The 115343-nt window shown below is 62.0% G+C and carries 85 protein-coding genes, 1 tRNA gene and 1 pseudogene (2 of these 87 only partly in view); 32 read left to right on the top strand and 55 right to left on the bottom strand.

Annotated elements, in window-relative coordinates; genetic code table 11:
• Together HED64_RS12585 and HED64_RS12580 are read right to left on the bottom strand one after the other, a co-directional pair.
• Positions 1–1474, bottom strand: the 5' portion of a protein-coding gene (locus HED64_RS12585) for an FAD/NAD(P)-binding protein (protein WP_168152329.1). 140 nt of this gene lie to the left of the window's left edge; 1474 of the gene's 1614 nt are visible here — the first part of the coding sequence; its start codon is at positions 1472–1474; its stop codon lies beyond the left edge, outside the window.
• Complete coding sequence (locus HED64_RS12580) at positions 1471–2460, bottom strand: pyridoxal-phosphate dependent enzyme (protein WP_168152328.1); 990 nt, start codon at positions 2458–2460, stop codon at positions 1471–1473. The genes HED64_RS12585 and HED64_RS12580 overlap by 4 nt, the downstream gene beginning before the upstream one ends.
• A gap of 342 nt (positions 2461–2802) precedes the next feature.
• On the opposite strand from HED64_RS12580, the gene HED64_RS12575 reads away from it, so the two are divergent.
• Positions 2803–3438, top strand: coding sequence for a peroxiredoxin (locus HED64_RS12575; RefSeq protein ID WP_168152327.1), 636 nt, complete (start codon positions 2803–2805; stop codon positions 3436–3438).
• Here HED64_RS12575 and HED64_RS12570 read toward each other — a convergent pair.
• Both HED64_RS12570 and HED64_RS12565 read right to left on the bottom strand, forming a co-directional pair.
• Positions 3322–3660: a DUF202 domain-containing protein gene (locus tag HED64_RS12570; protein WP_168152326.1), complete on the bottom strand. Its 339-nt coding sequence runs from the start codon at positions 3658–3660 to the stop codon at positions 3322–3324. The genes HED64_RS12575 and HED64_RS12570 overlap by 117 nt on opposite strands.
• Positions 3657–4046 carry a YidH family protein gene (locus HED64_RS12565; RefSeq protein ID WP_168152325.1) on the bottom strand — a complete coding sequence of 130 codons (390 nt, stop codon included), beginning with the start codon at positions 4044–4046 and terminating at the stop codon, positions 3657–3659. Before HED64_RS12565 ends, HED64_RS12570 begins: the two co-directional genes overlap by 4 nt.
• Positions 4047–4392: 346 nt before the next feature.
• Between HED64_RS12565 and HED64_RS12560 the strand changes: the two genes are divergently transcribed.
• Entirely contained in the window at positions 4393–5763 is a 1371-nt protein-coding gene (locus tag HED64_RS12560; protein WP_168152324.1) for an NAD(P)-binding protein, read from the top strand.
• Positions 5764–6531: 768 nt separating this feature from the next.
• Here HED64_RS12560 and HED64_RS12555 read toward each other — a convergent pair.
• The gene (locus HED64_RS12555; protein ID WP_168152323.1) at positions 6532–7731 is read right to left on the bottom strand and encodes a glycine C-acetyltransferase; all 1200 of its coding nucleotides are present in this window, start codon (positions 7729–7731) and stop codon (positions 6532–6534) included.
• Between the two features lie 70 nt (positions 7732–7801).
• Complete coding sequence (gene tdh, locus HED64_RS12550) at positions 7802–8848, bottom strand: L-threonine 3-dehydrogenase (RefSeq protein ID WP_168152322.1); 1047 nt, start codon at positions 8846–8848, stop codon at positions 7802–7804.
• Positions 8849–8981: 133 nt separating this feature from the next.
• On the opposite strand from tdh, the gene HED64_RS12545 reads away from it, so the two are divergent.
• Positions 8982–9890, top strand: a complete 909-nt coding sequence (locus HED64_RS12545; protein ID WP_168152321.1) for a LysR family transcriptional regulator — start codon at positions 8982–8984, stop codon at positions 9888–9890.
• 61 nt (positions 9891–9951) lie between these two features.
• On the opposite strand, the gene HED64_RS12540 is transcribed toward HED64_RS12545, so the two are convergent.
• The 5 genes from HED64_RS12540 to HED64_RS12520 all read right to left on the bottom strand — a co-directional run bounded on the left by HED64_RS12540 (position 9952) and on the right by HED64_RS12520 (position 13939).
• Entirely contained in the window at positions 9952–11130 is a 1179-nt protein-coding gene (locus HED64_RS12540; protein WP_425351800.1) for a Gfo/Idh/MocA family protein, read from the bottom strand.
• Between the two features lie 132 nt (positions 11131–11262).
• On the bottom strand, positions 11263–12204 hold the full coding sequence (locus HED64_RS12535; protein ID WP_425351799.1) for an ABC transporter ATP-binding protein: 942 nt from the start codon (positions 12202–12204) through the stop codon (positions 11263–11265).
• A gap of 36 nt (positions 12205–12240) precedes the next feature.
• On the bottom strand, positions 12241–13140 hold the full coding sequence (locus tag HED64_RS12530; RefSeq protein ID WP_168152318.1) for an aminoglycoside phosphotransferase family protein: 900 nt from the start codon (positions 13138–13140) through the stop codon (positions 12241–12243).
• On the bottom strand, positions 13137–13538 hold the full coding sequence (locus tag HED64_RS12525; RefSeq protein WP_168152317.1) for a VOC family protein: 402 nt from the start codon (positions 13536–13538) through the stop codon (positions 13137–13139). The genes HED64_RS12530 and HED64_RS12525 overlap by 4 nt, the downstream gene beginning before the upstream one ends.
• Complete coding sequence (locus HED64_RS12520; RefSeq protein WP_245325955.1) at positions 13535–13939, bottom strand: ArsR/SmtB family transcription factor; 405 nt, start codon at positions 13937–13939, stop codon at positions 13535–13537. The genes HED64_RS12525 and HED64_RS12520 overlap by 4 nt, the downstream gene beginning before the upstream one ends.
• An 83-nt stretch (positions 13940–14022) precedes the next feature.
• Between HED64_RS12520 and HED64_RS12515 the strand changes: the two genes are divergently transcribed.
• Entirely contained in the window at positions 14023–15780 is a 1758-nt protein-coding gene (locus tag HED64_RS12515) for an HNH endonuclease signature motif containing protein (protein ID WP_168152316.1), read from the top strand.
• 85 nt (positions 15781–15865) lie between these two features.
• Here HED64_RS12515 and HED64_RS12510 read toward each other — a convergent pair whose 3' ends face one another.
• From HED64_RS12510 to HED64_RS12485, 6 genes are all read right to left on the bottom strand, one after another.
• Positions 15866–17821 (bottom strand): PKD domain-containing protein, encoded by a 1956-nt coding sequence (locus HED64_RS12510; RefSeq protein WP_168152315.1) that lies wholly within the window; start codon positions 17819–17821, stop codon positions 15866–15868.
• Positions 17822–18131: 310 nt separating this feature from the next.
• Positions 18132–19646, bottom strand: coding sequence for an Asp-tRNA(Asn)/Glu-tRNA(Gln) amidotransferase subunit GatB (gene gatB / locus HED64_RS12505; protein ID WP_168152314.1), 1515 nt, complete (start codon positions 19644–19646; stop codon positions 18132–18134).
• A gap of 1 nt (position 19647) precedes the next feature.
• Entirely contained in the window at positions 19648–21195 is a 1548-nt protein-coding gene (gene gatA / locus HED64_RS12500; RefSeq protein WP_168152313.1) for an Asp-tRNA(Asn)/Glu-tRNA(Gln) amidotransferase subunit GatA, read from the bottom strand.
• Positions 21196–21198: 3 nt separating this feature from the next.
• Positions 21199–21495 (bottom strand): Asp-tRNA(Asn)/Glu-tRNA(Gln) amidotransferase subunit GatC, encoded by a 297-nt coding sequence (gene gatC, locus HED64_RS12495; RefSeq protein WP_132361832.1) that lies wholly within the window; start codon positions 21493–21495, stop codon positions 21199–21201.
• A gap of 106 nt (positions 21496–21601) precedes the next feature.
• Positions 21602–22183: a maltokinase N-terminal cap-like domain-containing protein gene (locus HED64_RS12490; protein WP_168152312.1), complete on the bottom strand. Its 582-nt coding sequence runs from the start codon at positions 22181–22183 to the stop codon at positions 21602–21604.
• 173 nt (positions 22184–22356) lie between these two features.
• Complete coding sequence (locus HED64_RS12485) at positions 22357–22923, bottom strand: GNAT family N-acetyltransferase (RefSeq protein ID WP_168152311.1); 567 nt, start codon at positions 22921–22923, stop codon at positions 22357–22359.
• Between the two features lie 316 nt (positions 22924–23239).
• Here HED64_RS12485 and HED64_RS12480 point away from each other — a divergent pair, with 316 nt between their 5' ends.
• On the top strand, positions 23240–24028 hold the full coding sequence (locus HED64_RS12480) for a glucosamine-6-phosphate deaminase (RefSeq protein ID WP_168152310.1): 789 nt from the start codon (positions 23240–23242) through the stop codon (positions 24026–24028).
• A gap of 194 nt (positions 24029–24222) precedes the next feature.
• Here HED64_RS12480 and HED64_RS12475 read toward each other — a convergent pair whose 3' ends face one another.
• From HED64_RS12475 to HED64_RS12445, 7 genes are all read right to left on the bottom strand, one after another.
• Positions 24223–25212, bottom strand: coding sequence for an inositol monophosphatase family protein (locus tag HED64_RS12475; protein ID WP_168152309.1), 990 nt, complete (start codon positions 25210–25212; stop codon positions 24223–24225).
• 131 nt (positions 25213–25343) lie between these two features.
• A complete protein-coding gene (gene ligA / locus HED64_RS12470) occupies positions 25344–27689 on the bottom strand; it encodes an NAD-dependent DNA ligase LigA (RefSeq protein WP_168152308.1) in 2346 nt (781 codons plus the stop codon).
• An 88-nt stretch (positions 27690–27777) separates the two neighbouring features.
• A complete protein-coding gene (locus HED64_RS12465) occupies positions 27778–28887 on the bottom strand; it encodes a PP2C family protein-serine/threonine phosphatase (protein ID WP_168152307.1) in 1110 nt (369 codons plus the stop codon).
• The gene (locus HED64_RS12460) at positions 28888–30201 is read right to left on the bottom strand and encodes an adenylate/guanylate cyclase domain-containing protein (protein WP_245325954.1); all 1314 of its coding nucleotides are present in this window, start codon (positions 30199–30201) and stop codon (positions 28888–28890) included.
• A 31-nt stretch (positions 30202–30232) separates the two neighbouring features.
• Entirely contained in the window at positions 30233–30814 is a 582-nt protein-coding gene (locus HED64_RS12455; protein WP_168152306.1) for a hypothetical protein, read from the bottom strand.
• Positions 30815–31054: 240 nt separating this feature from the next.
• The gene (locus HED64_RS12450) at positions 31055–32026 is read right to left on the bottom strand and encodes a biotin--[acetyl-CoA-carboxylase] ligase (RefSeq protein ID WP_168152305.1); all 972 of its coding nucleotides are present in this window, start codon (positions 32024–32026) and stop codon (positions 31055–31057) included.
• Positions 32027–32065: 39 nt separating this feature from the next.
• Complete coding sequence (locus HED64_RS12445; RefSeq protein WP_168152304.1) at positions 32066–32926, bottom strand: SDR family oxidoreductase; 861 nt, start codon at positions 32924–32926, stop codon at positions 32066–32068.
• A gap of 195 nt (positions 32927–33121) precedes the next feature.
• Between HED64_RS12445 and HED64_RS12440 the strand changes: the two genes are divergently transcribed.
• Together HED64_RS12440 and HED64_RS19895 are read left to right on the top strand one after the other, a co-directional pair.
• Positions 33122–34735 carry an acyl-CoA carboxylase subunit beta gene (locus HED64_RS12440; RefSeq protein WP_168152303.1) on the top strand — a complete coding sequence of 538 codons (1614 nt, stop codon included), beginning with the start codon at positions 33122–33124 and terminating at the stop codon, positions 34733–34735.
• Positions 34732–34965, top strand: coding sequence for an acyl-CoA carboxylase epsilon subunit (locus HED64_RS19895; RefSeq protein ID WP_168152302.1), 234 nt, complete (start codon positions 34732–34734; stop codon positions 34963–34965). The genes HED64_RS12440 and HED64_RS19895 overlap by 4 nt, the downstream gene beginning before the upstream one ends.
• A 58-nt stretch (positions 34966–35023) precedes the next feature.
• Here the strand turns inward: HED64_RS19895 and HED64_RS12430 are convergent, their stop codons facing one another.
• The 9 genes and pseudogenes from HED64_RS12430 to HED64_RS12390 all read right to left on the bottom strand — a co-directional run bounded on the left by HED64_RS12430 (position 35024) and on the right by HED64_RS12390 (position 52624).
• Complete coding sequence (locus tag HED64_RS12430) at positions 35024–35728, bottom strand: hypothetical protein (RefSeq protein ID WP_168152301.1); 705 nt, start codon at positions 35726–35728, stop codon at positions 35024–35026.
• Between the two features lies 1 nt (position 35729).
• Positions 35730–37331 (bottom strand): serine/threonine-protein kinase, encoded by a 1602-nt coding sequence (locus HED64_RS12425; protein ID WP_168152300.1) that lies wholly within the window; start codon positions 37329–37331, stop codon positions 35730–35732.
• Positions 37328–39268 (bottom strand): FHA domain-containing protein, encoded by a 1941-nt coding sequence (locus HED64_RS12420; protein WP_168152299.1) that lies wholly within the window; start codon positions 39266–39268, stop codon positions 37328–37330. The genes HED64_RS12425 and HED64_RS12420 overlap by 4 nt, the downstream gene beginning before the upstream one ends.
• Entirely contained in the window at positions 39265–40119 is an 855-nt protein-coding gene (locus tag HED64_RS12415) for a PP2C family protein-serine/threonine phosphatase (RefSeq protein ID WP_168152298.1), read from the bottom strand. The genes HED64_RS12420 and HED64_RS12415 overlap by 4 nt, the downstream gene beginning before the upstream one ends.
• Positions 40116–41252, bottom strand: a complete 1137-nt coding sequence (locus HED64_RS12410; protein ID WP_168152297.1) for an RDD family protein — start codon at positions 41250–41252, stop codon at positions 40116–40118. The genes HED64_RS12415 and HED64_RS12410 overlap by 4 nt, the downstream gene beginning before the upstream one ends.
• A 3-nt stretch (positions 41253–41255) precedes the next feature.
• Positions 41256–43736: a transglutaminaseTgpA domain-containing protein gene (locus HED64_RS12405; protein ID WP_168152296.1), complete on the bottom strand. Its 2481-nt coding sequence runs from the start codon at positions 43734–43736 to the stop codon at positions 41256–41258.
• Positions 43733–45088: a DUF58 domain-containing protein gene (locus HED64_RS12400; protein WP_168152295.1), complete on the bottom strand. Its 1356-nt coding sequence runs from the start codon at positions 45086–45088 to the stop codon at positions 43733–43735. Before HED64_RS12400 ends, HED64_RS12405 begins: the two co-directional genes overlap by 4 nt.
• Positions 45089–45435: 347 nt before the next feature.
• Positions 45436–46386, bottom strand: a pseudogene (locus tag HED64_RS12395) (AAA family ATPase); the annotation flags it as partial.
• 49 nt (positions 46387–46435) lie between these two features.
• Entirely contained in the window at positions 46436–52624 is a 6189-nt protein-coding gene (locus tag HED64_RS12390) for an Ig-like domain-containing protein (protein WP_168152294.1), read from the bottom strand.
• A 235-nt stretch (positions 52625–52859) separates the two neighbouring features.
• Here HED64_RS12390 and HED64_RS12385 point away from each other — a divergent pair, with 235 nt between their 5' ends.
• Positions 52860–54527: a DUF885 domain-containing protein gene (locus HED64_RS12385; protein WP_168152293.1), complete on the top strand. Its 1668-nt coding sequence runs from the start codon at positions 52860–52862 to the stop codon at positions 54525–54527.
• Positions 54528–55005: 478 nt separating this feature from the next.
• Here HED64_RS12385 and HED64_RS12380 read toward each other — a convergent pair whose 3' ends face one another.
• On the bottom strand, positions 55006–57576 hold the full coding sequence (locus HED64_RS12380; RefSeq protein WP_168152292.1) for a helix-turn-helix transcriptional regulator: 2571 nt from the start codon (positions 57574–57576) through the stop codon (positions 55006–55008).
• A 232-nt stretch (positions 57577–57808) separates the two neighbouring features.
• On the opposite strand from HED64_RS12380, the gene HED64_RS12375 reads away from it, so the two are divergent.
• The 9 genes from HED64_RS12375 to HED64_RS12335 all read left to right on the top strand — a co-directional run bounded on the left by HED64_RS12375 (position 57809) and on the right by HED64_RS12335 (position 68369).
• On the top strand, positions 57809–59221 hold the full coding sequence (locus tag HED64_RS12375) for a dicarboxylate/amino acid:cation symporter (protein WP_342590719.1): 1413 nt from the start codon (positions 57809–57811) through the stop codon (positions 59219–59221).
• Positions 59222–59573: 352 nt separating this feature from the next.
• On the top strand, positions 59574–60233 hold the full coding sequence (locus HED64_RS12370; protein ID WP_168152291.1) for a TetR family transcriptional regulator: 660 nt from the start codon (positions 59574–59576) through the stop codon (positions 60231–60233).
• A gap of 7 nt (positions 60234–60240) precedes the next feature.
• Complete coding sequence (locus HED64_RS12365; RefSeq protein ID WP_168152290.1) at positions 60241–63744, top strand: MMPL family transporter; 3504 nt, start codon at positions 60241–60243, stop codon at positions 63742–63744.
• Entirely contained in the window at positions 63741–64475 is a 735-nt protein-coding gene (locus HED64_RS12360; protein WP_210149622.1) for a Maf family protein, read from the top strand. Before HED64_RS12365 ends, HED64_RS12360 begins: the two co-directional genes overlap by 4 nt.
• A 240-nt stretch (positions 64476–64715) precedes the next feature.
• The gene (locus HED64_RS12355; protein WP_168152289.1) at positions 64716–64919 is read left to right on the top strand and encodes a hypothetical protein; all 204 of its coding nucleotides are present in this window, start codon (positions 64716–64718) and stop codon (positions 64917–64919) included.
• Positions 64916–65359 (top strand): hypothetical protein, encoded by a 444-nt coding sequence (locus HED64_RS12350; RefSeq protein WP_168152288.1) that lies wholly within the window; start codon positions 64916–64918, stop codon positions 65357–65359. Before HED64_RS12355 ends, HED64_RS12350 begins: the two co-directional genes overlap by 4 nt.
• Positions 65356–65670 (top strand): winged helix-turn-helix domain-containing protein, encoded by a 315-nt coding sequence (locus HED64_RS12345; protein ID WP_168152287.1) that lies wholly within the window; start codon positions 65356–65358, stop codon positions 65668–65670. Before HED64_RS12350 ends, HED64_RS12345 begins: the two co-directional genes overlap by 4 nt.
• Positions 65671–65831: 161 nt before the next feature.
• Positions 65832–67601 (top strand): acetyl/propionyl/methylcrotonyl-CoA carboxylase subunit alpha, encoded by a 1770-nt coding sequence (locus HED64_RS12340; protein WP_168152286.1) that lies wholly within the window; start codon positions 65832–65834, stop codon positions 67599–67601.
• A 228-nt stretch (positions 67602–67829) separates the two neighbouring features.
• The gene (locus tag HED64_RS12335) at positions 67830–68369 is read left to right on the top strand and encodes a DinB family protein (protein ID WP_168152285.1); all 540 of its coding nucleotides are present in this window, start codon (positions 67830–67832) and stop codon (positions 68367–68369) included.
• Between the two features lie 139 nt (positions 68370–68508).
• Here HED64_RS12335 and HED64_RS12330 read toward each other — a convergent pair whose 3' ends face one another.
• Together HED64_RS12330 and HED64_RS12325 are read right to left on the bottom strand one after the other, a co-directional pair.
• Positions 68509–69906, bottom strand: coding sequence for an MFS transporter (locus HED64_RS12330; protein WP_168152284.1), 1398 nt, complete (start codon positions 69904–69906; stop codon positions 68509–68511).
• A 284-nt stretch (positions 69907–70190) separates the two neighbouring features.
• Positions 70191–71597, bottom strand: coding sequence for an NAD(P)H-quinone dehydrogenase (locus HED64_RS12325; protein WP_168152283.1), 1407 nt, complete (start codon positions 71595–71597; stop codon positions 70191–70193).
• Between the two features lie 232 nt (positions 71598–71829).
• Between HED64_RS12325 and HED64_RS12320 the strand changes: the two genes are divergently transcribed.
• The 5 genes from HED64_RS12320 to HED64_RS12300 all read left to right on the top strand — a co-directional run bounded on the left by HED64_RS12320 (position 71830) and on the right by HED64_RS12300 (position 76263).
• Positions 71830–72639, top strand: coding sequence for a purine-nucleoside phosphorylase (locus tag HED64_RS12320; protein ID WP_168152282.1), 810 nt, complete (start codon positions 71830–71832; stop codon positions 72637–72639).
• Positions 72640–72753: 114 nt separating this feature from the next.
• Positions 72754–74508: a phospho-sugar mutase gene (locus HED64_RS12315; RefSeq protein ID WP_168152281.1), complete on the top strand. Its 1755-nt coding sequence runs from the start codon at positions 72754–72756 to the stop codon at positions 74506–74508.
• A gap of 90 nt (positions 74509–74598) precedes the next feature.
• Complete coding sequence (gene deoC / locus HED64_RS12310) at positions 74599–75276, top strand: deoxyribose-phosphate aldolase (RefSeq protein WP_168152280.1); 678 nt, start codon at positions 74599–74601, stop codon at positions 75274–75276.
• A 51-nt stretch (positions 75277–75327) separates the two neighbouring features.
• On the top strand, positions 75328–75573 hold the full coding sequence (locus HED64_RS12305; protein WP_168152279.1) for a hypothetical protein: 246 nt from the start codon (positions 75328–75330) through the stop codon (positions 75571–75573).
• A 252-nt stretch (positions 75574–75825) separates the two neighbouring features.
• Positions 75826–76263: a universal stress protein gene (locus tag HED64_RS12300; RefSeq protein ID WP_132361886.1), complete on the top strand. Its 438-nt coding sequence runs from the start codon at positions 75826–75828 to the stop codon at positions 76261–76263.
• A 121-nt stretch (positions 76264–76384) separates the two neighbouring features.
• Here the strand turns inward: HED64_RS12300 and mfd are convergent, their stop codons facing one another.
• Positions 76385–79999 carry a transcription-repair coupling factor gene (gene mfd, locus HED64_RS12295; protein WP_168152278.1) on the bottom strand — a complete coding sequence of 1205 codons (3615 nt, stop codon included), beginning with the start codon at positions 79997–79999 and terminating at the stop codon, positions 76385–76387.
• Positions 80000–80171: 172 nt separating this feature from the next.
• On the opposite strand from mfd, the gene HED64_RS12290 reads away from it, so the two are divergent.
• The 3 genes from HED64_RS12290 (at position 80172) to nhaA (ending at position 82878) form a co-directional block, all read left to right on the top strand.
• A complete protein-coding gene (locus tag HED64_RS12290; RefSeq protein WP_168152277.1) occupies positions 80172–80669 on the top strand; it encodes a DUF2505 domain-containing protein in 498 nt (165 codons plus the stop codon).
• A gap of 408 nt (positions 80670–81077) precedes the next feature.
• Positions 81078–81338, top strand: a complete 261-nt coding sequence (locus HED64_RS12285) for a DUF1737 domain-containing protein (protein WP_168152276.1) — start codon at positions 81078–81080, stop codon at positions 81336–81338.
• 187 nt (positions 81339–81525) lie between these two features.
• On the top strand, positions 81526–82878 hold the full coding sequence (gene nhaA / locus HED64_RS12280) for a Na+/H+ antiporter NhaA (RefSeq protein WP_168152275.1): 1353 nt from the start codon (positions 81526–81528) through the stop codon (positions 82876–82878).
• Positions 82879–82970: 92 nt separating this feature from the next.
• Here the strand turns inward: nhaA and sufU are convergent, their stop codons facing one another.
• The 7 genes from sufU to HED64_RS12245 form a co-directional block, all read right to left on the bottom strand.
• Complete coding sequence (gene sufU, locus HED64_RS12275; RefSeq protein ID WP_168152274.1) at positions 82971–83420, bottom strand: Fe-S cluster assembly sulfur transfer protein SufU; 450 nt, start codon at positions 83418–83420, stop codon at positions 82971–82973.
• On the bottom strand, positions 83417–84712 hold the full coding sequence (locus HED64_RS12270) for a SufS family cysteine desulfurase (protein WP_168152351.1): 1296 nt from the start codon (positions 84710–84712) through the stop codon (positions 83417–83419). Before HED64_RS12270 ends, sufU begins: the two co-directional genes overlap by 4 nt.
• Before the next feature lie 409 nt (positions 84713–85121).
• Positions 85122–85703 (bottom strand): aminoacyl-tRNA hydrolase, encoded by a 582-nt coding sequence (gene pth, locus HED64_RS12265; protein ID WP_168152273.1) that lies wholly within the window; start codon positions 85701–85703, stop codon positions 85122–85124.
• 21 nt (positions 85704–85724) lie between these two features.
• Positions 85725–86300, bottom strand: a complete 576-nt coding sequence (locus tag HED64_RS12260; RefSeq protein WP_168152272.1) for a 50S ribosomal protein L25/general stress protein Ctc — start codon at positions 86298–86300, stop codon at positions 85725–85727.
• A 301-nt stretch (positions 86301–86601) separates the two neighbouring features.
• On the bottom strand, positions 86602–87582 hold the full coding sequence (locus tag HED64_RS12255; protein ID WP_132361902.1) for a ribose-phosphate diphosphokinase: 981 nt from the start codon (positions 87580–87582) through the stop codon (positions 86602–86604).
• Positions 87583–87629: 47 nt separating this feature from the next.
• Entirely contained in the window at positions 87630–89102 is a 1473-nt protein-coding gene (gene glmU / locus HED64_RS12250) for a bifunctional UDP-N-acetylglucosamine diphosphorylase/glucosamine-1-phosphate N-acetyltransferase GlmU (protein ID WP_168152271.1), read from the bottom strand.
• A 97-nt stretch (positions 89103–89199) separates the two neighbouring features.
• Positions 89200–89271: transfer RNA gene (locus HED64_RS12245), tRNA-Gln, on the bottom strand.
• Positions 89272–89424: 153 nt separating this feature from the next.
• Between HED64_RS12245 and HED64_RS12240 the strand changes: the two genes are divergently transcribed.
• Complete coding sequence (locus HED64_RS12240) at positions 89425–90051, top strand: TetR/AcrR family transcriptional regulator (protein WP_245325953.1); 627 nt, start codon at positions 89425–89427, stop codon at positions 90049–90051.
• A 66-nt stretch (positions 90052–90117) separates the two neighbouring features.
• On the opposite strand, the gene HED64_RS12235 is transcribed toward HED64_RS12240, so the two are convergent.
• Positions 90118–91479 (bottom strand): exopolysaccharide biosynthesis polyprenyl glycosylphosphotransferase, encoded by a 1362-nt coding sequence (locus HED64_RS12235; RefSeq protein WP_168152270.1) that lies wholly within the window; start codon positions 91477–91479, stop codon positions 90118–90120.
• Between the two features lie 795 nt (positions 91480–92274).
• Here HED64_RS12235 and HED64_RS12230 point away from each other — a divergent pair.
• The 6 genes from HED64_RS12230 (at position 92275) to HED64_RS12205 (ending at position 103471) form a co-directional block, all read left to right on the top strand.
• Positions 92275–93906, top strand: a complete 1632-nt coding sequence (locus HED64_RS12230; RefSeq protein ID WP_168152269.1) for a glycoside hydrolase family 16 protein — start codon at positions 92275–92277, stop codon at positions 93904–93906.
• 1878 nt (positions 93907–95784) lie between these two features.
• Entirely contained in the window at positions 95785–98970 is a 3186-nt protein-coding gene (locus tag HED64_RS12225) for a fibrinogen-like YCDxxxxGGGW domain-containing protein (RefSeq protein WP_168152268.1), read from the top strand.
• Positions 98967–99740: a CDP-alcohol phosphatidyltransferase family protein gene (locus HED64_RS12220; RefSeq protein WP_168152267.1), complete on the top strand. Its 774-nt coding sequence runs from the start codon at positions 98967–98969 to the stop codon at positions 99738–99740. Before HED64_RS12225 ends, HED64_RS12220 begins: the two co-directional genes overlap by 4 nt.
• Complete coding sequence (locus tag HED64_RS12215; protein ID WP_168152266.1) at positions 99646–100677, top strand: glycosyltransferase family 2 protein; 1032 nt, start codon at positions 99646–99648, stop codon at positions 100675–100677. Before HED64_RS12220 ends, HED64_RS12215 begins: the two co-directional genes overlap by 95 nt.
• Before the next feature lie 62 nt (positions 100678–100739).
• Positions 100740–101981: an O-antigen ligase family protein gene (locus HED64_RS12210; protein ID WP_168152265.1), complete on the top strand. Its 1242-nt coding sequence runs from the start codon at positions 100740–100742 to the stop codon at positions 101979–101981.
• Positions 101981–103471, top strand: a complete 1491-nt coding sequence (locus tag HED64_RS12205; protein ID WP_245325967.1) for an oligosaccharide flippase family protein — start codon at positions 101981–101983, stop codon at positions 103469–103471. The genes HED64_RS12210 and HED64_RS12205 overlap by 1 nt, the downstream gene beginning before the upstream one ends.
• A gap of 117 nt (positions 103472–103588) precedes the next feature.
• On the opposite strand, the gene HED64_RS12200 is transcribed toward HED64_RS12205, so the two are convergent.
• The 10 genes from HED64_RS12200 to rsmA all read right to left on the bottom strand — a co-directional run.
• Entirely contained in the window at positions 103589–103939 is a 351-nt protein-coding gene (locus tag HED64_RS12200) for a hypothetical protein (protein WP_168152263.1), read from the bottom strand.
• A 3-nt stretch (positions 103940–103942) separates the two neighbouring features.
• Entirely contained in the window at positions 103943–104515 is a 573-nt protein-coding gene (locus tag HED64_RS20275) for a glycosyltransferase (RefSeq protein WP_168152262.1), read from the bottom strand.
• Positions 104512–104961, bottom strand: a complete 450-nt coding sequence (gene pssD, locus HED64_RS12190; protein ID WP_168152261.1) for a PssD/Cps14F family polysaccharide biosynthesis glycosyltransferase — start codon at positions 104959–104961, stop codon at positions 104512–104514. The genes HED64_RS20275 and pssD overlap by 4 nt, the downstream gene beginning before the upstream one ends.
• A complete protein-coding gene (locus HED64_RS12185; protein ID WP_342590718.1) occupies positions 104958–106391 on the bottom strand; it encodes a Wzz/FepE/Etk N-terminal domain-containing protein in 1434 nt (477 codons plus the stop codon). The genes pssD and HED64_RS12185 overlap by 4 nt, the downstream gene beginning before the upstream one ends.
• 181 nt (positions 106392–106572) lie before the next feature.
• Positions 106573–107013, bottom strand: a complete 441-nt coding sequence (locus HED64_RS12180; protein WP_168152259.1) for an FAD synthase family protein — start codon at positions 107011–107013, stop codon at positions 106573–106575.
• A complete protein-coding gene (locus HED64_RS12175) occupies positions 107010–109412 on the bottom strand; it encodes a LuxR C-terminal-related transcriptional regulator (protein WP_168152258.1) in 2403 nt (800 codons plus the stop codon). Before HED64_RS12175 ends, HED64_RS12180 begins: the two co-directional genes overlap by 4 nt.
• Entirely contained in the window at positions 109409–111703 is a 2295-nt protein-coding gene (locus HED64_RS20195; RefSeq protein WP_210149618.1) for a helix-turn-helix transcriptional regulator, read from the bottom strand. The genes HED64_RS12175 and HED64_RS20195 overlap by 4 nt, the downstream gene beginning before the upstream one ends.
• Positions 111704–111961: 258 nt before the next feature.
• Complete coding sequence (locus HED64_RS12165; protein ID WP_168152256.1) at positions 111962–113770, bottom strand: ABC-F family ATP-binding cassette domain-containing protein; 1809 nt, start codon at positions 113768–113770, stop codon at positions 111962–111964.
• A 16-nt stretch (positions 113771–113786) separates the two neighbouring features.
• Positions 113787–114728: a 4-(cytidine 5'-diphospho)-2-C-methyl-D-erythritol kinase gene (locus tag HED64_RS12160; RefSeq protein WP_168152255.1), complete on the bottom strand. Its 942-nt coding sequence runs from the start codon at positions 114726–114728 to the stop codon at positions 113787–113789.
• A protein-coding gene (gene rsmA / locus HED64_RS12155) for a 16S rRNA (adenine(1518)-N(6)/adenine(1519)-N(6))-dimethyltransferase RsmA (RefSeq protein WP_168152254.1) crosses the window boundary here: on the bottom strand, positions 114725–115343 show its 3' portion. 263 nt of this gene lie beyond the right edge of the window; the window shows 619 of its 882 coding nt (coding positions 264–882); its start codon lies off the right edge, out of view; its stop codon occupies positions 114725–114727. The genes HED64_RS12160 and rsmA overlap by 4 nt, the downstream gene beginning before the upstream one ends.

Here is a 115343-nt window from a genome sequence, read left to right as displayed (position 1 = left end):
AGGATTCGTAACGCTGCCCCCGAGCGTTTATACAGGTCCCGTCGAGGTCGGTCAGCAGTCCGCGTTCTCCGCTGCGTACCGAAATTTCTCCCGCCTCGAGCAGGCCCGCGAACAACGATGATTTCGCTGCACCCTCGGGCTTGAGTAGAATCCCTGGCGACGGAGTCAGAGCATCAACTACAATTTCTGCGTGACGATCTGCGTCCCCCGCGGATCTATCCTGTACCAGCAGGCCAGCCTCAAAGAGTGCCACCAGCCGCCGCACCGTGCGCTCCGGGGGCCCAAAGGCCATCCGCTCGAAATTCCGTGCGATCCGGTCAAAGAGTTTGCGCTGCCGCGGCTCCCACCGAACCCTGTCGATGGCCACAACGAGTTGAGCGTAAAGTCCCGACCACACTCGAGCCCACACCCAACGTGTGGTGGGCTCCGCTGCTCCCCTATTGACCGCGAGACTACGCCGCCACAACCCCTCCACGCTGTCACCGGTCCCCATATCCGCCGATCGACCGGTCAGCGCGGTGCGCCACAACTGAAGTTTTGAGGTCCTCAGCCCCGCCATCGCGGCGCAGTCCGCGGCTGCGTCAAGCAGGATCCGCCATAACTCGTCCATCTTGTGGGGATTGGTCTCGGCGGCAGTAGCCAGATCACTCCCCCATCGGCGAAGTTGTTGAGCGCGCGACCGGATGAGTTCAACGATTTCCGGAGGAATCGACTCGGGTTTAGGATCCATGGGCAACCCCGTGCGCGAGGTCATGATGATTCTGGACGGCTCTCGCCCACTGGCTAGGTAGCGCAGGGAGCCGGTTCCATCCGTGGTGTCCGTTTCCCAGCGACCACCACGGCCTTCGGTAAGTAGCAGGGCAACGTCATAAGCGGTCAGGGCTGCACCCCGGAGGCGAACGCGACCGCCTGGCGGAATCCGCGCCTCGGTGAGCGATCCGTATTCGCCGATGAGCGGCGTTGCATTTTGAGCCGTGGGAATCTCCTCCGCGCTCGGATCGTCGGACAAACCGTGACCCGTGGCCAGTACCACTTCATCGTAGAACTCCGCGCCTTCCGCAGTGTGCACCTGCCAGCCCGCTACATCCCGGACCACGGCAAGCACCACGAGGGGGACGTGATTTAACTCCATGTTCCCCTGTTCCGAGAGAGTGCGGAATTGTTCGCTCAGGTATCGGCCCACCACTGCACGCGGCGGATATGTGTCGTTCATGTACTGCGGGGCGTTGCATGCTGCCCATGTACCGAAATTCTGATCGTCCAGCCTTGAGCTGGCGTCGACGATCCGTGAGGCGACATTGAGCCGCAGGACCTCGGGCTGTCCACTTTGCCAAACTCGTCCGGCACCGGGCGGATGCGGATCGTACACGTCAACGTGCAGTGTTCCGGCCCGTTCCGGGGACAGCACATCATGGAGTTCGAGCAGGGCGAACAGCGTCTTGGGTCCGCCGCCGATCATGGCAATCCGAGTCACAACACCCCTGCGCTTGTGGTTCCGAAGCCCGCCTTAACCGTGGTTTTTCCGGCGAGGTTTTCCTGCACCCACGTGTCGTTGTATACCGTATGCAGGTAGGGAACCCCGGAGTCGTGGACGAGGAATGCGATTCTAGATCCGGCGGGTATGGACGGCAGTTGGCGGCTCATGGCCGCGACGATTGCCCCGGTGGAGGCCCCTGCAAGGATCCCCTCTCGTTGCGCAAGTAGTTTGCACCCCGCAACCATCTCAAGCTCCTCGATGCGCCAGACGATGTCGGGCTCTGCCGCCAGCGCCAGCTCCGGGACGATTCCCGCACCGAGTCCCGGCAAAGACCTGGTTCCTGACTCGCCGCCGAATAACACCGAGCCGAGTGAATCTACCGCAACGATCTTCGTTTTCAGCTGATGGTGCCTGATGTAGTTTTGGCATCCCAGCAGTGTCCCGGTGGTACTGGTGGCGACAAAAAGCATGTCCAGCCGTCCGTCCATCGCCTCAATGATCTCCGGCATCGTCGAGGAGAAATGTGCCGCGGGGTTATCCAAGGAACCGTATTGGTTCGTCGTGACAGCGCAGGGGTGTTCGGCCAGTAGTTGCTCAACCCGCTTCCTCCTGGCCGACAACTTGTTTCCGTCCGGCGGGGTGGGGACCACATCGATGGCGGCGCCAAAGGCACGCATGATTTCAAGTGCCGAGGCGTTGGCATTCTGGTCAACCACGGCAACAAATTTGATGCCCCGAACGACGCACTGTCGTGCCAAAGCCATTCCAAGATTTCCCGACGTGGACTCCACGATCATTCCGCCTTCGGCCAGACGTCCCGAGTCCAGGAGTCCGTCAATGAGGCTGGCGGCCGTTCGTTCTTTGGTGCTGCCCGAGAGTTGGAGGGAATCTAACTTGGCGAACACCTCAATATCGGGTGCATCAAACAGTTGGGTCAGCTGGACTGTGGGCGACACAAACGGGCTCAACGTACCAAAACTCATGGACATTCCTCAATCTTGTGGACTGGAAATTCTGTGGTCGCACGGCACATCTACTGGTGCAGAAAATACTCGGCTGGCTCTGGCGTCAGTCTATGTGAAGTCGAACCGTCGCTGAGCACAAATGCCCCGGCGCGTCGGCAACACCGCTGACGCAAGAGTCCGTGTCACAGTTACTTTTACTGGTCAACCTTTGATTTACCTGACAAAAGCCGCAAAAGTCCCTAGCGCCTTCCGCCACCGAGCAACGTGTACTTGCGTCTTCTGGATGAGCCCGCCAACCAGGCCGACAGACACGGATAGCCTCGACGGAATCAGAAGACCGGAGAATGGGATACTGATCCCATGAACTCCGATCTAGACCTAGCAACACGCCAAATGATCGGTACGGCGTTTCCCGACGGTGCATTCCGCTCCACCGACGGCACGAGGTTCACGGCCAGAGAGTTCCCCGCCAGTTCTTTCATTTTGTTCATTTACCCCAAAACGGGACGGCCAGATGTCGCCGAAGCACCCCAATGGTCGATGGTTCCCGGCGCCAAAGGATGCACCGCAGAGTCTTGCGAGTTCCGCGACTTGGCGAGTGACTTCGCCGCCATCGGATACTCACTTCTGGGCCTATCTAGCCAGCACAGCGAGTACCAACAGGAGGCCGCGGAGCGTCTTCATCTGGGTTATCCCCTCCTTTCGGATCCCGAATTCACCTTGGTATCGGCCTTGGGACTTCCCACCTTCGAATTCGATTCCGAGAGACTCTACGTACGCAGTACGCTCGTGGTTTCGGCAGGAATTATCACCCACGTGCAGCTGGGCATCACGGATGCAGCGGGGCACCCACGGCATCTCCTGGAGCAGCTGAGGAATTTACTGGTTTCCGAGCACCACAATGATTCCGACGACGCCCAAAGTAAACACCACGGCGGTCATGGAAGTCACCGCCACCGCGTCGGCGTGAATACGTTCATCGCGCACGCCCGCTGATGCACGGGCATAGCGTTTACGTTGTGTGAAATAGATGCCGCCCGCCAAGGACAGGCAGAGGGCCACCATCAACAGGACGGACAGTCCGTAGTGCGGTAACCAGCGTAAGAAGATCAGCCCGGCCACGCAGAGAGACATCGTGGTCCTGCCCCACGCCATAATCGTCCGCTCGGGTTGCAACCCCGAGTCGTTGTGCGCAGAGACGGCCCCGGAACGATTCATGAACTGGTCGCTATCAGCACCGCCACAATAGTTGCGGCAATGGCTCCACCAAGACCCAACAACGGGATCAGGAGCGGCAGTGGGAGAGGTTTGTTGTGGCGCATCGACGATTCAATGAGTCGCCATCGCAACGCGGCCCCGGCACTTATCAGGATCCCCATAATGATCAGGAGCAGTGAGATTCCGGTGCGCAAAGATCCTGGAAATGCTGGAGAGGCAAAGACTTCCAACGCAATGCCACCGGCTAGGAAGGCGAGCGACGTGCGAATCCAGGCCAAGAACGTGCGCTCATTGGCTAAGGTGAAGCGCGGGTCGGGTTCTTTGCCGCCCGGCAACACCAGCTTGGCTAGATAACCCCGATCAGCTTCTTCTTCACCGGGTGTCATGCGCTCTCCAATGTTCGTCATTTTGCGCGCGACGATTCATTTTTTGGGCCACCGGCGCGAGTTCTCTGCACAGCCTATAGCCAGTGCGCGCGAGTTGAGGCAGCCGCGCTCTTTGGTGTCCCGTATTACGGCAGTTCATTGAATAGCAAAATCGTGAGGTGCGCTCAAACGCGTTGATCTAGGAACGATTAGGGCCGGCAAGGAGCTCAATGGTGAGCGGCTTGTCCCGTCATTTTGGCTATTCATCCTCAGGTGCAAGACGAGCTTGCCGGAACGCGAAAATAGGACATCTGGGTTTACTTTCGGACCCATGGATACTTCGGTGTTGCGGTGTTTCAATTAGTTCATGACGCACTTTGTGCAGGCCGACTACCTCGTGGTTGGGGCTGGTGCCATGGGTATGGCGTTCGCCGACGCGCTGATTGATCACGCCGATGTGCGCGTCGCATTGGTCGACCGGCGCCATGCCCCTGGTGGGCACTGGCTGGATGCCTATCCATTTGCCCGTCTGCATCAGGCATCAGCTTTTTACGGGGTGGCATCAACACAGCTCGGTGATGGTCGGGTGCAGCAGTTCGGGCCCGAGGCTGGTCTGCATGATCGGGCCGATGTGTCGGAGATTTGTGCCTACTATGCCCACATCTTCAACGATCGGATGGCGAGCTCGGGCCGCGTCGAGTTCTACAACAACTGCGAATACGTTGCCGATCGAAGCGTTGTTTCGCATATCTCCGGCCGAATAACGGAGGTGCCATCCAAGTGCAAAATTGTTGATGCACGCTACCTCGCTCCCGATATTCCTGCGGTGACACCACCACGATTCGGACTCGCGGCCGACGTCCGGATGATTCCGGTCAATAACCTCGCCCGCACCATGGATGCGCCGAGCCAATATGTCATCGTCGGATCGGGCAAAACAGCAACCGATGCCTGCATCTGGTTACTGGCTCATGGCGTAGATGAATCCGCGATTTGCTGGGTTCGCCCGCGCGATCCATGGATGCTCAACCGCGCAGTGGTCCAACCGGATCCGGAGGTGTTCCTCGGCATGGCTGCCGACACCATGGAGGCTGCGGCAGGGGCAACATCGTTGGAGCATCTTTTCCTCAGGCTTGAGGATGCTGGCGTCATGATTCGAATCGACACCTCGGTAACGCCCACGATGGCGAAGACACCGACCCTCGCCCGCTGGGAGCTCGAAAAGCTGCGTTCAATAGAGCATGTGGTACGGCTGGGGCATGTCAGGTTGATCGAGCGCGGTCGCATCATCTTGGACGAAGGGTCTCTCCAGATATCCCAGGACGCGCTGGTCGTGCACTGCGCTGCTTCGGGGCTGCGCTACCCTCCGACGATCCCCATCTGGGCACCGTCGGTGATCACGTTGCAGCCAATCAGGGCCGGGTTCCCGTGCTTTGCTGCGGCGCTGGCCGGGTATGTGGAAGCGACGCGCGATCACGACGCCGAAAAGAACCGACTCTGCCCGTCAACGCCGTACCCCAACTCGTTGGGGACGTGGGCAAAGATGCAAGTTCTGGGCACGCGCGCAGCAATCTCCTTCGGGTCAGAGCCGGACATCAAGGCGTGGGCAGACACTGTTGCGCTGAACCCTGCTCGGGTGCCGCCACCGGAGGGCAGATCGGCGGCGTTAGAGGACTCGCTCTCTCGACTCAAAGCCCGTACTCCGGCGGGAATTTCCAGACTGGTAAAACTGCTCTGAATTGTGGTCCTGGTACCGCAGGTACCGCTATAGTGAAGGCCTTCTCCTGCAACCGTAGTGAGAAGTAACAACGAAGAGAACGGAAATAAGTCGATGCGCGGAAGCAATCTTGTATGGACAATCGTGGGCGTTCTGGTGGCCATTGCCTTGGTGATATGGATCGTTTCGGCGGTTTAGCGTTACCCCTCTGAGTAGTTATGAAGAAGCCCGGTCATCGTTTAAGAGGCGTCTTCTCAAAGGACTTGGAATGCAGGCACCGCTTGCATTCCAAGTCCTTCTGACCGTGTTGTGATTGGTTTCCAATTCCCATTCACGATGTTCTCCACGCACCGTTCCAAAAACGCACATTGCAGCCACCAGATGAAGGGGCTCGTGTCCCAGTTCTCGGAATGAGAACACCCCGATCGGACCATCAAAACGATACCGAGGCGCCACCGAATGTCCATGAACAGCCAACGGTCTCATTGCTCAACTTCAAGGCGTCTGCGCTACCCCGTGGGGTGTGCCATATCTGCACCAATGGCAGGAAACCCCGCAGAGGCGGTAAAACATGGGTAAATCGACTAAGCCGTCAAAAGCCGAGCTTTCCAAGGCCGGATCCAAACTAGCCTCGTATTCTTCGAGCAAGCCTGCCAAGTCCCAGGCAGGATCGACGCTCGGTAAGGGCTAGGCAATCACTTAAGGTTCGCGGTTCGAATGCGCCTGCTTAACCCAAGGATCGCCGGCACTCCCTCAAGCAGGGAGTGCCGGCGATCCTTGGCTTTGTTCTTAGCGGCTGGCGATAAACGCCTGCACACAGGCTTCAATATCTTCGGCCGAGTGGGCGGCCGAGAGCTGCACACGAATACGCGCCGCTCCCTTGGGTACCACCGGGAAGCTGAACGCGGTGACAAAGACACCGTGCTCCAGCATCTTGGACGCCACCTCGGCGGCCTTCACCGCATCCCCAAACATCACCGGGATGATGGCGTGCTCGCCCTCGAGCAGGTCAAAGCCTTCCTCGGTCATGCGCGTGCGGAAGAGCGCAGCATTGGCAAAAAGCTTTTCGCGCAGCTCTCCGGAGCCCTCCACCAGTTCCAGTGCCTTGAGTGTCGCTGCAACGATGGCCGGAGGCATCGAGTTGGAGAAGAGGTAGGGGCGCGCCTTCTGCCGCAGCATGGCCACGATCTCTCCGCGGCCCGAGACGTATCCGCCCGATGCCCCGCCCAGCGCCTTGCCGAACGTTCCGGTGTAGATGTCTACCCGATCCGAGACGCCAGCGTGTTCGGGGGTACCTGCACCGGTGGCCCCCATGAAGCCCACGGCGTGGGAGTCATCGACCATGACCAGCGCGTTGTACTTGTCCGCCAGATCGCAGATGGCCGCCAACGGTGCCAGGTAGCCGTCCATCGAGAAGATGCCATCGGTGACGATGATGGTGCGCCGGGCACCCGCCCCGTCGTTCAGCGCGGCGGCGGCCTGCAGCTGGATCTCCAGGTCGGCCATGTCCTGGTTCTTGTAGCGGAAGCGTGCGGCCTTGGACAAGCGGATGCCGTCGATGATCGAGGCGTGGTTCAGGGCATCGGAAATGATGGCGTCCTGTGCACCGAAGAGCGATTCGAAGACACCGCCATTGGCATCGAAGCAGCTGGAGAACAGAATCGTGTCTTCGGTGCCCAAGAACGCGGAGACGGCAGATTCCAGTTCCAGGTGCAGATCTTGGGTGCCGCAGATGAAGCGGACCGAGGCCATGCCAAAGCCGCGCGTTTCCAGCGCGCCCTTGGCGGCGTTGATGATGCGCTCGTCATCGGCCAGCCCCAGGTAGTTGTTGGCGCAGAAATTCAGGACCTGTTTGGCCTCGGAGCCGAGCTCACCCGCGGAGATATGGGCCGACTGGGCCGAATCGATGTGGCGTTCGGACTTGAACAATCCGTCGGTGCGCAATTGCACCAATTCTGCGGCCAGTTCGTCTTTCATCAAGGTATACATCTGTGTAGGTTCCCCTCGGGAGTATTTCGAATCTTCGTGTGTGCCGGTGGTGGCCGGATGCGTCGGTGGTTTAGAAGACGGTCCAGTCCAGGACGACCTTGCCGCCGTGGCCGGAGCGGGCGGCGTCGAAGCCCTTTTCCCATTGCGTGGCGGGCAGGTAGTCGGTGACCACGGAGGAGATGCGTTCGCGCAGCACCGGGTTGGAGGTGAGCATGGCACTCATGGCGTACCAGGTCTCGAACATCTCGCGGCCGTAGATGCCCTTGAGGGTGAGCATGTGGGTGACGACCTTGCCCCAGTCGATGTTGATGGCGCTGGAGGGCAGTCCCAGCATCGAGATGTGCCCGCCGTGGTTCATGTTCTCGATCATCTCCGGCAGGGCCGTGGGGTGTCCGGACATTTCCATGCCGAAGTCAAAGCCCTCACGCATGCCCAATTCGCGCTGGGCATCCTTGATGCGGGTCTTGGCCACGTCGATGGCGATGTCCGCGCCCATGCCGCGAGCCAGTTCTAGGCGCTGCTGGGAGACATCGGTGATGGCGATCTTGCGCGCACCGGCATGGCGGGCGACGGCCACAGCCATCAGCCCGATGGGGCCAGCACCGGTGATCAGCACGTCCTCGCCGACCAGCGGGAAGGACAGCGCGGTGTGTACCGCATTGCCGAAGGGATCAAAGATCGCGCCAAGTTCCGGGGTGATGGATCCATCGTGGTGGACCCAGACGTTGGCCTCGGGGATCACCACGTATTCGGCAAACGCGCCATCACGCTGAACACCCACCGAGACGGTGTTGATGCACATCTGGCGGCGTCCGGCACGGCAGTTTCGGCACATGCCACAAACCACATGGCCCTCGCCGGACACGCGATCACCGACCTTCACGGTGGAGACGTTTTCGCCGATCTCGACGACCTCGCCGTAGAACTCGTGCCCCGGAATCATCGGTGCCTTGATCATGGCCTTGGCCGCGTCGTCATAGGCCTGGATGTGCAGGTCGGTGCCGCAAATCCCGGCGGTCATCACGCGGATTTTCACGTCGTGGAAGCCGGCGATGGGTTCGGGACGGTCAACAAGTTCGAATCCGGCGTGTGGTCCGGATTTGTACAGTGCCTTCATCGGTGGGGGTTCCTCACTTGCGGCGCGTGCTGCGCGTTCATGGTCAATGCGAATCCAGTCTGACATCAAGTGCACGCCCGCGATACCTTAGAAGATACGCAGGTTTCTCAATCAACGATTTAGTATTTACTACATGGAAGTCCATCAGTTACAGATCCTGCGCGAACTGGGCGATCTTGGCTCGGTCAAGGCCGTCGCCAGCGCCCTCTACGTCACACCATCGGCGGTATCCCAGCAATTGGCCTTGCTCCAACGCAACATTGCGGTGCCACTGACGCGCAAGGAAGGCCGGAATCTGGTCCTCACCGAGGCAGGTGAGGTGCTGGCAGCTGCCGGCGCCTCGGTCATCTCGTCGCTGGCCGCAGCACGCGCGGCGATCGGCGAGTTTCAGGAAAGCCCGGCCGCCCCGGTATCCGTCGCCGGATTCCACTCCGTGGGCCAGGCCCTCTTCGGTCCCCTACTGGCCAAATTGGACGCCCACGGTGCACCGGTGCCGCAGTTCTTCGACGAGGACGTCGCCCAACAGGATTTCCCCGCGTTAACGGCCCGCTACGACCTGGTGCTGGCCCACCGCATGGATCACTCCCCTCCGTGGCCCGAGAACAAGGTGGTGGTTTCCGCGCTCGCCCACGAACCGTTGGACATCGCGCTGCCGGCCGGACACCGGCTTGCTGCCAAAAACACCCTGCTCCCCGCGGATCTGGCCGGCGAGCGCTGGGTGATCAGCCGCGAGGGTTACTCCCCCGCCGATGTGCTCACCGCCATCAGCGCCGTAACGGGTGCGGCACCACTGATCATCCACCGCATCAACGACTACGCAACGGTTGCGGCACTCGTCGCCGCCGGGGACGTGCTGGGCATCATTCCGCGCTACACCGCGGGATCCACTCTCGGGAGCTCCGTCGTCCTTCGGCCGCTGGAAGGCATCGCCAACCGGCGGCGCATCGATTTGTTGGCGCGACCCGAGTCCATGCACCGCCGCAGCGTGCAGCTAGTTCTCACCGCCATCACCCAGGCCATGGCCGAGCTCAGCGAAAAATGATGCTCCGCCCTGAGGTCTTAGGCGCCCCTTGTCCCCCGGCACGGCGCGAACTGTGGCCCAACTAGGCGTTCACCCGCTCCTGGTTAGCCGCGAAGTAGGCCAACAATTCCGCCCTGAGCGGCGGGACGGACCTGGCCGAACCGTCGGTGCGCAGGGATTCGGTGGCCAACACGCCAGCCGCAACGGCCGCCCGGGCCGCCACCGGTGAGGTATCCGTCGGCCCGCCTTCCTTGACGAAGCGCAAGAATTCGGCGATCAGGCGCGGATCGGCACCACCGTGCCCACCGTCAACCGCCTCGATCTCCACCTCGATGTCGGCATCAACATAACCGTCCTGGCTGCGGGTGTTCCACACCTTGATGATGTTGCCCGCGTCGTCACCGAAGTTCTCCAGTCGTCCGGCGGTGCCGATGACGGTGTAGTTTCTCCAGTAGTCGGGGGTGAAGTGGCACTGCTGGTAGGAGGCCAACACACCGTTGTCCAGTTTCATCTGCATCATGGAAATGTCTTCCACGTCGATGATCGGGTTCAGATCCTGCTGCGCCGCCGGGGGCCAGTTCTCCAGCGAGAACCAGTCCCCCATGCGCCGATCGGTGTTGTCCCGGCGCGATTCGACAGCGCCGTAGACCGCCAGGTCTCCGAGCGCTGCGACCGACTCGGTGTAGCCACCTGCCAGCCAGTGAATCACGTCGATGTCGTGGGCACCTTTTTGCAGCAGCAGGCTGGTGGTGTTCTTGCGCTCCGCGTGCCAGTCCTTAAAGTAGTAGTCCCCTCCGTTGCCCACAAAGTGTCGGCACCACACCGCCTTGACGGTCCCGATGGCGCCGGATTCGATGATCTCGCGCATCTGGCGGATCACTGGCATGTGGCGCATATTCTGTCCGACGTAGAGCCTGGTTCCGGAGCTGAAGGCCGTCTCCAGCAACTCGTCCACGGCATCCAGGGTGACATCCAACGGTTTTTCGCAGAACGTGGCGATGCCGGCCTCAAGGGTGCGCTTGGCCACCAGCGCGTGCTGGTTATCGGGGGTCAGTACCAGCACCGCGTCCAGTCCCGCGTTTAGCAGCTCGTCGAGGTCGGCGGTGATCACGGCCTCGGGCAACTTGGCGGCGGCGTCCGCACGGCCGCGTTCGGAGGTGTCACACACCATGGCCACCACCGAGCCCTGAGCTGGACGGTGGGCGTGCTTGTACAAACCGGAGCGCAGGCCGAAGCCGACGACACCTACTTTGAGATCCACGAAATTACTCCTTAATGACGCATTCATTGGGGCATCCGCGGCGCCACGTCCGGGTGGACGTACGATCGCAGATAGATGGGGGTGCGGGTTCTTCGGCGTTGGGAGGCGCGGGAGATCCGGTGGGCAGGTGTGTTAACCGGCGGAGATCTCCAGTGCGAAGTGGCACCGCGACACATGGGTGTCGCTGATCCGGATCAGCTCCGGTTCCTTCTTCGCGCAGATCTGTTGGGCCATGGGGCAACGGTTGTGGAACCTGCAGCCCGTCGGCGGGTCGATGGGCGAGGGAGGGTCTCCCTGCAGCACGATCCGTTCGCGGTCGGTGCCGTCGTTGCGGCGCAGCTCGGGCGCGGCCGACAGCAGGGCTTGGGTGTAGGGCTGCGCCGTGCGATCGTAGATATCGCCATAACCGCCCAGCTCGACCACCCGGCCCAGGTACATGGTGGCCACCCGGTCGGCGATATGCCGAACGATCTGCAGATCGTGGGCGATGAACAGGTAGCTCAGCCCCAGTTCCTTTTGCAGGTCATCAAGCAGATTCACCACCTGGGCTCGCACCGAGACATCCAGAGCCGAGACGGGCTCGTCGCAGATGAGCATCTTCGGATTCAGGGCAATGCCGCGGGCGATGCCGATGCGTTGCTGCTGCCCACCGGAGAAGTTGTGCGGGTAGCGATCGGCATGGTTCGGATTCAGCCCGACCAGTTCCAGCAGCTCCCGAATCTTGGCCCGACGTCCGGCCTTCGGGGCCACCTCCGGGTGGATCTCGTAGGGTTCGCCGACCAGTTGTTCCACGGTCATCCGCGGGTTCAGCGAGGAGTAGGGGTCCTGGAAAATCAACTGGATGTTTCGGCGCATTTCGCGCCGTTCATCGCCCTTGAGTCCGTTGATGTCCTGCCCACGGAAAAACACCTGCCCCTCGGTCGGCTTCTCCAAGCCCGCCAGCACTCGGGCGAGCGTGGACTTGCCGCAGCCGGATTCCCCGATCACGCCCAGGGTCTCCCCGGCATACGATCTTCGCCGCCTGTTCGAGACCAATACGACGATCCGCTCCGAGGTAGAAGAACTCTCACGCACGGTCGACCCGGCGGGCACCACCTCGTTCGGTCCGCTCTAGTCCTCGGCGAGTAGTTGCTCGATGCCGTGCACCCCGACGGTGTGCAGGGCATCATCGGGCGGCAACCCCGACATCAGCACCGCATAGTTCACCGCCCATGCCCGGGCCCGCACCCAGATTCCGGGCGAATACAGCGCGTCTCCGGCCAGCCGCTCCATAAATTCCGCCCGTCCCCGGGAGGTGAAGTGCAGCCAGGCCACGGCCAGATCACTGGCCGGGTCCCCGGCGGTCATATCGCCAAAATCAATCACCGCGCTCAGCGCTCCGCCGCTGGCCAGGACGTTGTGCGGGTGCGGATCCCCATGGAGCCACAACCGCGGCCCGGTGTGTTCCACCGCGGCCAGTCCGCGATCCCAGATGCTCAGCAACCTGCTGCGTTCGGGTTCTTGCATTCCCTGAATCCGGCCGCGAACTGCATCGTCCCGGTTTTTCAGCGGCACCCCGCGCACCGGGTTCCGTGGTGCATCCGCCGGGGCTGGAACATGCAGTGCCCCGAAGAATGCGGCAAGCGATGCGCAATAGCCGTCCCGGACTTCCGCCGACACCGTGGCAGCGCTGTTCCCCGGCAGCCAGGGCACCACCGCCCAGTGGTACGGATAGCCCTCCCCCGGTTTCCCCCGGTGCCGCGCCGCAGGGATCGGCAGAGGCAACCTGGGTGCGAGGAAAGGCAGCCAGCGCACCTCGTTAAGCAGCAACGCATGTGCGGACTCCCGGCGCGGCAGGCGAACCGCAAGATCGCTGCCCAACCGGTAGCTCACGTTGTCCCAGCCATTGTCGGCGAACTCCAGCGCCAAACCGGCCAACTGCGGGAATTGGGCGCGTAGCAAGTCCCGCACCAGCGCCTCGTTGATCAAGACGTCTGCCGGTGGCCGGAGTGTGCGCTCCGGGAGGGTCATTCCCCCGGTGCCTCGTTCATGGCCTGGATCTGGATCAGGTTTCCGCAGGTATCGTCGAACACCGCGGTGGTCACCGGACCCATGGCGGTCGGCGGCTGGGTGAAGACTACGCCGAGCCCGGTGAGCCGCTCAAATTCTCCCTGCACGTCGGCCACGGCAAAAGCGGTGAACGGGATTCCGTCGGCCACCAGCGCGTCGCGGAATGGGCCGACGGCCGGGTGGCCCGCAGGCTCGAGCACCAATTCGACCCCGTCGCGGGCCTCAGGTGAAACGACCGTTAGCCAGGAGACCTCACCCATCGGAACCTCGGTCTTCTTCTCGAATCCCAGCTTCGTGGTGTAGAACTCCAGCGCCTTGGCCTGGTCAGTGACGAAGATGCTGGCAAGGTGGATTCTCATGGTTTTTTGCCTTTCGATGACAGTTCAACGCCGGTACGTGGTTCGCCCGGGTCCGTGGTGTTGTTGATGGTTTCCTGCTCCGACGCGGCTGGCAGCCCGGTGTCCGGCCAGCGCTCCGCGATCCGGAGCAACGGCGAGGTGTCCACGTAATGAAACTTGTAGCGACCCACGCGCTCACTGCGCACCAACCCGGCAGCTTCGAGCACCTGCAGGTGCTGGGAGATCGCTTGCCGACTCGGGTTGATGCCGTGCCGCGAGGCCAACCTGTTGCAGATCTCGAACAGCGTCTGGCCGGTGTGTTCCACCAACTCGTCCAGGATTACCGCCCGAGTCGGGTCCGCCAGTGCCTTCAACAGCTCTTCCACACCCACCATTAAGGCAAGTAGCAGCTTGCCTGTCAAGAGCCACGGCCTCTTCATTCGGCGTTGTCCACAACCCCGCGCACCCCACACCACTGCCCAGCGCAGGGGCGCATGCTTGAACCATGACCACAGCAGCAGCCATCGCCCTGCTTGCGGGAGACCGCAAGGATCCGAGGTACCCAGCGACCCCGGACGATGAGCTGCGCGCCTACACGGCCCTGGCGCTGGCCCTTGAGGAACTCGGGCCGCGCATCACCAAGCACACCACCTCGCCCACCGATGCCGCATATTTCGTTCAGATCGTCGAACGTGCCCACCGCAGCATCGGCTTCGCACAGCTCTCGGCCACCGGACTTGCCCAGCGCACTCTGGTCCACGAGTTGCCGGGCGACACATTGGTGGGAATCAACCGGTGCCTCGAGGACCCTCCGGCCTACATCGCCGGAACCATCGATGTGCCCGAAGCGCCAGCCTCCCCGCCGAAGGGGCGGACCACCTTCAGAAACACCGTCGAATTCCTGCAAAACACCTTCCATATCAGTTTCTTCGAGGCCAGAGACCGGGTGCAGGCGGCCACTCGCTTATTCCCGGGTACCGATGTCCACGGCATCGAGCATCCCCCGCAGTTTCCACTATTGGCCGAGGCCCTCGCGAGCGGCAAGGCCTCACCCCAGCAGCTTGCCGATGCCGCCAAAAAGCTTGTGCGCCTGCAACCGGAGATCAAGCAATATCCGAACTCCGATGAACTGTCAGCCCAGCTGGAATCCCAAGTGGCCGAATCCGTGCGAGAACAAGATCCCCGCACCACCAACAAGCTGTTCAACGCCATCGAGGTGGCACTCGCAGGGGGCGTCGAGGAACCTTCCGAGGAGGTCCTGCGCGCCAGACTCGGCATATTCTGCCGCGGCACCAAAGACGGATTGGCCGAGTTCATATTGCGCACTCGGGCGGCCGATGCAGAGGCCCTGCTGGCGCTCTTTGCCCAGATGGACAACCCGCGGACGAAGGCCGGAGACCGCGACGCATTGCTCCGGCAAGCGGGCAATATTTGGAACGGTTCCAACGGTTCCAACGAATCACCCGCAACGGACACCGGCGACGCCGGGAATCGCTTGCCATCGGGCTCCGCACCTTCACTCCCGGACTACCCCGATTTCTTGGTTGATCCGGCAACTGGCCTCCCGATGACAGATCCCGCCGAAGCCAACACGCTCACCCTAGACCCGATGCCCACCGACGCCAACGTCCTCGAGGCCATGAACAACACCGACTACGGCTCCGACGGCCTCACGCCGCCCCAACGACATCTGCAGGGTCTGATGAACCTGATCAAGACCAACGGAAGAGCACCCAACGGAACTAAGACCGCGGGACTCCCCTCACCGGAAATCTTCATCATTACGACGCTCGCCGAGCTCGAGGGCAAAGCGGCGCAAACCGGTCTCACACTGCACGGGCAAAAATACACACCGGCGGAGCTCAGACATGCCTTGTGCATCAGCGGGGCCATACCAATCACGATGAACGGGGAGGGCCGGATTCTGGATCTGGGCACCGCACAGCGCTTCTTCCCCGAATACATGCGCAAAGCAATCCTCGCCGTCTATGGCGGCTGCATCTTTCCAGGGTGCACCGTGCCACCGGAGCACTGCGAGATTGACCATGACGAAGAAGCAGCCAAGGGTGGGCGCACCGAGATTAATGGTGGCAGACCCTTCTGCTCCGGACATCACCATGCCAAGCACACCGGACAGATCCGCGTCGTGCGCGATACCGACGGACTCTTCTCCGTCATCCTGCCCGAGTTCATGGACCCCGAACAGAAGCCACGGCGCAACACCTATTGGCGCCAGCCACCCATGACACCACCACTGTTCTAAACAGGTTTTTCTACACCGCGCCTTTGACGACGTCGGGCCCCGGTCTGCCACCCAAGGTGGGTGGCAGACCGGGGCCAGACGTCCGTTAGCCCGCCTTCACCACTTCCAGGTCATCAAGGGTGATGACCAGCGGAGTATTGGTAGCGCTCCCGGACACGTAGGCAAACAGGCCAACGCCACCCGCGACCTGCAGGCCGGCAGTCGTATCGGTGGCCGAAGCCTGCCAAGTGGCCGGTTCACTCGTTCCACGCTCCCAAAGCTTCGCGCGGATGGTCGTGGGGCTGGTTCCGGTAGCCTGCACACGCATCTGAAGGCCGTCCCCGACAGCGTAGGTCACCCCGGGAACCGTCACCGGCGTTTGAAGTACCGTCTCCACGCCCGTCGCCGAGGCTCGTACGGTTTGGAGTTTGACCTGGCCGTTGGACGCCACGATGGCCTTCACTCGGTATTGCCCGGCTCCGGCAACGCTGCGCACAATCGTGGAGAGGTACAGCCCGCTGCCGCTGGCCGGTTTATCCGTGCCCAGCACCAACTGCAGGTCGGTGCTGTTGGAGGTGACGGCGTTAAGCATGGCGGTATTGGAGGTCCCCGGGGTGGGCAGCCGCAGCCGGCCCACCCCGCCGGAGACCGACGCGTCTACCGCACGGGCCACGCTCCAGTTCCCGCCGATCTCCGCCGCACCAAATCCGCTGGTCACGGTCCGCCCGAAGGTATCGCGGGCCAACGCCGTGGCCGCCGCCGTCACCGTGATGGACCGGAGCAATGTGCCGGTGGCGCCATCGTTATCCGTGACGGTCAGACGCACCGAGTAGGTCCCGGCCGCGGCGAAGCTGTGCTGCACGGTGGTCCCGCTGCCGGTGGATCCGTCGCCGAAGTCCCAGGCAGATTGTGCCACCGTGCCATCAGCATCGGCCGATGCGCTGGCGTCGAAGGAACAGCTCGTCCCGGTGCACGAGTTGGTGAAGGAGGCCGTGGGCGGCGTATTGGTGGGCGGTGCTCCGGCAGTGATGGAGAAATCATCGGCAAAGGTGCCCCCGGAGGCACGCCGGAAGGTGGCCGTGAGGCTGTCCTGTTTCAGCGTGAGGTTCAGGGCTCCGAATGTCGGATTGCTGTTCAGCCCGGAGGTCGCGGCGAAGTATCCGGCTTCGGAATCATTCATGTTCACGTTCCGCAGCGCGACGCCTCCGGTCCCGGCCGTGGTGAAGACGGTGCCCGCACCCTTGACCATGGTGCTGTCCGGGTCAGCCACACACGCGGCCGTATACGTGCCGGGAACCAGCGTGGCGCATCCTGCCACGCCCGATGCCAATTGGCGGGTGCGCTGGTAGAGGTGCTCGTGCCCGCCGAGGACTAGGTCCACCTTGCGATTCAGGAGCAGGTTGGTGATGTCGGCGCCCGGCGAGCACGCGTAATCGCCAACCGACAGGCAGGGGTAGTGCATGCCGGCCACGACCCACGGGATGTGCTCGCTGCGTGCCCCGTCGATGGCCGCTGCCGTCCAGTTGTAGCGCGGCGTCCCGACGTTGTAGCTCCAGGAGCCGCCCGGGAAGGACAGGTTCGGCGAAATCATCACGAAGCGCACCAACGGATTTTCCGCCGGTACATCGACGTACCACTGGCGTCCGTAGGTCCCGACGAGGCCGGGCAGCTGATTGGGCAGGCAGGCGGAGAAGTCGTTGATGTTGCCGTTCTGCCCATCACTTTCATGGTTTCCCGAGACCAGCTGGAAGGGGAAACCGGCACCCACCGCATCGGTGACGGTGTCGCACCATAATTGTTCCTGACCGGTGGTGCCGTACCCGAGGTCACCAAGGGCCAGATGCAGGTCCGGTGAGATCGTGTTGATCTGGTCAAACACACTCAGTGCCGCGGCGCTGGAAGAATAGTCCCCGGCCGCGGTGAAATGCACGACGCCGGCCTCCTGCAGCGCTGCTGGCATCGCGCCCGGCACGGAGATGGGGGCCGCGGCGGGGATCACTGCTTGGGCCAAGACAACACTCAGCGTAGCCAAGGCGGTCAGCGCGGATTTTAGGACCTTCACGATGCGCTCCTCAAGGTGGGTGAATGCGTCCCGCCCTCCCGTGCACCGTGGCTGCCCGGGCTCCCCCGTCGGGCCGCTTAGGGCAGAGAATACTCCGCCATCCCCGGCATGACATCGTGGGGCCGCACCCGTATTTCCGCGCGGCAGCAAGTAGCCGCCTGAGGACCGCGTCCATGGGCCATCGACCGCCACGCTGCGCCTCCCACAAAGCTGCTCACGGCGGTTGGCCCGGAAACGCAAAAACGGCGAGAGGCGACTTAGATTGTCCAAGTCTCCTCCCGCCGTTTAGCGGTGCGCGATGCGCCGAGTACTAGCCCTCGATGCCCAACTTCTGCAGCACCAATTCACGCACGCGGCCGGCATCGGCCTGTCCGCGAGTGGCCTTCATGACCGGACCCATCAGCGCGCCAATGGCCTGAAGCTTGCCGCCCTTGACCTTGGCGACGACGTCGGGCATGGCCTCCATGGCGGCGTCGATGGCGGCACCCAGTGCCGAATCGTCGTTGACCACTGCCAACGAACGCGCGGCAACGATCTCGGTGGGAGTTCCCTCGCCGGCAACCACAAATTCGAGCACCTGGCGGGCGATCTTGTCGTTGATCTTCTTGGAGGAAATCAGCGAGTTCAGTTCAACGATGGTGGCCGGCTCGACGCCCAGATCCAGGATCTCCACGTCGGCATTCTTCGCCAGACGGGCGATCTCGCCCATCCACCACTTACGGGCCACCGCTGCGGTAGTACCCGCGGCGATAGTCTCCTCGATGGCCTCGGTGACACCGGCGTTAACAACGTCGCGGAACTCGGCGTCGGAGTAGCCCCAGTCGGCCTTCAGACGCTTGCGGCGATCGGCCGGCGGCTCGGGCAGACGTGAACGCAACTCTTCGACCCACTCGGCGGTGGTGACAACCGGAACCAGGTCCGGTTCCGGGAAGTAGCGGTAGTCATCGGCATCGGACTTCGGGCGGCCCGAGGTCGTGGTGCGGGTGTCTTCGTGCCAGTGACGGGTTTCCTGCACAATGGGAGCACCGGAGTTCAGGACCGCCGCGTGACGCTCAATCTCGAAGCGCACTGCGTGCTCAACGGCACGCAGCGAGTTCACGTTCTTGGTCTCGGTGCGGGTGCCGAACTTGTCGGCGCCCTTGAGCATCAGCGAAACGTTGGCGTCGCAACGGACGTTGCCGCGCTCCATCTTCGCGTCGGAAACACCCAGGTTTTTCACGATCTCGCGGATCGCCGCCACGTAGGCCTTGGCCAATTCGGGGGCGCGCTTGCCGGCACCCTCGATGGTCCGGGTGACAATTTCCACCAGGGGTACACCGGAACGGTTATAGTCAACCAGCGAGTAGTCGGCACCCTGGATGCGGCCGGTGGCCCCACCCATGTGGGTCAGCTTGCCGGCGTCCTCTTCCATGTGAGCGCGTTCGATCTCCACGCGGAAGACCTCACCGTCTTCCAGCTCGATGTCCAGCCAGCCGTCGTAGGCGATCGGGTCATCGTACTGCGAGGTCTGGAAGTTCTTCGGGGTGTCCGGGTAGAAGTAGTTCTTCCGGGCAAATCCGCAGCGTTCGGCGATCTTGCAGTTCAGCGCCAGGCCGATCAGGATGGCGTATTCCACAGCGGTCTTGTTCACCACCGGAAGTACACCGGGCAGGCCCAAGCAGACGGGGGTCACGTTGGTGTTGGGCGTATCGCCAAACACGTTCGGGGCGGAGGAGAACATCTTGGTCTTGGTGCTCAGCTCAACGTGAACCTCGAAGCCCAGTACCGGATCGTACTTTTCGAGGGCGACGTCGAAGTCCACCAGGTCATCGATGTGTGCAGCCATGTTAGCGGACCTCTTCCGTGGTAGCGGCAGACAGCTCGGGGGCCTGATCGATCAACCGACCACCCCAGGTGTCTTCCAGCAGCTTTTCAAGTGCCGCACCGGCGCGGTACAGCCGGGCATCCTCGCGGACCGGAGCCAGGAACTGGATGCCCACCGGCAGACCCTCGGAGAGCCCGCCGGGAACCGTGATGCCCGGGATCCCGGCCATGTTGGCGGGAATCGTGGCGACGTCGTTGAGGTACATGGCCAACGGATCATCGGTCTTGGAGCCCAGCTCGAAGGCGACGGTCGGGGAAGTCGGGGAGATCAGCACGTCGGCGAGCTCAAACGCTGCGTCGAAGTCGCGCTGGATCAGCGTACGGACTTTCTGGGCCGAACCATAGTAGGCGTCGTAGTAACCGGCGCTCAGCGCGTAGGTGCCCAGGATGATGCGGCGCTTGACCTCATCACCGAAGCCTGCGGCACGGGTGGAACCCATGACACGTTCGATGGTCAGCGGACCCTCCGTCGGAAGCACCCGGGTGCCAAAGCGCACGCCGTCGAACTTCGCCAGGTTGGAGGAGACCTCCGAGGGCATGATCAGGTAGTAGGCACCGAGTGCGTACTTGAAGTTGGGGCAGGAAACCTCGACGATTTCAGCTCCGGCGGCACGCAGTGCCTCCAAGGACTCGTCAAAGCGTGCCTGCACGCCGGCCTCGTAGCCTTCGCCCTGCAGTTCCTTGATAACACCAACGCGCACGCCGGTCATATCACCTGAAGCGCCCTGTTCGGCGGCGGCCACCAGTGCCGGCACCGGTTCGTTCAGCGAGGTCGAATCGGCCGGATCGTGCCCGCCGATCAGCTCGTGCAGGTATGCGGAGTCCAGCACGGTCCGGGTGACCGGGCCGATCTGGTCAAGCGAGGAGGCCATGGCGATGGCGCCGTAGCGTGAGACGCCACCGTAGGTCGGCTTCACACCGACGGTGCCGGTGACGGCTCCGGGCTGACGGATCGAGCCACCGGTGTCGGTGCCCAGCGCCAGCGGTGCCTCAAAGGCTGCCACGGCTGCGGCGGAACCGCCGCCGGAGCCGCCCGGGATCCGGTCCAGGTCCCACGGGTTGCGGGTCGGGCCGTAGGCGGAGTGCTCGGTGGAGGAACCCATCGCGAATTCATCAAGGTTGGTCTTGCCCAGCATCGGCAGCTTCGCGGCACGGATCTTGGTGATCACCGTGGCGTCGTAGGGGCTCATCCAGCCCTCAAGCATCTTCGAGGCCGCCGTGGTCGGCTGGCCCTTGGTGACGATGAGGTCCTTGATGGCGATCGGCACACCGGCAAACGGGTGCAGTGCTTCGGCTGCTTCGCCGCCGGCGGCGCGGATGGCGTCTACCTCGGCGGCAACGGCCAGCGCTTCTTCGGTGTTCACGTGCAGGAAGGCGTGGACACCGCGCTCCCCGCCGTCAACGGCGGCGATGCGGTCCAGGTGCGCCTGAACGGCGGCCACGGAGGTCAGCTCGCCGGCGCGCAGCTTGGCTGCCAGCTCGGTGGCCGAAAGGTGGATGATATCGGTCATGGATTACTCCCCATCCAAAATTGCTGGCACCCGGAAGCGGGTGTCGACGGAATCCGGCGCGTTCATCAGTGCTTCTTCGGCGGTGAGCGTCTCACCGACGACGTCTTCGCGGAACACGTTCGACAGGGCAATGGGATGCGTGGTGGCCGGAACATCGGCCGAGGCGGCCTCAGAGACCGACGCGATTGATTCGACGATGACACCGAGTTCGCCGGTCATTTTGTCCAGCTCGGCATCGCTCATCTCGATGTGGGCCAGCTGCGCCAAATGCGCAACGTCCTCACGGCTGATGGCAGACATGTATCTCCCTAAGTGGGCGGATGGGGTTTCCCTCCTAGTCTAGTACGCCGCACCGGGGCATCGGGTGTCCCGTGGGCCCCCGGCGCCTGCCGTAATGCCCACATAACTAGGCGATCTCGAGCACCACTGCCCGCGCCAACTCCCCTGCGGTGACCCACGGCACACTTACTCGCGTTCCGGCGCGACTTTGCCCCATCCCCTCGGCCTCGGGACGCCGGATGATCTTCCAGTGCGCCGGTACATCGAGTGTTCTCGCCACGAGCGGAGCTGAGTGAACGTGCACGTCCGGTTCCAAGGTGTTGGAGATTTTTTGGTGTTGGGCCAGAACCTCACCGGCAGCAAGCGCCGTCAGCGCGCTGTGCCACACCGGGTCCGCCGCGGCATCGTAGATCCAGCGTGTGCCCAGCACCCCGTGTTCGCTGGTGCCCAATAGTGCGGATGCGGCACCCTCCAGCGGTGCCCCGCGATAGGTCAGCGGCACGTGATAAATGACGGGTTCCGGCGAGGCGTTATCCCGCACGAAGATGGATTCCATGCCCACCTCTCCGGCCGGATCATCCAAGCGGAAGCCACCAATATTTTCGAGTTCGGGTGTCCCGACCCCACTAAACCACGGCTGGTTCAGCAGCCATGGTCCGATGAGCTCATGCTTGCTCGGGTGCATCGTGGTGGGAAAAATCTCGCTCATTATCCGGCTCCTACTGGGCATCGATTCGTGCAGTGAAGTGGCCTCAACACGGCCTTCACCACCCACACTATCCACATCAGCAAACTCACGAACTCACCGGCTGGGAGGTTGCCACCAATAACGCGCCCTAGAAATTCGACTCCACCATATGTGCCACTAACCCGAGGACTCAGCTACAGCTCAAGGGTGTACACAACCAGCAGGATCTGGGTGTTCGGAACGTACCAATCTCGTTCTTGTACGCGCACGAAGCCTTCGACCTCGTACAGCCTGCGGGCCGCGAACCATTCACCACCGGTGGTCAGCGAGACCGTATGTACATCGCGCAGCTCGCGGGCACGGTCAATCACAGCCCCGAGCAGCATCCGTCCGGCGCCGGAGCGCTGGGCGGTGGGGTCGATGACCAGCATGCGGATTTCCAGTTCACCCGCAAGAGCTATGTCGGCATACGGGTTTCCTGCCCGGACCAATGTCACGGCCCCGATCAGCACCTCGTCGCGCTCGGCCACCAAGATCTCGGTGGCGGCATGGCGCTCGGCGACCCGCTGCACAAAGCGCAGGTATTCATGCTCCGGATCATCAAAGTGCCCGGCCTGCAGGTAGGCATCAACGGTGATCCGTGCAATGTGTGGGTAGTCCCTGACCTCGGCCGGACGAATGCGCAGATTCTTGTTCGGCGCGCGGTCAGGGGTGGGCTCCGGGGTGGGGCCTGGAAGGGGGCCCGGAGTGGGGTCGGTCATCACCATTTCAGTGTGACAGGCGGCGGCAAATTTGCCAGCTCTTGCTGCCGCACTGCTCCTTAAACGCGTCCTAGCCCACCCCGCGCTTCAGGTTCGCTGCCGCTAGGTAAGTCGACGGAACTGCGTTCCCACGTCACCAAGGAAATCCGCGCGAAATGTTGGTGGAGTCCGGAGGGTGAAAGCGGCTACGCTGTGATGGATATCGCGGCGCCGTTGCCCGTTCCGTTGGCGCGTGTGGGCTGCCCTCGGTACGTGCTCGGAGAATTCCATCTCGGCGCCACTCCCGGAATCCCTGTACACGTTTTAAGGAAAACTCATGGAAGTTTTGATCGCAGCCAACGCCGAAGAAGCCGCCACATTTGCCGCCGAAGCAGTACTGCATGGACTGGCCAGCCGGAAAACCGGCAACCCGGTTCTGGGTGTTGCCACCGGGTCCACACCCCTGGGCCTGTACAGCGAATTGGCCCAACGGGTAGCACGCGGTGAGGCAGACTTCAGTTCCGCCTCCGCGTATGCGCTGGACGAATATGTCGGGCTCGAAGGCACCCACGAACAGTCCTATCGCCAGACATTGATCACCGAGCTGTGCCAAGTGATCGGTGTGAAGGAAGAAAATCTGCACACTCCCAACGGATTCGGCGACTCGGAGGAGCAGATCATCGCCCAGGCCGCGGCGTACGACGCGCAGCTGACCGAGGCCGGCGTGGATGTGCAGATCTTGGGCATCGGCACCAATGGCCACATCGGCTTCAACGAGCCGGGCTCCTCGCTGGGCAGCCGCACGCGCATCAAGCGCCTGACCGGGCAGACTCGGGCAGACAACGCGCGCTTCTTCGACGGCCTGGACGCTGTCCCCACCCACTCCGTCACCCAGGGCTTGGGCAGCATCTTGCAGGCCCGTCGCCTGGTGCTCATCGCTACCGGCAGCCAGAAGGCCGATGCCGTTGCCACGGCCCTGGAGGGGGCCCTTTCCGCTGCCTGCCCGGCCTCGGTGGTTCAGCTGCACCCGGACGTCGTGGTGGTTTTGGATGAGGCCGCCGCGAGCAACCTGAAAAATCGTCGTTATTACGACGATGCCGCCGCCGGACTGCAATTCGGCATCTAGCCCCTCCCCGCCACCGTCTGGTGCACACGCTCTGATCTCTGCTTCTGACAGAGAGCAACATGCAAAAACCCGTCGCGAGGTGTAAATGACACACCCGCGGCGGGTTTTTCGTGCTCAGCGTGAGGCTCATCCCGCCGGCCAATTGCTAGCAAGAAAGCTCGACAGATGGAGCGTTCGCCCGGTCCGGGCACCGACTACTTCTTGGCGGGTTCTTCCGCGGGTAATGCGTCAAAGTCGAGGTGGCCCGCGGCCTGCCATCCGGGTTCGGTCCGTGGACGAAGCACCGGAACCCCGGCCTCGGCAGCAATCAGCGCGCCGGCTGCCCAATCAAATTCCTGGGTTCCATACTCCGCGTAAGCATCCAGTGTCCCGTCGGCGACCAGGCACAAATCCAACGCTGCGGATCCGATCCTGCGCATATTGGCGAAGTCGGGCATCAAATCCAACAGGGTGCCAACCTGGAACTGTCGACGCTGCGCATCATAGCCAAAGCCCGTGGCCACCAGCTTGCCGCTTGCCTCCGGATCTCCGCCGTGCAGGCGCTGGGCACGGGCAGCACTGCCCCCGCGGCGGCTAGATACCCCGGGTACCTGATTCGAATCCACCAGCCAGGCTCCGTCGCCCATCGATGCGTAGTATTCGGTGCCTAGAGCCGGCGCGTTGACCGCTCCCGCCAGCCATGCGTGGGTCCCCGCATCGATGGCCGCGCCATCGGCGGCCAACGATTCACCCGGGGTCTGCTCGGTCACTGCTGTGCTGGCGGCTGCCTCAGCGGCTCCATCGAGCGGGCCAAAAACAGCCACCGACGTGGCGTAATACACGATCCCGCGGACGAAGTTTGCCGTCCCATCCAGCGGATCGATGGACCAGCGATAGCCGGAGGGCTGCGCGGGAACGGTGCTCCCGTATTCTTCGCCGGTGATCGCGTCGTTGGGGCGAGCCGCGGCGATTACCTCGCGTACGGCAATTTCCGCACGCCGATCAAAGTCGGTGACCCAGTCTCCGGCCGCGCTCTTGGTTTGCGCTGCAACATTTCCGCGCCCGCGCTCGGCCAAAACCGCCGCACCTGCGGCGGCAGCTTCACGCGCCACGGCCAGCAGTGTGCGGCGCAGTGCGGCATCGGATGATCGCGGCGCTCCGGCGGTTTCTGGCGCCGAGTGCACGTGCTTGGACGTGGTGCTCATATATTGCTCCTGAGAACTGGGTAATGATGAATTTCGGGCATCCGCGCTCGGTTGGCGCTGCACCGGTGAATTCTCGACGGGGAGTCATGCCGGAGTGGGGCAAGCCCACCCCTTGAGGCTACCCTGTCCGACTAAACCTCGGGGTTGGGACGTCCCGCCACGGCCTCGGGTCCACCGTTGAGCAGCAGCACAAAACCTTCCTCGTCAAGCACCTGCACGCCGAGCGATACCGCCTTATCTAGCTTGGATCCTGCGGCCTCCCCCGCTACTACATAGGAGGTGTTTTTGGAGACAGATCCGGCCGCCTTGCCGCCGCGAATGATGATCGCTTCCTTGGCCGCGTCGCGGCTGTAGGTTGGCAGCGTGCCGGTGACCACGATGCTCATCCCCTCCAGATGTTTCACGATGGATTCATCGCGTTCATCCTTCATGGCCACCCCAGCGGCCGCCCAGGATGCAACAATCTGCCGGTGCCAATCGATGGCGAACCACTCGATCAGCGCGTCCGCGATGATCGTCCCAACCCCGTCAACCTCGGCCAGTGCCTCACGGGCGCCCTCGGCCCCCAGCGCAGTGATGATGGCATCCATCGAGCCGTACTTGGTGGCCAGCGAGCGCGAGGCGGTCGGGCCCACATGCCGGATGGACAATCCGACCAGCACCCGCCACAGCGGCTTGTTCTTCGCCTTCTGCAGCTCGTCAAAGAGTTTTTCGGTGGTCCGGGTGGGACCCGAAGGTTTCTTGGCGGTGGCCTTGGAATAGAAATATGGGACCAGGGCGAACTTTCCGGTGCCTTCACCCTTGGAACGGATCTCGCGCCAGACCTGCACATCGGCCAGCGTCTGACGCAGCGTGGAATCCGGGTTTCCGGCAGCCAAATCAAAGATCACGGCCTCGTTGCGCAGCGGACCGGGACCAGCCGGCGCGATGACCCCACCGTTTTCCTCCGGATTCTCACCCGGGCCCACGGTCAGGGCCTGCGCCGCTTCATACCCCAGCGCCTCGATGTCGAAGGCACCTCGTCCGCCCAGGTGGGCAACGCGTTCGGTCAGCTGCACCGGGCACGATTCGGCGTTGGCGCAGCGAATGTCCACGTCGCCCTCCTTGGCCGGGGCCAGTGGAGAACCGCAGGAGGGGCAGATCGTGGGCATGATGAATTCGCGTTCGCTGCCATCACGCAGGGCGAGCACGGGGCCGACGATTTCCGGGATCACGTCCCCTGCCTTGCGCAGGATCACGGTGTCCCCAATGAGCACACCCTTGGCCTTCACGACGTCCTGATTGTGCAGCGTTGCACGCTCCACCGTGGACCCGGCCACCAGCACCGGCGCCATGATGCCAAAGGGGGTCACGCGTCCGGTGCGCCCCACCTGCACCTGAATGTCGATGAGCTTGGTGTTAACCTCTTCGGGCGGGTACTTGTACGCCACCGCCCAGCGCGGCACCCGCGAGGTGAAACCGAGGTTGCGCTGGATCTCAAAGGCATCGGTTTTCACCACGATACCGTCGATCTCGTGGAGCAAATTGTGGCGGTTCTCCCCGTTCTCGGCGATGAATCCGAGCACCTCATCCAGCGTGTCGACGACGCGCGAGTACGGCGAGACCGGAAGTCCCCAGGAGGCCATGAGTGCGTAGGTTTCCGACTGCGTGGCCGCGTTTAGGCCCGCGCGCACCCCGAAGCCATGGACAAACATCTGCAACGGGCGTTTGGCGGTCTCCGCCGGGTCTTTCTGCCGGATGGAGCCGGCAGCAGCGTTGCGTGGGTTGGCCAGCGGTGCCTTGCCGGCCTCGATGAGCGCCTCGTTGTAGGCGGCGAAGTCGGCCGAGGGAATGAAGATCTCTCCGCGGACTTCCACCTCTTCGGGCCAGTTGTCCCCTTCCAGCTGCGTGGGGATCGTCTTGATGGTGAGCACGTTGTGGGTGACGTCCTCCCCGGTGGTGCCGTCCCCGCGGGTGGCGGCGCGCACCAACTTTCCGTCGCGGTAGAGCAGGTTCACCGCCAGCCCATCGATCTTGACCTCGCAGAGCCATTTCAGTTCATGGCCGGCGGCGCGCAGTGCGGCATTGGCCTCGGTCTTCTGTCCCCAGGCGGTGACCTCTTCCAGCGAGAACACGTCTTCCAGGGAGTACATGCGCGAGAGGTGCACCACCGGGGCGAAGGCGGCGGAGACCTCACCGCCAACTTCCTGGGTGGGTGAATCATTGGCGACGAGCTCGGGGTGTCGCGCCTCCAGGAGTTCCAGACGCGAATAGAGCGTATCGAACTCGGCGTCGGAAATCAGCGGGGCATCATCGTTGTAGTAGGCGGCGCGATGCATCCGCACCTGATCAACCAGCTGCTGGTATTCGGTGCGCAGGGTTTCGTCGGGGATAACCGCCGCCGCGTCGAGCGCTGCGGCCGCGGTGGCGTCCTGCTGCTCGATCGGGAGGGTGGTGGACTGGCTCTGCTCTGACTGCGGGGTCGGCTCTGGGTGCATCACCCCTCCATTTTGCCCCACCTGCACCGCTTGCGGGGGCCTTGTACACGTAGTGGTTGCCGGTGTGTTGCGCACAGGGCCCGATGCCTCAGGAGCTCGGGGCCTCGACGTCCACGATCAGCACCGAAATATTGTCGCGTCCACCGCTGGCCAGGGCCGCATCAATGAGCGCGCTCAACGCCTTGGAGCGCTCCGGGTGGTTATGCAGGATCTGTTCGATGACCGCTGGTTCCACCTCGCCGGTTAGCCCATCGGTGCACAACAAATAGCGGTCACCGGGGCGCGGAGCATGGAATTGGGTATCTGGCACCGAGTTCCCACCGGCGCCAAGCGCCCGGGTGATGAGGTTGCGCTGCGGGTGGATCATGGCCTCGGCCTCGGTGATAACTCCGGCGTCGATGAGCTCTTGGACGGCCGAATGGTCCCGGGTCAGTTGGCTCAGGACTCCGTCGCGCAGCCGGTAACCACGAGAGTCCCCGACGTTCAGCAGCATCAGACGCATCTGGTCCCCCGCCAAATCTCCGTCTACCGCCGCTGAGATGGGGCTCGGTTGTTCCAGCAACTTCTCGGACGCGGCCCGATAGCGCGGCAGGACATCGGTGGTGGGCTCCGGGTCGTGCAACGGACGCCGCGTTGCGGCGTCGGGCGCATCCCCGGCGGCCTCGTCGGGCGCCACCTCGGGCGCGTCCTGAAGGTAGCGTGCGGTGCCCGGTGGCGGCAGTGGGAGGCGCAGTGCCGTGGTGGTAGCGGGGGGCTCGTTGTTCTGGCTTCCGATCACCGGAAGCTTGCTGGTCAGCGAGTCCGTTGCGGGCCATGCGCCGCCATTGTCTTCCAGACCGACAAGGACCAGGGCACAGAGTGTGGTGCCGCCGCGGGCACCGATGGCTTCACGAATCCGGTCATCGGCCTGCGTGACGGCATCAAGCACGTCTTGGGCGTGGGGAAGCGATACCGCCGACTGCTCCTCGGCGGGCGGGCTGTCCCCCGGCGCTGCATCGGTTCCGGGGAATGCCACGGCGAGCTCGTTCAATGCAGCGATGCCCAACCGGGAGGCGAGGTCTCCTGCCTCATGCCCACCCATGCCATCGGCCACGGCAAACACGGTTTCGGTCACCAGCACGGCATCCTCGTTGACGGCGCGACGCAAACCGATGTCGGTTGCCCCGCCTGCGTGTACCTGCCCGAATCCGAAACGCATTTAGTCCAGCACCAGCCCCGAGCCGGTCCCCGGGGCTAACCGCACCGGGGTGACATCGCCAAAGCCGCGCACCGCAGTGACTTCCTGGGGTTCAAGCACAAACCTGTCATCTCCGGCCAGCGTGGAGGCGGTGAGCTCGTCGGTGAGCACCGTGCCGGGTTCGGCCAGCGAGGTCAGTCGTGCGGCCAGGTTCACCGTCGGACCATAAATATCGCCCAACCGGGAGAGCACCCGGCCCCAGACCAGCGCGACGCGGGTGTTGGGCAGCAGCTCATCGGCGGCAAACTCCTTGGACATGGCCAGCGAGATCTGGGCGCCGGCCTGTGGCGTTTCGGCCACAAAGAGGACCTCATCACCGATGGTTTTGACCAGCCGGCCACCACCGATGGAGATGATTTCCGCACATTTGGATTCGAAGCGCTGCACCAGCTGAGCCAGCGTGCGTTCGTTCATCCGGCGTGAGAGTGAGGTGTAGGAGACCAGATCGGCGAAACCCACCGCCCGGGCCAACGGCAGCGGTGCATCATCTTCGGAGCCATCGCGTCCCTCGGCGGATGCCGCAAGACCGGTTTCCGCGCGAATCACCAGCCGGTGGACCGCCGCGTTGAGTTGCCGGCGCCACGAGTAGACCAGCAGTTCTTCGAGCGGGTTAATGATGTCCGGCAGGAGATTCACCAGATTGCGGCGGGCCTCGGGGTCGCTCATCTTCTGGTTCTGCACCATGTCTTCGACCAGGGCTTCGACCTGCCAAACCACCATCCGGTCGGTCATTTGGCCCACCGATCGGGTCAGCGAGATCGCTGTTTCTTCGGTCAGGGTGCCCTCGCGGACCATGTTCAGGATGGACTTCAGGGCGTCCTGGTCAACGGTGGTGAAGAAGACCTCTTCGTCGCCCAGGTTGGGGAAGCCCAGGGCGCGCCAGATCTTACGAGCGGAAAGCAGCGAGACGCCCGCCCCGGCAGCCATTTCGCGTCGGCGCATGGTGCGCTCTGCACCCAGCAGCCGACGTTCCAGATCGTGGACCCCGTCACGGGCGGAGCCGGGGGTGGTGCGGTCAACCTGTTCGGGGCGCTTCATGGCCTCGGCCAGATCGGCGATCGGGTCGGCGAGCGCCGGTTCAAGTTCGGTCTCGGTCTCGTGGCCGGAAGCGGGCTCCGACGTGGACTCACCGTGTCCGGGTTTGGGTGTTTCAGCTTCGGAACCCGGTGCCTCAAAGGGATCGGTGGGGTGGCGCTGTTGCTGGGCACGGGCCGCATCGCGTGCGGCGGTGGGCGCTGCGGGTTGAGTCCCCGACGTCGTCGACCCCTCACTCATGCTCGGTCCATCCTCTTTGTTCTGGGAAATCTCATGGGTCCTGCTGCTCGTTGTGCGTGATTCTGCCCGGCGGGTGATCAACACGTTCTTCCATGTTTACACCATCGGACTCGGTCATGCGCGGCAATGCCGTGATGGCACCGATGCAGAGTTCGCGCATGCGAGCAACGGCCGGGACGTGGGTGATATTCACGTGGTGCTCCCCCAGCACGACGCGCAACGTACCCGGAGCCAGTGCTGGCGCGTTGGACCTTGCCACTGCAACAATATCGTGGATTGCGTACAACCCCACTGATTGTTGCCCGGCGGCCTTGCGACCATGCTTGGTCACGATGCGTTCGGTGGTCAGGTAGATATAGCTATTTGCCCAGCGGATCAGCGGCCGCAGACACCAGACCACCAGTAGAACGCCGAAGGCCACGGCGAGCAGGGCTAGGAAAAGTGCGCGGGATTCTTCCACCCATGCCACCAGGTCATCGCGCAGCAGCAGCCCTAGCAGGTATGCGGATCCGGCCAGCAGCAAGGTCATCAGGAAAAGCGGCCCACGCAAGACTCGTGGGTGCGCCCGTGTCTTGACGATGACGCGTTCGCGTTTCTCCAGTGTCAGCTTCACGTCCCGGCTCCCTCATTTCACACACCGGTTGTGCGTGCCGGTCTTGCTGCGCCTTACTTCTTCAATTCTAAAGCCACAGCGCCCACGTTTTGCCAGAACCCCCCGATAGCCCCCGCAGGCCAAGGACCCAGTTGCCGCAGCCAGCACCGAACACTCGGCGGGCGGCGGCGCTACCAGTTATCCATTTTTGGCTGATCTGTAGCGCGGGCGCCCGCCTGCATGCTGGTGCTGTAGTGGTGGCTACGCGTAGGACCCGTCACTGCGGCGTAGGTGCTGAATGTCTCCGGCCAACACGTGGTGTTCCGCGTTGTCCATGGTGCGCAGCAAAAGTGATCCATCGGCATCCAGTTCTACCGCTCGGCCGCGCAGCACCGTACCGTCGGGCAGGTAGGCATCGACCTGTTGCCCGAGGCTCACCATCACCTCACTGACCAGTTCGCGCAGGCTCAGTTGCCGCTCCGGGTAGCCGCCGGGTGCGCTCGTGCCGTACCGAACGGCGAGGTTGGCATTGCCGTTGACCTGTTCAAAGCTGCGGTACAGGTGGGCCACGCGGCGCAGGTAACCGCCCAACAGCAGCGTCCGGTCAAGGGTCTTCGCCCCCAACGTGGCCATGCTGGCGGCGGTGGGAACCGGCAGCTCCGCCGCGGTGGTGCTCACATTCAGTCCCGCACCGACCACCACCAGCGGCCCCTGTTCGGTCATCACCAGTGATGCGAGCACACCACAGACCTTCTTGCCCTCGGCCACCACATCGTTGGGCCATTTCAGTCCGGCGTCCAACCCCGCATCTTCGCGCAGCGTGTGCACCATGGCCACCGCGCACAGCATCGAGAGCCAGGGCAGCCCCTTCTGCTCAAAGCTCGGTGCGGTGCGGAAGACGATGCTGCTGGCCAGCGAACTGCGCGCCGGGGTTTCCCAGCCACGCCCCAGCCGACCATGTCCACTGCGCTGATGTTCGGTGGTTTCCACACTCAAGTTCGCCGGTGGTGCGGACTTGATGCGTGTGGCCAGGTCATCGTTCGTTGACCCGGTCTGTTCGCTGATCCACAGCTCCCCCATCCGAGTTTCCGCCATCATCTGGCGCAGCCGAGCTGGGTCCAGTGCCGCTCGCTGCAGGGGGGCAGCATCGGTGGGCGCTGTCATTTCGGCACTCGAGAGTTCCTTGTTCACGGCGGTGAGCGAGGGGTCCTCGGCGTTTTCTTCGATGTCCATGCCTTAAACACTAACGACTTGAACTGCGCGCCGCAGTGCTTAGAGGAAGATGTCAGGGATCAGTGCGGATTCCGGTGCGCCCATGCTGTACCCGGAGAGGTCCTTCACCCCGGCCTGAGCCAATACCTGCTCATCGGTAAAGAAGTTCCCGCTACAGCGCCGCGCGTCGGAGGTGAGGATCAGCTGCGCGGCATCGGCAACGATGGTGGCCGAGCGCGCGGCCTTGACCATCCGGTCACCACCTGGCATGTTGCGGATCGCGGCGGTGTCAATCAGCGTCGCTGGCCACAGCGAGTTCACGCCGATGCCGGTGTCGCGTAATTCTTCGGCCAGCCCCAGGGTGGTCATCGACATCCCGTACTTCGCCATGGTGTAGGCCAGGTGCTTACCGGCCCACTGCGGATCAAGGTTCAGCGGCGGCGAGAGCGTGAGGATATGTCCGTTGCTGCTGGCCCGCAGGTGCGGTATGGCGGTTTTGGAGAGCAGGAAGGTACCGCGGACATTGATGTCCATCATCAGGTCGTAGCGCTTCATCAACACGTCATCGGTTGTGGAGAGGTCGATGGCCGAGGCGTTGTTGACCACCACGTCGATCCCGCCGAAGTGCTCGACCGTTTGGGCGACGGCGGCAGTGACGTCCTGATCGTTGCGCACGTCCCCCACGATGGCCAGTGACTGCCCACCGGCGGCGGTGATCTCCGCAGCGGCGGTGAACACGGTCCCGGCAAGGTTGGCCTGCGCGGTGGCGGTCTTGGCCATGATGGCCACGTTGGCGCCTTCGGCCGCGGCCCGCAAGGCGATGGCCAGGCCGATCCCGCGGCTGCCTCCGCTCATGAGGATGGTTTTGCCCTTCAGGGGCTTGGCGTTGGCGGTAATGACGGCGCGGTTAGATTCACTCATGTGAGCCACATTACGTGACCCAACGGCACTTAAGCTACTGGTGAGTAACTTGTTTTATGGACGACTCGTCGCTCAACACGGAATGATTTTGTAGCTTTCCTACACATAATTCGTTCCTGAGCCTCACTAGACTGGCCAAGGTGGCATTGTTTTTGTGCCTTTCCTACTATTTATCTACTTCAAGGGAGCCATGGGATGACCCAGAGCCGCATCGCCGACACCACGGATTCGATCGACCTGTCGACCACGGCCGGCAAGATCGCCGAGTTCCGTCGCCGCGAGGCGGCCGCCCAGGCGCCCTCGGGCACCGAGGCCATCGAGAAGCAGCACGCTCGGGGCAAGCACACGGCCCGCGAACGCATCGACATGCTGCTTGATGAAGGCTCCTTCGTTGAGTTTGATGCCCTGGCCGTGCACCGCAGCACCGCCTTCGGGATGGAGAAGAAGCGCCCACTGGGTGATGGTCTGGTCTCGGGCTACGGCACCGTCGATTCACGCCCCGTCGCCGTCTACGCCCAGGATTTCACCGTGTACGGCGGCTCGCTCTCCCAGGTCAACGGCGAGAAGATCGTGAAAGTCCAGGAATTTGCGCTGCGCAATGGTTGCCCCGTCGTCGGCATCCTCGATGGCGGCGGCGCCCGCATTCAGGAGGGCGTCGCCTCGCTGGCGATGTTCGCCGATATTTTCCGCAACAATGTTCACGCCTCGGGTGTTGTCCCACAGATCTCGCTGATCATGGGCCCGAGCGCCGGCGGCGCCGCCTACTCCCCCGCCCTGACCGACTACGTGATCATGGTTGATAAGACCAGCCACATGTTCATCACCGGCCCCGACGTGATCAAGACCGTCACCGGCGAAGACGTGGACATGGAGACCCTCGGCGGGGCCCGCCAGCACAACGCCAACACCGGTACCGCCACCTACCTGGCCACCGATGAATCCGACGCGATCGAGTTCTGCAAGGAACTGCTGGAGTTTTTGCCCTCCAACAACATCTCCGATGCCCCACGCGTGGAGTTCGACGAAGAGCTGGAGCTGACAGCCGAGGACCTCGAGCTCGATAAACTCATTCCGGATTCGGCCAACCAGCCCTATGACATGCGCAAGGTCATCGAGCACATCGTGGATGACGGCATCTTCCTGGAAATGCAGTCGCTCTACGCGCCGAACGTGATGATTGGCTACGCCCGCGTTGAGGGCTCCACCATCGGCATCGTCGCCAACCAGCCGATGCAGTTTGCCGGCACGCTAGACATCAATGCCAGCGAAAAGGCAGCACGCTTTGTCCGCAATTGCGATGCCTTCAACATTCCGATCCTCACCCTGGTGGATGTCCCGGGCTTCTTGCCGGGCAAGGATCAGGAGTTCGCTGGCATCATTCGCCGCGGCGCCAAGCTGTTGTACGCCTACGCCGAGGCCACCGTGCCAAAGCTGACGGTCATCACCCGCAAGGCCTACGGCGGAGCCTACATCGTGATGGGCTCGAAGAAGCTGGGCGCCGACATCAACCTGGCCTGGCCCACCGCGCAGATCGGCGTCATGGGAGCCCAGGGCGCGGTCAACATTCTCTACCGCCGCGATCTTGCCGCCGTTGCCGCCGAGGGTGGCGACGTGGAGGCACGACGCACGGCCATCATCGAAGGCTACGAGGCCGAATTACTTAACCCGTACCAGGCAGCCGAGCTGGGCTACGTTGACGCGGTCATCGCCCCGGCCGAGACGCGTCGGCAGATTGTGCTGGGACTGCGGGCCACCAAGGATAAGCACGCCGCGTTGCCGGCCAAGAAGCACGGGAACATGCCGCTGTGAGTACTTCTGCAGAGTTCACGGCCGCCACCGAGGCACCGGTGGGCATTTCGATTACCGCCGGTCAGCCCACCGCCGAGGAGATCGCGGTTCTCTCCGCGGTCTTTTCCGCACTGGCCAGCCAGGGAGCTACAACCACAGCCCCGGCCGAAACCGAAACACGCGGTGGTCGCATTCGCCGACGCCGTGAGCTCTCCGGCCATTCGTTGCCCTGGAAGGTCGGGCGCAGCTAAGGCCCCGGCCTCGGCGGGCCGGGCGCAGCTATGCCCCCGGCGCCACCGTCGTCGACACTCAGCTGTCGTCGGCGACGGGGCCCTCCAGTAGCACCAGATCCGCCCGGGTGACCAGATGCGAGCTGACCGCGTGTTCCACCAGACGGGCCTTGCGGTTGGAGGCCAGTCGTCCGATGCCGCCACGTAACCCCTCGATGCCGGCCTTATCCAGCTTGTCGCAGACGTTGTCGAGCTTGCGGTTGAACCGCGTGATTTTCCAGCCCAGCCGCGCCGCCGCCTCGGCACTGGACGGGATGGCGCTCAGGCCGGTCCCGTCGCGGCGCAGCATCGGCTCCGCAAGGGCGACAACCAGCGCGCGCTGCGCCTCGGTGAGCAGCACCGGTCCGATGGTGGCGGCCCCGTCGGGATCCTGATCCACCGGCTCCTGCCGGAATGCTGGCTGGGCCACATGCAGCGAGAGCTCATAGGTGATGGACCCGGCGGTAAAAACCACCAAGGTTTTGGCGAACACCAGTGGCAGCCGGGAGCCGGGCGCGAGCCAGGCCTGCAGCCCGCCGGTCTGATCGGAGATCGTCGCGGTGAGCCGACTGCCGATGTTGGACAGCCACCAGATCCCGTCGTGCCGCGCCACGGTGAGGAAACTGCGATGCAGGTAACGGTTCTCATCCACCGCAAGATCGCCTTCGCGGCCGATGGTGAAGACCTTGTCCTCGGCCACGTCGAACCACTCGCCGCAGTATTCAACATGCACATGATCAGCCATCTCAGTCCTCCGTGCAGTAGCGTGCCGGGTCCGATACCGCACCGGTGGCGCGCACCAACTTGACTTCAATGCAGGTCGGCCCGGCAGAGCGCAGTGGAGCCGTGGCGCTGCTCGTGGTGCTCTTCTGAACCGTGCCGGTACTGGTGGCGGTGATGGTAGCCCAGCGGTAGAAATCCCCATCAACCGGCTTCGGGTTTTTCCAGCTGAAGGTGACCTGCTGGCCCATCGTGCGGTGTTTGAAGCCCTGCACGGGTGCAACGGTGCCCCCGATTAGCGGATCGGCCGGGTTAATAGCGGGCGATTCGATGGGCGAGCTGGTTTGCACCTTGGGTTTTTCCGGGTTGGACAGATTGACCCATACGGCGCCAACAACGATTAACACCAGTGTGATGCCGGCGGCGAGTAGGGCCTTCGGGAAACCGCGCGGTGAGGATTCGGCTACCGGTTCGCTTGCTCCGATTCCGCCCAGGCCCTGATCCGGACGGGAGATGAGCGACGGTGTGCCAATGACCTCCGGAGTCGAACCCGGCACTGCGTGCGCGGCGTGCTGGGCCGAGGGGTTTGGGGTGTACGCAGCGGCGGGGTTCGCGGCAGAGCTGGAGGCAGAGCCCGCTTCCGGGCGTTGCCCCGGGGTCGTGAAGAGACGTGGGGAGCTGCTCAGCTGCGCGTGATCGATGGATCGCACGCTGCGCACCCGGGTAGCCTCGCCGCCTGCCTCGACGCCGCCGTGATCTGAGGCGGGATCCCCCAGCACTTCGAAGGGCGTGACCGCCAGGCCGAGTTCACCCTGAATGCGTTGGAACGCCCGCGCCAATTCGGCGGCCGAGCCGAAGCGGGAGGTCGGCGACTTGGCCATGGCCACCGCCAGAGCCTGATTAAGCGATGCCGGGACATCCGGCCGGGCCAGGGGTTCAAGCGGCGAGTTCGTAATGCGGTCGATCAGCTGGGCCTGCGAATTATCGCCCCCTCGCCGCACGAACGGCGAGTGTCCGGCCAGCGCGGTGTAGATGGTCGCGCCGAGCGAGTACACGTCCATGCGCACCCCCTGCGGGTTCCCGCCCGCAAAGGCCTCCGGTGCAGACCATGGGATGGAGAGTCCTGCGACCTCGGTGCCGGCGGTCCCGGAGATGCCGAAGTCGGTCAGCGCGGGCCGGTTGTAGTCGGTGGTCAGCACGTTGGCCGGCTTGATATCGCGGTGGATGATGCCCGCCCGGTGCGCCGTCTCGACCGCCGAACCGAGCTGGATCCCCAGCGTCAGCGCCTCGTCGACCCCCAGCTTGGCACGCCGGTAGCGTGCATCCAGCCCCGGGCGCGAGCAGTACTCCATGGCCAGGTAGGAGCGAGAGTCAGCGGTGATCTCCGCCTGGTAGATCGTGACGATGTAGGGGTGGCCCGATAGCTGCGCCATGAGGTTCGCTTCGTCCTCGAAGCGACGGCGCGCGTCGGGCAGTGTCACGTCGGCCGTCAAAACCTTGACCGCCACCTTACGGTGCGGCCGCGCCTGTTGGTACAGGTACACGTCGGAGAACCCTCCGGAGCCCAGGGGCTGCAGGAAGGTGAACCCCTCGATGTGCGGAGCGGGCGCTGCCGGGCGTGGGCTCACGGCAGCTCCTCGAAGCGCACGCTAACTCCGTCGCCCAGGTCCGCGACGTCGCCGGAAAGCAGCAGCACCGCTTCGTTCCTGGCCAGCCGGCGTGGCGAGTGACCAGCCCTCAGCAGCATCGACCCATTGGTGGCACCCATGTCAACGAGTTCGACGTGCCAGCCATCGATGCGCACCTGCAGGTGGTTCCGCGAGATGTCGCTACTTGGGCTCTGCACTTGCACCAGCTGCGGGGCCGGGTCAAAATTCAATCCGTCTGCCGATGGCTGGCGCCCCAGCAGCACCGAGCGGGTCAGCTCGTGGACGGTTTCGCGTCCCTCGGGTCCGTCGGCGATGATCATCTTCCCGAGCGGCGGACGCGGCATCTGGTGTGCCGCGCCGCGCAGCGTGGACCCGCATTTCTTGCAGTTCGCGGCCGTCGGCGGGTTGATGTGCCCGTTATTGCAGCTTCGGGCCAGGACCAAGGCACGCGCACTCGAGGTGGTGTTGCGCCCGCTCACGGACAGCCCCGCGTCGAGCTCCTCGGTGGGCTCTTCGCCGGATCCTTGGCCGGGCTCCCCGGCAGGGTCACCGGAACGCTGGCCGGCAGGGTCCACGGAAAGCTTCCATGCGGGTTTAGCTGCGGGCAGGCCGCCGCGCAGGATGGTATGTCCTTCCTCATCGTCGTCGATGTCCGCAGCTTGCTGCGCCCCTTGGCCGGCCGGCTTCGGTGGGACGGGCGGCGCTTCCTTGGCGGCGTCGCGCATCCACGGCATCCCACTGATCAGGCCAGGAACTTGCGCGGGCGCGGCATTCGGGGCTGGCGCAGGAATCTGGGCTGGTGCGGCCGGTACCATCTTCGCGTCCTGGGTGGAGGCCCGCCGCCCTCGGGGAGTCAGAATGGTGTCGGAGTCGTCAATGTCGTCCTCGAGCTCATCGTCGATCTCCTCCTTGAGGGATGCTGCGGGCCCGCTCGAAGCGATGGGTGCCACGTGGCCGCCAACGGTGTCATCGCGGCGGCCGAGCAGCTCGCTGGCCAGCGATACTTGTGACCGGTCCAGCGAATCTCCGCCGTGATCAGGCTTGATTTCCGTGTTGTCCTCCGGCAGCTGCCCCGCCGTTTCCTGAGTGTCCGGCTCGGCGGTTGCGCGTGCTTCCGTGGCCGGTTCAGTTTTCACTTCCGCTGCAGTTTCTGCTTCCGCAGCGGTGGCGAGTTCGACCTTTTCCGGTGCGGCGTCGATCTTGGTTTCGGTTTCCACACCTACAGCTGTGGGCTCCATACCGGTGGCCGGATGCTCCGTGGCCGCCTCAGGTTCAGCATCGGTTCTGGTTTCGACGTCGGCCTCGATTGACGCCGTGGTCGGGGTTGCCGGAGCCACCGTGGTCGGGGTTGCCGAGGATGGCGGAGCCACCGTGGCCGGGGTTGCCGTGGCCGTGTCGGTCGCAGCTTGAGCATCGGCATCGGCATCGGCATCGGCATCGGCTTCGGCGACGATTGATGCATCGCTCCGGGGTGTCATTCCTTCGGGGTCACCTCCTTGGCGCAGCCCGGAGACCCGCACGATGCCTTCGGCGATGGGCAACCAGTGGCCTTCGTCCGCGGCTCCGACGCTCACGTCCCACTGATCGGCGGGGCCGAATCGGCGCTCCAGCCAGGTGGCCACGTCGCGGCCACGGGCCTGCTCAGAGCCGTTGTTGGTGGCGACGCTGACCTCGCCGCGCACCACGACGTGCGGTGCGGCATCGCGCGACACAATCGCGAAGGGCGGCATCGAGCTGATCTTCATCTGGGCTGCGGTAAGGATCTCGGTGAGCAGCGACTCGACGGTGGCCGCGTCGTGAAGCCGTTCCCAGAGCGCGGACACCTCCGTCACGGCGGTGGTGCCGGGCAACAAGATGACGTGTTGGGGGCTGACCAGGGCGAACCAGTCACCGGGAAGGTAGCGCAGTGCGTTCATGATTGTTCCTCCATTGGAGTCATTGCACCGCTGACAACGGCGATCGACTGAGTTTTCGAGTTTTTGGCCGGCCTGATCGAGCGTGGCACGGTGTCGATCATCTCCTCGACGTCCCGGCCCACCGCATCGACGATGACCACTGAGATGTTATCGCGCCCACCCCGACTCAGAGCCGCGGCGATGAGCTCGTCGGCGGCCTGCTGCGGATCGGGAAACCTGGTGATGATATCGCGCAACGACTCATCCGCGAGCTCGGTGCTCAGCCCGTCGGAGCAGATCAGCAGGCGGTCACCGGGCTGGATCGGCAGCAGCCAGAAGTCCACGCGGCTGTCGCCGCCGGCGCTCAGCGCGCGGGTAATGACGTGCCGGCGCGGATGGGTGGCCATCTGCTCGGTGCCGATGACGCCGCGTTCGACCAATTGCTGCACCTCGGAATGGTCGACGGTGACCTGCTCCAGCAGGCCGTTGGAAAGCCGGTAGGTGCGCGAGTCTCCGACGTTAAACACCAGCCAGTGTAGGGACGAGTCCCGCTTGATGACTGCTGCGCCGCTGACGGTGGTGCCCGCCCCGCGGGGCGCACTGGCGGCAATGGCCTCGCCGGCGGTGCGCAGCAGTGTGTTGATCGCCTCGGCGTCCAGCCGACCGGCGGCCTTGCGGTAGCCAGTAGCCAGTGTCTCGACGCAGAGGTGGCTGGCCACCTCGCCGGCCGCGTGACCACCCATTCCGTCGGCAACCGCGAAGAGTCCATCGGAGACGAATAACGAATCCTCGTTGATCTCGCGTTTGAGCCCGCGGTCCGTACCCTGACCGTGGCGGATGCTCACCTCGATGCCTTCTGTCTCCCGGTTCATGTGCGCTCCACCGTGAAGTGGCGTTCGCCCAGGTAGACCGTGTCCCCCGCCGCGGCGGGGCTCGGCTGGCCGGGCAGCAGGTCGCGCTCGGTGCCGGCGGCATCGATGACCCGGGATCCGTTGGTGGAGTTGCGATCGGTGACCCAGATGCCGGAGCTGCTGGGTTGGACCAGTAGGTGGGTCTTGGACACCGAACGGCCACCGTCGCCGAGCCGCAAGAGTTCCGTGTCATCCGTGTCATCCACGTCGGAGGCGGCGGACGGGTTCCTGCCGATCAACAGGCTGTGTTCCAGCTCGTGGACCTGCCCGTCGTCGAAGATCAGGCGGGTGACGGTGCGCGTTTCCACGCGCAGGCGGGTGTGGGTGAAGGCATCGTCCGGGTGGGCCTCGGGCACGGGAGTGGCGGTGGGAGCGGCGGTGGGAGCGGCATCGGCATCGAAAATCGGTTCCGGCGCGGCTTCCGGCGCGGCTTCCGGAGAGTGCCCTGGTGTCGCTCCGGCTCCGGTGCCCGGCGCATGCGACGCGCCGGGCACCGAGGTAATGACCCCGTTGCTGCGCGGAAAACTCTGCGCTGGTGCCCCGGATGCGGTGTCCGATGCGGCCGGATCCGCGGAGGGGGCAAAGGCCTGCTGGCCGGCGAGCCCGCCGGTGCCCAGCGGGTCATATCCGGCATCGATGTCCAGCACCAGCGTGCCGGCGGCCTTGTCATGCCAGCCCTGGCGCTTGTCCTGCGGGTCGAACAGGTTGGAGACCACCACCAGCACCGGGCCGGCAATGGGGACGATCCCGGCCAAGACGATGAGCAACCGACGCTGGATCACCGGGGTCCAACCGGGCACGGTCCCGTCCATGGCGGTGGTGCGCAACTTCAGCAAAACGTTCCCGAGGGTCTTGCCCGCGCTCGCCTCCCACCACCAGAGGAACCCCGTGTATCCCAGAGTCAGCAGGGTAAACAGCGCGCCGCTCAGCGCGACCTGCATCGGGGTCCCCGGTGTGATCGATTCCTGGAGCAGCTGCGGTCCGAGCACCGAAAGGAAAATGGCAGACAGGATCGCGAGCGGGGCGGTATCTAACAACCACGCGCCGAGTCGTTTTCCTGCCGAGGCATCAACCGTATTCATGGTTCCGGCCACCGGTTACTCCTTCGTTTCCATTGCGTGTACCTTACCGAGGGTGCGCGGCCGTGCACCAGAACGACGCCGAACCAGCGGCCCGCCCAGTCGCCCGCCCAGTCGCCCGCCCAGTCGCACGCCCAGCGGCCCGGCGCCGGTTCCCGCCCCGCGCGCGGAGATCGCTCCCAACCAGTCATGCAGCAGCGAACGGACGGAGAATCTGGCCCGTTGGCGACGCCAGAAGCTCGTCGCCGCACCCATCTTCGCCGACTGGGCTTCAACGTCGCGCCAGTAGCGATCCGCCTCGTCCTCGCCCATAACGCCGGTGGAGAACGTGGCTTGATCTGCCCGCGCGGCCAGCTCCAGCGGGAGCGTACCGAGCGTGGGGAAGCCGGCGGCCAGGGTGCCGGCATGCTCCCGGCGGGTGACCCCGCCGCGGGCGATGATCCCGTAGTCGGTGCCCTGGCTAAGTACTTCCTGCCAGCCGGCGCTGATCCGCGCCCCGGTGCTGCCCACGGTGGCACGGCGCCGGCGACGCCGGAGCTTGAGCCACAGGATCAGCAGGAATGGAGAGGCAAGCAGCAACAGAGAACCGAGGCCGATGCCGACGCCGATGACCAGCGCGCCCCAGGTTTCCCAGAAGCCCGGTTCCTCCTGCTGGACCTCCTGCGGCTCCGGTGCGGTCTCCGGCGGCAGCTCGGCGTCCTGCTGCTCGGGCGGTGGCGGCTGGAGCACCTGCGGCTGCGGCACCGCGCGGGGTTCCTGCTCCGGCGGGGTGGGCTGCTCGTCGTCGTCCGGGCTCGGGTCGAAGGTCACCCACCCGATCGACTCGAAGGCGATCTCAACCCAGGCGTGCACGTCGGTACCCTTCAGCTCCACGGCCGCGGCAGGGTTGTATTTTTCCGGGTAGAAGCCCATGACCACGCGGGCGGGCATGCCCTGTTCGCGGGCCATCAGCGCCATCGCGACCGCGTACTGCTCGTCGTCGCCGATCGGGTCCTCCGCCTCGAGCAGGCTGGTGATGCGCCCGGCTCCGTGTCCGGAGAGGGATGGCACCTGCCCCTCGGAGCCGCTGGAGAGGAACCCGCTGGTCTTCAGCGCGGATTCCAGACTGCGCGCCCGCTCCAACGCGGTGCGCGCGGAGCCGACGTATTGGACCGACTTGGCCGCTGCCACCGGCGGCACGTTGGCCAACTCCGGCATGCGCAGCTGCGCAAAGTCGGCTTTTTCCAGTTCCGCATCGGTCGCCCGCACGGGGAATTGCACCGCCGCGGTGTAGCTATCCCCGCGTTGCAACCCGATTGAGCTCAGCGCGGTTTCCGCCTCATCGGAATAGAACAGTGAACGAGCCAGTTGCTCGCGGCCCTGATCCTCGACGCGCACTCCGGCGAGCCGGCCACCACCGGGCAGCCACACCCCGGCATAGTCGCCGATGCCGATCTCCAGTTCCCCGGCGGTGCGCGCTGCCGACGATTCGGAGCCGCGAATGTCCGCGGAGTCACCCACCGGGGCGAAGTTGCCCCCGGACTTCGGGTCAACGTTAAACACCATCCCGTTGTAGGAATCCAGCGCTGCCAACCGCACGCGTTCGCCCTCGGGCAGGCCCGTGACGGTGAGCAGGGTCTGCTCGGCCATGGTTTTGGTGTATTTGCGGAAGTTGGTCAGCGGACTGGGGTAGGTATAGAGATCAACCGGGGGCTCGACGGCATCGCGGAGCACCTGCCGCGGGGTCGACGGGCTAATGAGCGGGGCCGCGGCGGCTGTGATGCCGCTGGCTGCCAGCAGCACCACGGCGCCAACGGCCACCCGCCGGATCAACCCGTCGCGCACCCCGCGCACATCCTCCTCGGCGTGGTTCAGCGAGCGGAAGCCGTCGGCAACCAGGCTGCCGATGTAACGGCGCCAGGCCAGCCAGCCGACCAGCACCGCCATAAACGCTCCACCGCGCAGCACCGGCAGCGGCACGTCGCGGGTGCCGAAGGCGATCCCGACAACAAACATGGCCAGCAGCGGCAGCAGTGTCCAGTACGGCGCGCGCAGCCGCCACGCGGTGAGTCCGGCCAGCAGCCCGGTGAGCAAGGTGGAGGCGAACGCGACAATCAGCACCCCGCCGTAGGAGCCCACGGGCGCCGCAACGGTGAGCATATCCTTCCAGGAGAACACCACCCCGGCCAGCAGCACCCGCAGCGATTCGAAGGTCGGGATGAACCCGAAGAGCGCCTCGCGCGGGGTGGCCAGGACGGTGCCCAACAGCAGGTAGAGCCCGGCGAACAGCGCCATCGTTTTGAAGGCCTGCAGCCGGAAATACACGTGTGCCCAGGCCAGAGCCAGTCCGGCGATGATGCCGCCGAGGCTGGCCAGCAGGAAGTGGGCGCTGGTGCCGTACGCGTCGGCCAGGCCCAGCGCGCCCAGAAAGAGGGCCAGGCCCAGACAAGCGGCGTCCAGCCCGTAGCGCCACATCGGCAATTTGGACTTCAGGGTGCTCGTACCGCTGAGCGCGCTCATGCTGCTGCCCTGCGCAGCAGCAGAGCGAGCTCGTCGAGGCTGCCCAGACTCAAAACCGTTAATTCGCCGATGTCGGCGCGGGTGGCGCGCAGCCCGTGCCCGGCGCGGATGGCGATGGCGCGCACCCCGAAGGGCACGTGCATCGACGCCTCGCGCAATTGCCGGGCGGTGGTGGTGGCACCGGTGAGGATGAAGACCACCGAGGCCCCGGGCACCGTCTCGATGGTGGTGCGGACCAGGTCCGCGACGTCGTGGCGGGGCAGCGTGCGTGCCTGCAGCCGGGTCAGCGAATCGAGCATGTTCCGTCCGGTGTCGGTGCGCACCGGCCCGGTCTGCGCCAGCACCGAGAGCTTGCGCTGGTCGGTGACGGCCTGCAGGCCGATGGAGGCCGCGGCGGAGAGCGCCAACTCAAAGTCATCGGGCCCCGTGGCCGGGTCCCCGTATTCGCCGAGGTTCGCCGAGAGCGCGATGGCCAGGTGGGAGCGCCGGGTCTCCTCGAACTGGCGCACCATCAGCTCGCTGGTGCGCGCGGAGGACTTCCAGTGGATGTGCCGGCGGTCATCTCCCGCGACGTAACCACGCAGCGCGTGAAAGGAGACATCGGAATTGGACAGATCGCGGGTGGTCATGCCCTCCAGATCGCGGATGAAACCGGCGGAGGAGCCGTGCAGCGCGGTGGTCTTGGGGTGGACAAACAACTCGTAGCGCTCGGTCCAGCGGACCTGGCGGCGCAGCAGTCCAAAGGGGTCTTGGCGCACCGAACGCACCGGACCAACACTCAGCACGGCCCGGCGGCGGGTGGGGATGGTGAACAGGTCCTCATGCTGCTCCCCGGGGCCCAGCCGCGGCACGCGGAAGGTCGCCACCGCGGCGCCCACGGACAGTTCCATCAGCGTCGTCAACGAGGTGCGGGCCGTGGGGTTAAGCACCTCCATGGCACCGACCGCGCGGTCCCCTACCGCCACCCGGGTGCGATTAAGCTCCAGGGTGATGCGGAAATCGGACCGGCCGATGATGAAGCCCACCGCCACCAGTAGCAGCAGTGTTGCCATAAACGCCCCGAGCAGGGCTTCCTGCCACCCGAACACGACCCCGAGCAGCCAGAGCAGCGCGGCGGTCCCGGCGACGACAAAGCCCAGCGGAGAGACGACGCGTCCGGCCGGGGCCAGGTACTTCGCGAACAGCGTGCGGCAGCGCACCAGTAGCGGGTCAAGTGCCTCGCGGAGCAGCGCCGTGGCCTCGGAGAGCAAACCCGCCGATTTGTCCGCGGTGGCCTTCAGCGCTCGCGCGGTGCTGCGCGCCGCTGCCCGGGTGGAGGCGCGGCTTCCGGCGCCGGTGGGCCGTCTGCTCATGCCCCGCCCACGTCCCGGCGCAGCACCGTGGATTCGTCGGCCTCTGCCGCATCGACGTCGGCCGACGGCGCCTCGGTGCCGGCGGCGGTGCCGTTGCCGCCGGTGCCGCTGCCGCTGCCGTTGCCGTTAGTGCCATTGGCACTGTTGTCGCGGCGGGCGCGGAAGCCACGCAGGCCGCTGCGCGTAGCGCTGGCGCCATTGTTGTTGGCGCCGTTGGCGCCATGGCCGGCGGGGTCGCTGGCACCGGTGGCGCCGTTCGCACCATTGCCGCTGGAGTCGACGCTGCCGACGTTGGTGCCGTTAGCGCCGCTGGCGCCGCTGCCCGAGCCGTTGCCGCCGTGACCGGTCGGTGCCGGCACGGTGCGCAGCACATCGGCGATCACTGCTTCGGCACTGGCCCCGGTGAATTCAGCTTCCGGGTCTAGCACCAGGCGGTGCGTCCACACCGCAGCGGCCAGCGCCTTGATGTCATCGGGCAGCACATAGTTCCGACCCTCGGTGGCAGCCCAGATCTTCGCGGCGCGCACCATCGCCAGCGCCCCACGCACCGAAACACCCAATCGGGTCTCGGACGCATCGCGGGTGGCCTCGCAGAGTTGCGCCACGTACTCCAGCACACCCCGGTCCACGTGGGTGGTGGCGGCCAGATCGGCCATGTCGGCGACGGCCTCGGTGGTGATGATGGCGCTCACCGAGGTCGAGCGGTCACGCTGCGAACTGCCGGCGAGCAGTTCGACGGTCGCGGCGCGGTCCGGGTAGCCGATGGAGGTCTTGATCAGGAAGCGGTCCAGCTGCGCCTCTGGCAGCCGGTAGGTGCCGGCCTGCTCGATCGGGTTCTGCGTGGCAATGACCATGAACGGGCGCGCCTGCGCGTAGGTGGTCCCATCGACCGTCACCCGGCTCTCCTCCATGACCTCCAGCAGTGCCGACTGGGTCTTCGGGGAGGCGCGGTTAATCTCATCGGCCAACACCAGGTTGGCGAAGATCGGACCGCGGTGAAACTCGAACGCCTGGGTCTTCTGGTCGTAGATGGTGATACCGGTGACGTCCGAGGGCAGCAGATCGGGGGTGAACTGAATGCGCGAGTTGGTCCCCTGTACGGTGGCCGAGAGCGAGCGGGCCAGCATCGTTTTGCCGGTCCCGGGCGCGTCCTCCAACAACACGTGGCCCTCGGCCAGCAGTGCGGTGAGCACCATGCGCACCACCTCGTCCTTGCCGAGCACGGAGATGCCCACGTTGGCCACCAACTTGGCGAAGGTGTCGGCGAACCAGCTGGCCTGCTCGTTGGTCATCGTCATTAAATGTGACTCCTGTTTCTCGTCGTAAGTTTTTGCACCGATGACGGCGTCAGAATCCGGTGGTATTCGATTCCACGCCATCAACCGTGGCGTAGTAGGGCGACTTGTATCCGGGTTCCACCACACAGGGCAGGTCCGCCGAGGCTCGGCCCTTGGGCCCAACGTCAATCGTCACCGGGTTGGAGGCGAAGTTCCCGCCGGAGTGGTAACAGGTGGCCTCGTAGGTGTGGGTCCCAGGGTCAAAGTCGTAGAGCTCCACGTGGTACTTGTAGCAGTCTGGGGCGCAGGTCGAGTTGGGATACCCGTTGTAGTTCGGGCCACGGCTCAGCTGCACCGATCGCGCCGGCTTCGAGTTGGTCTGCTCGGTCTTCGACCAGGATTTGGATTGACCCTCGGCGTCGCTGGCGGTGATCTTCAGCGTTCGCGCGGTGGAGTAACCCAGGTTCTCCAGGCGTTCGGCCCCGTCGTTGGCGGTGTTGTTGCCATCGACGGTGACAGTGTGGGTGAGCGTGCGCCCGTTGGCCTCACCGGCGGCGGCGTTCCAAGTGAATTTGATCCAGTGGTCCCCGTGCGTGGCGGCGATCTGCGCGTTATCGCGCAACGGACCGTAGGCGCTCATCTGGTTGCTGGCCGGGCTCGGGGATGCCGGGCCGGCCGCGTTCAGCGCGCGCACCTGCCAGGTGTGGGCCTGACCGTTGGCTCCGGTGTCGATGGTGCCGCCGGGGCCGCCGAAGGGCGTCCAGGCTCCGCCGTCGGTGGAGTACTGGTAGCCGGTGACCGGCGCGCCGTTCGCGCCGGGCGCCGTGAAGTCGAGCCTGACCATGCGATCGGTTCCGGTGGCCTGCGCAGTGAGCGCGCCGATGGCCTTCGGGCGTCCGTACGGGGTGACAGCGGTGGAACGCTGACTCTGATCGGAGGCACCAACGCGGTTGCTGGCCTGCACCGTGAAGCGATAGGACTTACCGGTTCCCAGCCCGGTAACGGCCTGCCGCTGCCGGCTGGCCGGGATACCGGAGACGGTTTTGACCAGCGTCGCGGCTTCGTAGACCCGCACGGTGTAACCGCTCAACGCTGCGCCGTTGGCACCCGGGGCACGCCAGGACACGTCCACGACGCCTCCGTCGATCGCCGATTCCTGGCGCACCGCGGTGGGAGCGTTCGGGGCGAAGGGCTTACCGGCCGGGGTGACGGAGGCGGAGTAGGCGCTGAACTGTGAAGGCTTGGCCGCCTTGTTCACCGCGCGCACCCGCGTTTGGTAGGCGGTGCCGTTTTTCAGCCCCGCCCAGGTGTAGGAGGTGCCGGTGATCCCGGAGACCTGGGTGATGCCGTTGGCCGGGGCCGGGGAGATTTCCAGGGTGTAGCCCTGGATCGCCGAACCGCGGCTCACCGGTGCCTTCCAGCTGAAGGTGGCCTGTTGGTCTCCGTCCTTCCCGGTGGGGGCACCGGGCTGTTCGGGTTCCACGTCCGGGCGGACGTCGGCGGAGGCCGGGGAGGCCGGCGATTCGCCCACCGCGTTGGTGGCGGTCACGGTGAAGTTGTAGATGGTGTCGTTGGTCAGGGGCGTGATGGTGCAGGTGGTTGTTGCGCACTTTTGCACGTGCCCGCCACCGGTGACCGTGTAGTGGGTGATCGGCGAACCGTTATTCGCCGGTGGTCCCCAGGTCAGCACCGCTTTTTCATCGCCGGTGGATTCCACGCGGGGCAGCGAGGGTGGACTCGGGGCACCCTTGACGTTCAGCGTCACGGTGCCGATGACATTGCGCGAGACATCATCGGTGACATCTCCGATGGTGTATTCCACCCGCATGGTGCCCACGAAGTTCTCACTCGGAGTGATGTCCACCTTATCCCCGCGCAGCGCTACGGTACCCTGGGCGCGATCCAGCGGGCGCGCGTTGATCAGCCGCAGCGGCCCCTGATCGGCGTACGGGTTGTGATCGTTGGTCAGCACGTCGACGGACTCGGTGCGACCCTGGGCCGCGTCGGCGATGTTGTCAGCGACGGCGACCGGCAGCTCCCGGGTGGAGCCAGTGACGGTGATGCCCATGGCGGCTGTGGTCGGCGGGTTAACCCCGTCGTTCACCGAGATCGCCACGGTGCCGCGGGTGCCCTTGGGGGTGTCGGCCGCCGCGCTAACGCGCAGCGTATGCCCGTCAACGATTTCTGCACTCACACCCTGGATATCGACCGCGCCGAGGGCGAAGGCGAGCTTGGGCAAATCCTCCTCGTTCGCATCATTGGCGGCCATGCGCAGGTCCAGCTCGGCCGGTTCCCCACCCTGGCCAACAGTTAGGGCATTGGCCTGGAGGGTCGGCGGGAAGTTTTCCGGATCCGGCTGTTCTTCCTCCTCCACCTCTTCTTCCTCGGGTTCGTCCTCGGGCCCCTGGCCCTCGCGCTGCTCGTTCGGGTCATTGCCCGGGGCCGGATTAACGTTGATCGGCACACTCAGCGTGGAAGACAGCCCCGTGGAGTCATCGGGGCCGGACCCGTCGGTGACCTCGAAGGTCACGGCTGCCGGTCCGGAGAAGTCCTTCGGTGCCCGGAAGGAGAGCTCGGTGGCGGAGACGACCAGGTTGCCATCGTTCGCCGGCATCGAGCTCACGGCGTCCTCGGTGGTTAACCTGGGTTTGTGCCCCTCACGCACCAGCACCAGATCCTGCAGTTTCAGCGGCAGCAGCTGGCCGGCCTCGACCTCGAGGGCCAGACCGCTGCGCAGGATCGGGCGAGCTCCGCCGGTACCCGGCACGTGCACAAAGGCATTTGACGTGAGAGAGTCCGGGTCGGTGAGTCTGTAGGCGATGACCTGGGGTTCGGCGCCGACGCGCACGGTGAGGCCCTTTTCGCCCATGTCCACACCCGCCGGCTCATCGGGCAGGCTGACCTCAAGGTCAGCGCTACTGCCGTCGGGGTCTTCGTCGTTGCGCAGGATGTCGACGGTGACTTCGTCGTTCTCGATGACTTCCTCGAGCGAGACGCGATCATCGCGGGCGATCGGGGCCAGCAGACGAGCCTCGGGATCCGATTTGACCGTGAGGGTGGCGCTGGCGGTGCCGCCGCGCCCATCGCTGATGCGGTAACGAACAGAGATGGTGCCGTTCTGCGGCGGGGAGCTGAGCACCACGCGCCCGTCGATGACCTCGGCCTTGACCGAGGACTCGGAGCCCACCTCGCTGAGCAGTGCCAGGGCGTCGCCGTCCGGATCGGTGTCGTTGTCCATCACGTCCACGGCCACGGGCCGTTCGGGGCGCACGGTAATGAAGTCGTTCACCGCCACCGGCGGATTGTTGGCCTCCGAGAGCGGAGCGATGCCAATCTTCACGGTGGCGGTGGAACGGGCGCCGAGCCGGTCTTCCACGATGTAGCTGAATTCGTCGGTGCCCGAGGCATCCTTGTTGGCGGTGTAGTCGATGGCCGAGCCACGAATTTTTGCCGTCCCGAAGCGGGGCGAAGATCCGAACTGGACCAGCGACACCGAGTCGCCGTCGGGGTCGATGGCATCCAGCGGCACCTGCACGCTGGTGCTGCTGCCGGCGAAGACCCGGCCCTGAACCGGCAACGGGTTCGGCGGGGTGTTCTTCTCCAGGTCGTTCGCGTCGGCCGCTGGCTGCACATCGAAGGTCACACTCGCGCTGGCCTCCTGGCCATCGGGCCCGGCGACGGTATATACGGCGGAGACCTGGCGCGGTTTACCCTCGAAGTCCCCGGCGCGGAAGCGCACCGTGGAATCGGCGACGGAGATCAGTGAACCCTCACCGAGGTCCTCGGTCTCCTGAAGTTCCGGGGCCAGCTCTAGCTTGCCGCCGTTGGGGTGGATGTCATTCTCCAGCACCTTCACCGTCGCGACGTCGCCTGCGCGTACCGTCACCGAATCCGGGTTGGCCTGCGGCGGGTCGAGGCGCGGCGGGGCGGGGATCGGCACGACTCGGATCTCGCCGGTGGCTTCCGTCGCACCGTTGGAGATGGTGTAGCTGATGGTGGTCGGGTCGGTCAGCCCGCGCACGTCGGTGATGCGCACCAGGGCATTGCGTTCGACGCTGGTGGAGAACGGAGCCTCTTGGTTATTTTCCACGCCGGTGACCACCAGCACGCCGCCGGCCGGGTCGGAGTCGTTGCCCAGCACGTCAACTAACACGTCCTGTCCGGAGGGCAGCAGCGCCATGTCGCGCACCGCGACCGGGGCTGCGTCGCTCGGCTCGGGCGCCTTAATATCGATGCGCACCAAGCCCGGTGCGCTGGCCGGTCCGTTGGTGGCCAGGTACTCGGCGTAGAAGGTCCCGGGGCGATCTCCGGTGACGGTGACGGCACCGGTCTCCGTGTTGGTCTTCAGTTCAAGCCCGGACACGTCGTCCACCCCGGCCAGACGCAGCCCTCCCCCGGAGGGGTCAACATCGTTGAGCAAGGGTTCGAAGCTGGTTGCCTCATCCACGCGGGCGAGAACGTGATCGGTCGCGGTGACCGGCTTGATGGCGGTGTCGGCCAGCACCTCGACAAGCACGCGGCCCTTGGTGCTTTCGCGACCATCGGAAACTTGGATCGTGACTTCCTTCTGCCCGATGCGTTTGCCATCGTCCTGGAAGGTCAGGGTGCCGTCGGGGCGAACCCGGATGACGTCGTCGCCCTCGCTGGTACCGCCGAGCAGGCGCAGGTCATCACCCTCGGCATCGGTCCAGTCGGTTAGCAGGTTGCGGCTGGCCGATTCGCCCTGGCGGACCTGCAGGACGGTGGTGCGCTGCTGCTCCGGGGCCTCGTTGCTGTCTTCGTCCACGACCTTGAGGTTGACGGTTGCGGTGTCGGTACCACCGCGCCCATCGGCGGCGGTGTAACTGAATCGTGCGGTGCCGCTGGCGTCCTTGGGAACTACGATCTGGAAGCCGGTCCCGTCATGCACCGACTGCAGCTCACCCAAAGATGGTCCGCCGCCTTCCAGCTCGGCCAGCAGCAGATCCCCATCGGGGTCCACATCGTTGTAGAGCACCGGCAGCAGCGTGGCCCGACCGGGGCGTACTGCGAAGGTGTCGTCCTCGGCGATCGGTTTTTCGTTTTTCTCGGTGCGGTTGGGCAGCTCGATGGCGTCGGTGATCTCCTTGGTCTCTTCCTCCTTCGCCTCACCCTCACCCTTGGGCGGTTCCAGATCGCTCCAGTTGCTGACGATCTCCATGCCCTCGTTCATCAGCCAGACCTGTCCGGTGGAGATGTCGTTGAGCACCACCACGTCACGGTTGACCCGGAATTTCAGCTCGGATCCCTGAGGCATTTCGGGGATGGGCATGTTCTGGTTCTGCGCGGGGTCCGCGCAGTGGCGCAGATACTGGGCGCTGGTCTGCCAGGCGGCATAGGTGCAGGTACCCACGCGTACCGGTTCGATGGGGGTTCCGGCGGTATCAACCTGCTCGTAGTTCACATCGCGCCCGTCCAGCGACACCGTGGCCAGCGCGTTATCCAGGGCAATCGCCACGCCCGGTGCTCCAGGACCGGGGGCCTGGATCTTGGCGTTCGTCGGGTTCTCCACAGTGGTATGCCCGCCGGTGGAGGTGTAGACGTCGCCGGAAGCCGCATCAAACACCACGCCGGTCGCCCCGACGGCGCTGAGCTGCGGCTTGTCCATCGAGGTCAATTCCTCGATGGTGATCTCGCTGAGCGGCTGCGCGGTGCCCTCGGCGTCGATGGTGTGGGCGGCGAGCACCCCTGATTGGTAGTCGACGGTCCATACGGTGTCATCGGCCCCGACCACCGCGGCGACCTCGCCGTTGGACTCGATGATCGGCAAGGCACCCTCACCGGAGAATTCCGAAATGTTCTCCGCGCGGGTGGCCTGCACGGTGCCGTGCTCGTCGTCGGTGACCGCCACGACGGAGGTGCCGAAGGAGAAGGATGAGTTGGCGGGCAGGTTATTGTCACCCGCGAATTGGACCATGGCGGGGTCGATGGTGGTCAGTGAGGCCTGTTCGAGGTTGCGGACAAAGACCCGTTCGGCATGCTGGGCCAGGTCGTAGCGCGGCAGCGGCGTGACCACGCCGCCGTCGATGACGCGCGACTGGTAGTTGATGTGCCCGATCTTGCCCTCGGCCTGGTTGGTGACCCAGACGCCGCCGTCGTTCAATTCCACGTCCGCGGTTTCGAATCCCGGGTGGATGATGGCACCAGCCACGGCGAGTGCGGCGACCACCGGAATGACCACCGCTTTAAAAGCGGTGCCCTTCAACGGTGCTGTCCACCGGGCTCGACTGGTCTTTGCCATGTGCGGTCATTCCTTGCTGTGATTTCACGAATCAGCCGGATTCGCAGGCTGCGATGCCCCACCGCGGAAGGGTCGAACCCCACCAGTCTACAAAGGATGGTCAAACTCCTGCCATGGTGAGTTCTCCCCATGCCCCGTTTCGAGGTCGCACTCGAGGGTTCCTCACCACGTCGGGCATCGAATCCATCACGAAATTTCCTTCAACATCTATTTCACGTCGGCTAGGGTTGGAGTTATGACTGACATCACTTCCCCGCGCACGCCCAGCGCCATCGACACCGTCGCCAACGAGTATTTCGCCCGCCTGCTTGAACTCATCCCCGAATTTGCCACCGAGTTAGGCCTGCCGGGTCGTGAGGCCGAATATTCCGACTATTCGCCAGCCGGTATCGAAGCTCAAACTCAGGCCGCCCGTGAAGCACTGGCCGCGCTGGCACCACTACAGCCGGTTGACGCGGTGGACGAAATCACCCTCGACGCCATGAAGGAGCGTCTGGGTCTGGACCTTGAGATTGCCGCTACGCAGCGAACCGAGCTGAACAACATCGCCTCCACCGCCCAGTCGCTGCGCGCCATCTTCGATTTGATGCCCCAGGAAACCGCCACCGACTACGGCTTCATCGCCGAGCGCATGCACAACTTGCCCGCCGCCATGGCCGGTTACATCGCAGCTTTGCGCGATTCGGCAGCCAAGGGTCAGTACTCGGCCGCCCGCCAGGTAAAGATCGTGATCACCCAAGCACGTGACTACGCCAAATCCGGCGGATTCTTTGAAACGCTGTCCACTTCCGGTGCCGCGGTGGCCCCGGAGCTCGCCGAGCGTTTAACCTCCGGCGCCGAGGCCTGCAACGCCGCCTATCGACTGTTGGCCTCGGTGTTGGAAGATGAACTGCTCCCTGCCTCCCCCACGAAGGATGCCGTGGGACGCGAATACTACGCGCTGATGTCCCGTCGCTTCCTGGGTGCAGCGGTCGATCTGGAGGAGACCTACGCGTGGGGCGTGGAAGAACTGGACTCCATCATCAAGGAGCAGCAACGCGTCGCCGACCAGATCTCATCGGGCGCCAGCATTGAAGAAGCCAAACTCATCCTGAATCAGGATCCAGCCCGCCAGCTGGCCGGCACCGATGCGCTGCAGCGCTGGATGCAACAGAAGTCCGATGAGGCATTGGCCGCACTGGCCGGAACACACTTCGACATCCCCGCTCCCATGGACAAGATCCAGTGCATGATAGCCCCGACTCAGGAGGGTGGCATTTACTACACCGGCCCGTCGGAGGACTTTAGCCGTCCGGGACGCATGTGGTGGTCGGTTCCCGAGGGTGAGGAACAGTTCACCACTTGGGCCGAGCTCACCACCGTTTATCACGAGGGTGTTCCGGGCCACCACCTGCAGGTGGCCACCGCAGTCATGGCCCGAGATACGCTTAATGACTGGCGCCGGAGCGCCTGCTGGGTTTCGGGTCATGGCGAAGGCTGGGCGCTGTATGCCGAACGGCTCATGCGCGATCTGGGCTTCCTCTCAGACCCGGGTGACTACCTGGGCATGCTTGATGCCCAGCGCATGCGTGCCGCCCGGGTGGTCTTCGACATCGGCGTCCACCTCGAATTGGAGATCCCCGCAGCCTGGGGCTCCGGGACCTGGGACAGCGAAAGCGGCTTCGACTTCCTGTCGAAAAATCTGGACATCTCCGCCGGCCAACTGGAGTTTGAATTCACGCGCTACCTGGGTTGGCCGGGCCAAGCCCCCGCATACAAAGTCGGGCAGCGCCTCTGGGAGCAAATCCGCGACGAACGTGCCGCGAGCGCAGGGGCCGACTTCGATCTCAAGGCCTTCCACACCCAGGCACTGGGCGTCGGTTCAGTCGGTCTTGACACCCTAAAGCGGGCACTGCTGGGCTAATCGCGCATTAACATCGAAGGCTGGGTCCCGAACCAATCGGGACCCAGCCCCCGGTACACAGATCACCACGGAGCACAGCTCGTCGCGCAACATTCCCCCCGATGTTGACGCATTTTCTTCAACAGCTTTAATACTGAACAGTGGACGCTTTGCAGATGCCCCGCACAGAGGGTGAACGCGAGGGTGAATCCACCTAATCCCCTGATTACCACAACGAAAAACATGCAATAGTTTGGATTGTCACCACGAATTACGTTGAAGCGACCACGATCCAGTTCAGCGGATAACTCCACTTCATGTACGAAGGCGCCAGACGCCGGACTGTTCGGATGACGGTATGGATGCAATGCTTGGGGGCTGCATCGATGCGTGGGGGGATTATTCCGAGTCGCACCATGGTGGAAATCCAATCCCCAGCCCAGCGGTGCTGACCGCCCGAATCTCATCTATTCCGGAGAACAGCCACGTCCGGGCGGAACTAATCCAGCCCTTCGACGTCTTTGCTGGTCACCAGGCCCTGTACCCGCGCCGCGTCTAGCGCCGCCGTCCGATCCGAGACTCCGAGCTTGCGATAGATGCTGCGCAGCTGACTTTTGACCGTATTGACGGACACAAACTGGCGCTCCGCGATCTCAGCGGTACTTCCGCTCTCCACCAGCTCGGCCAGTACTGCAAGCTCCCGCGCGGTTAATTGCGTCCTGCCTAAACCACCGGGAATATTAGCGACTGTATTGGGGTCAATGATCAGCTCAACGCGCATCGTTCTGGCTTCGGAAAGAATCCGCTCCAAATCCGGGGCGGGCAGAAGGTTCAGCGCACTGCCCAAGCCGTATTCCTTGCTCAGTGCGGCGACCATGCGCATGGCCCCACCGATGGCAGAACGGTTGTTTTGCTGCAGGCTCGCCGCGAGAACCAGAACGGCCTGCTCAAAGCGTGCCCGTGGCTGCACGGGCAGTCCCACGGCGGTGCATAGCCGCAGGACCTCGGCGGCATCACCCTGAGCCAGTCGCACCCTACCTTGCAGGAGCCCCCGGGCCGGGGACGACGTCGATTTTATGGTGGCTTTAAAGGCGTTGGTGGGGTCACCCACCGCCAAACTTAATAGGCTCGAAGCAGCGGCGAGCAATTGACGCCCCGACTTCGGCGCGACGGGCTGCTCACGTTCACGCGCCAAATAGCCCTGCATGCGCACCAGCGAGTCAGTGGTTTCGCCATTCACCACGGCCAGCATGGTCTCGGCCCAGCGAATAACGGGCCAGAACTCGTTGTTGTGCTGGTCGATACGCAACAGCTCTAGCCACCGGGCCGCATCCTCGAAATGCTGTGACTCCATGGCGCATAGGAAGGAGGCTGCCCTAAACGGACTGGCGAAGTACGGGTTCGCCGACGTACTGGCCCAATGTTCCGGTGCTGCCTCGGCTAAGAGCTCCGTGGCCCGGTGAATATCCCCGCTCAGGGCATAGAGGAACGCCTGAACCGAAGCGGCAAAATGATCATTACCCGCACGGTTTTGGCGCACATCGGCGGCAACTCCCAATTCGGCGGCGACGGCAGCTTCCTCGTCAATACCACCGGAATACAGCCCCAGCGCGAGTTGAATCAAGAGAGCACCCTCAAAGGGACCGATGGCATCACGTTGCCCCGGTGTCATCTCCAGATACAGGGCAATGCCACTGCGGGCACAGCGCACCGATGCATCGCCCACGCCGCTCAGGCGCATGGCAACGGATTCGACCATGATCAGCACCAGTCGGTCCGGCGGCGGCGCCTTGCGGGCCACCGTGCGCGCTCCGGCAGCGGCCAAGGCCAGCAATTCCACCGTCTTGAGCTTGAACTTGCCCGTGGAACTGTAGGCGACGGCGAGGCAGATGGCCAGCAACGGGTACCGGGCCAACACGGTGCGTGGCAAGTCATCAAGGAGCGCCGCCCCGCGGGTACCAAGCTCCCCATCAAGATACTCATCCGCATGCATGCGCAACACATCGGAGGCCAGCTGGTGATTCGGTGCTGTCAACGCATGTCGTAAGGCCCGGAAGGCTGAACCGTGAAGCATTTCGAAGCGCGCACATATCTCATGTAGCTCGCGCAATCGGGGTGCATCTTTGGCCAGATAGGAACCGATCAGGACGCGGCGCAGCACCGGGTGCAGGCAATATTCCTCCTCCGGGTTACGCGACGAGCGGTAGATCATGCCACGGGCTTCCAGATCGGCCAGCCAGGCCGATGGTTCCGCATTGTGCCCCTGAACCAGTGCGGGCAGCAACGCCAATGGCACCGTGGTGGGCACCGCGAGCAGACTCAAGAATTCGAGCTGCCCGGGGGCAAAAACCTCCTGGTCGAGCTGCTGTTTTAGATCACGATCAACTGCCCCGTGGACCGCAAATAAGAAGTCCGTCTCCTCGGTGCTCAGCTCCCGCAGGGTCGCCGAGACGCCCAGCAAGGGGGATGCTTGTTTAGCTGATTTGAGTCCCCCCGGCGCCGATGCCGGCGCAAGCATCGTTTCTGCTCGAAGCTTGGCCATACGCAACAGCTGCGGGGTGCCAGCGAGGTCTTTGGAAAGCCGCGGTGCCAGGTGCTCCAAGGCCGTGCCGGCAAGGTAGCTGGCGGTTTCTTCCTCGGTGAAGGAGATCTGATGCGGTGGAACGACGGAAATGCTGATCGGAAGCATCGTCCGCTGACGTTCCAGTTGAAGATATTCACAGCTCAGTAGGACCACACGACGATACGGATTGTCCCGGAGCAAATCCTGAATCTGGGCCGAGAGCTGATGTTCATGCAGGGAGCTAAATCCCGAAAGCACCACGAGGTGTGATTCGGGATCCGAGGAGGCCGCGCACAGACGCTCGATGGTCTCGGGGATTGAATGCTCCACGGTGTCGCATTCAATCCAGCTCCAGAGTGTGGCTCCGGGATCGCGGCGGGATAACCAGTCGCGCACCGCAACACGTTTACCGGATCCGCGGGCGCCGCGAACGATCACGATCGAGGAGGTGACGGCATCGTCAAGCAAGGCATCAAGCCGCGGCCGGGACAGAGTGTCTCGCTTCATTCCCCACGACATCCGCTACCCCATTTCGCGTTGCACCGACAGCTGCTTGCCAGCTACGAAGTTAGGTGATTGATAAACTTCACAGAGTGGTTGAAGGCCCAGCTTAACACCGGCGGGCTTGGCTATGGAACTCGTCACAGAAACCGCCCTTTTGCGTCGATTTGACGGCTCCTGCGTAACATTGCTCAATGTTGACTGTCCTTTGGTATGGACCGCCGCCTAATTTCTTTAGGTGACTACCACCGAGAAGACGCCCACGCGGCGCATCCCCAGCTGGGCGACCGCGTTCGGCCCGCAAATCATCATCGCCCTGATCTTGGGACTGGGACTAGGTCTGCTGGCCAAGTACACCGGCCACACCGAGGACACCAAAACCGGTCTGGGCATCACGCTGGAAACCCTCGGCACGAGCTACATCTCGCTGCTCAAGGCCGCGGTCATCCCGCTGATTTTCTTCGCTGTTGTCGCATCGATCGCGAACCTCGCCAAGGTCACCAATGCGGCACGCCTGGCCTGGCAGACGATCCTGTGGTTCGCCATCACCTCGGCCATCTCCGTGGTCATCGGCATGGTGCTGGGCACCGTGCTGCGCCCGGGAGCCGGAACCGGACAAAGCGCCCCTCCCGCATACGAGGGACGCACCGGTGACTGGTGGTCGTTCCTCATCGGATTGATCCCCTCGAACTTCTTGGGCCTGGGCGCTACCAACAAGGTCTCCGAAACCGGGGACATCAGCACCGCACTGAGCTTCAACGTGCTCCAGGTTTTGGTCATCGCGATCACCGTGGGAGTCGCGGCACTGAAGGTCGGGGATGCGGCACGTCCGTTCTTGGACTTCTCCGCCGCCATTCTCGCGGTCATCCAGAAGGTCCTGTGGTGGATCATTCGTCTGGCCCCACTGGGCACCGTGGGTTTGATCGGTAACGCCGTGGCCACCTACGGCTGGGACACCATCGGCGCCCTGGGCAAATTCACCGTGGCGATCTACATCGGTCTGGCTCTGGTGCTCTTTGTGCTCTACCCGGTACTGGTTCGTTCCCATGGCCTGAGCATCAAGGCGTACTTCTCCGGTGTCTGGCCGGCGGTGCAGCTGGCGTTTGTCTCCCGTTCCTCCATCGGCACGTTGCCGCTGACCCAGCGCGTGACCGAGCGCAACCTTGGCGTGCCGGCCGGCTACGCCTCCTTCGCCGTACCGCTGGGCGCCACCACCAAGATGGATGGCTGCGCCGCCATCTACCCCGCGATCTCCGCGATCTTCGTGGCCCAGTTCTTCGGCATCAATTTGGGACTGACCGACTACTTGTTGATCGCCCTGGTTTCGGTGCTGGGATCGGCGGCTACCGCCGGAACCACCGGTGCGGTGGTCATGCTGACCTTGACGCTGTCCACCCTCGGCCTGCCGTTGGAAGGTGTTGGACTGCTTCTGGCCGTCGATCCGATCTTGGACATGGGCCGCACCGCGGTGAACGTCGCAGGTCAGGCATTGGTACCCACCATTGTGGCCAAGCGCGAAGGGATTCTCGACGAGGCCCTTTACAACGCACCTCGTCAGGGCGATCCGTTTAGTGACGAATTCAAGCAGGGCCATACCCCGGCAGGCCCCGACGATCTCACCTCGTCTAAGGAGCCCGCACATCTCTCCTAGTTCCGCCGGTGCCGCGAGCTATCGCGGCGCTACCGGAACTGAGTCTTAGCTCAGAATTTCACTCAGGCCAGCTACACCAAGATTGTTCCCCCGCCGGGTGCGGGGCAATCCTGGTCTAGCTGGCCTTTGCTGCATCTAGAGCCGCACGGTTATTGGCCTTGGATTGGTGATTCATCGGTGCGGCACGCGTTTTATGCTCCCCAAGGATGAACCGATGGTGGAGTTGGGCGGTTTGCGTGCGGCAGCCGGGGAGAGCCAGCTCCTGGCTGGATATAGGAAGCCCCGGAAATCGTCTGGAACCGAATCGCCTAGAAAATTGCACGGCATGCAAGTTTGCACGTAGTGTATAAATGTGAGTTCTCCCGATACTTCAGCGCCTACACGGCGCGAACTAAATAAGACCGCGACGCGCGCCGCCATTGTTGACGCCGCCTTCCACCAACTTCAAACCCACGGATATGAGTCACTGACGGCCGAATCCGTGGCCGAAGCGGCGAACGTCTCGCGGCGTACCTTCTTCAACTACTTCGCGTCCATCGAGGCAGCGCTCAACGAACCCACCAAGCGCCTGTTAGAGAACGCCGTGGCCGTGTTGGATGAGCTGGACACCGATATCGACCTGCTCTCCGCTGCCGTCACAGTGGTCAAATCCCTGGTTGACCCCAAGCTGCTAGAGCCCATGGCGGAGCTCTGCCTGCACATCAACACCCACTCGCAGATGGCCAGGGTGCAGCTCGAAGCGTGGGAAAACTGCACCGATTCCCTCACCGAGCTGATCATCGCCAGGGCACCGCAGGGCACGGAGCTGGCGGCGTCAGTTTTCGCCCACTGCATCGTGGGCGCGGGCAAGGCAGCGTTTACAACGTGGGCTCGCGAGCTGGAAGAAAATCCAGATCCCACCGACGGCCTGCGCATCGACATGTTGCGCACCACCCTCGCAGACGCCATCGCGCAATTGCGCGACGGCTTCCCCTCCCTCCAACAGCGTGCCGCGCACCTACGAAAGGCCTAAGAGCACCATGGCTACCTTCCTTTACCGTCTGGGCGCGCTGGCCTACCGAAGGCGCTGGGCCGTTGTGGCCGCCTGGAGTGTTGTGCTGCTGGTGATCGGGCTGAGCGCCGGTGCCTTCATGGGCAAACTGTCCAATACGTTCACCATCCCGGGCACCGAGACGCAACGGACGCTGGATCGGATGAAGGTCGAGATGCCCAACCTGGCCGGCGGCACCGGTTCCATCGTCTTCCGCTCCACCGACGGCAGCGCGCTAAATACGCAACAGCACCGGGCCATCGAGGCTTCGTTGGACGATCTTGCCGATCAGTCCCCCATCGCCGAGGTCCGCAAGCCCTTTGAGCTACAGGCCCAGCTTGATGAGGCCACCCCGAAGCTCAAGGATGGGCAGAAAAAGCTCGATACTGGAGCCAAGGAGCTGGCCGATGGCACCAAGGCCCTGGCCGACGGCAAGGTAGCGCTGAAGAAGGCTCAGGACGACCTGGATTCCGGCCGCGTGCAGCTCGGCACCGCCAAGACCGAACTCGCTGCGGGCAAGAGTGCGCTGGCCACCGGGCAAGACACGCTTGATGCCTCAGCGGCAAAACTAGCCGCCGGTGCCGCGACACTGGCCGAAGGGCAAAAGAAACTGGCCGATGGGCAAAAAACCTGGGATGCGGGCAACAGCCAATACCAAAGTGGTCGCAGCCAAGTTGAGGCCGGGCGCAGTGCGCTGAAGGCGGGCGAAGCCAAGCTCAACGCCAGCGCCAAGGAACTCAAGAGCGGTGAAGAGCAATATACGCAGGGCCTTGCCGCCATCTTGCAGGGCAAGGACCGCTCCACTCTAGACAAGCAGCTCAGCGCGGGGAAGGCCGAAGCCACCAGCGGACTGAGCAAAGCCACCGCCGGGCTGCAGCAGGTTGATGCGGGGATCAGCGCGGCAGAGGCCGCGCAGAAAACGGCAGAGGACAAGCTCAAGGCAGCCACCGAGCTGCCCGCCGAGCAACAGGACGCAGCCGAAATTTCCGCGCTGACAACCCAAATCGCCACGCAGAAAACCACCATCACCACCCTGAGCCAGCAGCGTTTGACCCTGGTCGGCGCGCAGGAAAAGGCCAACGCGGCGCTGAGCGAAATCACCAAGGCCACCGCCGGACTCAGCACTCTTGATGCGGCCAAGGTGAAACTTGATGCCGGGGCGAAGGAACTTGCAGCAGGCGAGAAGACCCTGTCGGCGAAGCGCGCCGAGCTCGAACGTGCCGCCGCCAAGCTCCCCGCGGCCAAGGCGAAGCTGGATGCCGGCGCCGCGGAACTGCGCGCGAGCCGTGCCAAGGTTCAGGATGCGGCCGCCACCATCGCCGACGGAAAAGCACAATTGGCCGCCGGGCAGGCGGAGATTGATGCCAACGCCGCCAAGCTGGCGGCCGGAGAAAAAACCATCGAGGAGAACCAGGCCAAGCTCGTCGCCGGGCAAAAAGAGATTGATGAGAAGACCGCGGCACTGCCCGACGCCGAAGCGAAGCTCGAACAAGGCGCCAAGGATCTAGAAACCGGCCGCGCCGAGTTGGACTTCGCCACCCGTCAGGCCGGTGCGACATCGGGAATGCGTTTTGTCTCGGCCGATGGCTCCACCGCGGTGGCTAACGTGACCTTTGTTGGCTCCGCTGACTCGCTGAGCACCGCCGATCGCACCGCAATCCAGTCCATTTCCGCCGGAGCTGAGGCAGCGGGTGTTGAGGTGCTCTTCTCCAAGGAGATCCTCCAGGACCTCTCCTCCCTCTTTGGCGCAGCGGAGATCATCGGGCTGGCCATTGCCGCAGCGGTGCTGCTGCTCATGCTGGGCACCCTCGTGGCCGCCGGTCTGCCGCTACTGATGGCCGTGTTGGGTGTGGGAGCCGGGGTGGGCGGAACGCTCGCGTTCTCCTCGCTCATCGAGATGGCCTCCATTACCCCCGCGCTGGCACTGATGCTGGGGCTCGCGGTGGGCATCGACTACTCACTGTTTATTGTGCACCGGCACCGCCGGCAGCTGCTCGAGGGTGTGCCGCTGGGCGAATCCATCGCCCGGGCCACCGGCACCAGTGGCAACGCGGTGGTCTTCGCCGGACTCACCGTGGTCATTGCGCTGGCCGCACTCACCGTCCCGGGACTCCCGTTCCTCTCGGTATTGGGGCTTTCCGCCGCGTTCACCGTGATGATGGCGGTACTCATCGCCATCACGCTGACCCCGGCCATGCTGGGCATCATCGGCACGCGCCTGATCTCCAAGCGGGCCTGGGCCCGAGCCGCGGCGGCCACCACGGCCAACGAATCCACCGAAGATGGCGCGCAACTGCCGACCAATGACGCGGGCAACCGCGGCTGGGGAGCACTGGTCACCCGCCGTCCATGGATTGCTGCTCTGGCCAGCATCGCCCTGTTGGTCATCGTGGCGCTGCCCGCCACACAGCTGCGCACAGCTCTTCCAGATGGCAGTGCCGAGCCCGTGGACTCCGGCGCCTACAAGGCGTTTGAGCAGATGAGCGACGCCTTTGGTGCCGGCTACAACGGACCCCTACTGGTATTGGCGGATCTGCCGGGTGGGCTTGATGCCCGCGGCGCCGATGAGGCAAACCTCGATGTGGCCGACGAACTACGCAGAATCGATGGGGTCGTGGCGGCGATTCCGGTGCAGGTGACCGAGACACACAACCTCGGCGCCATCCAGATCATCCCCGCCGCCGGGCCTTCCAGTGAGCAAACCGAGCAATTGGTCCACCAGTTGCGCGACGCGGCGGGTGAGATCGAACTGGCCACCGGTGCGCACATCGCGGTCACGGGTCAGGTTGCCGCCCAGGTCGACGTTTCGGAAAAGCTGACTCAGGCGTTGCCGCCCTACATCGGCATCGTGGTGGGGCTCTCGCTGATCCTGCTGCTGCTGGTCTTCCGTTCCATCGTGGTCCCGCTGCTGGCCACCGTCGGCTTCCTGCTGTCACTGGCCGCGGCCTTTGGCGCGACGGTTGCCGTGTACCAGTTCGGCTGGCTGGGCAACGTGTTTGACGTGCATGTACCGGGGCCCATCATGAGCTTCCTGCCGATCCTGCTCACCGGCATCCTCTTTGGGCTGGCCATGGATTACCAGGTGTTCCTGGTGGCCGGTATGCGTGAGTCATTTGCGCATGGGCAGCCGGCTCGGGCGGCGGTGCGCTCGGGCTTCGCTCACGCGGCCCCGGTGGTGACCGCCGCGGCGCTGATCATGGCATCGGTCTTCGCCGGGTTTGTTTTCTCGCACCTGACGATGATCCGGGCCATCGGCTTTTCGTTGGCCATCGGCGTGCTCTTTGATGCGTTCATCGTGCGCATGACGCTCACCCCAGCGATCATGCACCTTTTGGGTCACCGGGCCTGGTACATCCCGCGCTGGCTGGATAAAATCCTGCCGGACGTGGATGTGGAGGGCACGAAGATCAATGCGCTGGTTGAGCAGCAGCACCAACCCACCACCGAGTCCGGGACTCAGGGCCCGTCCGCGCGAGATACGGTTGATGCATGAGCCAGAATCTGAAGCAGACCGTCCCCGCAGCCCCGCTCTCCGACTCCGAGGCACCTGATCCGCGCGGGGAGATCGAGAATCCCGATGAACTGCCCCTGTTGGTCCTCGCCTCGGCATCCCCGGGGCGGGCCAAGGTCCTGCGTGATGCCGGCATCGACTTCGCGGTGCAGGTCTCTTCCGTTGATGAGGACGCGGTCCTGGCCCAGGCGGTGGAGCGCTTTGGGGAGTTGAACCCGGCGGACACCGCGCTGTTGCTGGCCAAATCCAAGGCCGAGGATGTCGCGGCAGCGGAGGACGCCGACGGCGCGGTGGTACTGGGTTGTGATTCCGTCTTCGAATTTGATGGTGTCGCCTATGGCAAGCCGTACACCGCCGAGGCGGCCACCGCACGCTGGGAAGTCATGAGCGGAAAATCGGGCATCCTGCACACCGGGCACTGGCTCATTGATAACCGCAGTGAGGAAGACGGGGACGGTGGCACAGGTGCCACCATCGGCGCGCTCTCCTCCACCATCGTGAATTTTGAGTCCGTCACTCCCGATGAGATCGCCGCCTATGTGGCCACCGGAGAACCGCTGCCGTGCGCCGGTGGCTTCACCATCGATGGTCGCGGGGCAGCCTTCATCCGAAGCATCGAGGGCAATGCGCAGAACGTGATCGGACTCAACGTCTCCACGTTGCGCGAACTTTTGGCAGAAACCGGCCTGTCCGTTTCCGACGTGTGGGTCTAAGCACCCTCGCCTAGCTCCTCGGGGCCAGCATCTGGATCAATCGCATCCGGTGCTGGCCCCTTCTGCGTTAACGTCCGAGTTAATTTCCGCGGTACCAACAGGGCCGCGTGGTGTTGCGGTGGGCTGCGGGTTGCTAATGGTTGCTGTCGAGGATGGCCGTGTGAAAACTTTTCGGAAAGTACTTGTCAATTTGGAAAGTACTTTCTAAGCTGGAGTCACACCACCACCAGGGAGGCAATCATGAACAACACGCAGCGCGTCAACGGAGCACAGTTCGCTTGGATCGGCTTTGCCATGGGCATCGCCTGCATGGTCGGACTGTTCATCTACGGATTGATCAGCTCCACCGCCGGACTGCTGGTGATGAGCTCATCGGTGGCGGCCATGCTCGGCGCGCTCTGGGTTTCCACCTCCGTTGCTGCCAGGAAGAGGGCGCAAAAATGAGCACCGAATCGACCCAGCCCTCCGCGCAGGCGGCTGCTGCCATGCTGCAGGAGGCCGGACGACTTGGGGCCGCAGCGCGCACCGGGGCCAGCTGGCCGCACATTTGCATGCTGCTGGGACTTGGTGCCATCAGCTCGCTGTCACTGATTTCCTTCTGGCTCGTCGGCCGCTTTGATCAGTCCCTCATCGTTGTCCCGCTGCTCGCGATGCTGGCCTGGCTGGGCATCTTTATGGTGATGATGCTGGTCTTTGGGCGCTCCACGAAGCGCGGATTCAGCAAGCGCTGGCTCAGCTTCATGAGCATCTGGGCAATACTTTGGGTTATCGGAGTTGCTCTGGGCACCACCGTGGCGGTGAACCAGCTCTGGTTTACGCTCTGTATTGCCGGTGCCATCACCCTCAACTCGGTGATCGGTGCCTGGCTGGAAGCACAAAAATGACCGAGCTCAACCACCCGCGTCACCAATTGAGCGATGAATTGGGGCATCCGGTCCGGTTCTCGTTGGTTGCAGCCATCGCCGGGACCGACGAGAGCGAATTTGCGATAGTCCGGGACCACCTCCAGGTCTCCGATTCGGTCCTCAGCCGCCAAGCCTCGCACCTCGAGGCGGCTGGCATCGTCAAGATCCGCAAGGGCTTCGTGGGCAAGCGCCCACGCACCTGGCTGTCGCTGACGGTTGCGGGCCGCGGGACCTGGGAGCAGCACCTTGCGGCGCTCGCCGCCATCGCCAATACGACGGCGAAGCAGTAGCCCGAGTCCGGGGATCCATCATCGGGTTCCAGTGGCAGAAACTTGTAGGACTCCTACAAAGAAATCGCGACTTCCTCCCGACACCGGGCGTTTTGTGGGTGTAGTTCCCACAAACGCAGGTAGGCTCCAAAAGAGCTTATTTGAAGGAGACAGCACCTGCCATGAGTCAGTTGACGAAGGTTCTCATCGCCAATCGCGGAGAAATCGCCGTACGCATCATCCGCGCCGCCCGTGATGAGGGCATTGGATCGGTTGCGGTCTACGCCGACCCGGACCGCGATGCCTTGCATTCCCGTCTGGCCGACGAGGCCTACGCACTGGGTGGTTCCACCGCCGCCGAGTCGTACCTCGACATCGACAAGATCATCGACGTGGCCAAGCGCTCCGGCGCCGACGCGGTGCACCCGGGCTACGGCTTCCTGGCCGAGAATGCCGGGTTCGCCCAGGCGGTCATCGACGCCGGAATGACCTGGATCGGCCCCTCACCGGCGGCCATCGACCAGCTCGGCGACAAGGTTCAGGCCCGTCACTTAGCCGAAAAGGTCGGCGCACCGCTGGTTCCGGGCACCAAGAACCCCGTTGAATCCACCGAAGAGGTGCTGGCCTTCGCCGATACCCACGGACTGCCGCTGGCCATCAAGGCCGCCTATGGCGGAGGTGGGCGCGGCATTAAGGTGGTGCGCAACCGCGAAGAAATCCCCGAATTGTACGAATCCGCCGTCCGCGAGGCCATTGCCGCCTTCGGCCGCGGCGAGTGCTTCGTCGAACGCTTCCTCGACGCCCCACGCCACGTAGAAACCCAGTGCCTGGCCGACGCGCACGGGAACGTCGTGGTGATTTCCACCCGCGACTGCTCGCTCCAGCGCCGCAACCAGAAGCTTGTGGAGGAGGCCCCCGCGCCATTCCTCACCCAAGAGCAGACCGAGCGCCTCTACAACGCGTCCAAGGCGATCCTGCGCGAGGCAAACTACGTGGGAGCCGGCACCTGCGAGTTCCTCGTGGCCCAGGATGGCGTCATTTCCTTCCTCGAGGTCAACACCCGCCTGCAGGTTGAGCACACCGTTTCTGAAGAGGTCTCCGGCATCGACCTGGTCCGCGAACAGTTCCGACTGGCGCGTGGCGAGGCCCTGGGTTATGAGGACCCGGAGATCCGCGGACACTCCTTCGAGTTCCGCATCAATGGCGAGGACGCTGGCCGCGGCTTCATGCCGGCACCGGGCACCATCACCACCATGGCACTGCCCACCGGTCCGGGAGTCCGCATCGACTCGGGTGTTGAGGCCGGTGAAACCGTCTCGGGGAACTTCGACTCGATGATCGCCAAGCTCATCGTCACCGGTGCCACGCGCGATCAGGCAGCAGCCCGGGCACGCCGCGCATTGGCCGAATTCCAGATCGAAGGCATGCCCACGGTTCTGCCCTTCCACCGCGCCGTGATGGCGGATCCAGCATTTGTTCCGGCTGCCGGAGCCTTCACCGTTCACACGCGCTGGATCGAGACCGAGTTCGATAATCAGATCCCGGCATGGGATCCCGCCACGGCTGGTACTCCGGGCGAGGACACCGAGCGTCAGGCCATCACCGTTGAGGTCGGAGGCAAGCGCCTTGAGGTGGTGCTTCCGGCATCCATGGGCACCGTTTCGGCCAGCGGCAACGGCAAGACGCGCAAGAAGAAGCGTTCGACCTCACGCAGCACCGCCGCCGCCGCGACCTCTGGCGCAGATCTGATTTCCCCCATGCAGGGAACCATCGTCAAGGTGGCCGTCGCCGAGGGTGACATCGTGGCCGAGGGTGATCTGATTGTGGTTTTGGAGGCCATGAAGATGGAGCAGCCGTTGACGGCTCACTGCGCCGGCGTGGTGTCCGGACTCAGTGCCGTTCCGGGTGACACGGTTTCCGCCGGGGCCGTACTGGCCTCCATCGGCGAGTAACCAGTCACACCCCGCACCACCTGCTCTCAGGACGGTGTCGTCCCTCTGCGCTTGCGTATAGAGGGACGACACCGTCCTTTTTTGTTCTGGGTTGTGTCCGCCGGGTCCGCTCCGGTGCGTCATCACCCACGGTGCACCGCCGGCTCCTAGTGTGGTGAGCATGACCACTGAACAAAGCGCAGCCGATGGCGGGCCCAGCGCTGGGGAAAACGAACCGTTGAGCAAGCAATGACCGAGGCACGTGCCGATCCGCGCACCGATCCCCCGCCGCGTGGCAGCGAACGCGCAACGCTGCTTGGCTTTCTCACATACCAGCGCCAGACGCTGGCACTCAAGTGCTCCGGATTGAGTCACAGCGCCCTGATGAGCCGTTCGGTCCCGCCGTCAGAACTCTCCCTCATCGGCTTGGTGCGGCATCTGAGCGACGTCGAGCGCTTCTGGATTCGTAGTTCGCTCTCCGGGAGCAAGGACGCGCCGCTGTACTGGTTTGATGATTCGCCGGACATCGACTTTGTTTTCCCTCGCGGCCCGGCACTAAACGATGCCGAGGCCCTCTTGGTGACAGAGTCCATGGACGCTTGGAAGGCGGAAATGGCGTATTCGGATGCGGTGCTGAGCCGCGCGGAGCTTGATGACGCCGTCTCAGCCGGGAGACACGGCGTGCTTTCCGTGCGCTGGATCCTGACCCATCTGATCGAAGAGTACGCGCGACACAATGGCCATGCCGATCTCTTGCGTGAGTGCATCGATGGTCAGGTGGGCGAATAACGCCGAAGCTGCCGGAGCTTTCGGGGCTGCCGAGGATCAAGAACAAGGCTTAAACGCACGCGGCGTCCGCCACCTGTCATCAGGTGGCGGACGCCGCGAGGCAGGGCTTCAGCGCGGGGCGCGGAAGTCGGGTGAGAAATTAGGCGACGTTGTTCTCGTAGTCAACGTCCTTGGTGTCCTTGGTCAGGAACAGTGCGACCAGAGTCAGCACCGCACCGAGGGCCAGGTAGAGGCCCACCCACATGGTGTTTCCGCCGCCGAACTGCCACAACGCAATGGCCACAAACGAGGCCGGAGCCGCACCGATGACCGAGGAGAGGTTGTAGGCAATCGCCGAACCGGTGTAGCGCACGTTCGAGGGGAAGAGCTCGGGCAGGTATGAGGCCATCGGGCCAAAGGTCAGACCCATCAGCGTGAAGCCGAGGATCAGGCCGACCATGGCCGCAGCCTTGCCGGGACCAAACATCAGCGTCCAGGTGGCACCGAAGACGAAGATGCCGCTGGTGACAACAATCAGGAACTTGCGGCGGCCGTACTTCTCCGCCAGCGGCCCGGAGACCATGGTGAAGATACCGAAGAAGACCACACCGATGATGAGCATCGTCAGGAATTCGGGGCGGGCGATGCCCAGACCCGGGGCGAAGGCCGCCTCGGCGGCGGCGTCGAAGACCTTGCCCTTGGCCTCGGCGGCGGCGCGTGCTGCCTCAACCGTGGCCGGTGCCGTGCCGTAGGTCAGCGTGAAGGCCGTCATCAGGTAGAAGAGCACGTAGGTGGCCAGCATGATGAAGGTACCTGCCAACACCGGGCGCCAGTGGTACTTCATCGTGGTCTTGAAGGGCGACTTGGCAACCTTCTTCTGCTCTACCACCTTAGTGAAGGAGACGGATTCGACCAGCTTCAGGCGAACCCAGAGGCCGATGGCGACCATCACTGCGGAGAGGATGAAGGGGATGCGCCAGCCCCAAGCCATAAATTGCTCGGTGGTCAGGGTGAGCTGCAGAATGACGAACATCAGGTTGGCGATGATAAAGCCAACCGGTGCACCCAGCTGCGGGAAGGTGCCATAGATGGCGCGCTTGTTGGCCGGAGCATTCTCGGTGGCCAGCAATGCTGCACCGGACCATTCCCCACCCAGGGCCAGGCCCTGAGCGAAGCGCAGCAGCACCAGCATCAGCGGTGCCAGCACCACGAAGTTACCTTGGGCCGGGGGCAAGAAGCCGATCAGGAAGGTGGCGATACCCATCAGCAGCAGCGAGGCCACCAGGGTGCCCTTGCGCCCGATCTTGTCACCGAAGTGCCCGAAGAGCACCGAGCCAACGGGGCGCGCGACAAACGCGACGCCGAAAATCGCGAAGGAGGAGAGGATCGCGTTCACGTTCGAGGCGTTCGGGAAGAACAGTGTCGGGAATACCAGCACCGACGCCGTGGCGTACGCGTAGAAATCGAAGAACTCGATGGTGGTGCCGATGAGGCTGGCAAACAGCACGCGACCGCGTGTGTTTTCTTTCGGTGCAGCGACCGTGGTCTTGTTGGACATGACTCGTGATTCTCTAGGTGGATACCTGCCAGTTACTTACTCATTAGTTTAGAACTCGCGTCCATCTATTGGACACTTGTTCCACTATTTGGACACATCTTGTCACAGGGCACGATCGTGGTCAACGAATTTCCCGGTGTGTGTTGGGAACTTGCCGCCGAGTGCGCTCCCTGTCCGGGGGACCAACCACTCGCGGGCAGAGAATAGGCCGCCACCCCCATGATCGGGAATGACGGCCTAGGCCTAGAGTCAATGGCGGGCAGTCAGCTGCCCGCAGCGTTGTCCTAGAGGTGGACGTGCAGTCGGCGCGCGGCCTCGGAAATGGAGCCCGAGAGCGATGGGTAGACCGAGAACGTCTCGGCCACATCATCAACGTGCAGCTTGTTGTGTACCGCCAGCGCGATCGGGAAGATCAGCTCGGAGGCGCGCGGGGCAACCACCACGCCACCGATGATGGTTCCGGATCCGCGGCGCGAAATGATCTTCACGAAGCCCTGGTTAACATTCATCATCTTGGCGCGCGCGTTGGTGGCCAGATCCAGCTTGATGATGTCCGCCTGGTACTTTCCCTCGGCGACCATGTTCTCGGTGACACCCACGGTGGCGATCTCCGGGGAGGTGAAGATGTTCGAGGAGACCTCGGTGAGCTTCAGCGGCTTCACCGAGTCGCCCAACAGGTGAGCCATGGCGATGCGCCCCTGCATCGCGGATACGGATGCCAGCGCGAAGACGCCGGTGCAATCCCCCGCGGCGTAGACGTTGCTGGCGGTGGTGCGCGAGACGCCATCAACCTGGATGTGGCCGGATTCCGAGAGCTTGATGCCCGCTTCTTCCAGGCCGATACCGGCGGTGTTAGGGATGGAGCCAACCGCCACCAGGCAGTGGCTACCCTCGATGACCCGTCCATCGCTCAGGGTCACCTTAACGATGTCTCCCACGCGTTCAACGGCCTCGGCGCGGGACTTGGCCACGACGTTGACGCCGTTGTTCTTAAACGCCTGCTCGAGGACCTCAGCGGCGTCGGCATCTTCGCCCGGCAGCACGCGGTCACGTGAGGACACCAGGGTGACCTTGGTGCCCAGCAGGTTGTAGGCGGAAGCGAACTCGGCACCCGTGACACCGGAACCGATGACGATCAGGTGCTCGGGGGCTTCCTTGAGGTTGTAGATCTGGGTCCAGTTGAAGATGCGCTCGCCATCGGGAAGGGCGGTCGGCAATTCGCGCGGGTGCGCACCGGTGGCGATCAGTAGAGCATCGGCATCGATGGTCTCAACGCTGCCATCGGCACGGGTCACCTCAACGGTGCTCGCGTCGAGCAATTTTCCCTCGCCGATGACCACCCGTACACCCACGCGCTCCAGGCCCATGTGGATGTCGGAGGACTGCTCACGCGCCAGCTCCATGAGTCGGGCGTTCATGACCGAGAGATCTGCAACGGCAAGAGTGCTGGGATCACCCACCTGAACACCAAATTCGCGGGCGCCGGTGACTCGGCGCATGGCGTCGGCGGTGGCGACGAGCGTCTTGGACGGGACAACGTCGGTCAGAACCGCAGAACCTCCCATGCCCGCTCGTTCGACGATGGTGACCTGGGCGCCCAGCTGGGCACCAACCATCGCGGCTTCGTAGCCACCGGGGCCACCGCCGAGAATTACAAGTCTGGGGGAAGAGATATCGCGTTGTGCACTCACGATCACCCATTCTTCCTTACCTCGCCACCAAGTGCACACCGCATTTTTCGCCCACGCGAGCCGCAGTGCCCGTGACGGCGGATCCGCTGGTGTACCGCGCGGTTTTAGGGGCGGGCCCAATCAACCTAGAATCCGCGAATTGGCGCGGAATATTCTCTGCCGCGGTGCAGCTGACCGGGCTTCGGAGGCACTCCACCTGACAAGGCGAGGTTCCGCCGGTAAGTTTAACCCCGTGATCGATAACGCATCTGCCCCCTTTGACCTGGCTTCGGCCGCCGCCGCACAAATCGCCGACGTAACGGGCGTGCCACACCACGACATCGCGCTGGTCCTCGGCTCCGGCTGGGGCGAGGCAGCAAACCTCATTGGTGAAACCACCCACAGCATTGATGCCACGACGCTGCCCGGCTTCCACGCCGCGGCCGTCCCGGGACACGTGGGCACCATTTCCTCGGTGCTCACCGCCACCGGAAAACGCGTGCTGGTACTCGGCGCCCGCACCCACTTCTACGAGGGCAAGGGCGTGCGCGCAGTGGTCCACGGGGTGCGCACCGCCGCCGCCGCCGGGGCCAAGACCCTGGTGCTGACCAACGGCTGCGGCGGACTGAACCCCGCGTGGACCCCCGGCACCCCGGTGCTGATTGCCGACCACATCAACCTCACCGCCACCTCCCCGCTGGAGGGGGCGACGTTTGTGGATCTCACCGATCTGTACTCCACCCGCATCCGTGCTCTGGCCCGCGAGGTTGACCCGAGTCTTGATGAGGGCGTGTACGCACAGTTCACCGGTCCGCATTACGAGACCCCCGCAGAGGTGAAGTACGCCAAGGTGATTGGTGCAGATCTGGTCGGCATGTCCACCGCGCTTGAAGCCATTGCCGCGCGTCACGCTGGCATGGAGGTCTTCGGTATCTCACTGGTCACCAACCTGGCCGCTGGCATCTCCGCCACCGCACTGAGCCACGAAGAGGTCATCGAAGCCGGCGCAGCGGCGGGTCCGCGCATTTCCGCGCTGCTGGCCGACATCGTTGCCAAGCTCTAACATCGCCACCCTGTACTAGCACCGCAGCTCAGCAGCAGAGCGCAGGCGGCGGCGCCAAGCCGCCGCCGACGCACCCGCAACACACGTTCTTTCGGCCCAAAGGATCCCTCGTTCATGAGTACACACCCGTTAGACCCAGCCCTGCTGGATCGTGCAGCTGCCTGGGCAGCACAGGACCCGGACCGGCACACCGCTGCGCAACTGGTGCAATTGTGTGATCGGGTGCGGAGTGGCGAGCCGGGCGCTACGGCGGAACTGGCCGACCGTTTTGCCACGAATCTGGCCTTTGGCACCGCGGGGTTGCGCGCCGAGTTGGGTCCTGGCCCCAACCGGATGAACTCCATGGTGGTGCGCCGCACGGCGGCGGGCATCGGCCGCTTTTTGTTGAACACCGCCGCCGGTGCCTATCGGCCGCGGGCGGTCATCGGTTTTGATGCCCGGCATAACTCGGAGCGTTTTGCCCACGAGTCCGCCGCGGTTCTCACCGCTGCCGGCATCGAGGTACAGCTGTTGCCCGCTCCGCTGCCCACGCCGGTACTGGCTTGGGCGGTCCGCGCCCTGGAAGCGGAGGCCGGGATCATGGTTACCGCCAGCCACAATCCGGCCGCCGATAACGGTTACAAGGTGTACACCGGAGCCCGCGCCGAAACTGGTTGGGGGCGGGGCGCCCAGATCGTGAGCCCGGTGGACGCCGCCATCGCCGCGCAGATCAACCACGATGAGCCGATTCGTGACATCGTTCTGGCCGCGGACGGCTGGGAGGTCCTGCCCGGTGCCGCTGCGCCGGATTCGATCGAGGAACGCTACCTCGACGCCATCGCCGCGGTGGTGCCCGAACCCGGTGTGCGCGCCGATGCGCAGAGTGAAGCGCTCATTGCGGCGCGTGAATCGCTGCGCATCGTGCTGACTCCGCTGCACGGAGTTGGCGGACACACCATGGCCCAGGCGCTGGGCCGCGCGGGCTTCTCGCGGGTGCGTTTGGTTCCCGAACAGCAAGATCCGGATCCCGATTTCCCCACCGTGGCCTTCCCGAACCCGGAGGAACCCGGCGCCCTGGATCTGGCGTTGGCGCTGGCGCAACAAACCGACGCCGATCTGGTCATCGCCAATGATCCCGATGCCGATCGTTGTGCGGCGGCAGTGAAGTTCCCGCTCACCGGCTGGCGGATGCTGCGCGGGGATGAGGTCGGCTGGCTGCTGGGCGAGCGAATGGCGGCACGTGCCGCGCCGGGCGCTGTGTTGGCCAACTCCATCGTCTCCTCGCGCATGCTCGCGGCCATCGCCAGCTCTCATTCCCTGGAGCACCACAACACCCTGACCGGCTTTAAATGGATCTCGCGGGTGCCCTCGCTCAGCTTCGGCTACGAGGAAGCACTGGGCTACTGCGTGGCCCCGGCACTGGTACGCGACAAGGACGGCATGTCCGCCGGGCTGCTGCTGGCCGACTACGCCGCCGAGCTGAAGGCCACCGGTTCCTCACTCCCCGAGGTGCTTGATGAGCTGGCGCTGAAACACGGACTGCACGCCACCGACCAGCTTTCGGTCCGCGTGGCTGATCTGGGCCTGTTGTCCACCATGATGCAATCACTGCGCACCGCTCCCCCGAGCGCCCTGGGCGGCGAAGCCGTGACCGAGTTTGAGGACCTTTCATTGGGTGCCACGCTGCCACCGACCGACGGACTGCTTTTTGGCACGGTTAATAACACCCGAGTAATTGTGCGCCCCTCGGGCACCGAACCGAAGCTCAAGTGCTACCTCGAGGTCATCGCGCCGGTGGCCACCGCGAGCGATGTGCCGGCCGCCCGTGCCACCGCCGCCGCGCAACTGGAGCGCATCAAGAACGAACTTGCCGCCCTACTGCGCGGTTAGCCGCGCACAGGACCTCCCCGGGGCTTCAGCCCCCCTTCCCGCTATACACCGCATATCCCCGCCTTCGACCAGGAGTTTGATCCACCGACCATGAGCATCCAGAACATCGCCTCTTTTATTGACCACACCATCCTGAATCCCGATGCCGGCTCCGCCGATGTTCAACGCATCTGTGCCGAGGCCGTGAAGTACTCCTTCAAGTCCGTCTGCGTGAACCCGATCTGGGTTTCCACCGTTTCCGCGGCGCTGAGCGGCTCGGACGTGTTGACGTGCTCGGTCATCGGTTTCCCGTTCGGCGCCACCCCCACCGCGTCGAAGGTCTTTGAGGCCACCACCGTGGTGAACGACGGTGCCAACGAGGTGGACATGGTCATCAACATTGCCGCGGCTAAGGCCGGGGACAAGGAGGCCCTGGTGGCCGACATCACCGAGGTGGCCCAAGCGGTGCACGCCGGTGGTGCGATCCTGAAGGTCATCATCGAAACCGCGCTGCTCACCGATGAGCAGAAGGTACTTGCCTGCCTCGCCTCGGTAGAAGCTGGCGCCGATTTTGTGAAGACGTCCACCGGTTTTGCCGGCGGCGGAGCCACGCTGGCGGATGTGGCACTGATGCGTTCCACGGTCGGTCCGGACATGGGCGTAAAGGCCTCCGGAGGGGTCCGTTCGCTGGAAACCGCGCAGGCCATGATCGATGCCGGCGCAACACGTCTTGGTTCAAGCTCCGGAGTTGCTATTGTTGAGGGTGAACAAGGCGCAGCGGGTTACTAAAAAACGGTTTCCGCACGCGCATTGAAACCAGATCACTTGAGGAGAATCGCTGTGTACTCGAACGGCAAGAACGTAGCCCACTCGGGCCAGGGCCACCTGACCGGGAACATCGTTGCTTTGGTGGTGTTCATGGTGTTGTTCATCGGGGCCATCTACTCACTGAGCTACTGGACGCTGGAGAACGCCTGGCTCCCGGGTATCTCCTGCTTCGTGCTGCTCATTTTGTCCTTCGGTATCCCGCAGCACATCCTGGGCATGTCGGACCGCAACCCGACCAAGACCGCGCACCAGGACTAATTCCGCGCAGCAGCTTTCCCATCAGGGGAGGCGGGCGCACCGCACAGCCTAGCTCTAAACCGGCATCACGCCGGTGGGCAAGCTAGTCTGAAGCCGGTGGCCCGCCTCCCCTTTTGGTGTCTCCGGCACCCTCACGACACTTTTCTACAAGCCGTAGAAAAGTTTGGAGGGCGCGGGGTATGATGAAGCCAACGCTCCCACAGAGGAGTCGTTGAACCATCCGGAACAGCTTGACGAAATGAGCGCTTCATCATGGAGAACACTGCCCGCAACACCGTTATTGTCGGCGTCGACGGATCCCCGCAGTCGGTCAGCGCCCTGCGCTACGCCGCACAGCTGTCGGCGAAGCTAGATCACGACCTCGTGGCCTTCACCTCGTGGCTGCCCCGCATCGCACTGGAGGATTACACCCCCGAGTGGGCACCGGAACAAGACGCCCGCGATGCCCTAGAAGCCACCATCACGGAGGCCTTCGGCGAGCATGTCCCGGCGCAGCTGGGGCGCCAAGTGATCATGGGACCCGCAGCACCAAACCTCATCGAAGCCTCCAAGAGCGCAGCACTGCTGGTACTCGGCACTCGAGGCCGCGGCGGATTTAAGGGCCTGGTCATGGGCTCGGTATCCAGCTCGCTGGCCGCACATGCCAAATGCCCGGTGCTGATCCACCACGGCGAAGATTCCACCGTCTAAGCACTTACCGGACTTCTTGGGTCCCGGGTTCCCACCGCCTGCGCTGACCGCACTGCCGGTGGGAACCCGGGGCTTTGTGGTTAACCACCGCGCCCCCGGCAACGGGTTAGACCCGTTGCCGTTAGGCCTTGCTGCGGACCGCTTCGACCTCAAAGATGTTGCTGAGCACGGCGGACACCCATTCCAGCAACTTCTCATCCACCACATCCCGCCCGCCGATCGGGGATGTCACGGGCTTGGGAATCACGATGGCGTCAAGGGCCGGCTTATCCGCCGCTCCCTTATACATCCGGGCCAGGCGCAGCTGCCGAGAATCGGGGAGGTTCGCGATGGCCGCCGGAGCGAACTTGATCATATTGCCCATCATCGCCACATCGCTCAGGCCCAAGGCCCGAGCCCGAATACGGATCCGTGCCACCTCCAACAGGTTCAGCACCGGGGCGGGAGGCTGACCGTACCGATCCACCAGCTCGGCCAGCACATCCTCGAGCGCAACGAAGTCGGTGGCGGCGGCGATCTTCCGGTAGGCCTCCAAACGCAGCCGCTCGCCTGGCACATAGTCATGCGGCAGGTGGGCGTTGACCGGCAGCTCGATTTTCATCTCGGTCGTTTTCTCATCCGCCTCGCCCTTGAAGTCGGCCACGGCCTCGCCCACCAGGCGCAGGTAGAGGTCGAAGCCGACCCCGGCGATGTGCCCGGACTGCTCGCCTCCCAGCAGGTTGCCGGCCCCACGGATCTCCAGGTCCTTCATGGCCAGCTGATAGCCCGAGCCGAGCTCGTTGTGCGCGGCGACCGCCTTGAGTCGTTCCAGGGCCACCTCGCCCAGCGGCTTCTCCGCATTCCACAGGAAGTAGGCGTAGGCGCGCTCACGTCCGCGACCCACACGACCACGCAGCTGGTGCAACTGCGACAGCCCGTAGTTATCGGCCCGGTCCACGATCAGCGTGTTCGCATTGGAGATATCCAGGCCGGTTTCGATGATGGTGGTGGAGACCAACACGTCGAACTTCTTCTCCCAGAAGTCCTGGATGATCTTCTCCAGCCGCGATTCACTCATCTTGCCGTGGGCCACCTCGATGCGGGCCTCGGGGACCAGCTCGCGCAGCTCGGAGGCGACCTTATCGATCGAGGAGACGCGGTTGTGCACAAAGAACACCTGACCATCGCGCATCAGCTCGCGGCGGATGGCAGCGGAGATCTGCTTATCGGTGCGCGGACCCACATAGGTGAGCACCGGGTGGCGTTCCTCCGGCGGGGTGGCCAGCGTGGAGGTCTCCCGGATCCCGGTCAGGGACATCTCCAGGGTGCGCGGGATCGGGGTCGCGGACATGGAGAGCACGTCCACGTTGGTGCGCATCTTCTTGAGCTGTTCCTTGTGTTCAACTCCGAAGCGCTGCTCCTCATCAACAATCACCAACCCCAGGTCACGGAACTGCACCGTGTCCGAGAGCAGCCGGTGGGTGCCGATGACCACGTCGACGGTGCCATTGTTCAGCCCCTCAATGATCTCCTTGGACTCCTTGGCACTTTGGAAGCGCGAGAGCGTCTTCACTCGTACCGGGAATCCGGAGTAGCGTTCGGTAAAGGTCTGTTGGTGTTGGGAGGCCAGCAGCGTGGTGGGAACCAGCACGGCGACCTGCTTGGAGTCTTGGACTGCCTTAAATGCGGCACGGACTGCAATTTCGGTTTTGCCGAAGCCCACGTCGCCGGAGATGAGTCGGTCCATCGGGATCTCACGCTCCATGTCGGCCTTGACCTCGTTGATGGTGGTCAGCTGGTCCGGGGTCTCAACATAGGCAAAGGCCTCCTCAAGCTCCGACTGCCAAGGGGTGTCCTTGGCGAAGGAGTGCCCACGGGTTGCCATGCGGGCCGAATACAGCCGGATGAGGTCCCCGGCAATCTCCTTAACGGCCTTGCGCGCCTTTGACTTGGTGCTTGACCAGTCCGAGCCACCCATCTTGGAGAGGCTCGGCGCTTCCCCGCCGACGTAGCGAGTGACTTGGTCCAGCTGGTCGGTGGGGACAAAGAGCTTATCCCCCGGCGCTCCACGCTTGGACGGCGCATATTCAAGCACCAGGTATTCGCGCTTGGCCTCGGCTCCCCCGGCAACCTTGCGGGCGATCAGCTCCACAAATTTGGCGATGCCGTGCTGTTCGTGGACCACATAGTCACCCTCGGTCAGGGTCATCGGGTCAACGGCGTTACGCCTCTTGGAGGCAAGACGCTTGGCCCCGCGCGGTGCATAGGCGCTGGAACGGCCCAAGAGATCAGCCTCGGTGAGGAAGCCGAGCTTCAGCTCATCCATCGCGAACCCGCGCCCGGCCTGTGCCGTGGTGATTTCGATGAGCCCCGGGGTGGGCAACTCATCCAGTGAGTTAATACGGTGGGTGGGAATGTTGGCGTCATGGAAGAGTTCGGCCAGCCGCTGCGCGGGGCCGGGCCCGTCGGTGGCCACCACGATCGACCAGTTGTCCTTGATCCGCCCGGAGATAAACTCCAGCATTTCGCTCACATCTCCCTGATAGCCGCGCGGCTCGCGGGCGTTCAGGCGGATGGAGTCGGCCTCGGGCAAGAGCTCGGCGTCGGCCCCCAGGGAGGTCAGCGACCACCAGGAGACGGACGCGCTGATGGCATCGGCTCGTGTTTGAGCCAGCGAGGTGAAGTTCCCCGCTTCAAGCTCGGCCGCTGCGGCCTGCGCCTGGGCTTGAGAGATATCTAGCGGTGCGGCTCCACCGTCGGAGGCGGTGGCCCATGCTGCGGCCAAGAACTCCGCGTTGGTGGCTTCAAGATCGTGTGCGCGGGTTCGGACTCGTTCGGGCTCCATGACCACGGCGATGGATTCGGCGGGCAGTTGCGAGAGTAACGGCACCATCGCGTCAACAAGCAAGGGGGCCAGTGCTTCCATGCCCTCCACGGCTACACCACCGGCAATTTTTGCCAGCATGTCACGCGCAGCGGGCATTTCGGCTTGAAGCTTGGCGGCCCGGGACATCACCGAGGGGGTGATCAGTAATTCGCGGCATGGTGGGGCCTGGATACGGGTGGGCGGTTCCTGCTCCAGCGAGCGCTGGTCGGCGATGGAGAAGTAGCGCATCGCTTCAATCTCATCGCCGAAGAAGTCGATACGTACCGGGTGGTTCAACGTGGGCGGGAAAACATCCAGAATGCCACCACGCACGGCGAACTCACCGCGGTGGGTGACCATGTCGACGCGTGCATAGGCGGCATCGGCCAGCGCCCGAACTACAGCGGAGAACTCGTATTCATCCCCCACCGCCAGTTCGACGGGTTTCAACTTTCCCAGCCCGGCCACCAGCGGCTGAATGACCGCGCGGATCGGAGCGACCACGACCTGCAGCATCGGGTCCTGAGTTTCCAACCGGCGCAGCACGTGTAAACGGCGCCCCACGGTGTCGGAGCGCGGAGATAGCCGCTCGTGCGGAAGCGTTTCCCATGAAGGGAACTCCGCCACAGCAGCTTCTGGCAGGAAGCTGTGAAGGGCAGCCACCAACTCCTCGGCTTCACGGCCGGTGGCCGTCACCGCCAACACGATTCCGCCCTCGACCTTGCCACGAAGCGCCTCTGCCGTCTCGGCGGTAAGGACTGCGCGCATGCCGGTGGGGGCAGCGATCTCCAGCTCATTAGCACGCGCAGCGTATGAGGTTGCGGCGTTGGAGCTGACCCGGGAAAAAGAGGTGTCGTTTCGCAAGGCGGTGCGCAGGCCGTGTAATGCCATCGACTGGGGGTCCTTTCCGAAGACCGAGAAGCGCACAACACAAGTACCCGAGATTCAGTATGAATCCCGGGGTGCGCACTTCTAGCGTACCGCCGCGCGCGCTCATGCCCGGTACGCTGGTGTGGTTGCATCAATATTGGCTCGGCCAATCTAATTTACGGAGTTCGTCCCTATGGCTCTTAACGCCACCACAGACATTGCGCACGCCCCCGAGGCCATTGTTGCCACCCTTGCCGACCGCGACTTTGCCGAACACCTGACATCATTGGTCGGCGGAGAGCTCAAGAGCTTTGAGGTCGCCGGAGACACCGCAGCCGCATTCACGCTGACCACCGTCCGTACGCTGCCCACCGACCGCGCTCCGGAAATCGCCCGGAAGTTTGTGGGTCAGTCGGTTGAGGTCACTCAGGTTGAGTCATGGAGCGCTCCGGCAGCCGACGGTTCGCGCGATGCCACCTTGAAGCTCACCGTCGGTTCGTTGCCTGTCTCAGTTGCCGGTACCGAGTCCCTGCGTCCCACCGCAGCTGGCGCAACGCTCGGCATCGAAGCCACGGTGTCCTCCTCCATCCCGTTTGTGGGCGGAAAAATCGCCTCGGCCGCGGAACCCTTCATCTCCAAGGCCCTGAAGCTTCAGGGCGCCAAGGTTACCTCGTGGATTGAACGAGGCTAATAGCCTTCCGGCTTTGGTGACGGTGCCCGTGTCGGGCAGCTAACAGGTCTCCATGACACAAACGTGGGCACCATCGTCCTCGGCGATTTCGCCAGCGACGATGGTGCCCACGTTTTTATGTATCCGATGGACGCATCGAAGGAAGCAGTGGCGCCAAGACGTCCACAGCACCGAGATACCCTCCATCCTCCATTCACGTTGGCCCCGGCGGATACACGGAGGCAATGTTTCTCCAGAGTTTATTTAGTGGCACCGATTTTGGTGCAGTTCGGTTCGGGACGTTGTGTTAGTTTCACAATAAGTCCTATGTACCGGCGTTCGGCCTGGACGTACTACCTAGCAGCCCAGCCAAGACGAGCGCCCCTGGACTTGTACCGACCAGCCCCGTGCCATCAAAAAGGAGACACCATGTCCGAAGAAAAAACCTTGCTGGCCTACCGGTTGATTACCGGCCCCGATGACAGCAGCTTCTGTGAGCGCATCTCTACCGCCCTAACCGAGGGATACGTGCTCCATGGTGGGCCTGCCGTGACCTTCGACGGCACCAACGTCATCTGCGCCCAAGCAATCATCCTCCCGAAGGCCGTCGCCACCAGCGATGCGGCCGTGTCCAGCGCCGTTGACGAGCTTGACTCGAATCTAGTCTTCGACGGAGATGGGATCGCCTGAGCTAGAAGGGGAACTCTTTCCAGCACTCGGCACACCTTGATGGCTCGATAGCTATCGGAGTCGATGAGGTCATCTGCGCGAATGGATGTGCGCCCGAACGTGTTAAGGCGTTAGGGTAGAAATCAGGTGTGCCGGGAAGTCTGGTCGGCGATAACTTTAGCGTCCCCAAAAGAATTGAAGATTCCCCATGAGCCAAGCTCCCACACCTACACCAAAGCCCAAGACGGCTTTTGGCCCCGGCAGTTATGCCGAGTCGCTCCGCATCGGCGAAATTCTGCGCAAAGAAACCGTCGGCGGTCTTGTCCTCATCATTGGCGCAGTTATTGCACTAATTTGGGCCAACTCCCCCGCGGCTGACAGCTACTTTGCACTGCGTGACTTCCATATCGGATTCGCCATTTTTGGCATCGATCTTAATCTCTCGCTAGGTCACTGGGCAGCCGACGGGTTACTCGCGGTGTTCTTCTTCTTGGTTGGCCTAGAGCTCAAAAAAGAGTTTGTCGCCGGCGATTTGCGCGACATGAAGCGTGCGATCGTCCCGGTGACGGCGGCCTTCGGCGGCGTGCTGGTCCCAGCGCTGATATTTGTTGCCCTCAATGCCTCGACCGGAGGGGAAACCTTGCGCGGCTGGGCTATCCCCACCGCCACGGACATTGCTTTCGCCGTTGCAGTCCTAGCGGTCATCGGTTCGAATCTTCCCTCCCCGCTGCGGATCTTCCTGCTGACACTCGCGGTCGTGGATGACCTCATTGCCATTGTCATCATCGCCTTCGTCTTCACCGATGATCTGCGGCCACCATACCTGCTGTTGGCAATGATTCCCATCGCCCTTTTTGCCTTCGTCACCCACAAATGGCCCAAGTTCTTTGCTGCCAAGTTGTGGGCCCCTTGGCTGATCCTTTTGCCCCTGGGGATCGTCGCTTGGGCGCTAGTCTTCGGCTCTGGTATCCACTCAACCATCGCGGGCGTCGTGTTGGGTTTCTGCGTCCCAGTGCTGCGAAAGAACAAGGATGAGATCGACAAGCCCGGCCTGGCCGAACAGTTCGAACACCGTTTCCGTCCGCTCTCCAGCGGTTTCTGCGTACCGATTTTTGCGTTCTTCTCCGCTGGCGTGGCCGTGGGTGGCGCCGAAGGCTTCGCCTCGGCGTTGGGCGACCCGGTGCTCTGGGGCGTCGTTATCGGGCTCGTGTTTGGCAAGCCCATCGGCATTCTCGGAGCCACCTGGTTGGTGACTCGGTCGTCTAAGGCCAATCTAGATCCGGACACCAAATGGGGTGACCTGCTCGGTGTGACCTTCTTGGCCGGGATCGGCTTCACCGTCTCACTACTGGTCTCCGAGCTGTCGTTCGGATTGGCCTCACCACATTACGACCATGCCAAGGTGGCCATTCTGCTGGGCTCCCTGATTGCTGCGATTCTCGGCACGATTTGGTTGCGACCCCGAGACCGTCGTTACCGATTGATCAATGAGAAAGCTGCCCGAGATGACAACGGGGACAATATCCCCGATATCTTCCAGCGCCCGGAGAACAACGCCTAAACCTCCAGCGAATAACGGCACAAAAGAGCCGGGTTGCTTCACCCTTCAGGGGTGAAACAACCCGGCTCTTGAACTTCCGCGGTGTAACGCGCCTAGGCGCTGGCCTGTAGCAGGGCTGCCTCCGCGGCAACCCAGGAAAGCATCGCGCACTTCACTCGAGCCGGGAATTTGGATACACCGGCGAAGGCTGCCCCGTCCCCGAGGACCTCTTCGTCTCCGGCCCGGGTTCCACGCGAACGCATTAGTTCACGGAACTCGTTCAGAATGCTCATGAATTCTTCGCGATCGAGGCCTTCTGCCATTTCGCTGAGCACCGAGGCCGAAGCCATGGAGATCGAGCAGCCGTCGCCCTCCCAGGAGACGTTCTTAACGACGTCTCCATCAAGCTGGAGACGCAATTGGATGTGGTCACCACAGACGGGGTTGTGCTGCAACGATTCGCCGTGGGCAATGCCCTCGGGTGCCTCGAGCAGTCCGGCGCCGTGCCGGGCCTTGGCATGGTCCAAGATGATTTGTTGGTACAGCTGGTCCAGATCGCTCACTTGCCGACTCCGAAGTATCCGCGCACGTCAGCTACTGCATTCAGCAGAGCATCGATGTCGCTGGTGGTGTTGTATAAGTAGGTGCTAGCTCGGGTGCTGGAAACCACTCCCAGTGCCCGGTGTAGTGGTTGAGCGCAGTGATGCCCCACGCGAACGGCTACACCGCGCGAGTCGAGGAACTGGCCCACATCGTGGGGGTGCACACCTTCGATGATGAAGGGTGCGGTTCCGATCCGTGCGGCGCCAAGGCCGGGGCCAAGAACGCGGACACCATCGATGGACGAGAGCCCCGTGAGCATGCGCTCGCCCAGGTATTCCTCCCAGCCTGCGATCCGCTCCATGCCCACTTCACGTAGGTAGGAAACGGCCGTGGCCAGCCCGTGGACCTGCGAGATGCGCTGCGTCCCGGCCTCAAAACGCATCGGCGAGGGAAGGAACTGTGCGCTCTCCATGCTCACGGAGGTAATCATGGATCCCCCGGTGAGGAACGGCGGCATCGCGTCGAGAAGTTCGGCACGACCGTAGAGTCCGCCAATCCCCGTGGGGCCAAGCATCTTGTGTCCGGAAAACGCCATGAAGTCCACGTCGAGGGATTTAACATCAACCGGAAGGTGCGGCACCGACTGGCAGCCGTCCAATACCGTCAACGCTCCAACGTTGCGGGCCAGCGCCACCAGCGCAGCAACATCGTTCACGGTGCCCAGGACGTTCGAAACGTGAGTGAAGGCGAGGATCCGCGTGGCCGGGGTGATGATATCGCCAGCCAGATCCATACGCAGTGCACCTGATTCGTCCACCGGAATGTACTTCAGGGTGGCGCCTGTACGTTGGGCCAGCTGCTGCCAAGGGATTAGATTGGCGTGGTGCTCAAGTTCTGTGACGACGATTTCGTCGCCAACACCTAGCGCGAAGCGCTTGGCGGCGTCTCCCCCGAGGCCTGCACTCGCATTTCCGAAGGAGTAGGTGACGAGGTTTAGTGCTTCGGTGGCGTTCGAGGTCCACACGACTTCGTTGTCCTTGGCACCGATAAATTCGGCTACGGTGGTGCGCGCCTGTTCGAAAATATCTGTCGCCTCAACGGCCAGTGAATGGGCTCCGCGGTGTACGGCTGCATTGAAGTTTTCGTAGAAGTGCTGTTCTGCCTCGTAGACGCAGCTGGGCTTCTGTGAAGTGGCGCCTGAATCCAGATAGGTTAGCGGCGCACCGTTGATGCTGCGCCCCAGGATTGGGAAGTCTGCCCGCAGCCGCGCAACCTCCACGTCGTTCAGAGGGTTGGGAAGGGTGTCTTGCATCGTGGTCGTTGCACTGGACACGTTGGGCTCCTCCAAAGGATGTTCTTTGCCGGCTGCGCCGCTTGGGCTGCAGAGGATTCATGAACTGCAGCTTCCGGAGCGCAAAACGATTACGGCATCATTTACTTCGCTAATTCTCCCACGTTCGAGCGTTCAGGGCACATAAGTCGACCCTTACCAATTTGGGCTACCACTGAACGAAGGCATAAAAAAAGAGGCTGGTAGTGGGATGGGGGTGGCCCAGTCTCGGAGGCCGCCCACTACCAGCCCCTAGTTCGGGGCCAAAAAGGCACTAGATCATTCTAGAACCCGCTCAAGTCTTCAACAAATTCACTCGTCGATTCCTCGGCCTAAGCCCGTGATCCACTAGTGTGCGGTAAAAGGTGAACGGGTTTTTACGCTTTTTTGCTCAGGCGATATGAAATTTGCGCTGCGCAGCGTCGAGTCCCAGGCTCATGATCACTTCAACGGCGTCCGCCGCTGTGTCGATCAAGAACGGAAGATCTTTCTTTTCGTCTTTGGAGAAATCCTTGAGGACATAATCCGCGGTGTCCATGCGGCCAGGTGGCCGCCCAACGCCAACGCGGACCCTGAGATAGTCTTTGGTGCCTAGCGCCTTAGAGATATCGCGCAGGCCATTGTGCCCGCCTTCGCCACCACCAAGTTTGAGCTTGATGGTGTCAAAGTCAATGTCGATTTCGTCGTGCACAGCAATGATATGTGCGGGATCGATGCCAAAAAACTTCGCGAGGTTGGCCACCGGGCCACCCGAGAGGTTCATGTAGGTCATCGGCTTGGCTAGAACAAGCCGGGGCCCGCCGATCCCCATGCGGCCTTCAAGGATCTGAGCGCGGGAACTATGCGTTTTGAATTTTCCCCCCACGCGTGAAGACAATTCATCCAAGACCATTTGGCCGACATTATGCCTGTTATGCGCGTAGCCGGGCCCGGGATTCCCGAGCCCGGCTACAAGCCAGGTATCGCTACTCATGCGACAACCAAATTCAAATGACTACTCGGCGGAAGCTGCCGATTCTTCTTCGGTCTCGGTTGCAACGGCTTCGATCATGGCGACAACGGTGTTGGCTTCAACGGCCAGGGCGGTGCCCTCCGGCAGGATCAGATCTGAAGCGAGGATGTGAGTACCCGGGGTGAGGCCATCAATGTTGACGATAACGCGCTCCGGCAGTGCCACAGCTTCAGCCTCGACGGAAACCGACGGGTGATCCATGGACAGAACGGCACCGGCAGGCAGCGCACCTTCGACGACGATGGAAACCTCAACGATAACCTTCTCGCCCTTCTTGACGATCAAGAGGTCAAGGTGATCAACGGTCTGGCGCAGTGCGTGGCGCTGGATGTCCTTCACCAAGGTGATGGTGTCTTCGCCATCAACCGAGATGTTCAACAGTGCGTTAGCACCACGAACAGCAAGGGTGGTTGCTGCCAACGGCAACAGAACGCGGACCGGATCGGTACCGTGACCGTAGATTACTGCAGGGATTTTGCCGGCGCGGCGAGCCTGGCGGGCAGCGCCCTTGCCGAAGTCGGTGCGCAGTTCGCCGTCAAGCGTGATGATGTTGCTCATGGTGTTCTCCTTGAGGAAGATGATTAATTGGTTCCTGCCCCGCTCGGGCCTAGAAGCAACATCATCCGATTCCCTCTCAGGAGAAGGACGCGTAGTGCGTTTCTAGCCTCGTCGATAACGGAACCTCATTTTTGTGAGGTTCCCTCGCCTGGGCACAAGTAAATATTTTAGCAGTATGAGGGCACAGGAGAGAAATTCTGGATGCTGCGCTCAAGATTCGTACCGATTAACGGCGAGGGCCCCACCGCTTCCAAAGTGGAAACAGCAGGGCCCTCGCTCAGGGGTGTTGCCAGAGCGCTCTTTAGGCGTCGCCGTCAAAGAGGCTGGTCACAGAACCGTCTTCAAAGACTTCGGTGATGGCGCGGGCCAACAATGGCGCGATGGAGAGAACCGTCAAGGAATCGAAGCGCTTGGACTCCGGGATCGGCAACGTGTTGGTCACCACGACCTCGCGGGCACCACATTCGGCCAGGCGCTGCGCTGCTGGGTCCGAGAACACAGCGTGCGTCGCGGCAATGATGACGTCCTTGGCGCCTGCGTCCTTCAGCACCTTCACAGCGCCGGCGATGGTTCCACCAGTGTCGATCATGTCATCGATCAATACGCAGGTACGGCCCTCGACCTGGCCGACGACCGTCTTGGAGACAGCCTGGTTCGGAACAGTGAGGTCACGAGACTTGTGCACAAACGCCAGCGGCGCACCGCCAAGGCGTTCTGCCCACTGCTCTGCAACACGAACGCGTCCGGTATCCGGAGAAACAACGGTGACGGCGTCGTCGCCGACGATTTCACGGATGTAGTCAGCCAGCAACGGGATGGCAAAGAGGTGATCGACGGGGCCGTCGAAGAAGCCCTGAATCTGCGCGGTGTGCAGGTCAACGCTCATGATGCGATCGGCGCCGGCAGCCTTGAACATGTCGGCGACCAAACGAGCCGAGATCGGCTCGCGGCCACGGCCCTTCTTGTCCTGACGTGCATAGGGGTAGAACGGGGCCACTACCGTAATGCGGTGAGCCGAGGCGCGCTTCATGGAATCAACCATGATCAACTGTTCCATCAGCCAGTTGTTCAACGGCGCGGGGTGAGCCTGGATGACAAATACATCCTTGCCTCGCACCGATTCGCCGGAACGCACGTAGATCTCACCGTTGGCGAAATCATAGGCACTCATCGGAAGCAGCTCGGTCCCAAGGGCCGCTGCTACTTCCTCGGCCAGCTCGGGGTGCGCACGCCCGGAAGCCAGTACCAACTTCTTATCGACGGTATAGGTCAGTTCGCTCATGGGATCGCTTTCTCACTCAGACTGGGGATCGAAAATAAAGTAGTAGGTTACTTTGCCTGATCCGCTGATCCGGCGGCTAGGCCAGAATCAAGTGCGGACTTGAAAGCAGCGTCGGCAGCCGGGGAACCCGGACGCTTAGTGATCGTCCAGCCCTCCGTATTGCGCTGCGGGGCCACGGTAAGGGCGAGTGCCCCTGCCGGAACGTTTTTGCGTACGATCGCACCAGCACCTGTATACGCGCCGTCTCCCACGCTAACTGGGGCAACAAATACGGTGTTGGAGGCGGTGCGAACATGCGAGCCGATTACGGTGCGATGTTTGTTGACGCCGTCATAGTTGGCGGTGATGTTGCCACAGCCGATATTGGTGAATTCGCCAATCTCAGCGTCACCGGCGTAGCCGAGGTGTGAAAGCTTAGAACCACGGCCAACAACAATGTTCTTGGTCTCGTAGAAGGCGCCAATCTTGGCGTCCGGACCAAGAATGGTCTTCGGGCGAAGGTAGGCAAAGGGGCCCACGGAGGAACCCTCGGCGATGCTTGAATCGGTGACGTCCGAACGGACTACCTTGGCACCGCGACCCACCTGAGTGTTGGTCAGAGTGGTATCTGGACCGATCACAGCGTCGGTGCCGACGGCGGTGGTTCCGTGAAGCTGTGTTCCCGGCTTGATGGTGACGTCGTTGGACAGTGCCACCTGAACGTCAATCCAGGTGCTGTCCGGATCAATGATGCTCACTCCGGAGCGCATCCACTTTTCCAGAATGCGGCGGTTCATTTCCTTGCCAAGTGCGGCAAGCTGGACACGGTCGTTTGCACCTTCGACCTGCCACGCGTCCTCGGTGACAACGGCGGCGACGCGTCCCCCGGTAGACCGGGCAATGCCCAGAACGTCGGTGAGGTACATTTCGCCCTGCGCGTTGTCGGTAGTGACCTCGGCCAGTGCCGAGCGTAATACCTGAGCGTCAAACGCGTAGATTCCTGAGTTCACTTCGCGGATGGCACGCTCTTCGTCGGTCGCATCCTTGTGCTCACGGATTCCGGTGACGGTTCCGTCCTCGGCGCGCAGAATTCGACCATAGCCGGTGGCGTCCTGAAGAAGTGCGGTGAGAACCGTGACGGCATTGCCTTCGCGGTCATGAGTGGCAACCAGTTCGTTGAGCAACTCGGTGGTCAACAGCGGCACATCACCGTAGGTCACCACGATGGTTCCCTCAAGAGCGGGGTCCAGCTGGTCCAGACCCTGCTGAACGGCCCGTCCGGTACCGGGAACTTCATCCTGGTCGGCGATGACAAGATCCGGCTTGATCTGGAGGAGGTGCTCAACGACGCGTTCACGTTCGAAGCGGACCACTGCTACAAGAGTTTGCGGGGCTAGTCCCTCGGCCGCGGCCAGCGCGTGGCCGACCATCGAACGACCGCCGAGTTCGTGCAAGATCTTGGGTTTCGCCGATTTCATCCGGGTTCCCGCACCTGCGGCGAGAACGATGACAGCGGCTGGTGCGTTGGCTTGAACGCTCAAGATTGGTACTCCCTGTACATTTGGCTAGCCGGACCGGCCGGGCCAGGCCTCATCATTCTATCCCGGCAAAAATTCCGGGACATCGATGAGTGTTGCGTTCCGCCCATAGGATTCGAACCTATACTCCACAGCTCCAAAGGCTGGGGTGCTGCCATTACACCAGGGCGGAATGTGCGTTGAGCTCGCCTCAGCGGCACAGTGAACTATTCTGCCACGACTCGGGGCATCGATGCGACTTGACGGGCGGCAACCTGTTCATTCTGCGTTCATACGGCTGTGACAGAGCATGGTTAACCCCACATTTGTGCTTAGTATGTTGGCTATGAGCCCCACCGCACGACCTCGCACGCGCATGACCGGAGTCCAACGTCGGCTGCAGCTGATGGATATTTCTCGTCAGTTGTTTTCTTCGCGTGGCGTAGATGGGACAACTATCGAGGAAATCGCGCGATCGGCGGGTGTCTCAAAGCCCATCGTTTATGAGCACTTTGGTTCCAAGGAAGCGCTCTACATGGAAGTGGTGACCAACGAATACCGGGAGTTATTGGCCCGAATCACCGAGTCACTCTCGGGCGAAGATACTTCGCGCGTTTTGTTGGAAAAGGCCGCGCTCGCCATCCTGACCTATATCGAAGACAACACCGCGGGGTTCCGGATCCTGGTCCGAGATGCCCCACCGTCCGAGCCGGGCGGGACATACGCCACGCTGCTCTCCAAGGTCACCGAACAGGTCGAGGAGATCCTTGCTGACGAATTTGCGCAGCGTGGATTTAGCTCCGAGGACAGCTCCATCTACGCTCAAATGCTCGTGGGTATGGTGGCGATGACTGCACAGTGGTGGCTGGATGCACGAGTACCGGACAAGCGAACGGTTGCCGCTCACGTGGTGAATCTCGCCTGGTACGGGCTTACAGGGCTTCGAAAGGAACCAGGGCTCCGCGATTCTTGAGATCTTCGGCGTCCGCTAACTCGCCCTGACCATGGGCCTGAGCAATCGAGTCACAAGGCGCGATGCCTAATACGCACCGCTCGGACGAATCATCGCCTTGGCTGTGTGGCACATGATTACCAGATCATCCACCAGTGACCAGTTTTCGACGTAATAGAGATCGAGTCTGACGCTGTCTTCCCAGCTCAGGTTGCTCCTTCCACTAATCTGCCAAAGACCCGTTAGCCCTGGGCGAATCAGCAGACGCCGAAAGGTGTGACGTTCATAAGTCTCAACTTCGCATGGCAGCGGCGGTCGTGGCCCCACGAGAGACATGTCCCCCTTGATGACGTTGATCAGCTGTGGGAGCTCATCTAGAGAGGTCTTACGGAGCAGCTTGCCGATCTTCGTCACTCTAGGATCTCCCTTCATTTTGAACAGCGGTCCGGCACCTTCATTTTGATCTTTGAGTCCATCCAGCCGTGATTCCGCGTCAACGCACATCGTGCGGAATTTCAGCATGGTGAATTCTTGACCCCGTTTGCCGATACGGCGCTGCGCGAAGATTACAGGTCCCTTCGAATCCATCCTGATGGCAATAGCAATCATCAAGAACACTGGAAGCAGGATCGTCAAGGCAATCGTCGTCAGGCAAATATCCACCGCACGCTTGATACGCATCTTCATGCCAGACAATGCAGGGCGTTCAACATGCATCAGTGGTAGTCCATCCACTTCTCTGATGTGAATCCGAGAACTGGCAACATTTGTCAGGTTCGAAGCCAAGATCATTTCGGCTCCTAGTCTTTCCAGTTCCCACCCCAGGTTTCTCACTGCATCCTTGCCGGCGTTCAGCTGGCCCGCAACGATGACCGCATCTGCACCATGAGTGCTGATCATGTGTTCTAGGTCTTCCGGGTTGTGCGTCACCGGAACCAGTGGTTCCAGCTCCATTGATGTTCCGGTGTCTTCAATGAGTGCCACGATTTGGTAGCCCGCAGATGATGCCTTGGACACTCGGCTGACCACGTACTCGATATCGCTGGCACATCCAATGACAACCACTTTTGATAGCGTGGCCCCGCTTTTCGCCCGATGGCGCAGCAATCTCCGCAGCAGCCACCGTGCCAACAACAATGCCGGGGGGCCCGCAAGAAGTGCGGAAAATGCGACCTGCCGGGTGCCCTCAAGTCTCAATTCCATGCCGGTGAATGCCATGAGGCCCACCGCGAGCAGGCTGGCCCCGATAACCCTTCGATATTCATCCACCCCGCGACCCAGAACTTCCGCTCGCCGTGCTCCCCCGACACCCAAGATCACGAACCACGAAAAAGCCATAATCGGAAGGTAGGGGAAAAGTCCTCCACGTTCGACACCCACGACGGTATTCCACGCGAAGAGCATGACTGAGGAAATGACCAAAGCATCGACGATTGTCAGGAGCTTCACCCACCGTCGACGTCGCGCTCTAGCGGGCAATGACGCTGCAGCGTTGCTATCGAGTGCACGTCGGGCGCCTCGCCATGGAGGAGCTATACCGAGCACTGATTCAAGAACCCCGTCACCCAGTTCAGCGGACATCAGCGCAAACTTCCCTCAACAACGACGGCAAAACTCCCCTTGCTCCCCCACTGGCGCCGCTGCGGAATGCACCTTTGATTTCGGTACGCAAAATTCTCCATCCTTGCCTGAATCTATGCGGCCCCAACACCCAAAGCGAGAGCCCCCAAGTTCGCCAATTTGCATGGCTATTTTTCTACGCTATGCAACACACCAAGCTGAAACACGGGTAAACAGTACGCTGATCCCTACGGTGTCCGGCCGCTCGTGCTTCTCAGTCGAGACCCGAAACCACTTGCACAAGACGCGAACCATACGCGACGTCGGACTGCACCCCGACGCAGAAATAAGTGGACCCACAATCGAGGATCCAACTTCACGATTACGTGCGAAAATCGTGGAAACAGCATGCGAGAACGGCAATTCCCAAGCTTGATTCACTCCACGAAGGAAAGTGACTTTTGCCACTGCCCTCCGAAGCGAAACGCTCGAAAGACGGGGCGTAAGCACACTTCAAAGGCGCGATTCGAAGGTTTCGCGACCTCAATGTCACGATTTGCTAACGAAGTTGGTGCATGAAAAGCTCAATGCGTCTCACAACGATATTCGTTCCCGTACCCGTTCCCCGCATCCTAATTGGCCCGTCTGGGTGGTCAAGCGCATATTTGGAGACCCCCATCCCCAATGTCTAACTCAAGCCAAGATTCATCCCCCACCCTTCGCCAGTTCAGCTTCAAGGTGCCCGCTGCCATCCTCATGGCCGCGATGTTGACTACCGCGGGCTTCACCGGCCCAGTATCCCCAGCAAATGCTGCCACCATGAAGGCTGGAGATCCGATTGTCGACGATTCGATGACTCGCACTGTCACCGGCTCGTGGGGCAAATCGCCAAGTGGTGTCAATTACTACAGCACTGCCAACAACCTCTCGGTTTCAGCCGGCACGGCGTTGATGCCCCTGTCGTCCGCCAGCAGCACCACCACCGTCCGGACCAGGTACGACCTGATGGATTCCGAATCTTCGGTCAAGGTCAAGGTACCTGCGCTACCCACAGGGTCAGCCGGTGTGTACACCTCGCTCTTTGGTCGCGATAGCGGTACTGGAAACTACCGTTCAACTCTGCGCATCTTGCCCACAGGAAAAACCGTAATTGAGATCTCGCGTTGGAACTCCGGTGGTGGAACCACCCAACTTAAATCAGTTTCACTGCCGTTGACGGTAAAGGCTGGCCAGCAGTTCAACCTCAAGCTACGTGTTACCGGAAAGCCTAAAGTCGTTGTCGAGTCCAAGGTCTGGGCGGTAGGACAGACCGAGCCAACCGAATGGTCGGCCTCGTTCACTGATTCCTCTGCGAGTGCCATCACGACCAAGGGCATGACCTCGATCAGCGGATATCGAGGCAGCGGCAGCCAGGCCATGACACTTGCCTTCGACGATCTGAAGATTCTGCCTCTAACCCAAGTCAGCGATCCGGTTCCGGCGCCAACGCCGACTCCAACTCCTGCCCCGACTCCGGCACCCCTCCCTGATACCGATACCGATACGTCAAACGCCGGCTCGCAGTGGGGCACCCCGGTCTTCTCCGACGATTTTGGGACAACTAGCCTCAATAAGTGGATCGTCCGTGACGATTCGACGCACGGCGTCCTTTCGTATGATCGCGCGGTAATCTCAAAAGACAACGCCAGCACTTCCAACGGGCTCCTCCACTTAGAGGGCAAGAAGCTCGCTACTCCTGTTGTTAAGAGCGGCGAACGCTGGTTCTCTACCGCCTACATCGACACGATTGGCAAGTTCTCACAAAAGTACGGACGCTGGGAAATGCGTGCCAAGCTCCCGCTCACAGCCAACAATTCGAAGGGCATCTGGCCGGCATTCTGGCTGCGCCCCGATGGCGGTGCTACGGGCGGAGAAATCGACATCATGGAGGCCTATGGGACCCCGACGTCGGTGTCGTTTGACCCTCAGAATCGGGCAGAAGGCACGCTCCACTACGACCAAACGGGGAAGAGCAAGACGAATTCCTGGATTCCAGTCACTTCCACCTTATCCAGCGAATTCCATACGTGGACCTTCGAGTGGACCCCCCAAGGGATGAAATGGCTGTTTGATGGCAAGGAATTCAAGTCGGTGGACCGCGCTGGCAATGCAGCCTACGAGGCAGCCTTCGAAACCAATGCGAAATTCCATATGCGACTGAACACTCAGTATGGATCCCCGTATTGGGGTATGCCAGACGTCACCAATTCTTCAGTGACCAAGGACCACTCCGATTTCCAGGTTGACTACGTCAAGGCGTGGTCGTACAAGGGCTAAACAACACAGTTCCATGGTGGCCGCGAATGACCGCGAGCCACAAAAGAGGGCCGACCACCGTCCACTCACCCTTCGTGAGTCGATTGTGGGCGGTCCTTTGTCATGTTCGGATTAGTTGCATTCGGCGGAGCATCTGGATGCTGCTCGTCGCTCAGGTCAATCAGGTGGTGTCCTACCGCGATTCACCGCGCTATTTCCTGTCTTCAATATCTGGATATCCCCCCTCGGACACGGCGTCCGTTGTGCAAGCCCGCCGGCATCCATGTCCCGTTTATCCGAGAACCCCGGCTCTGGTGCGGTCTGTTGGGCGCTTTCCCGATGAGCGACAGATTCAAAGCCCTGCCAGACAGGCAAATCAACATGCCAGATGTCGCGCTAAATACCGATTCAACGAATAGGGCGAACAGCCAACTTCTCTTCTGTACTTGCTACGTCCTGGGACGAAGCCGTGGTTTTAAGATTTCGGGGGGCGAAGCCACACCTCTGCCGTGTCACGAGTCCGAGCTACTTGTCATGTGTATTCCCGCTGGAGGGGGTCGGCGACGTCTGGGGGGCAAATCGAAATGTCTCACGATTTCGATTGCACGCCGCCGGCCCGTCCTGAGCGCAAGGAGTGAGAGCCGGGTCTTAACCCGCTAGCCCCTTACGTGCCAAAAATTAACTACCTCTAATTTCTGGCCGTCGAAGCGGAAATCGACACCTCTAACGCTATTGCTCCTCGGGCGTTGAGCCACGAGTATTCCTATCTCGAAAATACGGCAGAAACTCTTGTCCGGGACCTGTCCAAAGGAGGACAGATACTCGTTAAGCACTTGGATCAGGGGCTCCGCTCACTCGACTTTCTTGATCACCCATTCATGCAGTCCTAAGAACCCTCAACCGACCTTGAAGTACCCTCTGCATGCGCCCTACAGTGCAAGGGCACGTGGTTGGGGGCTCACCACAGCATCGGTTGCGAATAAGCGTGGGAACTTATCCGCACGTAGACCAACGAGGAGTTAAAGTGCAGGAAAAGGGACCTTCGTCCCGGGGCTTTGGGGAGCTCGGCGACGGTGCAAAACGAACACACGGGCAATCCCGTTCCACCTGGCGTCAATGGGGGATATGGGTTGGCGGCTTGTCCATTGCAGCGTTCATTGCAGTGAGCACAGCTCAGGCAGCATCACGAGGCGATCCAGAGATACCCGAGGGCAACAGCCAAATAGCGAGCAGCGCCCTGCCATCCAGCTCAGCAGCTCGCCAGACGGCCCCAGCGGCTGAGGCCAGTTCGAGCCAAGCTTCGACGGAACCAAAAACCAGCCGTGCACCGGCAGCGAAGCCAATTGCTCCCGTGGTAAAACCAGCACCCACAACGACACTGAAAGCGGAACCATTACCGTCGTTCCCGCCCGTGCCCAAGAGCTGGCCCAAAACATCAAATGCGCGTTCTGCCCAAGCTTCCGAATCGGAGCCCGTGCAGAAGTTCATCACCGGGGCACAAGGAATTTCACCCGGTCGCCAAGTTCCGGAAAAGGCCATCAAGGTACCGGACTATTCGAAAGTCGCCTCCGGCATCGCCGAATTGGAATTGCAATCCCAGTTCGCTGAATATGCATCCAATGGGTGGTCTCAGACAGGAAAAGTTCAGGTGGTTGGTGAGCCCCGAGTTCAAGACCTCAACGTCAAGGGCGCCAAATCAATACGAGTTTTCGTCTGTCTCGACTCCAGCGCAATCAAAGTCACGGAACCCGACGGGCACATTGTGACCGATGCGACTCCACCGGGTACACGCACCGCGGTGAACATCTATGACCTCTCATTCAAGGCTCAATCTTGGGTAGTCGTCAATCACCAATTTCCCAATGATTCGTCTTGCTGAGGAAGAACGAGGAACCACTCATGTACTCGCGCATTAGAAAATCACGTCTAGCTCCGAAATCCGCATGCGCCGTTTTCGGCGTTATTGCTCTGGTCGCAGGATTCCTGTTGGGTCCCGTACCCGCACAAGCAGCCGAAGTTATCCATGACGGCTCTACACAGTTAAATGCTGCCGCTTCCTGTTGGGAAGCCAAGCAGCTCGATCCTCAAGCCGACAGTGGGCTCAACTGGCTATATACCCCCGCGATGTCGGCTCCGGAGCAGTTCTATTGTGACCAAGTAACCAATGGCGGCGGTTGGGTGTTGATCGGCCGAGGAAGACAAGGATGGAAAGAGAACTACGAAGGGTTGGGCACAACTGCGCAAGTGAACTCCGTCGTCACCGGCACAGGTGCTTTTACGCCGCGCCAGCTGCACTCGCGCACCATTGATGGATTACTCAACGACACATCACCCGCGGCACTAACCGACGGGATCCGGCTGCGCAGAGCGGCATCAACTGACGGGACGACCTGGCAAGAATCGACTTTCAAGGTCTCCAAAAAGAATCGCTGGTCGTGGGCTTTCTCGTCCGCAACGCCGGTCACTTCATTTACCTTCAATGGGAACCAGAACGGTACGGGTGGAACTAGCGCAAGCTTCGGGCTGGACAACACGCTCCGCCGTGTCATCACCTCCGAAAACCAGAACCAAAGCTGGTACCAAGGGTGGGCCTTCGGCTCGCAGGCCCGCGGTGTCAACTCCGCTACCAGCTACATTTGGAGCGCTTCGGCCACTACGGGACAACCGCTGCCGTTCACCCAGATGTTCATCCGTCCCCGCCTGTTGCAAAGCAATTTGGCCTTCGCTCCGATCCCCAATGCCGGTCTTCCCAAGATGGAGAACAAGGCAGTGCAGAGTACCGGTGCCCAGCCCACCGTATGGGGTGTTAACGGTCTGGCCAACGGAACTGGTGAGCTGAATACCGAAATCCAGTCGTTCGCGCAATCAGGGCAAACTGTCTACGCTGCAGGAAATTTCCTGCAGGTACAACGTGATTCTGCGGGGACCGGTCGGGTCACCCAGCCGTATCTTGCAGGTTTCAACGTCACCACCGGCGAATTCGTGACTACCTTCAGACCGACCTTTAACAACGAGGTCAAAGAAGTCACGGTGCTGCCCAATGGCACCGTCATCGCCGGCGGGGAATTCACCGTTGCCAACGGAAAAGCGGCTAATGGAATCGTCGCGTTGAACCCGGTCACCGGCGACACCGTCTCAACATGGGATGTCCAGTTGGAAAACCGGATTTCCGGCGGTGCGGTTCAGGTCAGGAGCCTGAGTGTGGAGGGATCGTGGCTGTACATTGGCGGGGCATTCACTCACCTCACCGGCGGAACGACAACCAATTCGGTCTACTCACGTGCCGCAGCACGCGTCCAGATTTCCAATGGAACTCCCGACGCTAGCTGGAACCCCGCGTTCGCCGGCACTGTCACCGATGTTGAAGGCTCCGATGATGGAACCCGGCTTTACGCATCGGGATACTTCATGGCCTCGAATACAACCACCACTAATACGGCCGCTGCCATCTCCACCGCGGCGGGAGCGGCGGTCATCCCCTGGGACTGGACACCGAGCGCTACAACCCATTTCCAGTTCGGTCTGGCGGAACAGGGTGGAAGAATCTGGCTCGGCGGCTCCGAACACAATCTTTTCAGCTACAACCCAGCCAACTTTAATCGGCTCTCTGCCAACATCACTCGTCAGGGCGGCGACTTCCAAGATGTGAGCTCCGCCAACGGGCTCGTGTATGCCGGATGCCACTGTGGCCATTGGAATTACTCCGGAGCCACGCTCTGGCCCAGCCTCGGAAACGACTGGACCATCGCCGACAAGATTAACCTGGTCGGCATCTGGGATGCAGCCACCGGCGCATACGTACCGGACTTCAACCCCATCATCAAGGGTCGAGTGGGCTACGGGGTGTGGGGCAGCTTTGTAGACAGTACCGGCACACTCTGGACCGGCGGGGATCTCGTTTCATCCGTTCGAACTAATGGGGCGGGGCAATGGAGCGGCGGCTTTGCTCGATTCGCAATGAACGATCACACGGCGCCGGGCACCCCCGGATCGCTGACGGCAACCTCCGACGGAACCACCGACACGATCTCGTGGGGGGCATCGAGTGGCACCCCGGCCGGCTATCAGGTCTTGCGTGGTGACAGGGTCATTGCGACCACCACCACCGCTCGGACCGTTCAGGTTCCGGCACTGGCTCAGGGCCGCTACGCGGTTCGCGCGATCGACACCGCCGGAAATATTTCGGCCAGCACTGCGGTCGTAGTCGTCGCCGGGGCTGTCATCCCGCCGCAGACACAGCAACTCATCACGGCGGGTAGCAACTGGTCTTACCGTTACGAGAACAGTGAACCGGCTTCCGGCTGGAAGCAAACCTCCTTCGACGATTCCACGTGGGACATCGGAGCTGCCCCGTTGGGTGTGGGCTGGACCGGACTTGGTACCACCTTCCCCACCGTTGCAACTCGGCCCATCGCTTCGCAATACCGCAAGAGCTTTACGCTCGCTAATGTCTCGGACATTAATACCGTCCAGATCACCACGCGGGCCGATGACGGGATTGTCATCTACGTCAACGGCACCGAAGCGAAACGAGTGAACATGCCCGCGGGGACAATCACGAGCACCACGTACGCGACGGCTGCCCCATCGGTCGCCGTCGTCAACGCCAATCCAGTCGTGTTCGAACTCCCGGCGAGCGCCTTCGTCACGGGCCAGAACGTGATTGCGGCCGAGGTCCATTCCAACTACCGGACAACGCCTAGCCATTCCTTCGAACTCGAGGCTCAGGCCACGCTGGTCGACGGCGCCCAGGCCAACCTACTGAAGAAGGCCCCGGAGCTACAGAAGCAGGAGTCCACCACAGCGGAAGCAACTAAACCAAGTGTCGCCCCGGCGCCGACCAAGCCGAGTGTCACATCCGCTGCACCATCCACGAAGAGCGCACCCGAACCATCAAGGAAGCCGTCGGTGCTGCCGAGCCCCTCGGTAGCCAAGAGTTCGCCTTCTGAGTCCACCAGTGCAAAGCGATCGGAAGAAGTTCCTTCGCAGTCGGTGTTGCCTCGTCCAGGGACCGAGCTGAAAATCCCGGTACCAACGGCTGAGACTCCGGCATCCAGTGCACCACCGAAAGAAGACACCAAATGATCGGTGACGCTTCACCGATCATCACCGGTGGGTCCCCCTCGAGGAGACCCACCATTGGTGGTGTCTTGATCGAACTACGATCAGCGCAAAAGCCCGGGACCGGTGTACCGGCCTACACGCGGTGGCTCAATCGGCGTGCGGCACGGTTAGCTGCTGCCGTTGCAGTGCGGATGGGGCTCTCCCCCAACACCGTGTCGGCGATTTCCGCGGCATTCTCCATCGTGGCGATTGTGGTTCTGCTCCTTTCCCCGGTTTCCGTCGTGACCGGATTGCTTGTGGCTGGGCTCCTTGCCGTCGGCTACTGCTTGGACTCGGCAGATGGTCAGGTCGCCAGAGTCACTGGCACGGGGAGCCCTGCCGGCGAATGGCTGGACCACGTCATTGATGCCGCTCGAACTCCTGCCATTCACCTTGCGGTCTACCTCGCACTGAGTTCCGCCGCGTTGGTTCCGGCTTGGGTCCCCTACGTTGCGCTCGGGTTCGTGGTTCTTTCCGCGGCACAGTTCATGAGTCAAATTCTGGCCGAGCAATTACGCAAGAGCGCCGTAAATTCTGTCCAGCAGACTAAGGCAGCCGCGGCGGAAAAGGGTGCCAAGGACGTCCTGCGCTCCGTGGTACTTCTACCAACGGATTCGGGCACCTTGTGCTGGATCTTCATCCTCTGGGGGTTTCCACATGTTTTCGCCGTTAGCTACGTTGCACTTTGCATCATTAACTCGTTCGTGGCTGCGCTATCAATGCGCCGAAAATACCTTGCCCTTTCTCGATGAACAGCCAAACTCCGGTCTGAGCCCATGGACACCATCCGTCAGCGCCGTCATCACCACGTGTGGGCGACCGGAAATGCTCAGAGATGCGGTCCGATCTATCCTCGCCCAGGACTACCCCGGCAGCATCGAGGTCGTCGTCGTCTACGACAAAATTTCCGTTGATCCTCTCCACGACATCGAGGTCGTTAAGGGCAGAACTCTGCGGACCGTGAAAAACTCGCGCACCACTGGTCTCGCCGGGGGAAGAAACACCGGAATTTTGGCAGCTTCTGGAGAGATCATCGGGTTCTGCGATGACGATGACTTCTGGTTGCCCGACAAGATCACGCGGCAACTTGAGCTATGGAACGAGCACCGCTCCGCGATCGCCATTAGTTCGGGCATTCGTCTTCGAACCATGAAAACCGAAGTGGACCGTTTGGCTCCGGCTGTTTCCAATTTCGATGACTTCCTTCGTTCCCGAATCACCGCCATTCACCCATCAACGATGATTTTTCTTCGTAGCGGCTTCACCCAAATCTACGGATTGGTCGACGAATTACTTCCCGCTGCCTACGGTGAGGACTACGACCTGCTCTTGCGAGCCACTCAGCATGGCCCCATTCATGCGGTTAACGAAGCCTTGGTGACCGTTCGCTGGGATCGGCCCTCGTTCTTCAGCGGCCGTTGGATGAATATTATCGCTGGCCTGACATACGTACTTCAAAAGTTCCCCGAGTTTGAACAAGACCCACGGGGACTTGCCAGGATAGCTGGCCAGGTCGCTTTCGCCCATGCCGCGTTGGGAAATCGAACGGATTGCCTACATTGGGTTCGAAGCACCCTGGCTCGCGATCCGTTCCAGCCGCGTGCGTGGAGTGCCATTGTTGTCGCCCTCGGACTCATTAAGGCCGACACTCTCCTTGAGATGGTGCAGCGAATGGGCCGTGGGTTATGACAATTTTCAGTACCAAGGCGCGGATTCCACCGTACTCTCGGATGACGGGGCCAGCCCACAGAATGTTCGAGGGAGAGGTAGGGAATCTTCCGGCTTACCCCGTATTGATCCTGTTGGCGGGTTTTCCTGTCTGGTGGGCGCTGGGAGCAACACCCTTTATGCCCATCATGCTTGCCGCGCTCATGGCCCTCATCTTGTTCTGGAAACGCCATACGATTCTTGTACCGGGTATTCTTCCGTGGGCCGCCTTCCTCATATGGATATTCGGGGCAGGAATTTCGATCCGAGGTTCGGGGGCCATCATGGCCTACTCCCAACGCGTCGGGGAACTTGTGGCCGTCGGAATTTTCATGCTCTATGTGGTGAATGCCAGAAAATTCTTGCCCCGCCGCAAGCTGGTTTCCGGGTTATTGATCGTGTGGGCAACCGTCGTTATTTTGGGTTTTGCAGGAATGATGTTTCCCGAATTCAGGCTTCACACGCCCATCGGTGCCATACTGCCCGGTTCTTTAACTTCTAACGAGCTGGTTTCGGATCTGGTAAACCCTCCGCTGGCTGAGGTACAACAGCCGTGGGGTGCGCCCGAGCCCTATGTTCGACCATCAGCGCCTTTCCCCTACGCCAATAGTTGGGGTGTGGCCTTCATCGTTCTATCGCCAGTGGTCTTCTCGCGAATCGTTTCCGATCGTCGCTGGTGGATAAAAGTGGGACTCTTTATGGGTTTCGCGGCGTCTCTGATCCCTGCTCTCGCTACCAGCAACAGGGGAATGTTTATCGGTCTTGCGATATCCATCGGCTACGTCACGCTTCGGCTTCTACTTCGCAGAAAAGTCCTTCAAGTCGCGGGAATCTTGGGTGTTGTCCTCAGCGGTGCGTTCGTCCTGCTGGCGAGTGGAGCGATTTCTGAAATCCTCGGGCGTCAGGAATACAGTGACAGCACCGGAGGCAGACTTGCCCTGTACGAAGCAACGTTAAAGGAAGTCGCTAAGTCCCCTTTTCTCGGATTCGGCAGTCCCCGGCTGGAGGAAACTATCGGGGTTTCTCTCGGCACCCAAGGGTATGTGTGGATGCTGGCGTTCTGTTATGGGCTTGTGGGCCTTGGCCTTTTTTGCCTTTTTCTGGTTTCGTCGTGGCTGAGAACTATGAGGCATACAGGTACCGATACGCACTGGTTACATTCTGTGCCGCTCGCCGTCATGTGCACGATCCCCTTCTATAGTTACGCGACGATTCAACTCAGCTGCGTGGTCATCATCATCGCCCTGCTACTTCGAGAGCGTTATGTTGAAAGCTCGGATTCGTGATGGCTCGTTCCTCGATAACCACCAATCAAAAATCCACTGTCGCTTCGACAAGCGTGTACAGCTTCGCCTGTGTCATCGGTGGAGCCATCCTCGCATTCGGCACCACGTTGCTGGTCAGCAATATCGCCGGTGCAACGGTGTCGGGCCTGTTTTTTCAGGTCGTGGCCCTCTTCGCGGTCATGACCGTTGCCTGCGTTTTTGGTAGTGACACAGCCCTGGTCCGCTCAGTTTCTGCCGCGTTGGCGATTGAGGAGCATTCTTCCCTGTGGAAGTTACTGCGCTGGTCAGCAATTCCAGTGGCTGCACTTTCGAGCATGGTCGGCATCACCCTGTGGTGTCTTGCCCCGACCATAGGGCTGATCACCGACACGCCTCAACTCGCCGGCGCCATCCGGATCGCTGCCGTGACAGTTCCCGTGGCGGCGCTAATGACCGTCGCCTTCGGTTTCATCCGAGGAACCCACCGAATCATCTCTTTTGCGCTCCTGCAGAACGTCATCTTGTCGTTATTGCGGCTCCTCGCAGTGGCAGTTGCTTTGTGGGCGGGTGCCGCAGTGGCAAATCTTTCCGCGGCGTGGGCAACTCCCGTAGCAATTGTTGCGATATTGGCTTGGGTTTTGGTCTGGCGAGCGCTAAAGGTTATTCCTCGGAGTGCGCCCTCACCGACGCAGGGTATTGGCGCCGAGGCAGTCACCTTTCGCAGGTTCTGGGCGTTCGCTTCCGCCCGCGGATTCGCATCTCTGGTGGAGATCCTTCTGGAGTGGATTGATGTCATTGCGGTTGCCATTTTCCTCGGACCCACAGCTGCCGGGGTTTACGGAGTGGTCAACCGGTGCGTTCATTTGGGCTCAATGCTGGAACACACCGCCAGGATTGTCACAGGACCCATGCTCAGCGCATCGCTCACCACCGGTGATGCTGCAGCCACACGACGTATCTTTACGACCACAGCGAGAATCCTTCTGGTCACGGCTTGGCCGTTCTATCTAACGCTGATCGTTTTTGCGCCGGTTGTCTTGTCGTGGTTCGGCGAAGAGTTTGTTGCCGGAGCGCTTCCCCTATCAATCATCTCTACCGTGATGATGTTCGCCGTGTCCACCGGGGGTGTGCAGTCATTATTGTTGATGGGCGGCAAGAGTCATTGGCAGCTCATCAACAAGTGCTCGGCCCTTGTCGTCGCTGTTACGTTCAATCTCTGGCTAGTTCCTATGTGGGGTCTTATTGGTGCCGTCTCGGCTTGGTCTGCCGCTGTCGTCGTTGATTATGGTCTTGCTACGCTCGAAGTGGCTCGGGGACTCCGAATTCGCGTTGCGTGGGCCTCGATGCTCTGGCCAGCACTCATCTCAACAGTTCTTTTCGGGGGGTTCGCGCTGTTTGTTCGAATGCAGCTGGGCGCTACGCTCCCTGCCCTCGCTGTGTCCGTTGGTGTCGCAAGCATGTTGGCAGCGGGAATTGGCTGGAAAATGCGTCGTTATCTGGTTCAGGCGTAGTTCTTTGGTTCGGGTGCAGAGTGTGCCGATCACAGACCCCCTGCATTGCGATATTCCTGTTTCGAGTTGTCACCCAGTTCTACGGCTATTTTGCGCACGGTTCGTTCGCTGTGCGTCTTATCCTTCATCGGGATTGAGGCCGGAGAACTGGCCTTCCGAGAACTCCCCGGGGTTGGCGGAGACTTCAATCTCTTCGACAACGAGCGGGACAGAAAACTTATTTCCCGGGACGGTACTGCCATGGGCGAGTAAATGGTTCAGGGCAAGCATGGTCGGGTCAAATTCCAAACAGTGGACGTCCTCGGAATGAACTAGCGGCTCCAAGTTGTAGATGCTCCAGTCACGTGCGTCTGCCACAGTCATTTGACCATCGGCAGGGAATTCTGCACCGACGGATTGGCTGGCGGCCCCAGTACCGCCGTTCAAGCCAATGACGGAAGAAATCGTGTTATTGGCACGATACTTCACGGATTAATGGTGGCCCCACATCTGTCGAAGCCGGCTGATCATCGCATCATGTCGCTGATGGCTCTCAAGTGTGTCAAGCGCGGCAGCAAGTAGTCCGGCCGCATGCCCGGCATCTGCGTGTCGTGGGGGCGTCGAAAAATGATTCGGATCCGCCAAGATCAATTTCAGTAGTCTATCCATGTCATCAGCCGATTCAGCCAATAGAGCTTCCCCCTGGCTCGCCATAAATCTAGCGAAAGCAATCTGATGCCCATCAACGACTTCGTCGAGTTCTGGTCGTCGCGGAATTGCGATCGGGATTTTACCCATTTCCCTGACGTCCAAGATGGACCCCGGTCCTCCTTGCACTATTACCGCATCGGCTCCAGCGTACAAGTCCAGCAAGTCGGTCCGAGGCATTCGGTCAACCCCGTTTCCTTGACGAGGCTGTCTACTGGATCCATGCTGAATCAAACACCTCGGTTGCGTTTCTTGGGTTTCGAGCCAATCGTCGATCCAATCGACGGCCCGATCGAATCGATGGTGGTCAGTCCCGAGGGACACCACAATATTTTGATCGCCATTTTCCAGTTTCATAACACTGGTCCAATGTTCAGAGCATCTCGGTAGTATTTCTGCTGCTCCGCCCATTGCACACAGAATAGATCTGCCATGGGGTAGCAAATTCGACCACTCAATGTGGGCATCGTGATGCGATCAAAACACTCAATATAAACGGTCTTGATCCCAAGAAGTTTGGCAACTAGGAAGAATGGGACGGAGACCCCCGCTCCAATGGAGACCACAACGTCGGGGCGCTCGTGCCGTAGGGTCGGCCACGCTAAGAAGAGGTTCTTCACGGCGTTTTTTGCGTTTCTCGTCGTCGGATGATGTGCCCAGACAACAGTCTCGCCTTCCAAGGCAGCTTCGACTTCTGGCAGTCTGAAGGTTACCCAAACTCGTTCATGTTCTTGCCACCACGATTTGAGCGGCAGTAGTTGAGCCAGGTGACCGCCAGCTGATGTGACAAACAGGATTTTCATGTTTCTTTCCTTCCGGCGATGAGACGTTGCCCTGCGTCCAACTTCCGCTCAATTGATTTCAGCGGGTTGTTAACTGGCATGTCCTGTTGGCTTACTTTCGATTCAAACGGCGAAGGGTCCTTCAAATTTTGTGGTTCTGTACCGCTTGGCGTGGTTGTTGTTTGTGGTGTGTCGGTTGCTCTTCGCCGCGGACGTCCGTCGTAAAAAACTACGATGAGCCTCATATGGGGCAGATCCCGTGCTTGGCCAACAACGGCTATGACATCTTTTATGTTGGTCTTGTGATGTACGACCAGTACGAGGGATTCCAGGAAGCGCTCTGAGATACTGGCCAGTCTCGAACCGGCGACGAATTCGGCGAGTTCCATCAACACCAGGTCCCTTGAGCCCAATTCGATTCGATCGATCTCCAAAGGCCAACCCGCGTCGAGAGCTTGACCGTTTAGAACATCCTTATCGACCGTGCATGAATCGAGTCCATGGGCTTGTGCCATGTCACGGAGCTTTAAAACGAGCACGCTTGGATCCGCAGGCATCAAACCCAAGAATCCTGCGGGCCTACCTGGACGTTGGTTGGGCTCGTAGGACCGTGTCAGGAACCTGAGGATCCAGCGCAAAGATTCCTCTTCGTCATCCTGGTTGAGGGTATAGACCGTTGCGCCAGTAGCAGCAACGAGGCGATCCGCAAAGCGGACTTTACGGTCCCATCGATCACGCAGGAGAGACAAGGCCAGACCTAATAGGAGCCCCCCGACAAGCCCGCCAACTAAGAAAATCTTGGTGTCTAGGGAAGACTTTTCTGTTGGCGGAATGGCCAATCCGATGACTTGACCTGGCGAGAGCGCAACTAGCTTCAAGGTCGTTCGCTGGGCCCGGAGATCCCAAAGCTGCTGCCGCTCCTGTGAATCTGCGTTGGCTTTGTTCTCGATTTCCTTTATTTGCCCGTCCAGATCGGCGATAAAGGCGTCGGCGATCTCTTTGGCCCCATCCGCCCGAAAAATCAGATAGGCACTTGCCAAGGCATTTGCTCGCGCCGCAGCCTTTTCCGCGGTGTCAGCCGAAACTGTAACTTCAAGAATCTGGGACCCCTGAGGTGCAGCGACCTCCGAATGGCGCATCAGTTCTTCGGGCCCAATATCGTGACCAAGCGTCCTAATTGCCAAGGTTGCGACTTGCGACGACCCAAGGATCGCGCGCTCTGTGGTGATGTTGATTTGTTGGTTCACGGCTGCCGAGGAAAATGGGCTCGTCGTAATGGGCGAAACTGTCAAAGTGGCAACCGCAGAATATTCTGCGGGTATCAACTGCGCGCCAGCGGCCGAAAGAGCCACCGTGACCGCTACCGTCACCAGTAGCGTTCTCCACCGCCGCCGAAGCTGACGAAATAGGTCATTTACCCGTAAGAAATCGCTCCGCCCCCCATTAGCCATGTTGCTCTCCTTCGCTCTTTTCGAGGATCAGCGTGTATCTTCGTGCATTCGCTTTATCGGGTAGCAAACACCCTGAACGCCCAAAAGATTCGAACCGTTCCTACAATTCACATAACTTGCATTAGTTTTAGATTGATAAAATTTTCAAACATTAATACGTTTACATTGAAGCTTTTCAGCTCTAAGTCCCCAATGGTCGAGACGTAGCCGATAGCGCGTCTAGGGCATTTCTCAGTCCGGTTGATGATGTGTGAACGGTATAGGGGAAATATTCGACAGCCACCCCTACCTCCCCGAATCGCCGCTCCAGTTCAAGACCACGAGCGGTGCCGTACCAGTCATCCCCTTTAAAGAAGACGTTGAATCCAACCTCGCGCCAGGTATCCAAGCGATCGGGCCACATATCAGCAATGGCCGAATCAACAAATTCGATGCTGGATACAATTTCGAGCCGTTCTTCGAGCGGAACAATCGGCCGTTTGCCCTTGGTCGCTTCGCAAATTTCGTCGGAGACCACGCCCGCAATCAGGAAATCACACCTACTCTTGGCCATACGTAGAATATTGAGGTGACCGACGTGGAAAAGGTCAAAAGCTCCCGCCGCATAGCCTATGCGAATCATATTTCTCGTACTCCCTCATTAAAATTCTCGAGTTCGCTTCGATCGTCGATTCCAAGCTTCGAATAAATGCGATAGAGGTGTCCCTCCACAGTTCGCCGTGAGAGCGTCAGCTTGCGGGCGATTTCCTGATTGCTTATTCCTCGAGCAACCAGAGCAGCGATTTCATGTTCGCGTTCGGTCAATCTCCCCAAATCAATCGCCTCTCTAATTTCCGGCAATAGTTGCGAGCCGAGAAGGTCCCGTAGTGCCATCAATCTCCGTACTAAACGCCCCTTGGACCGTGGCTGATCCACCATATCGGGGTGACGAACTGCTCTCGCGAGAGCATAAATCGCCCACTCAATCTGACCGAGTCTGGCTGCTTCGTCACCCGCTTCGGTCAGCGACCTAACGAATGAGCTATTCCATTCCCGGCTGACGACGTCAGCAGCCGAATACCACGGGCCGTCGGGCCAATCGATTTCCTCCACTCGTAGGTCTTCATCAAGACGCAGCAGAAGAACGGAGGCCTCGGCGGCAAGCACATAATCACCGCGCCCTTGATGCAGGCTGGCAAAATGCCGAAGTTCGATGCGGCTTGATGCCAAAGGATCTTGGTAACTGTCCGCCGCCAAAGCATAGAGCGAAGCCAAGGAGGCCAGAAAACCGCGGTCGGGCCCGGTGGTTGACGTATTCTTCGAGCCAAATTCATCATTCTGACAGTCGATCCAACGACTAATAGACTCCGCAACTAACTGAATGCCAGACTCCCGAACTGTCTTCCTGGCCATCACTGAGTTGAAGGCAATTTTCGCGTCAGAGAGCCGTCCAGATCGCAAGTCCAAAAGGCCAATCACCAAGTCAAGTTCCGCTGCCAGAACGGGCTGCATAAGGTCCATCTCCGACAGGCAAGCGGCCACAGCGCGACGCACCTCAACTTCGTGTCCAGCCAATGCCCAAGAAACCGCTCGGATCACTTGCCACCGAAGTGACTGGTCTAGGGGTTCACAGCCTGTGCTTGTTGCAGCAAGTTCCGTACGTAGACGTTCCCCGAGTTTCACGTGCTCCCCCGGAACCGGATCTCCCGCCGCATTCAAGATGATGAGCACGTCTTTCACCAAATCTCCGGACTTGTACCTCTGCCAGGCTTGAACAAGTCGCAAAGTAGAACCGAGGGTGTCCGATTCTCTAGCCGTGATACGCGCTATTTCTTGGGCTAGAAACTCCCCACTGCTGCTGTCCTCCACTAGGGCATTAGCGGCATAAAGTAAGGCGGCCTCGGCAATTTCTGGTTTGTCTGCTGACGAGATTAGGTACTCCGTCCATGCCCGGACGCGGAGGTGGTCCCCTTGTTGGGCAAGCGCACCGAGTATCCGAAGCCCTGCTTCCGAATCGACTTCCCAAGGGTGAACCTCATCGTCACGGTTTGTGCCATTACCTGCCAAATCTTCAGCATCTGGGCCCAATGATTTACCGACCAACGACAGTTTCGAAGAAAGCGCATACCCCAACAGCTCCGAGCTGAGATGGAGGAATCCCTCGCGAATGGTGACCATTCCCGAGTCAATGAGGCGGGTCACCGAAACTCCGCCGCTTTTTTCCACGTCGCCTATTAAGCAAGTGCCGTGAAGAGCCAGGAACCTCAACGCATCCTTCTCCTCTGGCCTGAAGCGTTCTAACACTCCGATAGTCCATTGCTCAACTTCTCCACCCGGATTGATCTTTGTGGGACCCAGCGCCCACACATTTCCATGGCGCGCGAGTGAGTGGTTGCGAACTTGATCATTCAGATAGGCGACAGCCAACGCGGGGATCCCGCCGGAGAGCCGCGTGAGCACATCAAAGGTAATTTCCGTGGCAGCTCCGTCGAGAATTTCCTTGGCGACGGAAACCATCTCATCGACATTCTTGGGCGAAATTTTTCTGATTCCGAATAGCTCAGATTCAAACAAAGACTCCACACCTGCGCGGGATTTCACTCCCGCCGTCAAAGTCAAGACCAAAGTTGCCTGTCCAGCAAGAGCAATCTGATGGAGGACGAAACAACTTGCTTCATCGAGCTGTTGGGACTCCTCAACGATGACAACCGGTCGGGGTAAGCGCCCCGTAGAACTACGCGGCGGCTTGATGTTTTCCAAATATTGCTGAAACTGTTGCACCACGTCAAAGACTTCCGCCTCAACTATGGAATGACCGAGCAAAGGCACAAAAGCCGTGTATGGCTCATGCGATGCATCTGCCAGGGATCGAATGAGCACGACGGCGTGATCCACACCCAACGATCGCGCCAGATGGCCAATTACATAAGACTTCCCGGAACCAGGTCCCCCGACTATAAAGATGCCCGCTTTTGTCGGGTCTTGAAGCAAAGTCAACAGTGACGGATCCACTGCCCCAGGTGCCTGCACTTGGCCGTTCATGAGTTCACCAGAACTGGGACTCTAGGTTCTACGGCTCCGACCATGGTCTTGAGGTCGGCCCGACCGTGGAGGCTTAGCTTCGAGTAGATTTGGTAGAGGTGCCCCTCCACGGTTCGTACCGATACACCTTCAAGCGACGCAACTTGGGCGTTTGACAGCCCCTTGGCCACTAAATCAAGGACCCGATTCTCCTTGTGCGTAAGTGCTGCCGCCCAATAGTCATGACGCCCTTCGAAGCTCTCTGGCGCCGTCAAATCGAGGCCCAAGGAGAGCTGTTCCCGGGACAGCCTTTGCATCTTCCCGGAGAGAATCCGCTTCGAGCGTTGCCCCAACCGGGCAACCACGGCGTTGCTTCTGCATCGGACAACATGTGCCATCCCGCCCACAGCGACGGAGAGCAACGCCTCGACAATATCGGTTTCATCCTCACTTTTCAGCGCCACCGTGAGATCCGCCAAGGCCAGTGTCAGGGCCGATTTACCAATCCCATCCTCATCTGGCGCCACATCAGCAACGTACTTCTGCTGCGTCAATTGCAGCGCCAAATCGACCCTGCCGCTGAAGGCTGGTATGGCGGAGAACAGCTTCAGTTGCTCTTCAATCTGCGAAACGTCTGTCTGGGCACCACTGTTGCCCAGCAAATTAACGGTCAGCAGTAAGTAATAGTTTCGAATCATCTCCGCGCAGAATGGTGCCGGTGGTCCGCCACCATTCGCTGCCATGCAAAGACCTTCGCTTTTGAGCATGTCACCAAGTTGGGCAGAGACGTAGGCCAGGAGCGCTTGTGTCGAGGCACGTAAGGGAGTTTCAAGATACGTCGACTGTACGAAAATCGGCTCGATCAACTCCCGTGCAATGTCCCACGCGCCGGCGTTGGTGGCCATCACTGCCAACATGAAATGTGCTTCTTCCAACGAACGTGTATCCGCGTATGGAGCATCCACCATCCGCAAGGCCACTACCTGAGCGCGTTGCCAGTCTCCGCGTGCAAAGTGGGCGGTGAGCATGGCGCGATCAAATCTTCGCAGCCTATCGTGGCTGGGATTTTTTGCTCCACCGAGGATCGCACCATCGAGGCGTTCGTACCGCCTTTCAATGGCCGAGGCCAGAACGGAAAAATGTTCTTCATCGTTGCTGAAAGCAGCCACCTGAGCTACTAACGAGGCTGCCTCCAGCCACTCCACGTCGTTGATCCATGGACCATTTTCTAGAGTGGACGAACCGACACTGAAAATACTGCACGAATTTTTTGCTTCGGTGAGCAATCCGTCTTCGAGAGCCAGAGCAATAGACAGGATTTCCAGTTGCCCCAGCAGCCACGAGTCCGCATCGTGTTTGCTAATCTCTGCGCCATTTCGCATCAGGCTATTGATGTTCACTTGAAGACGCTGTCGAATGATGGCGCGCTCGAGAGGAAGTTCGATCTTGTGGACCTGATTGATAAACCGGGCAACATCACTTGGGTTGCTGGGAGCAGCTGAATGCAGCGAATCTAGACTTGAACTCGCTTCAACGCTCGACCATTCCAAACTCGAACTCACGGTGTCTTTGACGGCCGATTCTGCGACGCCCTGAAGCACGGGCGCAATCACAAAGACCCCTTGGTTTTCGATAAGGGACCCGGATTGCTGCATCGATATCATCGCTTGATGAAGCTTGCCCAGAGCGCCATGGGACAGCTCCCAGAGCAGTAAGACCGCAGCCGGGGATACTTTTACGCTCAGCCACCGTTGAAGAATTTTCCCTGATTCGGCAAGTCCGACGGGGCTAAGGTCGATCGAAGCGTACGTCCCGTTGGCTAGTTGGCTTGCGGTTTCAGGATCAAGTGGGTGGTGGTTTTCACATAAAACAACCACACGAGCCCCACCTCGGCTGGCCAGACGCATGATAGCCGTGCGCGAGTATGGATCGAGAAGATCGGGGCGCAAGACTTGAATGACGCGCGAACCACTGGCTGATTCCTGTTCAATCCATTCGTTCAGGGCACTACAGACGTGCGAAACGGAAGAATCAGGGTTCAAACCAAATTTCGAGAGCAGAAACATCAAGGCTCCCCAGCGGATATTTTTTGCATATCCGGTGCCAACCACGTTCATTACGGTTGACCAGCCGAGGGATTCCAATGCGGATTGGATGACCTCCGTGTGTCCGGCACCAGCACAACCTCGGAGCACAACTCCACGGTTTGCCCGCAGGGCAGAAGCCAAGTCCTCAACTGCGCCGGAAAAGGTGTCCGATCCACCCCGTACATAAGCGTATGACGATGCAGAAAAACCAACGATTGCATTCACGTAGTGCCCCCAGTAATGCATTTACTTCGTGATACCACCCCCACGGATGGCCGAAGTCTCGACTAACGCATTGTCAGAATCCTTGGACGGATTGCCTCCGTATCGTGACATACGAAGCACTACATTTATTCAATCACCGAGTTCCCAACGACACGTTCTTGCCATGACCAACCCACCCCAAATGGATATGATCACAATCACATAAAAGCAGTCTGCCTTGAGGATGTCAAGGGTAATAAATACACCGTTTAGTGATTCCTACTCACCCAGAGTCTCCGCGGCTTCAAGCCAGACCATTTCCAATTCTTCCTTTTCCGCCTCAACACCCCGCAAGGTGGCGTTGAGCGTGGAGACCTGGTCAAACTTCATGGATTCGGAGGCCAGTGCCATCTCGGCGTGAAGCTTCTTGATCAGCGTTTCAAGCTTGCCCATTTGACGCTCGAGACGATTCATCTCTTTTCGAGCCTCACGCTTCTCCGCTTCGCTGGGCCCCGAAGCCACAGCATCGGTGGCGGAACCCGATTTGTCGGTCGGCGCGCCGGTATTTCCACTGCTCTGTGCACCAGCCCGTAGCTCTAGGTACTGGTCAACGCCGCCGGGCAACCCGCGCAGCTTTCCATCGCCCAATAAGGCAATCTGGTGATCGGTGACGCGTTCGAGCAGGTAGCGGTCGTGGCTGACGACTACAAGCGTGCCGGGCCAGCCATCGAGCATGTCCTCAATGGCCGCGAGAGTATCGGTGTCCAGGTCATTGGTCGGCTCATCAAGCATGAGTACGTTGGGTTCGCCGATGAGCAGGCGCAACAGCTGCAGGCGGCGGCGCTCACCACCGGAGAGTTCCTTCACCGTGGTCCACTGTTTGTCGGTGCCAAAGCCCAGTTGTTCGGCGAGCTGCCCGGCCGATATTTCCTTGCCGCCAACCTCGAAGGACATCCGCTCGGACTTGATGACTTCGATCAGGCGCATGTCCTTGACCTCGTCGAGTTCCTTGACCTCCTGGGTCAAGATGGCGGTTTTGACGGTCTTGCCACGCTTCATAACACCGGAGGTGGGTTCGATTTCGCCGTTCAGTAGGCGCAGGAGCGTCGACTTTCCGGCGCCGTTAACACCCACAATGCCCACTCGTTCACCGGGTGCCAGACGGAAGGTGATGTTGTTGAAGATTGGTTTGCCGGTGCCGAAGTCCAACGAGACGTGTTCCAGATCGAGCACGTCCTTGCCCAAACGCGCGGTGGCCATCTTGTTCAGTTCCACGGTGTCGCGGGCTGCTGGCACGTCGGCAATGAGCGTGTTGGCTGCCTCGATGCGGAACTTGGGCTTGGCGGTGCGGGCCGGGGCACCGCGGCGCAGCCAGGCCAGTTCCTTCTTCACCAATTGTTGGCGTTTGCTCTCCACCACCGAGGCGGTGCGGTCGCGCTCGGCACGAGCCAGCACATAGGCGGCGTAGCCACCATCAAACGGGTCAACGATACCGTCGTGAACTTCCCAGGTCCGTGTGCAAATTTCGTCCAAGAACCAACGGTCGTGGGTGACAACCAGAAGACTATTGGAGTTGGCACGCCACCGGTTTTTGAGGTGTTTGGCCAGCCAAGCGACACCCTCAACGTCCAGGTGGTTGGTCGGTTCGTCAAGCATGATCACTTCATGTTCACCGATGAGCAGCTTGGCCAACGCGACACGACGCTTCTGACCACCGGAGAGCGAGTTAACTTCGGCGTGCCAATCCACCTCGCCGACCAGCCCGCCCATGACCTCGCGGACCAGCGGGTTGGAGGCCCACTCGTGGTCGGCGGCCTCCCCCACGATGGCTTCACCGACGCTGAGCGCTCCGTCGAGCACGTCGGTCTGGTCCAGGTAGGCCACGCGCACGTCTCCGCGCTTGGTCACCCGGCCCTCATCCGGGCTCATGCGGCCGGCCAGCAGACGCATGAGCGTGGATTTACCGTCGCCGTTGCGCCCGACCATGCCGATGCGGTCCCCGTCTTCCAGGCCCAGTGAGAGCTTGTCCAAAACGGTACGCGTACCGAAGGACATGGAAACATTTTCGGCGCCGAGCAGATGGGCCACGGTTGGGTGCTCCTTGTTAGAGGGATTCGGGGTGTGCAGGCAGGATGATGGCGCCGGAAACCGGGCCATGAACCTGCAGTGTTGCTACGCCCGCTTCGTCGGAAAGTTGGTTGATGATCTGAGCTCCATGGGCCTCATTACGTGCCAGCAGCGCCAGCGTGGGCCCCGATCCGGAGACCAGCGCGTGCAACGCACCGGCCGCCTCGCCCAAGTCGCGAACCACACCGAGTTCCGGTGCCAGTGCCAGCGCGGCGCGGGTCATATCGTTGGCCAGCAGCGGTGCCAAGGCATCAAGGTCACCATCGAGCAGGGCGCCGACCATCATCGGGTCGACTTCCGTGGGAGTTTGAACATCCTCGTGGGCGCGGAGCCGATCAAGCATGCCGTAAACCCGCGGCGTGGAAAGTCCATAGGAGGCAGGAACCAGCACCCAGTCGGTACGTGTGCGCAGCAGCAGCGGTGCCAGTTCATCACCCACGCCCAGACCCACGGCAGCACCGCCCTGAAGTGCGAAGGGGACATCGGCGCCCAGCCGGGCACCAAGACGAGCCAACTCCTCGCGGTTCAGTCCGGTCCCCCAGAGCGCGTTGCAGGCCACGAGGGTGGCAGCGGCATCAGCCGATCCCCCACCCATGCCTCCGGCAATTGGTACGCGCTTGGTGATGCAGAGATCTACTCCGGCGTAGTGCCCGGTGTGTTCGCGCAGCGCCATGGCCGCCTTGACCACAAGGTTATCCGGACCCAGCGGAAAGGATTCGGGTTCCGAGACGACGGTGGAGTCAGGATGCAGGGATACCTGAATCTCCTGATCACTCCGGGCTGTGGCCGCGACGTCTTCGTACAGCGAGACGGCAAGGTAGAGGCTGGCCACCGAATGGTAGCCGTCTTCCCGTGGCGGGCCGACCCTAAAGTAGCAGTTGATCTTTCCCGGTGCGCGGGCAATGACGGTGTGGGTCATTTGCCTTCGGGCTCCACGGCGACCTTGGCTTCGGCGATGGCGATGAATTCGTTGATACCGAGCTTTTCGCCGCGGGCCTGCGGGTCAACGCCCGCTACCTTCAGGGCTTCCTCGGCCAAGGTCGGGGAGCCTGCCCAACCGGCAAGTGCCGCACGCAAGGTCTTGCGACGCTGTGCGAACGCAGAGTCGATGACCGCAAAAACTTCTTTGCGGCTGGCGGTGGTTACGGGTCGTGGCCCGCGTTCGAAGCTGACAAGACCCGAACGGATTTTGGGTGCTGGCCAGAAAACGTTCATGCCAATGACGCCGGCCTTGCGCATGGTGCCGTACCAGGCGCCCTTGACCGAGGGAACGCCGTAGGTTTTGTTCCCCGGATCCGCGACCATGCGGTCCGCCACCTCGTCCTGCACCATGACCAGGCCATGGCGTAGCGAGGGGAAGTGTTCGAGCAGGTGCAACACCACGGGCACGGCAACGTTATAGGGCAGGTTGGCCACCAGTGCCGTGGGTTCGTGCGGAAGCTCGGTAATCTTCAGCGCGTCCGAGAGGATGACCGTGAGGTTCTCGGCCTTGGCCGGTCGCATCTCGGTCACCGTCTGTGGCAACCGGGCGGCC

The sequence above is a fragment of the Paeniglutamicibacter terrestris genome (assembly GCF_012271785.1).
Lineage (GTDB): Bacteria > Actinomycetota > Actinomycetes > Actinomycetales > Micrococcaceae > Paeniglutamicibacter > Paeniglutamicibacter terrestris.
This window is presented reverse-complemented; position numbering and strand designations above follow the sequence as displayed.

Coding starts and splice junctions, on each gene's coding strand:
- HED64_RS12580 (WP_168152328.1), bottom strand. CDS start 2,460: ATGAGTTTTGGTACGTTGAGCCCGTTTGTGTCGCCCACAGTCCAGCTG.
- HED64_RS12575 (WP_168152327.1), top strand. CDS start 2,803: ATGAACTCCGATCTAGACCTAGCAACACGCCAAATGATCGGTACGGCG.
- HED64_RS12570 (WP_168152326.1), bottom strand. CDS start 3,660: ATGAATCGTTCCGGGGCCGTCTCTGCGCACAACGACTCGGGGTTGCAA.
- HED64_RS12565 (WP_168152325.1), bottom strand. CDS start 4,046: ATGACACCCGGTGAAGAAGAAGCTGATCGGGGTTATCTAGCCAAGCTG.
- HED64_RS12560 (WP_168152324.1), top strand. CDS start 4,393: ATGACGCACTTTGTGCAGGCCGACTACCTCGTGGTTGGGGCTGGTGCC.
- HED64_RS12555 (WP_168152323.1), bottom strand. CDS start 7,731: ATGTATACCTTGATGAAAGACGAACTGGCCGCAGAATTGGTGCAATTG.
- tdh (WP_168152322.1), bottom strand. CDS start 8,848: ATGAAGGCACTGTACAAATCCGGACCACACGCCGGATTCGAACTTGTT.
- HED64_RS12545 (WP_168152321.1), top strand. CDS start 8,982: ATGGAAGTCCATCAGTTACAGATCCTGCGCGAACTGGGCGATCTTGGC.
- HED64_RS12530 (WP_168152318.1), bottom strand. CDS start 13,140: ATGACCCTCCCGGAGCGCACACTCCGGCCACCGGCAGACGTCTTGATC.
- HED64_RS12525 (WP_168152317.1), bottom strand. CDS start 13,538: ATGAGAATCCACCTTGCCAGCATCTTCGTCACTGACCAGGCCAAGGCG.
- HED64_RS12515 (WP_168152316.1), top strand. CDS start 14,023: ATGACCACAGCAGCAGCCATCGCCCTGCTTGCGGGAGACCGCAAGGAT.
- gatB (WP_168152314.1), bottom strand. CDS start 19,646: ATGGCTGCACACATCGATGACCTGGTGGACTTCGACGTCGCCCTCGAA.
- gatA (WP_168152313.1), bottom strand. CDS start 21,195: ATGACCGATATCATCCACCTTTCGGCCACCGAGCTGGCAGCCAAGCTG.
- gatC (WP_132361832.1), bottom strand. CDS start 21,495: ATGTCTGCCATCAGCCGTGAGGACGTTGCGCATTTGGCGCAGCTGGCC.
- HED64_RS12490 (WP_168152312.1), bottom strand. CDS start 22,183: ATGAGCGAGATTTTTCCCACCACGATGCACCCGAGCAAGCATGAGCTC.
- HED64_RS12485 (WP_168152311.1), bottom strand. CDS start 22,923: ATGACCGACCCCACTCCGGGCCCCCTTCCAGGCCCCACCCCGGAGCCC.
- HED64_RS12480 (WP_168152310.1), top strand. CDS start 23,240: ATGGAAGTTTTGATCGCAGCCAACGCCGAAGAAGCCGCCACATTTGCC.
- HED64_RS12475 (WP_168152309.1), bottom strand. CDS start 25,212: ATGAGCACCACGTCCAAGCACGTGCACTCGGCGCCAGAAACCGCCGGA.
- ligA (WP_168152308.1), bottom strand. CDS start 27,689: ATGCACCCAGAGCCGACCCCGCAGTCAGAGCAGAGCCAGTCCACCACC.
- HED64_RS12465 (WP_168152307.1), bottom strand. CDS start 28,887: ATGCGTTTCGGATTCGGGCAGGTACACGCAGGCGGGGCAACCGACATC.
- HED64_RS12460 (WP_245325954.1), bottom strand. CDS start 30,201: ATGAGTGAGGGGTCGACGACGTCGGGGACTCAACCCGCAGCGCCCACC.
- HED64_RS12450 (WP_168152305.1), bottom strand. CDS start 32,026: ATGGACATCGAAGAAAACGCCGAGGACCCCTCGCTCACCGCCGTGAAC.
- HED64_RS12445 (WP_168152304.1), bottom strand. CDS start 32,926: ATGAGTGAATCTAACCGCGCCGTCATTACCGCCAACGCCAAGCCCCTG.
- HED64_RS12440 (WP_168152303.1), top strand. CDS start 33,122: ATGACCCAGAGCCGCATCGCCGACACCACGGATTCGATCGACCTGTCG.
- HED64_RS12430 (WP_168152301.1), bottom strand. CDS start 35,728: ATGGCTGATCATGTGCATGTTGAATACTGCGGCGAGTGGTTCGACGTG.
- HED64_RS12420 (WP_168152299.1), bottom strand. CDS start 39,268: ATGAACGCACTGCGCTACCTTCCCGGTGACTGGTTCGCCCTGGTCAGC.
- HED64_RS12415 (WP_168152298.1), bottom strand. CDS start 40,119: ATGAACCGGGAGACAGAAGGCATCGAGGTGAGCATCCGCCACGGTCAG.
- HED64_RS12405 (WP_168152296.1), bottom strand. CDS start 43,736: ATGAGCGCGCTCAGCGGTACGAGCACCCTGAAGTCCAAATTGCCGATG.
- HED64_RS12400 (WP_168152295.1), bottom strand. CDS start 45,088: ATGAGCAGACGGCCCACCGGCGCCGGAAGCCGCGCCTCCACCCGGGCA.
- HED64_RS12390 (WP_168152294.1), bottom strand. CDS start 52,624: ATGGCAAAGACCAGTCGAGCCCGGTGGACAGCACCGTTGAAGGGCACC.
- HED64_RS12385 (WP_168152293.1), top strand. CDS start 52,860: ATGACTGACATCACTTCCCCGCGCACGCCCAGCGCCATCGACACCGTC.
- HED64_RS12380 (WP_168152292.1), bottom strand. CDS start 57,576: ATGAAGCGAGACACTCTGTCCCGGCCGCGGCTTGATGCCTTGCTTGAC.
- HED64_RS12365 (WP_168152290.1), top strand. CDS start 60,241: ATGGCTACCTTCCTTTACCGTCTGGGCGCGCTGGCCTACCGAAGGCGC.
- HED64_RS12360 (WP_210149622.1), top strand. CDS start 63,741: ATGAGCCAGAATCTGAAGCAGACCGTCCCCGCAGCCCCGCTCTCCGAC.
- HED64_RS12355 (WP_168152289.1), top strand. CDS start 64,716: ATGAACAACACGCAGCGCGTCAACGGAGCACAGTTCGCTTGGATCGGC.
- HED64_RS12350 (WP_168152288.1), top strand. CDS start 64,916: ATGAGCACCGAATCGACCCAGCCCTCCGCGCAGGCGGCTGCTGCCATG.
- HED64_RS12345 (WP_168152287.1), top strand. CDS start 65,356: ATGACCGAGCTCAACCACCCGCGTCACCAATTGAGCGATGAATTGGGG.
- HED64_RS12340 (WP_168152286.1), top strand. CDS start 65,832: ATGAGTCAGTTGACGAAGGTTCTCATCGCCAATCGCGGAGAAATCGCC.
- HED64_RS12335 (WP_168152285.1), top strand. CDS start 67,830: ATGACCGAGGCACGTGCCGATCCGCGCACCGATCCCCCGCCGCGTGGC.
- HED64_RS12330 (WP_168152284.1), bottom strand. CDS start 69,906: ATGTCCAACAAGACCACGGTCGCTGCACCGAAAGAAAACACACGCGGT.
- HED64_RS12315 (WP_168152281.1), top strand. CDS start 72,754: ATGAGTACACACCCGTTAGACCCAGCCCTGCTGGATCGTGCAGCTGCC.
- deoC (WP_168152280.1), top strand. CDS start 74,599: ATGAGCATCCAGAACATCGCCTCTTTTATTGACCACACCATCCTGAAT.
- HED64_RS12300 (WP_132361886.1), top strand. CDS start 75,826: ATGGAGAACACTGCCCGCAACACCGTTATTGTCGGCGTCGACGGATCC.
- mfd (WP_168152278.1), bottom strand. CDS start 79,999: ATGGCATTACACGGCCTGCGCACCGCCTTGCGAAACGACACCTCTTTT.
- HED64_RS12290 (WP_168152277.1), top strand. CDS start 80,172: ATGGCTCTTAACGCCACCACAGACATTGCGCACGCCCCCGAGGCCATT.
- HED64_RS12285 (WP_168152276.1), top strand. CDS start 81,078: ATGTCCGAAGAAAAAACCTTGCTGGCCTACCGGTTGATTACCGGCCCC.
- nhaA (WP_168152275.1), top strand. CDS start 81,526: ATGAGCCAAGCTCCCACACCTACACCAAAGCCCAAGACGGCTTTTGGC.
- HED64_RS12270 (WP_168152351.1), bottom strand. CDS start 84,712: ATGCAAGACACCCTTCCCAACCCTCTGAACGACGTGGAGGTTGCGCGG.
- pth (WP_168152273.1), bottom strand. CDS start 85,703: ATGAGTAGCGATACCTGGCTTGTAGCCGGGCTCGGGAATCCCGGGCCC.
- HED64_RS12260 (WP_168152272.1), bottom strand. CDS start 86,300: ATGAGCAACATCATCACGCTTGACGGCGAACTGCGCACCGACTTCGGC.
- HED64_RS12255 (WP_132361902.1), bottom strand. CDS start 87,582: ATGAGCGAACTGACCTATACCGTCGATAAGAAGTTGGTACTGGCTTCC.
- HED64_RS12240 (WP_245325953.1), top strand. CDS start 89,425: ATGAGCCCCACCGCACGACCTCGCACGCGCATGACCGGAGTCCAACGT.
- HED64_RS12230 (WP_168152269.1), top strand. CDS start 92,275: ATGTCTAACTCAAGCCAAGATTCATCCCCCACCCTTCGCCAGTTCAGC.
- HED64_RS12225 (WP_168152268.1), top strand. CDS start 95,785: ATGTACTCGCGCATTAGAAAATCACGTCTAGCTCCGAAATCCGCATGC.
- HED64_RS12220 (WP_168152267.1), top strand. CDS start 98,967: ATGATCGGTGACGCTTCACCGATCATCACCGGTGGGTCCCCCTCGAGG.
- HED64_RS12215 (WP_168152266.1), top strand. CDS start 99,646: ATGTTTTCGCCGTTAGCTACGTTGCACTTTGCATCATTAACTCGTTCG.
- HED64_RS12210 (WP_168152265.1), top strand. CDS start 100,740: ATGTTCGAGGGAGAGGTAGGGAATCTTCCGGCTTACCCCGTATTGATC.
- HED64_RS12205 (WP_245325967.1), top strand. CDS start 101,981: ATGGCTCGTTCCTCGATAACCACCAATCAAAAATCCACTGTCGCTTCG.
- HED64_RS20275 (WP_168152262.1), bottom strand. CDS start 104,515: ATGAAACTGGAAAATGGCGATCAAAATATTGTGGTGTCCCTCGGGACT.
- pssD (WP_168152261.1), bottom strand. CDS start 104,961: ATGAAAATCCTGTTTGTCACATCAGCTGGCGGTCACCTGGCTCAACTA.
- HED64_RS12185 (WP_342590718.1), bottom strand. CDS start 106,391: ATGGCTAATGGGGGGCGGAGCGATTTCTTACGGGTAAATGACCTATTT.
- HED64_RS12180 (WP_168152259.1), bottom strand. CDS start 107,013: ATGATTCGCATAGGCTATGCGGCGGGAGCTTTTGACCTTTTCCACGTC.
- HED64_RS12175 (WP_168152258.1), bottom strand. CDS start 109,412: ATGAACGGCCAAGTGCAGGCACCTGGGGCAGTGGATCCGTCACTGTTG.
- HED64_RS12160 (WP_168152255.1), bottom strand. CDS start 114,728: ATGACCCACACCGTCATTGCCCGCGCACCGGGAAAGATCAACTGCTAC.